Genomic DNA, 110,731 nt, shown 5'->3' with positions numbered 1-110,731 from the left:
CTTTCCAGTGAATGAATGGCTGATTCATGTCTTCATGCTGCACTACAAGCCGCGCAAAGTGTTCGGCTTCACCATCGATTTTTATTTGCCGGTGACGCATCGTCGCCATCACGCAGATCCGTGGAATCCGGAGTGGGTGTTCATCCCGCGCCACATTCACTACACCACGCCGATCACGATTGCTTTGATCATGTGGGCGCTGTGGCCGATCAAAGAACTCGCGCTGACCGGCATCACGGTGTACTTGTTGCTCGGCCTGCATTACGAGTGGGTACATTTTCTCGCGCACATTCCCTGGTGCCCGGACATTGCGTACTACCAACGCCGCGTGCGCGAGCATCGCTATCACCACTTCCGCAATGAGAATTACTGGTGGGGCGTGAGCATGGGCATGGGCGATCGCATCTTCCGCACCGCACCACCGGTGGAAAGCGTTGGCCGCTCCGGCACGACAAGTACTGTCGGCCGGGGGTAACACGCTAGATCGTTATTGCAGATCAACCGTCAGCGTTAAACCATACACGCGTGGCTGGCCGGAATACGCAAACACGGTGTCGCCGAGTTTGATCACGGAGTTCTTGTAGAACTCATCCGTGAGATTGCGACCGAACGCCGTCAGCGACCAGATCTTGTCTTGCGATGACAAGGTAATCTGCGCATCCAATACGCGATGCGCTTCAAGCGCGAACAGTGGATCGTGTTCCAGCGTCGAGTTGGTTGAGCCGGTGTAGGTGTAACCAAGGCCCGGTGTCAGATTCAGATCGCGACTAATTGGGAATGTGTAGTTCGCCAACAAGGAAGCTTGCAGACGTGGCGTGTAGTTGAACTCCTGCCCGGCGAAATCGAAATCATCGCCTTGCGTGTTCTTGCCTTCGTAACGAATCACTTTGGTACGAATGTAAGAGCCGGACGCATTCAGATGCAGTCGCTCGAATGGCACATAAGCAATCGCTAGCTCAGCACCGACGTTGCGCGACTTCGGTACGTTTTGCAGATACTGCAGCGCGCCGAAAATCTCGTCTTTGAAATAGGTCAGCAACTGCTTGTTGGTGTAGTCGTAGTAAAAGGCTGCAGCATTAATCTGCAACGCACGATCAAGTGCGCTGATCTTTGCGCCAATCTCATACGCGTTGAGCTTTTCTTGCACGACCGGTTTGAGGCTGGCCTGATCCACCGAGAAAATTGTTGGGAAGCCACCGCTCTTGTAGCCGCGTGAGTAAGAGCCGTAGAACAAAGTGTCGTTCGTTGGCGTCCAGCTCAGCACGGAACGATAAGAGACGTTGCGCTCGGATAAGGTGTCCGTATACAAGCCCGCGTTATTGCTTGCATCCAAACTTCCGCACTCGCCTTGCGCCACAACGGAGTTGCCGCCTTTCAAAAAGCTGGCTGCGGTGAAGAACGGAAACGGAATGATGGAATCGTTATCGGCCGCCACGTAAGTGCAGCCTGCGTATTCCTGACGTTCACGCGTATAGCGCGCGCCCAGTGTCAATTTTAAAGTGTCGAGTAGTTCAACATTGCCATCGGCAAAGACGCTATCGGAGTGAACGTTGGCGTCACTCTTTGCCGCGCCTTTCTCGAAGAACAGTGGCTTGTTCAGTGGCGCGGTATCGCCAAAGATAAATACGTTCAAGCTATTTTCAGAACCGTGGCCTTCAATGACTTCGTGGTGCTTATCGCGATTGCTGTTAACGCCCAGCAGCCAATTGACCTTGTCGCCAGCCGTGCCTTCAAGACGAAGTTCGCCGGACACACTACGAATGCTGGCGTACAAGACTTGATCGATGTCTTCAACGTCGAGACCGCCTTGCGGCAAGCTGCTACCGTCGGCACGCATCTGTTGAATCGAGAACAAGCCGGTCAGGCTGAGGCTATCGCTGATGTACCAATACGGCCGCAGCGATGCCATCCAGAAACGATCACGTAAACCAAAATCACCGTTCTTGTTCCAATCCGCAATGCGTGCGTTTTGGTTATCCGGAATCAGTGGATAGCTGGAAACCGATGGCGCGAGAAATGCGCTATTGATGTTGATGCCAGTGAGCGTCTGCAGAATGTTGGTGAATTCTCCAGGCAGCGGCAATTTGAACTGCGCTTGTCGTGCGATCGCGTAAGGCGCTTGCGGCTCGCTGCGGTCCTGCCAACCTGAAAGCGTCAAACGAACTTGCACATCATCTGACGCCTGCCAATCAACAATACCGCGTGCAGCCTGTTTTTCGATGGTGCCCAGATGATCATTCGGACGTGTCGCGCTGGTCTGCCAACCGATGGTTGAATTGATCGAGATTGCAGACAGACGTGCGCGCAATGAATCACCGATGGGTCCGCTGATGTAACCCTGCGTATCAACGCGACCGAAACTGCCGTAACTCACATCGCCACCACCAACCAAAGCCGATGAAGGTTTGTTGGCAATGTAGTTGATGGTGCCGCCGGTGGAGTTGCGGCCATACAGCGTGCCTTGCGGGCCTTTCAAAACTTCGACTCTTTGAATATCGAAGTTAGGGCCTTTGCTCATGATCGGATAGGCAAGACTCACTTCATCTGCGTAAACACCGACCGTCGAGGTTGTTGCGAAACTGCTGTCGGCAAAACCGACGCCGCGCAATGTGTAGATCGGCGTATCGAAACCAGAATCTGCGGCTGTAAAGCCGGGCACTAATTTGGCAAGGTCGCGAGTGTCGGTGATGCCGTAGGTTTGCAACTCTTGTCCATTGAACGAGCTGATCGACATCGGCACAGAATTGATCGCTTCGCCGCGACGCTGTGCGGTGACGACGACTTCTGGCAATTGCGTTGCTTCAGCTTCAACGGCGCTCGGCGCTGCATCCGCGGCGACGCCAACAGGCGACCACGCACTGGATAAAGCCAGAACTCCCAACGGTAATATGTGACGCTTCATGCAGCCCCCGGTTAACAGGGCCGCACTCGATCGGCGACAGCTCCCGTAATGCTATGCACTATGGTCGATGCCCTTATAGCTACAAAATACCGTTTTATTGTTTCGATATAGCTCAATCATCAATCGGCGTAAGGATTGGCGGAATGGTGGGCTGCACAACACCAACGCGTGTCACGTAGTCTTTCCACTCTGCTCTTAGCTCAGCGACGATTTCCGGATGAGCCGCAGCAACGTTGTTGGTTTCGCCGCGATCGCTTTCCATGTTGTAGAGCTGCCAATCGTGATTGAGCAACAGATTGGCTGGCGGAACCAGATAGTTCACGAAGCGCGTCAGCTTCCACGGGCCACGACGTACAACGCGGATATCGTTAACCTCGTCGGTCAACACGACATTGTGATCACGCACTTCACCACGCTGACCATTGAGCACAGGCAGCAATGAGAAACCTTCCAACGGCGCAATCGTGCGACCTTGATATTGATTGCCGGGCTCTTTAATTGATGCGGCCGCGAGCAGCGTCGGCACGATGTCACGCACCGAAGTAAATGCCGTTGTCGCTGCCGTGACTTTTGAATTGCCAGGCAAGCGAATAATGGTAGGCACTGAGATGCCGCCTTCACTGGTGAAGGCCTTGAACAAACGGAACGGCGCTGTGCCAACTTCACCCCAACGCGTGCTGCGGAAAATGTAAGAACCCGGTTTGCCGTAGTTGGAGATATCGTTGTTGATATCACTCTGTTGCGTTGGATCATTCACTGGCGCGGTGCCCGTGCCATCCGCGCCGTTATCAGCGAGGAACACAATCACGGTGTTTTCGTACTCGCCAATGTGTTTGAGATAAGAAGTCAGACGGCCAATGTTGTCGTCCATATTCGTGAGCATGCCCGCGAACACTTCCATGATGCGCGCTTCGCTTTTTTGATCTGATGGCAGCAATGTTTCCCAAGGCTGGTTCAACCCGACACCGGGCTGACCGTAGCGCAGCATCAAAGCTTCATCGCCAGGATTGGGTTTGAAGTCTGCTGGAATCAGGCCTATATCTCTTTGACGCTGAATGCGTGCATTACGAGTGACTTCGTAGCCCGCATCATATTTTCCCTTGTAGAGATCGAGATATTTGTCTGGCGCCTGCAGCGGAAAGTGCACGGCCTGAAACGCCAGATACGCGAAGAACGGACGGCCATCGCCGCGATTTTTGCCGACGTACTGAATCAGCTTATCGACGAAGTAATCGCTTGAGAAGAAGTCTGGTGGCAGCGTTGCTTCTTTGCCATTCTCGAAATAAGGATGAGATGAAGATGATGAACCGCCTGCACCCGGCGCAAAGTTGCTGCCTTCTGGCTTGGCGTAATCCAGCGAGAAAGATTGTTCAAAACCAAACGCTGGTGGACCACCACCGCCGACGTGCCACTTGCCGGCCATGTAGGTGTGATATCCGGCATCGCGGAACAACTCACTCACCGTCGGCGCATTGTTGTTCAGCACACCCTGATAGTTATCGGCATTCGCTGGATAGAACTGCTTCATCTCCGGCATGGTGCCGAGGCCAGTCAAATGGTGATCGACACCCGTGAGCAACTCCGCGCGCGTGGTTGCGCATAGAGGCGTGGTGTGGAGATTGCTGAGAATGCGGCCTTCGCGTGCGAGCTTGTCGATATTGGGTGTGGCGATCTCACCGCCGAAGGCACTGATGTCGGAATAACCAAGATCATCAACCAGAATCACCAGCACATTCGGCCGCGATGATTTTCCAGCAGGCGCAGAACGCTGACAGCCTGCGACGCAGGCAAGTAAAACCACCAACGCGATCACTCGCGCCGCGTATTTCTGATTGTGTTCCTTCACGACCGCACCCTTTTTAGGGTCGCGAGGTTAAGCAGGCGTGTTGCAGACGGAAAATAATCTTGAGTGCTTTGCTTATTCCAGAATTTTTACGCTGCTTATTTGCGAAGGCAGAGGGCGTGTTTTACAGCTTGCCTCTGCTTGCAACGCTTGGTTGCTATCGCCATCAATCTGCTTGCTCGGAAAATTTTCCGCGCAATTCTGAGACCGCACTAAGTCTGCTGAGATGCGGCCACTTTTTCGGCGTGGAGTCGCTGGATCTCTTTGACTTCCTTGTTCCAGATTTTCATGTCGCGGAGATAAAGCGTGAACACGCAATCTGCGCATCCGCCACCACAGCAATCGTTGGCCAGTGGGCGCTCCGGCTGCGGCGGCAGCTCGGGGGCAGGCAGGGTCTGGGTGGGTACGGCGTCCATACGTGCGTAGTTTAACGCCTGCACTCCACGCTGCGGCACCGCAATCACTACAATCAGGCTGAACGAGCACAACCTGCTGGAGCCATAACGATGACCCACCCGCTGCCCGCGACCTGCGATGACGTTGAAATCGCTGTCGACCAGATCATTGCCCACATCGGCAAGGACATCCGCATCGGCCTGCCGCTGGGATTAGGCAAGCCCATCGAGCTGATCAACGCGCTTTATGCCCGCGCACAGAAAGACGCGACCCTATCGCTGACCATTTTTACGGCACTGTCTCTGGAAAAACCCGAACCGTCCTCCTCGCTCGAAAAAGCGTTTCTCGGCCCCTTTCTTGAGCGCGTTTTTGGCGACTGTCCGCCGCTGGAATATGTGCGAGACCAGCGCAAGCGTCGCTTGCCATCGAACGTTCGTGTCGTCGAATTCTTCTTTAAGCCCGGCAGTCAGATGGGCAATGAAGGGGCACAGCGCGATTACATCAGCACCAACTACACCTTCGCAGCTCGCGATATTTTTCTGCGCGGCTGCAATGTGGTGGCACAGATTGTCGCTAAGCGCGAAACAGCGCAGGGCACGCGTTTCAGCTTGAGCTGCAACCCGGATACCAGTCCTGAACTTGCCGCGCTTCTGAGTGAAGCCGCCGCACGCGGTGAGCGCAAGATTCTTCGCATCGCGCAGATTCAGCAAAACCTGCCGTATATGGCCAACGATGCTGAAGTCGCACCAGAGGCCTTTGATCTCGTCGTCGATCATCCGCGCTACACGACGACCTTGTTCTCAACACCGCGGACGCCGGTGACGACACCCGACTTTGCGATTGGTCTTTACGCATCATCACTGCTGCGCGACGGCGGCACTTTGCAGGTTGGTATTGGGGCACTAGGCGACGGCGTGGTTCATGCCACTTGTCTGCGTCACCAGCAGAATGCCGCCTACGTTGATTTGCTCAGTCGACTGGGCGCAAGCAAACATCAAAGCCAGCTGATTGAAAACTTCGGCGGCACCGCACCGTTTATCCAAGGCATCTACAGCACAACAGAAATGTTTGTGGATGGCCTAATGCATCTCTACAAAGCGGGAATCCTCAAACGTAAGGTTTACGATTTCTGGGCTTTGCAGCAGCTGATCAATGACGGACGCTGCAACCCAGAAGCATTAACGCCTTCGGTGCTGGATGAGCTCGACGCAATCAGCGTTCGCGTGATCCGCACACAAGATTTTGAAATCTTGCAGCACCACGGCTTCTTCAATGACGCCACGTGTTACGACTTGGGCCATCTGATTGCACCCGATGGCACACGTGTCATTGCGAATGTTGCTGATCCGAACGCACGCAAAGTCATGGCGGAGCAATGTCTCGGCACCAAACTGCGTCGCGGCATTCTGCTGCACGGCGGGTTCTTCCTCGGGCCACGTGACTTTTACGATTGGCTGCGCAATATGAATGACGAAGAGCGCGCGCAGATTTGCATGACCGGCGTCTATAAAGTGAATCAACTGGATCACAATCCGCGCCTCTACAAAGCGCAGCGTCAACATGCGCGCTTTGTGAATACCGGATTGATGGCGACGCTCAGCGGCAGCGTAGTTTCCGACGGACTTGAGGATAACCAGGTTATTTCAGGCGTCGGTGGTCAATACAATTTTGTCGCGATGGCGCATCAGTTGCCGACGGCACGCTCGATTCTATTAATCCGCGCCGTCCGTGAGAAAGGCGATGGCGCGGTCAGCAATATCGTTTTCAATTACGGCCATTGCACGATCCCGCGACACTTGCGCGACATCATCATCACGGAATACGGCATCGCAGATTTGCGTGCGAAGACCGACAATGAAGTGATCAAAGCGCTGATCAATGTTGCGGACTCACGTTTTCAAACCACGCTGCTGGAACAAGCCAAGAAATCTGGAAAGCTGGAGAAGGATTACGTCGTCCCTGCTGCCTTTCAAAACAATACGCCGCAAGCACTGCGTGAAAAGTTGGCACCGCATCAGTCACTGTTTCCAGACTTCCCTTTTGGCAGCGATTTCACGCCGCAAGAAGAGTTGCTGGCCAAGTCCCTGCAGAAAGTGAAATCACGCGCCGCAAAAACGTCGAAGTGGAAACTGCTGCTTTCAACATTGACTGCCAGCGCCGCGCCAGCGGCTGTGCAGCCTTATCTTGAGCGCATGCAGCTTGTTGCGCCGACTACGCTGCAAGACAAAGTCGCCAGACATTTGCTGATCGACGAGCTTGGCAAGGCTGGCATCCGCTGAATAAAAAGAAACCCCGCCATGGCGACCATGGCGGGGTTGTTTTCAGCAGCAACTGATTAGACTCTGATTTCGCCTTTCAGCAAGAGATCGTTCTTCACTTGAGCAACGCCTCTCACTTTCTGCGCAACCAGTGCAGCCTTCATCAGCTCATCGCTTGATCTGACATAGCCAGAGAGCTGAACTGAACCCTTGAATGCTGTCACCTGTATCTCTCCAATGTGGAGATTTTTCTGCGCCTGCAGTGCGTCCCAGACTTTATTGCAAATGATGATGTCGGACTCGTCCACCATCATGCGGCTCAAAGCCGATTGGTCAGCAAAACTGACGCTGGGCAAAATCCCTACACTCAGAGCGATAGCGATTAACAAAACTTTTGGGTTCATTGGTCTGCTCCCCAGATTAATGAAAGCCGATTCTCAGTTGCGTTCGTTATGTTGCGACAGTGATCCAAGAACCAAGGCCACTGCAGCAATCACTAAAAACACGAGAAACAAGATTTGTGCGATAGACACTGCACTGGCGGCGATGCCACTAAAGCCGAACAGTGCAGCGATGATCGCGATGAGGAAAAACACCACTGCGTAGTGCAGCATGGTGGCCTCCGTTTATGACGATCTAGAGACGCTAACGCGCTTAGATCGGTGGAATGATAGGCGTGCTCGCAGCATCGGCAGCACGCGTGTCTCTGCGGCTCTGCTCGTTACTGAATGCGTCCGATACGCCATCGAAGAACTTCTTCACTTGTTTTTCGGCTTCCTCGCGGGTCGCGCCGTAGCGCTCCTGCACGAGTCCCGTAAGACGTTGGGCGTTGCCTTCAATCTTCAGGAGCTCGTCATCCGTGAGCTTGCCCCAAGTGGTTTTTGCCTTGCCAACTAATTGCTTCCATTGGCCTTTGAGTGTGTCCTGGTTCATGTTCAATATCTCCTTTTGAACTGACATCGTGACGACTTTGCCACTGGAGCCACCTTGCCAGCGCGTCACTGAACCTAAACTGAACTCCTAGGCAAAATGGCCTCCGCCGCACTAGCAAAAATCATAATTATCGCTAGTGTGTAGGACATGCCTTACATCACTACGCGCGACGGCGCCAAGCTTCACTATCTCAGCATCGGTCGCGGTGCTCCGGTTGTTCTTCTTCACGGTTTTGCGATGCAAGGGGCGATGTGGTTGCCCTTCATTGCGCCACTGGCGATGCGCTACAAATTCATCCTTCCAGATCTGCGCGGCTTCGGCGGCTCTCACCGAGTAGCGCTGTCGCAGCCTTGCCTGCTGACACAGCACGCTGATGATCTCGAAGATTTGATGGAAGCATTGAACCTGCGCAATGTTCGCCTCGGTGGCCTGTCGATGGGCGCTTGCACAGCGCTGCAATATCACCGCCTCTATGGCTTTGATCGCATCCACAGTTATCTGCACATGGATCAAGCGCCTTGCGTGCGCAATGGCAAGGACTGGCGTCATGGCCTGCTTGGCGTGCAACAGCAGTCACGCCTCGGTGCGTGGAAATCGCTGATGCAAGATCTGGAACCGTATCGCGGCGAAGCGTTCAAGAAAATTCCAAAAGCACTACGCGCACGACTGTGGAGTGTGTTGTCTGAATTCTTTGGCTTTGCGTTTCACAAAGCAGGCTGGAGAGTTTTCTCCCAGCTCGCCAAGCACGAGTTCATCATCCGCAACATCGCGCCAACGTCTAACTGGCCGATTTATATGGACACGCTGCGCTCGTACACCGAAGACGATTACGACTGGCGCCCATCGCTTGCGAATGTGAATATCCCAATGACCGTGCTCGTGGGCATGCGCTCAACGATGTACCCGGCGCAGGGCCAGTTGCAGATTGGCAAGTTGGTACCGAATGCACGTGTTGTGAAGTTTGAAGACTGCGGTCACGCGCTGCCGTTTGAAGCGCCGTTGCGTTTTACCAGCGAACTGCGTCAGTTCCTCGCAGCGGCCTAAGGCAAATAGCCACGCCGCAAAACTCGCGCTAAGCTCTGCCGCACGCCGATCTCGGAGTGCGGCAGAAGCTGATTTTGACTCACCTCACTCCGAGCGTTTCTAAACTCGTACACCGGGAGAAGTCATGCGTAAGTTACTCATCATCGTACTTGTAGCCATCGCCGCAGTTCTGGGCTACGCGGCAACCAAGCCAGACACTTTTCAAGTTTCGCGCTCAGTCTCAATCAAAGCGCCACCAGAAAAGATTTTTCCGCTGATTAATAACCTGCATAGCTGGACCACGTGGTCGCCTTACGAGAAATTGGATCCGGCGATGAAGCGCAGTTACAGCGGCCCTGAATCCGGCGTTGGCGCAGCTTATAGCTGGGAAGGCAATAACACTGTCGGCGCAGGCAAGATGGAAGTTTCGGAATCAACGCCATCTTCAGCCGTTAAATTCAAACTCGATTTCTTTAAGCCTTTTAATACGCACAACACCGCTGAGTTCACGTTAGCTGCGGAAGGCGACAGCACCACCGTGACGTGGACCATGGATGGTCCTAGCCCTTACATCAGCAAGGTGATGGGCGTGTTCTTCAACATGGATAAGATGATTGGTGATGCTTTCACCGATGGTCTGAATAATCTGAAAGGCCTCAGCGAACAGTAGGCAAAAAAATGGCCTGCGACGATCAACGTCGCAGGCCATGATGTTGTACTTCTTACTTTGTTTCGCCCTGCACGGCCTCATCTCTGGCTTTTTTGTACTCACCATAAGATGCGCGCGCGTTAGAAGCGCACTCCGCTTGGTCGCGCTCGGGCAACTTGCTGCATTGCTGCGCACGCAACTCCGAGGTGGAGTTATAAACCTGCGCGTTGGTGCAAGCAGCACCACTCACGACGAGCATGGCGAATCCAATCTTGGCGATAGAGTTCATCATTCTCTCCGTCAGGCTCTAGTCTTACTCTGCGGCCAGCGCTTCAACCTGAATACGCAGCGTCACGTCCATGCTGAAACCCCAAGCCTTGCCAGCATCGATGCCAAACTCATTGCGCTTGATCGTGGTGAGTGCATCGGCCCCGCACACTTCGCGTTTGTACATCGGGTGCTGAATGCACTTGAATGACTGAATCTTCAGATCAACCGGCTTGGTTACGCCGTGCAGCGTGAGGTTGCCGACGACTTTGGTTGGCGCGCCGTTCACAAAACCATCAAGCTTGCCTTTGTAAGTCGCGGTTGGATATTTGGCGACATCGAACAGCTCCGCGCTTCTGGCTTTCTCGTCCATAATGCCGAGGCCGTAGTTAACACTAGTGGCATCAACGACGATGTCCACCGCACCCGTTTTAGCTGCCTTATCGAGTGTGACCGTGCCGCTGGTCTTGTCGAACTTGCCGCGCCATACCGAGAGGCCGCCCATATGGTCTGCTTCAAAGCTTGGAAACGTGTGCGTGGGGTCAATGTTGTAGGTAACCGGTGCAGCAGATGCACTCGCGCAGAACACTAAGGACAGCAGCGACACCCATTGAATCTTTTTCATGATCAGGTCTCTTGTTTCCGGGTTTTCAGTCTAAATTATGTAAGGGCCGTTGTCGGCATTGTGACAACGTCTTTACTCTTCCTCTGCAGTTAACAGGAGATCGCGTGCAACCGATCATCTCCATCCAGAATCTCACCAAGACTTACGCCACCGGCTTCCAAGCCCTTAAAGGCGTAAATCTCGATATCCGTCGCGGCGAAATCTTTGCACTGCTCGGCCCCAATGGCGCGGGCAAGACCACGCTGATTGGCGTGACCTGCGGCATTGTGAACCCCACTAGCGGCACGGTGCTGGCCGATGGCCACGACATCATCTCCGACTACCGCGCGGCGCGATCCAAGATTGGTTTGGTGCCACAGGAACTCACGACGGATGCATTCGAAAGCGTTTGGGCCACAGTCAATTTCAGTCGTGGCCTGTTTGGTAAGCCACGCGATCCAGTACTGATCGAAAAAATCCTGAAAGATCTTTCATTGTGGGACAAGAAAGATTCCAAAGTGATGACGCTATCCGGCGGCATGAAGCGCCGCGTGATGATTGCCAAGGCGTTGTCGCATGAACCACAGATTCTGTTCCTCGATGAACCTAGTGCGGGCGTCGACGTGGAACTGCGTCGCGACATGTGGGAAATGGTGCGACGACTGCGCGATAGCGGCGTCACCATTATTCTCACGACGCATTACATCGAAGAAGCCGAAGAGATGGCGGACCGTATCGGCGTCATCAGCAAGGGCGAGCTGATTCTGGTTGAAGATAAGAATGTGCTGATGGAAAAGCTGGGCAAGAAACAGCTGACGCTTTATCTTAAAGCGCCGCTTGAGAAGATCCCCGCCGAGTTTGCAACGCAACCACTCACGCTGTCTGCCGATGGCAATACGCTGACCTATACCTTCGATACGCAAGACGAACACACCGGCATCGCTGCATTACTGCGCAGTCTGGGCGAACACGGCATCGACTTTAAAGAACTGCAATCCAGCCAGAGCTCTCTGGAAGATATTTTCGTCAGCTTGGTGAGGGCGCGCGCATGAGTTCCTCAATCAATTTTCACGCGATCAAAGCGATTTACCGTTTTGAAATGGCGCGCACTTTCCGTACCTTGATGCAGAGTATTGCTTCCCCGGTGTTGTCGACCTCGCTCTACTTTGTCGTCTTCGGCGCTGCGATTGGTTCACGCATGGGCGCGATTGATGGCATCAGTTATGGCGCGTTCATCATCCCCGGCTTGATCATGCTGTCGCTATTAACCGAGAGCATCTCCAACGCATCGTTCGGTATTTATATGCCGAAGTGGTCGGGCACTATTTATGAACTGCTCTCTGCGCCGGTTTCCTATGTGGAAGCAGTCATTGGCTACGTTGGCGCAGCCGCGACTAAATCCGTCCTGCTCGGTATTTTGATTTTGCTGACGGCACGCATCTTTGTGGACTATCAGATCATGCATCCGGTTTGGATGGTGTTCTTCCTGGTACTCACCGCGATTACGTTCAGCCTGTTCGGCTTCATCATCGGCGTGTGGGCAGATGGATTCGAGAAATTGCAGATCATTCCGATGATGATCGTCACGCCCTTAACATTCCTTGGCGGCAGCTTCTATTCGATCAATATGCTGCCCGGCATCTGGCAACAGATCGCGCTGTTCAATCCGGTGGTGTATTTGATCAGCGGATTCCGCTGGAGTTTCTACGGCGTATCGGATGTCAGCATGTCGGTCAGCGTGGGGATGACGCTGGTGTTCATGACGCTGTGCTTTGCGGCGATCGCTTGGATCTTTAAGACTGGGTACAAGCTCAAGAACTAAATCGAATTGATTTTGTAGGAGCGCCTCTTAGGCGCGATTGGCGATGGAGCTATCGCGCCTAAGAGGCGCTCCTACAGAAACTCAGGCTGAACGCGTAGCCAACCACTCATTGGCATAAACCCACGTAGTCAACGGCGCTTTGCTTCCTGCAAACACACCCGCATGACCACCCGGCGCGATCATGAATTCCTTGTCGGCGCTGCCGATGATATCCATCACCTTCTTCGCCGCATCGACCGTCACGATCTTGTCGGTCTTGCCTGCAATCGCGAGCAGTGAACTTTCAATCTTATCGAGCGCGGCGCTTTTGCCTTTGCCATGCCCGAGTTGAATGTTGCCCGTTGCCAAGGCGTTATCCATGCCTACGCGAACGATGAAGTCTTGAATGATGCCGCCTGGATAGGCGTGCATCTTGTTGAACCACGTCGACATCGTTTGATACTCAGTGACGTAGTCGCGATCCCACAGGTTCATCAACAGATCGATGTACCCCGTGACGGTGCCCATCGGATTGGTCGCTTTGAAAATCAGCGACGACACCCAACCCGGCACATTGAGTTTGCTCGGATCGATGTTGTGAATGCGAAAGCCAGTGAAGCGGCGCACCAGACGAACTGGCGTGCGAGTGACTTCCCACAGCTTTCCTGCGGCGCCCGCTTGATGCGCATCAATCGGGCTGGCGATGGTGACGATGTTGCGAAGGTTCTTGTCGTGCGACCAACCGGCGTAGATCAGGCTAAACAAGCCGCCCATGCAGTAACCCAGTAGTGTGATTTCTTTCTGGCGCGCATCGGTGCGGATTCTTTTCAACGCATCCGGAATCATGATCGTCGTGTAATCGACGAGACCGAGATGCGAGTGATCAGCATCGGGGCTGCCGAAGTCGACCAGATAAACCTTGTAGCCATGCGCCAACAGAAAGCGCACGAGGCTGCGATGCGGCATCAAATCGAAATTGAGCGGGTCGGCTGCCAGTGGCGGAATCAGCACCACCGGAATCTTATGGCGCTTCTTGCTGACCTTGACCATCTGCTCGCCAATCAGGATTTCAGATTCGGTGAGTGCAGGATATTTGCGAACGGACAGCAAACCTTTCTGATAAATGATGTCGTGCGGCGTTTGATCCGCAACGATGAAGTTTTCCGTCTTCATCTGACGCTCGATGGCATTGCTAATCCACTGCAATGCTCGCTCAGTGGCGAGCGCGCCGTTGCCGGAAATCTTTTCAAGCATCGATGCGCTTTTCTTGGTCATGTTAGCCGCCCGTTTTCTTTGAATCCGTAGGAGCGCCTCTTAGGCGCGATCAGCGCTGATCGCGCCTAAGAGGCGCTCCTACAAAAGCACGCATTAGCCTGACAAGTACGTATAACCCGTGAGGCCTTCTTCCAGCTCTGCAAGAATTTCCTTCGACAAACCCGCAGCCTCGCATTTCACGCGATAGTTTTCTGCAAGCTCTTCTGGCAGCAAGTGCACGTAACGCAGTAGTTCGTCAGTACGATCGCCCTGCTCTGCGCCTTCCAACTGCCAGCCGCCTTTGCCATCGAGCACAACGTTTACCGCGTTGGTGTCGCCGAAGAGGTTGTGCATGTCGCCGAGAATTTCTTGGTAAGCACCGACCATGAAGAAGGCGAGCAGATAATCTTCGCCGCTCTTCAGCGGATGCACTGGCAGTGTTGGCTCCAAGCCACCACGATCAACGTAGTGATTGATGCGGCCGTCGGAATCGCAGGTCAGATCGCAAAGATTCGCGCGCATCGAAGGTTGTTCGTCGAGGCGATGAATCGGCAGGATCGGGAATACCTGATCAATCGCCCACGAGTCCGGCACGGACTGGAAGACGGAGAAGTTGCAGAAGTATTTTGCGGCGAGTTTTCCACGCAACTCATCGAGCGCTTCGCGATGAGCGCGAATGCTGTCGTCGAGCTTGGGCAGAATCGCACGGCAGACGGCGTAGTACGTCGTCTCGGCATACGCGCGCTGCGTTAGCGTGAGCATGCCGTGCGTGTATTGCGACTGTGCTTCGGAAAGATCGGATGCAGCATCGTGCAAACATTCGAGCGGACCGCGTGAATCGACTTCGGTCAGCAATGAATAGAGATCGTGAATGATGGCTGGATCATTTTTAGCAGGCGCGCCGGGCTGGGTCGTCGGCGCAGTTTCCTGATCGATGACATCGGCAATCAACACAGCGTGATGCGCGGTGAGTGCGCGACCGGATTCGCTGATTACGTCCGGCTGAGGTTGGCCCGCTTCATCGCAGACATCCATCAGCGTGCGCAGAATATTGCGCGCGTATTCGCGCTGCGAATAATTCATCGAGCAGTAGCTGCGTGAGCGCGTGCCTTCGTAATCAACGCCAAGACCACCACCAACGTCGACGACATCCAGCGGCGCGCCGAGTGCACGTAGTTCTACGTAGAAGCGTGCGGCTTCGCGCATGCCGCGTTGAATGTCTTGCACGTTGGCGACTTGTGAGCCGAGGTGGAAGTGCACCATGCGTACGGCGTCGATGAACCCGGCTGCGCGCATTTGTTCGACGGCTTCAATCACTTGCGGACTAGCGAGACCGAATTTGGATTTCTCACCGCCGGTGTTTTGCTGCGTACTCGTCGACATCGACGCGAGGCGCACGCGCAAACCAATCATCGGCGCAACGCCAAGCTTGCGTGATTCTTCAATCACCAGTGGCAGCTCGGATGGTTTTTCAACAACGATGTAAACCTTATGGCCGAGCTTCTGGCCGATCAGTGCTCGACGGATGTAGGCGCGATCTTTGTAGCCGTTACAAACGATGACGCTACCTGCTGGCGCCATACCTAGCACCGCAGCCATTTCGGGTTTGCTGCCCGCTTCAAGACCAACGCGCTCGCCGCCGTGACGCACGATTTCTTCAACCACGCTGCGCTGCTGGTTGACCTTGATCGGATAAACCGCCTTGTAGCCGCCTTTGTAGCCGAGCTCTTTGATCATGTCGCCGAAGGCGCCAGTGAGCGCATCGACGCGGTCATGCAGGATGTTGTTGAAACGCACCAGCACCGGCAGTTGCAGGCCTTCTTTGGGCAGGCGCTGGGCCAGCTCATAGAGGTCAATCGCGACTGGCGAGCGCTCGCGGAACGGGCGCACCAGCAGGTGGCCGTTGTCGGCCACGTCGAAATAACCCTCGCCCCACTGGGGGATGTTGTACAAGTCGCGAGCGTGCGCGGCGGTCCAGGTCATGTCGGTATCCGGCGAAAAGATGGATGAAATTGCGCGAATTCTAAGGCTTTGGCCCTAGTCTCGCTGAGTTTCATGACTCCCGTTTGTCACTTACGACCTTATATAATCGCGGCCTTCATTTAGGAGCCCGTCATGGCACTCGATCAAACTTGGTTTTCCGAAGCTTTTGAAAAGACCGGCAGCGCGTTTTCGCTGAAGGCCGTCAAGCTGCATTCCGAAAAGTCGCCCTATCAAGAAATCGAGATCTGGCAGACTGAAACCTTCGGCAAGCTGATGACGATCGACGGCTGCACCATGGTCTCGACGCTCGACAACTTTCTCTATCACGAGATGATGTCGCACCCAGCACTGAACTCGCACCCGAACCCGAAGAACGTCGTTATTGTTGGTGGCGGCGACTGCGGCACGCTGCGTGAAGTGCTGAAGCACCCTGAAGTGCAGTCGGCGACGCAGGTTGAAATCGACGAGCGCGTCACGCGCCTCGCTGAAATCCATTTCCCCGAGCTGTGCGACAAGAACAACGATCCGCGCGCCACGCTGTTCTTTGGCGACGGCATTCAGTGGATGAAGGACGCCAAGCCTGGCTCGATCGACCTGATCATCATCGACTCGACCGACCCTGTCGGCCCAGCGGAAGGTCTGTTCGGCAAAAAGTTTTATCTGGACTGCATCAAGGCACTGGCCCCAGACGGCATGCTGGTTCAGCAGTCGGAATCGCCATTGTTGCTGCTCGACCTCATCACTGAAATGCATCAGGCCATGCGTGACGCCGGTTTTGCGCAGACGCATTTGCTGCACTTCCCACAGCCGATTTATCCGTCAGGCTGGTGGTCGGGTTCGATTGCGACCAAGCAGGCTAACCCGCTGGCGCAGCGTCTGGATGAGAAGGCGATTGAAGCGCTCGACACCAACTTCTACAACGTTGATACGCACAAGGCCGCATTTGCGCTGCCTAACTTTGTGAAGAAGGCGCTGGCTAAAATCGGCTAAGGCCTTCAAGCAATAAAAAGCCCGAAGCGGTCTCCCGCTTCGGGCTTTTTATTGAGCTACACTGTTATAAAATATTGCTTTTTTTATTTTTATTAATCTAATTAAAACTAATTTACTGACGCGCCATTCGATTCAGTCAATTCACCGCAACCATCTGCAATCTGCTTCTGCGTTTTCTCGATCAGCTTCACACGCTCTTCATCGTTGAATTCTTTTTGATTGCCGAGCGAGTCGGTTTCAACAATGCGTGAGGCCTTTTTGTACGTCGCGAGCTGATCGCGCTTGCGGCTGCACTCTTCGATCTTCTTTTGGTTTTGTTTGTCTGCGTCAGCGCTGTTGCCTTCTGCTGGCGCGGCTTCGCCGTTGTCAGGGCCAGTCTTGACCTTCTCGGCGCCGCTCGGAGCTTGATCACCGTAATGCACGCGACCGTTGGCATCTTTCCATTTATAAACGCCGGCCTGCGCCATCGACACAGACGCCAACGACGCCATGCACAGTCCCATCACCACCACAGAAAGCCGCATCAACATGAATACTCCATCCGGCGAAACAAGTTAGCCCGAGTCTATCGCTTAGAATCGCCGAAGGAAAACCACAAATGGGATTGGCTGATGAGCGACGCTGAAAAACCCGTGATCGCAGCGTGTAAGCCTTTCATGATGGATCTGGCGCCGGGAGAATATTTTTGGTGTTCCTGTGGGCGCTCTCTGACGCAACCGTTCTGCGATGGCTCACATAAAGACACCAGCTTTAAGCCGATCAAAGTGACCGTCACGCCTCGAACTGGAACGCTTTGGTTGTGTGGCTGTAAATATGCCAAAACCAAACCGCATTGCGACGGCACTCATAACAAATTGCCACGGTAGGGTGGGTAGACGAGGGCATGGATGCCCGAGGTAGAGCAATGCATGGAGCAATTGCCGAGCACAGCGAAACCCACCATCTCTTTAGCGTGTGCAAGCGGTGGGTTTCGCTGCGCTCTACCCACCCTACATTTACATCAGTGCCAATAAAAAGAGGCCGCATTTAGCGGCCTCTTCTTTTAATGCGGATTTAACTTAAAGCGTTCCGAGATCGTATCCACGTTCGTTGTGCTCTGAAGTATCCAAACCCGCGTATTCGCCTTCTGCATTCACGCGCAGACCGACCAACTTCTGCACCAGCTTGAGCAGCACGTAAGTCACGATGGCGGTGTATGCGCCGACAGAAACAACGCCGAGCGCCTGTACGCCAACTTGCGAAAGCATGTCCATGCCTTCTGCGTAACCCTTGCCGCTGAAAACGCCGAGTGTGCTGGAAGCAAAGATGCCAGCCATCAAGGTGCCGATGATGCCGCCGACGCCGTGCACTGGGAAAACATCGAGCGAATCATCGATCAACAATTTGCGCTTGAGAATGTGCGTGGCGTTGAAGCAAACGTAACCTGCAATCAGACCAATCAACAGCGCGCCGCCAGGGCCAACCGCACCTGCAGCTGGCGTGATTGTGCCGAGGCCCGCGACCATGCCGGTGACCATGCCGAGTGCCGATGCTTTTTTGTACTTCACCAATTCCATCACCGACCAAGCGATTGCGCCTGCAGCTGCGGAAGTGTGCGTCACCAAAATCGCCATGCCAGCATTGCCATTCGCAGCCAATGCAGAGCCGCCGTTGAAACCAAACCAGCCAACCCAGAGCATGCCCGCGCCCGTCACTGTCATCGTGAGGTTGTGCGGCATCATCGGTGCGGTGCCGTAGCCACTGCGACGGCCCATCACGATGGCGGCAACCAATGCCGCAGTACCGGCCGTGATGTGCACAACAGTGCCGCCAGCAAAGTCGATCAGGCCGCGCGTGTAGAGCCAACCGTCTGCAGCCCACACCCAATGACACACGGGTGCGTAAACCACGATGGACCACAGCGCGCTGAAAATCAGCATCGCAGAAAACTTCATGCGTTCAGCAAAACCACCAACGATCAGCGCAGGCGTGATCACGGCGAAGGTGAGCTGGAACATCGAGAACACAACTTCTGGCAGCGTGCCGCTTTTTGAATCAACGGTGACGCCAGCCATAAACATTTTGCTGAGGCCGCCAATCAAAGGACCGCCCGGTGCAAACGTCAGGCTGTAGAGACCAATGATCCACAGCAGCGAAACGATGCAGGTGATCGCAAAGCACTGCATGAGTACCGACAACACGTTCTTCGCGCGCACCAAGCCGCCGTAGAACAGTGCAAGACCTGGCAAGGTCATGAACAGCACGAGGGCGATAGAGGTGAGAATCCATGCGGTGTCGCCAGAGTTGATGGCGTCATCCGCAAATGCTGCGCAGGGCAGCAGGGCCAAACTGATCAGCGCGAATGCGCGGCTAAAAATTTTCATGCGAAAAATCTCGAGCAGATATGAAACCGGCCGCTAAAGCGGCCGGAATTGAAAAACGAAGGAGTTAAACGGCTTCGACGCCGGATTCGCCGGTGCGGATGCGCACGGTCTGATTGAGGTCGTAGACAAAGATTTTGCCGTCGCCGATCTGGCCCGTCTTGGCAGACTTGGCAATGGCATCAACAGCGCGCTCGACCATGTCAGGTGCGAGTGCAACTTCAAGTTTGATCTTAGGCAGCAGGTCGACGGTGTATTCCGCGCCGCGGTACAACTCAGTGTGGCCTTTCTGACGGCCAAATCCGCGAACTTCGGTAACGGTCATGCCTTGCACGCCGATGTCGGCGAGTGCTTCGCGTACAGCGTCGAGCTTAAAGGGCTTGATGATGGCGATGAGCATTTTCATGTTACGGCGTCCTCAGAATTTTCCGCCGCAAGTTTACACGTTCGTCCCCGCCAATAGAAAAGGGCGCGCCTGTTGCCAGACGCGCCCTATTCCTCCCGAGGAGACTATTAAGGGTTGTAAGCCTTTTCGCCGTGCTCTGAAAGGTCCAGACCTTCGGATTCTGCTTCTTCCGAAGCGCGGATGCCGATGGTGTACTTGAGAACCAGCAAGGTGACCGCCGTTACAACCGCGCTGAGCACGACTGCAACCAGCACTGCCTTAACCTGGATCAAGATCTGGCCGGAGGAGTAACCCGGAACCATGTCGACCCAGTTGTTGTACACGCCGACGCCGCCCTTGGCTGGATCAACGAACACACCGGTCAGGATCGCGCCGATGATGCCGCCTACAGCGTGGACGCCGAATGCATCGAGTGCATCGTCATAGCCCAGCAACTTCTTGATGTAAGCCACCGCGAAGAAGCAGACCACACCAGCAACCAGACCGATGATCAGACCGCCGCCGATGCCGACGAAGCCGCAAGCCGGGGTGATAGCAACCAGACCAGCGATCGCACCGGAGATGATGCCGAGCAGCGAAGGCTTGCCCTTGAAGATCCACTCTGCGAAGAACCAAGCAACTGCTGCAGCCGCGGTAGCGAATGCGGTGTTAGCAAATGCCAGCACTGCGTAGCCGTTGGCTTCGAGGTTGGAACCAGCGTTGAAGCCGAACCAGCCAAACCACAGAAGTGCTGCACCGATGGCGCTCATCACGAGGCTGTGTGGAGCCATCGCAACTTTGCCGTAGCCCGAACGCTTGCCGAGGATGATGGCTGCAACCAGACCGGCAACACCGGCGTTGATGTGCACCACGGTACCGCCAGCGAAGTCGAGAGCGCCCAGCTGCCACAGGTAACCTGCGGTTGCGTTCATCTCATCTACTTTATCCAGACCGGTGTAAGCATCCGGACCCGCCCACCACCAAACCATGTGCGCCATTGGCAGGTAGGAGAACGTGAACCAGATCACCGAGAAGATCATCACAGCGGTGAACTTCATGCGCTCAGCGTAGGCACCAGCAATCAGGGCTACGGTGATGCAAGCAAAGGTCATCTGGAACACTGCGAACAGCAGTTCCGGAATCACAACGCCTTTCGAGAAGGTCGCGGTTGCGGTAAAGAAGCCGTTAGCATCATAGACGACGCCTTTGAGCAACATCTTGTCTAGCGTACCGATGAATGGGCCTGTACCGCTGAACGCCAAGCTGTAGCCATAAACGCACCACAACACGCCGATCACGGAGAAGATCGCAAACGTCTGCGTCAGAGTCGAAACCATGTTCTTGCTGCGGACCATACCGCCGTAGAACAGGGCGAGGCCCGGAAGTGACATCAGCAATACGAACGCGGTCGAAACCAGCATCCAGGCGACGTTGCCTTCATTGAAGACAGGTGCGACTGGTTTGGCTTCTTCAGCAGGTGCGGCAGCGGGTGCAGCTGCTGCTGGAGCGGCTTCTGCTGGTGCAGGTGCAGCTTCAACAGGTGCTGCTTCAGCCGGAGCTGGAGCCGCTGCAGGTGCAGGTGCAGCTTCGGCAACTTTCGCTACCTTAGCTTTCTTTTCTTTAACGGCCGGAGCAGCAACGGCAGCAGCAGGCGCGGCGGCCTCTGCAGCAGGTGCTTCGGCTGCGGGGGCTTCTTCGGCCCAAGCAGGTGCCAAACCGCAAGCAGCGGCTAGCAACAATGCGTAACTTAATTTACGGATCATGTGTGCGGGCTCCTTAGAGGGCGTCCTTGCCAGTCTCACCCGTACGAATACGGATAGCCTGATCGAGGTTGTAAACGAAGACTTTGCCGTCGCCGATCTTGCCGGTATGCGCGGCTTTGGCGATGGCATCGATTGCGGCATCTACTTTGCCGTCGTCGATAGCGACTTCAATCTTCACTTTGGGCAGAAAATCAACAACATATTCCGCACCGCGGTAAAGCTCCGTATGGCCCTTCTGGCGGCCGAACCCTTTAACTTCCGTCACCGTGATGCCGGCCACGCCGATATCCGAGAGTGCTTCGCGCACTTCGTCCAGCTTGAACGGTTTGATGATCGCTGCAATCAGCTTCATTGATGCACTCCTTGTTTTAAGGCCAAACTCGATAGATTCGCTTTTTGCGAACCCGCACAGCCGTCAAAGCACGGAGCGTGCCAGCTTGGTGCATTGGGGCATAAATCTTCGAGAAAACAAGGGTTGGATGGGCTTGAAGGGCCTGATCTAGCGCCTGCTCCCTTACCTTGTCATCCCGAACGGAGTGACACGAAACCATCTGAGTCCATCCGCAAACCAGCTAAACTGCCGCAAACGGAGCGCCTCATGCTGGACCCCAAACAACTCGAAGACATCGCCGCCAAACTCAGCCAAGTCATCCCGCCGGGATTACGCGGCCTGCGCAGCGAGCTTGAAGACAATTTCCGCGTGATTTTGCGCTCCAATCTGGAACGCTTTGATCTGGTCTCGCGTGATCGCTTTGATACACAGGCAGAGCTGCTTTCACGCACGCAGTCGCGCCTTGCCGCACTTGAGCAGCGGCTCAAAACTCTCGAACAAAAGCTGTCTGGCAACTAAGCTGTTCTAAGCTTGGCGCCCTAGGCGCTGCGCGGATTTTGGCCATGGAAGGCTCACGCTGTAATGAGAACTTCCCATGTCCACTTGCCGCACCCGGTTTCTTCCTTAAATGGCGCTGGCCCGCGTTTTTTCTCGCGCCCAAAACGGTCTCGATGCGGATCTGGTGACGGTTGAGGTTCACCTCGCCGGTGGCCTCCCCATTCTCAGCATCGTTGGTTTGCCAGAAATGGCCGTGCGCGAGGCCAAAGACCGCGTTAAAGCGGCAATTAACACCTGCGGCTACGAGTTTCCCAACCGCCGCATCACCTGCAATCTCGCCCCGGCCGATCTGCCCAAAGAAGGCGGCCGCTTTGATCTGGCGATTGCCCTCGGCATTCTCGCGGCCTCAAACCAGATTCCGGCTCAGTCTCTTGAAAATATGGAGATTTTTGGCGAGCTTTCGCTATCGGGCGAGATCCGCGCCGTGCCCGGAATGCTGCCCGCTGCACTAAAAGCGGCCGCGGCTGGTCACCGTTTGCTGGTGCCACAGGCCAGCGGTGAAGAAGCCGCACTCGCCGGACGGGCCGAAGTTTTTGTCGCGCACCATCTTGGTGCGTTATGCGCTGCACTGCATTCGGGCAAGCTGGAAGCCTTCCTGCCGCAGGCCGCGCCTGCACCAACAAAGCTCACGGCCGATCTCAACGAAGTGCGTGGCCAGCATCAAGCCAAGCGTGCACTGGAAATCGCGGCGGCTGGAAACCATTCGATTCTGATGCTCGGGCCGCCAGGTTCCGGCAAATCCATGCTCGCCACGCGCCTGCCCGATTTGTTGCCGCCATTAACCGAAGAAGAAGCCTTGGAAGTAGCGGCCGTGGCCTCCATCAATGGCACTTTCGACGCGCGCAAATGGGGTCAGCGACCGTATCGATCGCCACATCACACCGCTTCCGGTGTGGCATTGGTCGGCGGCGGCGCGTCGCCCCGTCCCGGTGAAATAACACTCGCCCATCAAGGCGTGCTTTTTTTAGATGAGCTGCCTGAATTTGATCGACGCGTGTTGGAAGTTCTTCGCGAACCTTTAGAGAGCGGCACCATCACCATTTCACGCGCAGCACGTCAGGCCGATTTCCCCGCGCGCTTTCAACTTGTCGCCGCGATGAATCCCTGCCCCTGCGGATATCTCGGCGACATTTCAGGCAAATGTCGTTGCACCCCCGATCAAGTAATTCGCTATCGCGCAAAAATTTCCGGGCCCTTGTTGGATCGCATCGACATGCACATCCACGTGCCACGCGTTGAACTCTCCGCACTCAGCAAAACAGAAAACAGCAATGAAGAAAGCAGCGTGCTCGTGCGCGAGCGCGTTTTGCAATGTCGCACACGACAACTGAAGCGCGCAGGCAAAGCCAATGCACGACTCAACACCAAAGAAGTGGATCGCGATTGCCAACCCGAAAAAGCCGCAGCGCAATTATTAGAAAGCGCGATGGCGCGCCTCTCACTCTCCGCACGCGCTTATCACCGCGTACTCAAAGTAGCTCGCACGATTGCGGATTTGGCTGGGGTAGAAACAATCAACAGTGCGCACATTGCGGAGGCAGTGCGCTATCGAGAATTGGATCGCGGCACGCAATGAAAGAAGGGCCGCTTTCGCGGCCCTCTTTTTTGAAGCAACAATCAACAACGATTAGAACTTGTAGACAGCCTTAAGGACAAACGAAGTCTGATGAGCATCAGGACCAATGAATAATGCGCCGTCGTTCTGAACGCTTGCATATCGCACGTCAGAAATCAGATTAAAATTCTTGGCTGCTGCGTAATCACCGGTCAACGTTACTTCATTACGCTTAACTTTAGGCCCGCCAACAACGCTATCCCAAGCATTCGTCAATTCGCCACGTACGCCAGCACGAACCTTCGACGTGATCTGGTAGTTAGCGTAGAGCGCATGGCCGAGGAACTTGGCATTCGAGCCCGCAGTCTTTGAGGTGTTGTAGTCGCCGTTGTAAGCAAAGCTCAGATCACCGATTGAGTACGAAACGACCGCATCAAGCAGATTGTTCTTGGCCGTACCAGGACCATTCGCAGCGCTGACTTCAGTACCACGATAGTCGGTCACGTTGATCGCCAGGCCCTTGATTGGAGCCAAAGCCACGCCAACTTCAACCGTCTTCTGTGGATCAAAGTCATAGGTGTTTGGCAGCGGAGCAGGCAAGCCAAGGAGAGGCACAATAGGCGCTGTAACGCTGTTGCTCAAACCGACATACAGTGTGGCCATATCGCTAACCTTATAGCCAACACGAACACCCGTCAGCGTAAAAGCCTGCTGGCTGAACAGAATTGAGCGCGTGGCATTGTTGTTAGAGCCGTCAGCTGCAACTTCGTAACCCGCCAGCGTCGCAAACTTACCACCGATAACCGTCAAACCGCCTGAGGCGTACTGAACAAAGGCCTGATGAAGAACGACTTCGCTACCGCCAGCGCCGCCCAAAACTGAGTACTTATTGTAGAAACCCGTTGGCAGAATATTTTGTGGCACAGAGGCAATAGGGGCGAACGGATCTACGTAGTTGTAAGTGCCACCGGCGACGTCTTGACCTGCATAAATATCAACCGACGCACCGAAGCCTTCAGCAGGCAGCTTGGAAATCGTCAGTTGGGCCTGATCAAAGGTGAACTGGTTAGTGGTGAGGCTGCCGCCGCCACCGTTTGCCGTGACGTGGTTATACGCCCACGAACCCGAGGCGTGCCCGGTTAGTGAAACGCCAGAAGCGTCGAGTACTTCAGTGAGAGTGGGTGCAGCCGCAAAACTGACGACTGGAAGAAAGGCCAAGCTGGCCGCAGCAACAATAATATTTTTACGCATGTAGGCTCCCTGATAACGTTTATGAAAACGCCATCCATGGCAGCCGCCACTAGCAGTCCTTGCTAGCTATATAAGCGCTATCCGTAGCAGTCGACGAACATTCCTTGTTGCGGACTGACTATATCAAATTACAGCTGGGTGACACCCCCCGATTTACAGCAAGGGATATCTCGGCATTTAACGGCGAGATATGAATCAGGAAACTAACGATCAACACAAAAGAAAAGGGCCGCTTTCGCGGCCCTTTTTTTGAAGCAACAATCGACAACGATTAGAACTTGTAGACAGCTTTCAGAACCGCAGTCGTCAGACTGCCCTTGGTCGGGCTGCCATCTGCCTTTACTTCAGCGCGACGAACGTCGGCCACCAAATCAAAGTTCTTAGCTGCAGCATAACCACCGGTCAAAGTGACTTCTTTACGTTTGATCTTGGTGACTGCGATGTCATCTTTGGATTGGAGGTACTCGCCACGAATACCGGCGCGGAAAGCCTTGGTAACCTGATAGTTCGCGTACAGAGCAACACCCGTGTTCTTCACGTCAACAACGCCTGAATCCTTAAAGGTGTTGTGGTCAGCATTCAAAGCCAAGCTGAGGTCGCCAACCGTGTAAGCCGTAACAAGATCGAGCAGATTGGTTTTGACCGTGCCATCGGTGCCGATGTAGTCAGTTACGTTGACAGTGAGGCCAGTTACAGGAGCCAGTGCGATGCCCAGTTCCGTAACCTTCTTATTGTCAGTATCAAGCGTGGTGCCGCCAGCAGCACTGTTGCTCAGACCGACGTATGCAGTGAACATATCGCTGACTTTGTAGCCAGCGCGAACGCCGGTCAGCGTAAATGCTTGCTGTCCATACAGCAGCGAACGCGTTGCATTGGTGTTAGCGCCGTCGGCTGCGACTTCATAACCAGCCAGCGTGGCAAATTTACCGCCAATGATCGTCAGGCCGCCGCTGGCGTACTGAACGTAGGCTTGGTGCAGATTGATTTCCTGACTGCCGCCGCTAAAAGTGTTAAATGCGCCCGTAGGATAAATAAGTGCACTAATCGGAGCCGTAATGGTTCCAGCAGTGCCACTCGCATAGTTATAGGTACCGCCCTTTACATCTTGGCCTGCATAAACATCAACTACAGCGCCGAAACCTTCCGTTGGCAGCTTGGAGATCATCAGCTGAGCCTGATCGAAGGTAAAGGTGTTATCGGAAGCACTACCGCCGCCACCAGAGATCCCTACGTGCGAGTAGGAGTAGGAACCAGAAGCGTGCCCAGCCAACGTAACGCCTGAGGCATCAAGTACTTCTGTGAGAGTAGGGGCAGCCGCAAAACTTACGGCCGGCAGAAAGGCCAGAGTGGCCATTACAGAGATGATGTTCTTACGCATGTCGCTCCTTGACGTTATCAACGTTTATCTATGTGCTGGAATTGCAGCCAGAGATACTCAGCAACAGCCGTGCCAAGCACTTGACTGGTTGATCGTTTGAAACATTTAAAAGAACTACTTGGGATTGTTACTACCCCCCCGCTTTGGAGCTTATACCAATTTTTTCTGAAACGAAATCCATGAAAATTGCATAAACGCAATCAATTTTATTGCCTATTTTTATTGTTCTAAATCATCAAATTAAGATGACATTGAGTTGCGCACTTACTTTGTGCTGTTTTTGTTGATGCCATTTTTTTGCGCGCTGCACTGCATCAAAATTGAGCGCGCGACCTAAAACGAGGCACAAAAAAACGGGCCAGCTTTTAGCTGGCCCGTTCTATTTTTTACCGTGCGAGAGCTTTCGCTCTACGCTGCTTACTTGCTGAGAATGAACTCAACAGCAGCTTTGATTTCGTCGTCGCTCAGATCAGAGTCGCCGCCGCGTGCAGGCATTTGATTGATGCCCTTGATTGCCAATTTAACGAGGCCATCAAGACCGCCAGCAGCGCCTTTGCGCTTGGCCCATTCGCCCTTGTCGCCAATTTTTGGCGCGTTGAGCATGCCCGTCTGGTGGCAAGCTGCGCAGACTTTGGTCACAACCTGTTCGCCGGTGTAAGCAGCGCGCGCTGGCTTGTTAGCAGCGAGCTTCAACTCCAGTGCGGCTGGATCGGTGACTACTTCGCCAACAGGCGCAGTAGCGGCTTCGATCTTGGCAAGGCCGGCAGCATCCAACTCACGCGCTGGCGTGATGATGCGTGCGACGACGATGCAAAGGAAGAAGATGCCAAAAAGGCCACCCATTACCAATGAAAAAATCTTGAAGAAAACCTTGTCGTGGCTCTCGTTATCGTGGCTCTGTTTCGACACCCTGCAACTCCCAAATCTTGCTCTAAGACGCCCAGTATAGCGGCTGTGTTCTTTTGCGGGTATCCTGCGCGCCACAGATTTATGAGCCGCCACTGGCCTCCTTAAGTCGGCCCCAGCAGCCCCGGCGGCCCGCAACCTCTTTAAGCACATCACGCGCCCGTAGCTCAGTTGGATAGAGTATTGGTTTCCGAAACCAAGGGCCGCTGGTTCGAATCCAGCCGGGCGCACCAAATTTCTTGCTTGTCAGTTCAGCCCGTGATCAGACCTCACTTTGATCAGCGGACATTCGAACCAGCGGCAAACTAATGAATGGTTCGCCAACTCGGCATTGCCGAGTTGCGCCGTTATCGCTCCGCGACAACGCCCAAAGGGTAAGGCGCATAGCGCCGCAGGCCATCCAGCCGCGCAGGCCAAATCTCTGCACACGCTTAACTAGAGACTCCGCTCTCGGTATTTGTTCTCCACTGCAGATAAAAATGGCGGAGCGATGCAGAATCTTCTTTGCCCCGCATATAACCCAATGGGTTACAATGAACATGCAAACTATCGTCGAAACGTCGATCTTTATTCGTCGCGCAGAAAAGCTTTTGAGTGCTGATGAACATGCGGAGCTGATTACTTATCTGGCCACGCATCCTGACGCCGGAGATGAAATCGTTGGGACCGGCGGGGTTCGCAAGGTCCGATTCGCTGCAATGGGCAAAGGCAAATCGGGTGGCGTTAGAGTGATTTACTATTTTTACGATCAGGCCATGCCAATTTATGCGTTGCTCATCTACGGCAAAAACGAGCGTGCAGATTTAACGGCAGATCAGCGTAAAGCGGTGGCGTCATTTGCAGCGGCAATCAAAGCGACAAGGAAGCGGAAATGAGTAAGCTCGGAAATGAACTGATTGAATCGATGGCTGAAGCGCTTGCACACACACAAGGCAAGCGCACAGGCGGCCGCACGCACAAAGTAACCGTCAAGCCAGACGAAATTCAAAATGCCCGGAAACAGTTGGGTCTTTCGCAAGATCAGTTCGCCAATGCATTTGGCGTGAGCGCGTCTACTCTGCGCAAATGGGAGCAAGGGCAGCGAGCTCCCACTGGGGCCGCGAAAACTCTGCTTAAAATTATCGAGCGCGAGCCCAAAGCTGTTGTGCGCGCACTTCGCGCTGCATAACTTGTAACAAGACGCCTTCCATGAGCTTCTACGAAACCAAAATTCTGCCCCATCTCATCGACTGCACCTGCGGCCTCGGACAGATCATGAAGCAGCGCTCGCTGCTGGTGCCGCGTGCGCATGGACGTGTATTGGAAATCGGGATCGGCACGGGTCTTAATCTGGAGTTTTACGACGCCACTCGCGTGCAGCACATCTGCGGCGTGGATCCGGCTACCGGCATGCACTCACTGGCCCGCAAGCGCGCGGCGAAGATTTCTATTCCGGTAGAAACGGTGCCGTTGGTGATTCAACAAATTCAGGCGGAGACGGCGAGCTTCGACAGCATCGTCTGCACCTTCACGCTGTGCACGATTCCCGACGTGATCCCCGCGCTTCAGGAAATGCGTCGTGTGCTCAAACCGCAAGGCGAGTTCTTGTTCTGCGAACACGGCCTAGCGCCGGATGAAAGCGTGCGCCGCTGGCAGCATCGGCTCATGCCGATTTGGAAACCCATTGCGGGCGGCTGCCATCTCAATCGAGATATTCCGGCGCTGCTGGATGAAGGCGGGTTCGAGGTACTCGAGTTGGAAAAGCAGTACCTGCCCGGCCCCAAGCCGATGACTTACATTTATTCAGGCAGCGCGTCACCAAGGTAGGGTGGGTAGACGAGGGCATGGATGCCCGAGGTAGAGCCATGCATGGAGCAATTGCCGAACGCAGTGAAACCCACCATTGCCCGCTGCTTAAAAGACGGCGGGTTTCGCTACGCTCTACCCACCCTACAAATCAGCAGTCAGGGCAGGATGATCTTAACGATCCCTACCAGTATCGCCACAACAACCGCCGCACCAATCCAGCCCGCAATAAAGACCTGCCAAGGCCCAATGCGGGTCTCATCGCTTTTGCGGCCTTTGCTGCTGCGCACGCCGAAAAAGCTCCAGAACACGGCGCGCATCACTTCCAAGAAGCCGGCCTGCTCTTTCTGTGTTTCTGCAATCTCGCCATTCATGTTCCATCTCCGCTCAACGGTTTATTCACGAGTGAGATGTTAGGTCTGTGCCGTCTCCTGTAACAGATTCAGTTTCTGTACAATTTAACTAGTACAGTTTGAACAACTGAAATGAGCGGCCATGGCGCGTTATCAAGAGATTGCAGACGAGATTGCGTCGCTGATTGCGCGCGGCACGCTGCGTGTCGGGCAGCGCATTCCGTCCGTGCGCAAAGCCAGCACTCAACACAAGGTCAGTGCAGGCACGGTGTTGCAGGCGTTTGATCAACTGGAAGCCCGCGGTCTGATCGAAGCGCGGCCGCAGTCGGGTTATTACGTACGTGCCCAGCATTCTGGTTTTGCACCAGAACCCCAATCCACCGCGCCGCAATCACGCGCCGTGCAATTGGATGTCAGCGAGTTGGTGTTTGGTGTGCTGGAGCAGATCAAACATCGCGAGCTGGTGCCGCTGGGCTCCGCGTTTCCAAGTCCAGAATTATTTCCGCTCGCGCGACTCAATCGCATGGCCGCGGCCGCAGCGCGCCGCCAAAAAACTTGGGCCAGTGTTGATGATCTGCCACCGGGCAATGCTGAGCTTCGCCATCAGATTGCTTTGCGCTATTTGGAATCCGGTTGCGCTGTTGCACCCGACGACATCGTCATCACCTGCGGCGCGTTAGAAGCGATCAACCTCAGCCTGCAAGCCGTCACGCGTCCGGGCGATACCGTCGCGATTGAATCACCAACGTTCTATTCCACCTTGCAGGCGATTGAGCGCCTCGGTCTGCGCGCAGTGGAAATCGCCACGCATCCTCGCACCGGCATTGAGTTAGATGCATTGGAGGTCGCGCTCAAATCACACAACATCAAAGCCTGCGTTCTCGTCACCACGTTTCAGAATCCACTTGGCGCGTGCATGCCGGATGAAAACAAAGCAGCGCTGATCAAATTGCTCAAACGTCACGACGTGCCACTGATTGAAGATGATGTGTATGCAGAACTCTACTTTGGCGCGGAGCGGCCACGTCCAGCCAAAGCGTTCGACAAGAGCGGTCTTGTTCTGCACTGCGGCTCATTCTCGAAATGTTTGGCGCCAGGTTATCGCGTGGGCTGGGTTGCAGCGGGCCGTTATCGGACACAAGTCGAGCGCATCAAATTGATGACGACACTCTCGACCGCTTCGCTGCCACAAGCCGCGATTGCTGCATTCCTAAAACATGGTGCATACGAGCGGCATCTTCGACATCTGCGACACACCCTCGCTTCGCAATGCCAGGAAATGATGCGCGCGGTCAGTCAACATTTTCCAGAAGGCTGTCGCATGACACGGCCGGAAGGCGGTTACATGCTTTGGATCGAACTGCCGAAATCTGTCGACGCATTACAACTGCATCAACTCGCACTCGATCAAGGCATCAGCATTGCGCCGGGACCGATTTTTTCTGCTCAAAGAAAATATCGAAACTGCGTGCGACTTAACTTTGGATATCCGTGGACACCGCGTGTCGAAAAAGCCGTGAAGACTTTAGGGCGATTAACGACAACTTTGGCCTAGAACAAACTAGCTCGCTGCGGGAAATCCATAACAAGCCATGCTGAGATTGCCGTAAGAAAAACTACGGTGCAGCGCTTGGCCTTTTCCACCGCCAGCGCCAAGTGCGACATAAAACGGCATCAAATGATCTTCGGTGGGATGCGCACGCGCAGCATCTGGCGCTTGCGCGCGATAGTCGAGCAACGCCTCGTGATCCCCCGCTTCAATGCGTGCGTTCAACCAATCATCAAAACGCGTGGCCCATGATGCCGGTGGCGTGCCGGGCGCGGCGAGTTCATGCAGATTGTGCACGGCGCTGCCGCTACCGATGATCAGCACGTCGTCATCCACCGCATCACGCAGCGCACGACCCAGTTCGTAATGCACTTGTGGATCGCGCCCTAAGCACGCGACGTTAACCACCGGCACATCAGCATCCGGATACATCAACATGAGCGGCACCCATACGCCGTGATCGAGGCGTGGATCGCTGACCATGCGCGTGGCGATTTGTGCTTTCTGCAAATGTTCAAAGATTCGCGCAGCGAGCGATGCGTTGCCCTGTGGCGAGTATTGAATTTGATAGAGCTCGTCAGGGAAACCACCAAAGTCGTGCCACGCGCGATAGCGTTCATCTTGTTTGATGGCGAATATCGGCGCACTCCAGTGCGGTGAGATAACCACCACAGCACGAGGCTTAGGCAGACGTTGGCCCAGCTCAATCAGGAATTGATGCGCAGAGATTTTATCTAGCGCTAACGTCGGCGCCCCGTGCGAAATGAACAGCGCACGTGGCTGAAGTGTGTTCACTCGAACCAAGCTTCGGCGCGATTGCGACCTTCGCGCTTGGCTTTATAAAGCGCGGCATCGGCGTTGCGCATGAGATCTGGCAGATCGCGCGTGGTGGGGCGTAATGCGGCGACGCCGATGCTTACTGTGAAGTTAATCGTTGCGTCGCCGATATCAACACTTTTCTCAGCCAAGATCAGACGCAGACGCTGAGCGACTTCCAGCGCAGGTTCTTTGTTGGCGCGTGGGAGAAGCAGGGCAAATTCTTCTCCACCGATGCGGCCAATGAAATCAATTTTTCGGATGAAGCCCGCAACTGCTTGCGCGAGTGCAATGATGACTTTGTCGCCAGCCGCGTGGCCGTAGGTATCGTTGACGGCTTTAAAGTGATCAATATCGATCATGGCGACGGATAGCGGCTCGCCAAAACGACGCGCGCGATCAATTTCCATATTCGCCATTTCGACAAAATGGCCGCGACTGAAGACTCCAGTGAGTGCGTCACGCGTGGCGCGCTGATAGAGGCTGTCTTCGCGTTCTTTTTGCTCAGTGATGTCGCTGAATACTTCGATAAATCCGGTGATCTCACCTTCAGCATTACGCACAACATCCAGCGTGATCTGCGCAAAGTAACGTCTGCCATTGCGGCTATAGCGGGTTTGCACTTCGCGGCAATAACCATTGAGCCGCGCAAAGTGCATCGCGCGTTGCAGCACCCCGCTCGGATCTTCCATTTCGCCCATCGCTTTCGACTGCGGCATACCCAGCACTTCGCGATCGGCATAACCCGTGATCGTTGCGGCACCTTTGTTCCAACTCAGAATGTAGCCGTCGGCATCCATCATGTAGATGCCATAAGCGGTGACGTTACTGACGAGCTCGGCGTAACGCGCTGGATCATTGCGCAGCAGATGTTCGTGACGCGCAGCCGCGTATTCGCTGGCATCCGCGTCCAGCCCAATACCCATTTCGGGCAGGTAATTAATATCGTCTGACATGCGCCGGATTCTACGCTGTGAAAGTCGTGACGAGGTTGTATCGCTTTCCAAAGTTTGTTGAGATTTTTATACCCACGGGAATGTGGAATTTTATTGTTCAATAAATACACACAGCGCGCCCACCCGCCTGAGCGGGGCTCAATCGCAGCGCGGCTGATATTCTTGCGCCCCTTTTGCACGCCACTTCAACGCATGGATCGCACATGAACCAAGGTCTTTGGGCCGCCGCCGGTTCGTTTTTTATCTGGGGCTTGTTTCCGCTCTATTGGCGTTTGCTGTCTTCAGTGCCGCCGACACAAATCATGGCGCACCGCATTGTTTGGTGTGCCGCACTTGTGGGTGGCTTTCTCACGCTGAGTAAAGGTCCGCTGTGGTGGCGCGAGGTGACTGCGCAACCCCGTTTGTTAGCGATGCTATGCGGCAGCGCTTTGATGATCAGCATTAATTGGTGGCTTTACATCTGGGCCGTTAACGCAGGCCACATCGTTGAAACAAGTTTGGGTTATTTCATTAATCCACTGTTGTCCGTTGTATTGGGCGTGGTGGTTTTGCGTGAGCGACTGAGTACGCTGCAGTGGTTTGCGGTAGCCGTGGCAAGCGCTGGCGTCGCCTATCTCACTTGGTCTTTGGGCACCTTTCCGTGGATCTCTTTGACCCTCGCCACTTCTTTTGGCGCTTATGGCTTGCTGCGCAAATTAGCCGTGGTGCCTGCGGTTGATGGCCTCGCGATTGAAAGCAGCTTGCTGTTGCTGCCAGCGATTGTGTTTCTGCTGATGACGGAATCACAAGGGCTCGGCAGTTTTGGTCACGCATCGTTAGGCACCAGTGCGCTGCTGGTGTTGAGCGGCGTGGTGACAGCGTTGCCGCTCGTACTGTTTGCTTACGGCGCGCGCCGTATTCCGCTTGCTACCGTTGGATTCCTGCAATACATCGCGCCGACTTTGCAGCTGCTACTTGGGGTGTTCGTGTTTCATGAAACATTCACGCACACGCATTTAGTTGGCTTTGCGTTTATCTGGGCGGCGTTGGGGATTTATATGATTGACGGGTTGCTGCGTTCGCGACGTACGGTGGTCAGCACGTAGGGTGCGCTGTGCGCACAGGTGCCCATTTAGCGTCGAGAAAGGTGCGCACAGCGCACCCTACGATTTAGCTGATGAGCTGTAGCAATTTATTAAGTGCGCCACGATTCGCGGCGACTGCTTTCTGACCCGCCTGCCCCATCGCCTGCGCACGTTCAGGCTCACGCAGTAGCGCAAGAACCGCATACGCGAGCTTTATATCGTTCGCGACTTGCTCAGCGGCATTCGTCTCCAGCAATAAATCGCGTGCGGCGACAAAGTTATGCATCTGCGGTCCGAACAGCACTGGTAATCCCAGCGCCGCTGGCTCCAACACATTGTGGCCGCCAACCGGCACGAGACTGCCGCCAACGAAGGCAACATCAGCCATCGAAAAATACATGAACATTTCGCCCATGCTGTCGCCAAGCAAAACAGAAGCGCTGGGCGCGGCACCATCGAGTTCGCTACGGCGTTGCATGCTGAGCGTAGTTTTTTGCACGAGCTTTTCAACCGCATCAAAACGCTGCGGGTGACGCGGCACCAGAATCAAACGCGCGCTGGGAAAAGTCTTAATCACTTCGCGATGCACGGTTAGCGCAGCATCTTCTTCGCCTTCGTGTGTGCTTGCGGCGATCCACGTGGGCGCGCCGTCACGCAGGGCGTGACCCTTTGCGATCTGATCTTCTGGCAACGCCATATCGAACTTGATATTGCCCATGACGCTGACTTTTTTGACATGCGCGCCGAGCTGCAAAAAGCGCTTCGCATCAGCTTCGCTTTGCGCGGCGATGCGCGCGCAGTCTTCCAACACGCTGGCAATAGAACTGCGGAAACGCATATACCCACGGAAAGAGCGCGGCGATAGTCGAGCATTCGCAATCGTCAGCGGGATCTTGCGTTTAGCCAGCGCACGAAACAGATTGGGCCAAAGTTCGGTTTCCATCACCACGACTTGTTGCGGCCGCATACGCGTGATGTAGCGCGCCACTGCATCCGGCAAATCGTATGGCACGTAGGTATGCAGGACTTGATCGCCGAGTGCTTCACGCACACGTGCGGATCCGGTCGGCGTCATCGTGGTGACCAGCACACGGCGTTCGCCATGCTGTGCAACGAGAGCGCGAATCAGGGGCAGCGCAGCGAGAGATTCACCGACGGAAACAGCGTGAACCCAGACTGCGACGTCTTGTTCAGGGCGTTTAACAAATCCAAAGCGCTCGTTCCATCGGAACCAATAGTCACGCAACTCAAGGCCGCGCCAGAGCAGGCGCAGCAGCACGAGAGGGGCGAGCAGATAGAGTAGAAAGGTATAGAGCCAACGCATGGAGCGAAGCATAACGGCTATGAGCAAAATATACGCCGGGGATGGGGTGTCGATTGTGGTCGCATTTTTATAAAATGCGGTCAATGAATTCTGCACCGCCCTTTAAGAAGGCCTTTCTAGGCCCTCGTTACTGGCCAACGTGGCTGGGCTTAGCGTTGTTGTGGCTGCTGTCTTGGCTGCCGATTCCGTTAGCGCTGAACTTGGGCAAGGGACTGGGCTGGCTACTGGGGCGCGCGTTGCGCAGCCGCCGTCACGTCACTCGCGTGAATCTGCAACTGTGTTTCCCGGAGCTCGACGAAGCAACGCGCGACGACATGGTTGATGAACATTTTATGGCGCTCGGCGCTGGCGCATTCGAAGCTGCGATCGGTTGGTTTGCTCCCGACTGGCGACTGCGCAATCGCGGCGAAGTTGTGGGCTTGGAACATCTGCAAGCTGCAATGGCGGATGGCAGCGGTGTGTTGTTGCTCACCGGCCATTTCACAACGTTAGAAGTTGGCGCGCGATATCTGTGTCTTGCGGGTGTGAAGTTTCACGCCATGTATCGCCCGATCGACAATCCGCTGATCGACTTCTTTATGCACCGCTGGCGCCAATCGCGCTCGGGTCTGCCTGCATTGCCTAAGAACGATCTGAAAAAACTGGTTCGCGCGCTGCGCGAAGGCCATTGCGTTTGGTATGGGCCGGATCAATCGCTGGACGTGAACAACGCCGTGCATGTGCCGTTTTTCAATGTGCCGACGCTGACGCTCACCGCGACGTCGAAACTTGCTGCGCTGGGTCGTGCCAAAGTCGTGCCGTATTTTCCAGCGCGCATTAATGGCCGTTATCGTGTGACGTTTCTCCCTGCGTTGGAGAATTTCCCTAGCGCAGACGAGGCCGCTGACGCAGCACTGATCAATCGCATGCTGGAAGAAGGCATCCGAATTGCGCCTGCGCAATATTTCTGGTCTCACCGTCGCTTCAAGCACCCTCCGGCTGGCATGCCCAACCCTTATGCCGTTCGCTGACGCCACTTAGCGGAAAGCCGAAGCTTTAGCGTGCAGATTAAACTCTCAGTTGCAGTGGATGAGCTATATTAAAGTCCATATGCATTTGACCGATATCCATCGAGGTTTTGCGTGACTCTCAATACTCGTAGCACGGCGCTGGCCGCCATTCTGTTGTTTAGCGCACATAGCGCTTTTGCTGGTCCTGCAGACGATGCACGCGGCCTGATGGCGCAGGGGCAATATGCTCAAGCGTTGCAGAAGCTCGACCAGCATCTGGCCAAAAATCCACAAGACGCTGAAGCGCGTTTCTCACGCGGCATTGCATTGACCAAACTCAATCGCACGCCTGAAGCGATGAAGGCCTTCACCGATCTAACGCGCGATTATCCGCAGCTGCCCGAGCCATACAACAATCTCGCTGTGCTTTATGCGCAGCAGGGCAATTACGAAAAAGCGCGCGATGCGCTGGAAGCTGCATTGGCAACGCATCCGAGCTACGCCACTGCACACGAAAATCTCGGCGATATTTACGCTGCACTGGCTGGTGCTTCGTACAACCGCGCATTGACGCTCGATAAGAGCAACCAAACGGTTCGCAGCAAACTTGATCTGATTAGCCAAGTCGAAAAGCCCATCAACAATGTGCCTGTAGCGAAAGCTCCGGCGGCAAAACCTGCGACATCAACGCCCGCACCAGCAGCCGTTGCAGCTATTGCTGCAACATCACCTGTATTGCCTGCAGCAGCTGCTCCAGTTGCCGCAGCACCTAGCGCAGCCGCAGCTAAAGCCACGGCGCCTGCTGATGCAGCTACCACGGTGACTGTTACTGCGATGCTGAACAGCTGGAGCCAAGCTTGGTCTTCCAAGGATGCTCCTGGGTACCTTGCTTTCTACGCCGACGACTTTTCACCTGAAGGTGGCCAGCTGCGCTCTGCTTGGGCTGAGCAACGTCGCGAGCGCATTCTCAAACCTGCGCGCATCAAAATCGGCATCAAGAATGCTAAGACCACTCGTATCAGCGATGACCGCGCGCGCGTCAGCTTTCAGCAAAGCTACCAATCAGACAACTACTCAGACTCCGTGAATAAAATTCTGGAACTCAAGCAAGTGAATGGCGCTTGGAAAATTACTCGTGAGTATTCACGCTAAGTTGAGATCAGAACTTTAGATGCGTTTGAAACAATCATCGCGGCCAGCGCATGCGCTGGCCGCATTTTTAATGGTGGCCAGTGTCTGCGCATCTGCTGCGGACTTGAGCCCCGAGCAACAGCTGCTGTCTGCTGTTGCCAAAATGAAGAGCGGCGATAGCGAAGGCGCTCGCAGCTCGTTGCAAGACCTCACACAGCGCCTGCCTAATTTTCGCTTAGCTAAACAAATTTACGGTGAACTGCTGGCCGGGTTGCCGGGCGGCACGCTGATCGATACGCAGGGCGATCCACGACTCAGCGATCTCACGGAAGAAGCGCGTCTGCGCGCACTGGGTGACAAGGCCGTGCCACCTACGGGCTATGTGCCAAATTCCGTATTGCAGCTGGATTCAGAACATCCTTTTTTCATTTTGGTGGATCTGCCTAAAGCGCGTCTGTATCTGATGCAGAACAGCAAAGATCGCGAAATGACGTTGGTGCGGAATCATTACGCCAGCATCGGCCGCAACGGTTATGGCAAACAAAGCGCTGGCGATCTGCGCACACCGATCGGCATTTATCACATCACCGGTTGGTTGCCGAAAGTGAATTTGCCTGACCTTTATGGTGAAGGCGCGTTCCCGCTCAACTATCCAAACCTCTGGGATCAGTTCAACAGCCGCAGCGGCTATGGCATCTGGCTGCACGGCGTACCTAAAGATACTTATGTGCGGGCACCGCGTTCGAGCGAAGGCTGCGTGACGATGTCTAACGAAGATCTTGTGGCGCTGAAACCTTACATCGTCACGGGCGAGACGCCGGTGATTCTCAGCGATTCGCTGGAGTGGGTGCCGCCTGATCAAGTCAAAGGCGAGCGCGAAAAATTTTTGGCGCGCCTTGAAGATTGGCGTAGCAAATGGGCTGAGCGAGACACTGAAGCTTATCTGGCGTATTACGGTCAGGGCTTCACAACCGACGGGATGAATTTTGCGCAGTTCGCAGCACATAAAGTGCGCGTCAACAGTTCAAAGAAATTTATTGATGTGAAGCTGCGTCACATCAATTTGTTCCGCTATCCCGGCGCAGGCGAGCCAATGATGCTGGCGGAGTTCACGCTGGATTATCGCAGCGACAACTTCTCTTCGACGTCGGTGAAACAACAGTACTGGCGTCAGGATAAAGACGGCGAGTGGAAAATTTTCCGCGAGGAAAATCGCTAGCCAGAATTACGGCGTCGCCGTAGCGGACTCAAACGGCTTTTCGAGTTTGCTGTACTGCGCCGGTGGCCGCTTCGGCAAATTCTTTTCCAGCCACACCAACATATCGCCCCAAATACGCTGCGCCTGCTGTGGCGGCGGCATCTGACCCGCGCTTGGCAATTCCAAGGTAATCACTGGCACGCTGAGATTCATGCCAGCAAAATTTCCGAGTGAGCCCGGATAAGTGCCCAGCAACTGCAGAGACAGATAGCCGAATTTCTGTGGTGGCTTTTGCGGGCCATCGAAATCAAGCACGCCGTATGGTGCGTGCACGCTGACAATCACGTCTGGCTGAAACTCTTTGAGCATATCCATCAGCCCACGTGACTCAGGCTCAGACAAAGCTTTAGGGCCTGGATAACGTCTTGGATCTTTGCGCGCTTTGGTCTTCCAGTACTGCAGCGCGTCGGACTTCCAATCGAGTGTTGGAAAATTGCGATTGAGGTCGACGCCATTGGCGTTGGTGCGTGTCGCTGGGCTCACCAGCAAACCATCCGGATTCAAACAGGGCATCACGCGCCATTCGAATTGCTGAAATTTTTCGGTGTCGAGTCGGCGCATCCAGTCGAAAACGATGCTGACTGCAGAAAGCTCATCGCCGTGAATGCCGCCGAGCAGCAACACGCGATAAGGCTTAGGACCTTGCGGCGTGCGTGCGGTGTAGTCGCGATACAAAATCGGCTGGCCGCGCACGCTGGTGAAAGAGCTGGCCTTGAGTCCGCTTTGCTGACAGTAAGCAACATTAACGCTGCGCAGCTTGGCGCCTAACATCTCGCAAGCGCGTTCCATCGACACTGCAGGGGCCGCCATTGCGAGGCCACTGCTGCAAACAAAAAGCCCGGCGGTGAGCCGGGCGATCTGCGAAATTCTGGACACTTACTTTCCTTTGCGTTCCGCGCGGACTTTGGCGATCAAGAAATCAACAACCTTGAACGTCTGTTCCGGGCCGCCTGCCATGGCGACGTTAGTGGTGTACTTGCCGCCAACAACAATCGCTGGAACGCTGGCCATGCCGTAGGTCTTGGCCAGATTTTCTGCGCGGTTCACTTTCATGCCGACAGCGAAACCGTTAAAGGTGTTGTTGAACACATCAGGCAGAACGCCCGTCATGCCGGTGAAGAACGACTGCAGCGTCGCTTGCGTGAACAGCTGCTGATGCTGCTCGTGAATGGCTTCGAACAAAGGCTTGTGGATCTTGGCCGACAAGCCGAGCACTTCAGCCGTGTAGAACGCCTTGCTATGAATGATGCCTTCTTCGCGACCGAGACTGTTTGGGACTTGTACGAAATCCACATCAGCCGGTTTGGTTACGCGCCAGCGATCCACAAAGCCATCGAGGTGATAGCAATGCGGGCAGCCGTACCAGAAGAATTCGTCGACTTCGATGCGCTTGGCATTCGTCGGCTCCTGGACTTCGCGAACCTTTTTGAAATGCGTCCCTTCCTTGTAATCGGTCGCCGGTGCGGCAGCCGAGCAGGCGATAGGCAACAGAACAGAAACGGTAACCAGAAGACGAGTAAGCAGACGCATGGGAATCCTTTTTTCGATTACTGCAGGCCGTTGATGTAAGACGCCAACGCTGCCATCTCCTTGTCGCTGAGTTTGGCGGCGATGGTCGCCATCATCTTGACATTGCCTTCAGGCAAAGATTCCGTCGAAGTGCCGTGCAAACGCTGCAACGAAGCCAGCGCGTATTCGGCGTTCTGGCCGCCAATGCGTGGATAGCCAACCGATGGCTGACCCGCACCCTTAGGACCGTGGCATGAAGCGCAAGCGGGAATGCCGCGAGCCGCATCGCCAGCGCGATAGAGCTTGTCGCCAATCGCTACGGAATCCTTGTTAGCAAGGCCCGGGGTCAGTTTGAGCGTGGCGTAGTGCGCAGCGAGATCCTTCAGATCCTGATCCGACAGGTTTGCAACCTGGCCGGCCATGATCGGGTTCTGACGCTTGCCGCTCTTGAACGCGCTGAGCTGTTCGTAAACGTATTTGCTGCTCTGGCCTGCGAGCTTGGGATAGATCGCAGCACTGCCGTTACCGGTAGGGCCGTGGCAGGCGCCGCAAACTGCGGCTTTGGTCGCGCCGGCAGCGGCGTCGCCCTTCACAAAAAGATCTTTAGCAGCGCCTTCAGCAAAGGCAGCAAAGGGTACAGACAGGGCAAGAGCAAGCAAAACGCGCTTCATTGATGAGGCTCCATATAAAGCTTTTGTTGTATCGGTTGGATGCGTCCGTCGAAAGGGCGCACAAATCCGGTTTAGTTCGGCGCAAATATTACACCAACAGGGGATTCCAATGCCTCTCCCCCGCGGCTTCAGCCCCGAAATTGCGCTCATTTCCGTTAAGCTGCCGCCATGACCTCAGCCGCAATCAATCCTTTCGCCCGCGCGGAATTCCGCATTTCCTGCGCCGACCTGCAGCAATTACCCCGCGACGAGCAGCCCGAAATCGCCTTTGCCGGCCGCTCCAACGCAGGCAAATCCAGTGCGCTCAACACGATCTGTAACCACAAACAGCTCGCGCGAGTCAGTAAGACGCCGGGCCGCACGCAGCTCATTAACCTGTTCGAAATCCCGAATATCGGCCGTTTTGCCGATTTGCCCGGATATGGCTACGCCGAAGTCCCCGCCGCGATGCGCAAAGGCTGGGGCAAGCTGATTGGCAACTATGTGGATGTGCGCACCAATCTGCGCGGCATTGTCCTGATTATGGATATCCGCCATCCGATGACCGATTTCGACACGCAGATGCTGGACTGGGCGCAGCAAGCCGCGCGACCCGTTCACATCTTGCTGACCAAGGCCGACAAGCTCGGCTTTGGCGCGTCTAAGAACCAGCTGCTGAAAGTGCGTCGCGAACTGGAAGTCTATGAGCAGCGTCCAACCATCCAGCTATTTTCTTCACAAGAGAAAACCGGTCTGGAAGAAGCCATTGCCACCATCCTGACGCTGATGGGTCATACCACCGCCACGAGCTGATTCCACCAACGATGGAAATTCTGCATTTCGCCACGGACACAACGCCCACGGTTCTGACCGACACCGGGCAAATCCCGGAAGACGGTTTGATCTGGGTCGATTTCTGCCGAGATGAAGCCCAACACTGGGAATGCTGGGCCGAGCCACTGATTGGCGTGCCGATTGAGCCGCAGCACGTCGCCGATAGCCACAACCCCACGCATCCGTCGTTTTTCGACGGCACGCTGGATTACGACATGTTGATGTTCCAAGGCTTGGGCCCAAGAGACCGTCTATTCCCTTTGGAAACCCGCACCGCTGCGTTCTTCATGTTCGAGCGCGTGTTGATCACCATCCACGCCGCAGACAACGTCAGCATGAGTCTCGCGCGCAAAAAAATGCTCGAAGGCCGCGGCAAACCACCCGATAGCGTTCTGAAAATTGCGCACACCGTGCTCGACACGATGGTCGATCGCTTTCTCAAAATCCGCGAACCACTGGACGCGTATTTCACCGAGCTGCAAGACGAACTGCTCGACCCCGCCAGCAAAACCGACGACTGGCGCACGCTACTCGCTGGCCGTCGCATGGTGCGCAAGCTGGAATGGTTGTCAGAAAATCAGCTGGAAGCAATCGACGCTTGGCGTCGCGGCACGCGCTCAGATTGGAGCGCCAACGAAGAAGTCCGCATGCGCGATCTAAGCGAACACGTCGACCGCCTACTCGATCACGCACGCGATCAAGAACGCGATATCGAATCCGCCGTACAGCTGCACTTCTCGTCAGTAACGCATCACACCAACAAGATCGTGCAAACACTGACCGTGTTGTCCGCCATCTTCTTCCCGCTGACACTGATCACGGGTATCTACGGTATGAACTTCGAGAACATGCCTGAACTGCATTGGCGCTACGGATATTTCTTTGCGCTCGGACTGCTAGTCAGCATCGGCGGCGCATTGCTGTATTTGTTTAAGCGACGCGGATTTTTTTAATCGTGAAAAGCGGCGCAACGCGCCGTGCTTTTCCAAACGTGGTTTCTCTTCTGTAGTTCATTTGCAGATCAGCTGAGGTCGACACTTTTTCTCGCATTACGAGATTAGTCGGCGAACGTATCTGGCCAATTCCCAAAAACCGTAAAAGTGGGCTTGTGATGTTTCTTTGGTTACTTTCTTTGCGCCAAAGAAAGTAACCCGCGCCACAGCGCGGAACACGCCACTTCAATCAGCACAGGCAGTAGCCCGCGCAGCGCGACAAACCTCACCCCAGCGCAGGCCAAGTCTCAAAAGCGTAGTCAAAAGAATCATAAAAAAGATGATCCGCATCGAGCCCAGCCGCAAGAAACGCACGCTTGCCCGCCTGCACCATCACCGGCGGCCCACACAAATACATCTCCTGCCCCACTAAAACCGGATACGCGCGCAAAACCGCTTCGTGCACAAACCCAGTTTCCCCCTTCCAATCAGCACTGGGCTCACTAAGCACCGGCGTGTATCGAAACTGCGGATACTGCTCAGCCCACGCCCGCACTTCCGCATCCATATACAAATCTTCCTGCGCTCGCCCACCCCAGAACAAATGCACACTACGCGCACTGTGCTTTGGCAAAAGCTCTTCCAACATTGCTTTGGCTGGTGAAAAACCCGTGCCACCCGCCATCAACACAATCGGTCGCTGCGAATCCTCTCGGATATAAAACGCACCGAGCGGCGCTTCCAATCGCAGAATCGCCTTCTCTGGCATTTCTTCCAGCACCCATTTGGCAAAACGCCCACCAGGCGCAATGCGCAAATGCAGTTCCAAAGTTTCCGCATTCGGCGCGTTCGCAATGGAGAAGCTGCGGCGACGACCATCTTCCAAAAGAATGTCGAGATATTGCCCCGGCAAATAGCGAAGGTTGTCGCCCTTGGGCAGCTTCAGCATCAGCTGAATCACGTCATGCGAAAGCATGCGCTTGTACATCACGCGCGAAGGCAATTTGCGCGGACGCAATTCTTCAATCTGCGCAGGCTGATGCAGATCAATCGTCAGATCGCTTTTTGCGCGTGCGAGACACATGAGAATGTAACCGGCGTCGATCTCGCCCTGCGACAGTGCGGCTGGCGCAAAGGGATACTCCACTTCTCCCGCAGTCAGACGCACACGACAAGAGCCGCAACCGCCGCTCTGACAACCAAACGGCAGCGCCAGATGTTGGCGCAATCCAGCAGCGAGCAAAGTCTCGCCTTCATCAACACTAAAGCTGACAGGGCGGTCGACAAGATAGACTTGGTGCGTCATGGAAAATTCTAAACCTGCCCTTAAAGATGCTTTGCCAGCGCGTGCGCTGATTGTTGGCTGCGGCGACGTTGGCCTGCGCGTCGCGCAGCGACTACTGACGATGGGCCGCGAGGTTACCGGAGTGGTGCGGTCCGATCAAAGCGCCGCCGACCTCACGCAAGCTGGCGTAACTACACTTCAGATCAACCTTGATACTGAGGCCCCGCCCGCGAATGCGCCACTGCTGTTCTGGTTTGCACCGCCATCAAATGCGGGTAGCAGTGATTTACGACTGCGCAGATTTCTAGATGCGAATCCCGATAGCGACATGCGCATCGTCTACATCTCTACCTCGGGTGTTTATGGCGATTGTGAAGGGCGTTGGATTGATGAAGATGCGCCGCTGCAGCCGATCAGCGCACGTGCGCAACGTCGTCTTGATGCCGAGCAGGCCCTCGCTATGTGGGGCGGCGATTATGTGATTCTGCGCGTACCCGGCATCTACGGCCCAGGCCGTTTGCCCGTAGAACGATTACAGAAACAATTGCCGGTGGTGCGCGCAGAAGAGTCGCCATTTACCAATCGCATTCACAGCGATGATCTGGCTGAAGCCGCTCTGCACGCCGCCGCATACGGCACACGCACTGCGGCCTACAACATCAGTGACGGTAACCCGACGACGATGTGTGATTACTTCACGCGGTGCGCGGCGCTACTCGACTTGCCGCCACCGCCACAAGTTTCGATGGATGAAGCGCGGCGTATTTTCACGCCAGCAATGTGGTCCTTCATGGAAGAATCCAAACGCCTCAAGAATGAACGCATGCTGCAACAGCTTGGCTTTGAACCACGCTATCCAGATCTTGCACGCGGACTGGCGCATTGCGTTGGCACTTGAAGGCTTACGGCATCGATGTCAGATTAGTCTTACAGCCTTCGCGCGATCGTGTTCTTACCCCGATGGCTGTGGATATTTTTAGTGCTATATAAGCACCTTCGGGGCGTCGCAGATCGTGCGTCTATGCCGCTTTAGCTTTCACCACAAAGTATTTTTGAAGGAGTTATACGCATGAGCATGATGAAAGAATTTAAAGATTTCGCGATGCGTGGCAACGTTGTTGATCTGGCCGTTGGTGTCGTGATCGGCGCAGCCTTTGGCGCCATCGTGACTTCGCTGGTCGGCGACGTGGTGATGCCCGTGATTGGCATGGCGACCTCTGGCGTCGATTTCTCCAAATCAGCGCTAGTGCTGCAAGAAGCGTCTGCAGATGGCAAAACCCCTGCTGTACTGCTGTCCTACGGCAAGTTTTTGCAGACCATGATCAACTTTGTCATCGTTGCATTCGTGATCTTCCTTGTCGTTAAGGCGATGAACTCGGTTAAGAAGAAAGAAGCAGCAGCTCCTGCGGCCACACCAGCACAGGAAGTTCTGCTCGCAGAAATTCGCGATCTGCTTAAGAAAAAGTAATCAGGTTTTGATCTAGAAAGCCCCGCATCGCGGGGCTTTCTAGTTAAATACGCATTACCAGATTTGAGAGATAAAAAATGAAAGTCGAAGGCCACATCGAATTCACCATCATCGAGCAAAGCGCTGAACGCGTGGTGTCAGAAATGCCGGTGCAAGCTGGCATCAAGAATCCTTATGGAACCGTGCACGCGGGTGCAACGCTGTGGTTCGCCGATGTCACCGCGACCGTGCTCGTTATGGGCAAGGGCGATGCCAGCGAGGGCATGAAAGGCTTTCCGTTGGCGATCAATCTCAATGCGAATCTGATCGGCAATCAAATCGATGGCAAGCTCAAAGCAGTTTCGACTTTTGTAAAACGCGGTCGCACGGTCAGCGTGGTGCGCACCGAAGTGACGGGCACTGACGGCAAATTGATTGCCGACGTCACCACGAATCACATTTTGTCGAAGTAAAACTTCGCACGCTGGCCTTGCGCCAGCGTGCGATCAGCGTTTATTCCTTCGGGAACAACACCACGCGACGTCCGGGCTCTAGCGTCTCAACTTTAACGTTGGGGCGCAGCTTGGCCATATCGGCGAAGAAAGCCTCAAGACGGATGCCAACCGGGAAAGGCTTCAGCGGTTCGTCCAGCGGCAATGTGAAATCGTCCCAATGCGTTGGGATCACGCGGGTCGAACCGACTGCATCGACGGTTTCATGCAGATAACTTTCCATGTCGCCACGAATCGCGATACCAAGGAAAGTGACGTCTGCCTTGCGGCCAGCCAACTCGCCATCGAGTGTCCCCGCGCTGCCGTGATGCAAGACGCTGCCACGCGGATGTTGAATCAAAATTGCGTAGGTGCCGCCCTGTTTGTAATCGAGATAACGCGCAGGTGGCGTGAGTGCTTCTTGGATATCGCCGGTTGGATTGCCGCCGGTTGCGCCCGCGTGTTTGCTGCGAATGAAGGTGATCGTAAAGGGACCGACCTTCATATCTTCGCCGGGTTTCACCACGCGAAGCTGCGTCACTGGCAGACCATTGCCGCGGCCGATAAAGGCGGTGCTGGTTGAGCCGAACAGTGGTGCGCCAGTTAATTTGGCAACGATGCCCGCATCCATCGCGTGATCGTAATGCGAGTGCGAAACCAGCACGGCATCGAGCTTCTTGATGCCCGCGCCATCCAGCCAACGCTTGATCAAAGCTTCATCCGGCTCGATAGGCTGATTGCTCAGCATTTTGATAAAGCCGGGGGGACGCGTGAAGAACGGATCCACCATCACGGCGTGTTCGCCGTCGCTGATCAGAACGGCAGTAGTGCCAAACCAGGTGGCGTAGAGCGCCGGAGCGACCAATTGTTTTGGCGTCGGGTCTGGGTAGCGATGCGCAGCAACCTGTTCCATGCCTGGGCGATAGTGAAAGGCCCCAGCGATCAAGGCGCCGATCAACACCAGCAATAAAACAAAGAAACGAAGAATCGGGCGGCGCTTTTTCTTGCTGGTCATGGCTATCTGGCGTCTTGATGAAGGCGCCTAGTCTGCCATTTTTGTGTTGCTTTGCTACGACAATCTTTAATGTTGTAGTGCGAGGCCTCTCTCAAACGGATTCTGCGAGCCAACAGCATGGGGGCGGCAACTATTGAAACGCTGCTCGCCATGCCGGGTCAGGACAAATTCCAAGCCGCCGTGATGGCTCTGCGTTTCAAGGCAGTGGCACTCGATCATTTCACGAATGGCATCGCGCATATTTGCACTGTGCAAACCTGATGCGTTCCAAACCGTCGAGATTTCGGCCAGCGACAATTTCTCGCCTGCTGACTTGCCATCAAAGATTTGTGCCAGAGCCTGCTCTAAAGCGTTTTCTGAAATCATCATGTTCTGTCTCCAATGTGCCGATCAGTTCCTTCTGAACTGGACACATTCAAGCAGACCTTTTATGCGTTGCGCGTAGAGAAAACCGTTCGTCTGGCGACTACGAGATGTCTGGCAGAAAGCGACAGATGAGCGGCGAGTTTTATAGTGCCAAACGCCGTACGTCGGACAGCAATTTGACCAGCAACACGATGAAACGCGCAGCCAATGCCCCATCAATGACGCGATGGTCGTAAGACAGCGACAGCGGCAACATCAAACGTGGCTGAAATGCTTTGCCGTCCCACACCGGTTTGATCTGCGCACGGGACGCTCCGAGGATCGCGACTTCTGGTGCATTCACGATTGGGGTGAAGTGACTGCCGCCAATGCCGCCGAGTGAAGAGATCGAGAAGCAGCCGCCCTTCATATCGTCTGGCTTGAGCTTGCCATCACGCGCTTTCTTGGCGAGCTCGCCACATTCCTTCGCCAGCTGCGCCACGCCTTTCTTGTCGACGTCACGAACCACCGGCACCACCAGACCGTTCTCGGTATCTGCGGCAAAGCCGATATGGAAGTACTTTTTCAGAATTAGGCTTTCGCCATCCGGCGCTAGTGAACTGTTGAACTCTGGATAAGCCTCCAGCGCCTTCGACAGCGCCTTCATGATGAAGGGCAACATCGTCAGTTTGACGCCGCCGTCATCTGACGCCGCTTTTCGGAAGGCTTCGACTTCCGTGATATCCGCTTCATCTGTCTGCGTAACATGCGGAATGTTGAGCCAGGAGCGATGCAGATGCGCTGCTGACAATTTGCGGATGCGCGCCAATGGTTTGGTTTCGATTTCACCAAACTTGGAAAAATCGACCGCTGGAATGGGCGGAATGCCGCTGCCTCCAGCCACTGCCGCAGTTGATGCTGCGACGGGCGCTGCCAAGGTGCGTTTTACATAGGCCTGCACATCATCAATCACGATGCGCCCGCGTGCGCCGCTGCCTGCAATCTTGGTCAGATCAACGCCGAGCTGACGCGCGAACTTGCGTGTTGCGGGGCCTGCGTAAGCCACTTCGTTTGAAGCTACTGCGACGGGTGCGGGCAAAGGCGCGGCATCAACGACGGGCGCTGTTGCTGCTGGAGCACTGACAGTTGGCTGTGGCGCAGGTGCTGCGACGGGTGCCGCTTCAACTACAACTTGCTCGCCTACAGTTTCCAACTCGCAAATCAAATCGCCTTGCGAAACTTTGTCGTTGGCCTTGAGTTTGAAACCACGTACAACGCCTGCTGCTGGCGATGGCACTTCCAGCGTCGACTTGTCACTTTCAAGCACGATCAGCGTTGCATCTTTCTCGACGGTGTCGCCGTCTTTCACCAGCACTTCAATCACCGGCACGCCGCTATACCCACCGATATCAGGCACGGCCACTTTGATCACCGATGCGGCCGCAGGTGCTGCAGATTTTTGCGGGGCTGCTGGTGCCGCTGCAGGCGCAGCGGGTTTAGCTGCCTCTGCTTTTGCAGGCGCGGGTGCAGGCGCTGCAGCTGCGGCAGGCTTGCCCGCTTCTGCCGACTCCAACTGACAAATCAAATCACCTTGCGAAACTTTATCGTTGGCTTTGAGCTTGAAGCCGCGCACAACGCCCGCTACAGGCGCCGGAACTTCAAGCGTCGACTTGTCGCTTTCGAGCACCATGATCGTCGCGTCTTTCTCGACGACGTCGCCGTCTTTCACCAACACTTCGATCACCGGCACATCTTTGTAGTCGCCGATATCGGGAACCTTCACGTCAATTGTGCTCATGGCTTACACCGTCCAGGGCGCAGGTTTTTCGGCGCGCACGCCCAGAATCTTCATGGCTTGCGCGACGCGTTCTTGCGAGATCGTACCTTCATCAGCCAAAGCTTTGAGCGCTTTGACGACGATCCAGCGGCGATCAACTTCAAAGAAGTTACGCAAGGCTGGACGATTGTCTGAACGACCGTAACCGTCCGTGCCAAGCACGTGATACTTCATCGGCACGTAAGGACGAATCTGTTCGGCGTAAGCGCGCACCCAATCGGTGGCGACAACGGCCGGGCCCATCATGCCGCCCAAGCATTCCTGCACATAACTCTGTCGTGGTTTTTCTTGTGCGTGGAGCAAATTCCAACGCTCGGTCGCTGCGCCATCACGTGCCAACTCGGTGAAGCTCGGTACGCTCCAAACATCGGAGGTCACGCCAAATTCTGCCGACAGCAAATCCGCAGCTGCGATGACTTCACGCAGGATGCTGCCAGAACCCATCAGCTGCACGTGTTGCTTGGAAGCTTTCTCGGCTGAACGCAGCAAGTACATACCGCGCACAATGCCCTTCTCGACGCCCGCAGGCATTGCCGGGTGCTGATGATTTTCGTTGTAGATGGTCAGGTAGTAGTAAACATCTTCCTGCTCCTGATACATGCGACGCATACCGTCTTGAATGATCACGGCGAGTTCATACGCATACGCGGGATCGTAAGAGCGGCAATTCGGCACGGTCGCGGAATACACATGGCTGTGTCCGTCTTCGTGCTGCAAACCTTCGCCATTCAGCGTGGTGCGACCTGCGGTTGCGCCGAGCAAGAAGCCGCGCGCACGCAAATCGCCTGCAGCCCAAGCAAGATCACCGATACGCTGGAAACCAAACATGGAGTAGTAGGTGTAAAACGGAATCAGGCTGACGTTGTGATTGCTGTAGCTGGTGGCGGCTGCAATCCAGCTCGACATCGCACCCGCTTCGGTAATGCCTTCTTCGAGAATCTGACCTTTGATGTCTTCTTTGTAGAAGGCCAGCTGATCAGAATCTTCTGGACGATATTTCTGCCCGACGATGGAGTAGATGCCAAGGCTGCGGAACATCGCTTCCATACCAAAGGTGCGTGCTTCATCCGGCACGATAGGCACCACGCGTGAGCCGACATTCTTGTCGCGAATCAGCGTCTGCAATATCTGCACGAACGCCATCGTCGTGCTGATTTCACGATCGCCTGTGCCTGCGGTGATGCGCTCAAACGCGGTGAGCGGTGGGATTTCCAGCACTTCGCCTTTGGAGCGACGCGAAGGCAAATACCCACCAAGCGCTTCGCGACGTTCGCGAAGATATTTAATCTCAGGTGAATCTTCTGCCGGTTTGTAGAACGGCGTGTCGGCAATCTGATCGTCTGAGATCGGCAACTGGAAGCGATCACGGAAAGCCTTGAGTGCGTCTTCGCCCATCTTCTTTTGTTGATGGGTGATGTTTTGACCTTCGCCCGCTTCGCCCATGCCATAACCTTTGACGGTCTTGGCGAGAATTACGGTCGGTGAGCCGGTGTGTTTGCTGGCTGCGGAGTACGCGGCGTAAACCTTGTGCGGATCGTGACCGCCGCGATTGAGCTTGCCGATATCGTCATCGCTCATCGTTTCAACAAGACGCAACAACTCCGGATACTTGGCGAAGAAATTTTCGCGTGTGTATTTGCCACCCTTGGCTTTGCAGTTCTGGAATTCGCCATCGACAGTTTCTGCGAATGCTTTCAGCAGCAAACCGGTTTTGTCTGCAGCGATCAGCGGGTCCCACAAAGAACCCCAGATCACTTTCAGCACATTCCAATTTGCACCGCGGAAAGTGCCTTCAAGTTCTTGAATGATTTTGCCATTGCCGCGCACTGGGCCATCGAGGCGCTGCAAGTTGCAGTTGACGACGAACACCAAGTTATCGAGCTTCTCGCGAGCAGCGATGTCGATGGCGCCGAGTGATTCCGGCTCGTCCATTTCACCGTCACCGCAGAAGCACCAGACCTTGCGACCTTCGGTGTTCACAATGCCGCGGTTGTGCAGATACTTCATCAGGCGCGCTTGATAGATCGCCATGATCGGGCCAAGACCCATGCTCACCGTTGGCAGTTCCCAGAAATCTGGCATCAACCAAGGATGCGGATACGAGGGCAAACCTTTGCCCGCCGTTTCCATACGGAAATTGCGCAGCTGTTCTTCGCTGATGCGGCCTTCAAGGAAAGCGCGCGAATAAATGCCGGGCGCGCAGTGACCTTGGATATAAACCAAATCCTGACCTTGCGGATGATTCGCGCCTTTCCAGAAATGGTTGAAGCCAACGTCATACAAAGTTGCAGCTGATGCAAAGCTGGCGATGTGGCCACCGATGCCTGCGTGCTCGCGGTTGGAGTTCACCACCAGCGCCATCGCGTTCCAGCGAATAATTGAACGGATCTTCCATTCCATCGCGTGATCACCGGGCGAGCGATCTTCCAGATGGGGCGGAATGGTGTTGATGTACGCCGTGTTCGGCGAAAACGGCAGAAACACGCCGCTGCGGCGCATTTTTTCGGTCAACGCTTCCAACAGGAAGTGTGCGCGCTCAGGGCCTTCTTTCTGAAGAACCGCTTTAAGTGCGTCCAGCCATTCCTGCGTTTCGATGGGATCGACGTCCCCTACGCTTGTGCCTACAGGTGAGCCCAGGGGGGCGATTGCAGCGGTCATGACTTTCTCCGTCCAACTTTATTCAATATGGCGTCAATGTAGACCTCGGGCACTTAATACGTCCAATATATGAATAGTGAGATACTCATACTTATAAAGTATGGATAGGGAGCATCGGCATGGAGTTGCGCCACCTCAGATATTTCGTTGCCGTTGCTGAAGCGCAGCACTTCACGCGTGCGGCCAAAACGCTGGGAATGGAGCAGCCGCCGCTGTCGCAGCAGGTTCAAGCACTGGAGCGCGAAATTGGCACGCCCTTATTCAAGCGTCTGCCACGTGGGGTTTCGCTGACCGATGCAGGGCGCGCTTTTCTTGAAGATGCACAGCGCATCCTGCGTGATGCCGATCAAGCCATCGAGCGCGCACGTCGCGTTGCTCGCGGCGAACAAGGCCGCATTCGCGTTGGCATGATCAACTCAGCGCCGTTCCATGCGCTGATTCCGCAAGTGATTCGTGAGTTTCGTAAGCGCTATCCGAATGTCGCGCTGACATTGGATGAAGGTACGACGCCGAGTCTGGCCAATTTAGTCAGTAACGAAACCATAGATCTCGCATTTGTACGCCCGCTGCTCGAAACCGATCGTTCACTTTTCATGGAATCCTTGATCGACGAAGAAATGCTGGTGGCGCTGCCCTCCGGCCACCCTTTGTGCGCTCGCACACAAGTGCCATTGTTGGCGCTATCGATTGAACCGTTCGTTTTATTTCCGCGCGCCGTTGGCGCGGGCCTGCATGAAGAAATCATCGCTGCATGTCGCAGCGCCGGTTTCTCACCACGTGTGGTGCAGGAAACCTCGCAGGTGACTTCGATCGTCAACCTCGTCGCCGCGGGCCTTGGTGTTTCGATTGTTCCCGCGTCGATGCAACAGGCGAATATCGAAGGCGTGACTTATCGACCGATTCGCAAACCTGCGCCAAAAGCACGCCTGAGTTTGCTCTATCGGCGCGACGATGCCGATTCACCGCATCTGCAAAACTTATTGGAGTTAACGCGACAACTCGTGCGCGCCAATAAGCGCGCTTAGCTGAACTGCATTGCTTCTGGCTGATGGCCTTTGCTGATCAGCCAATCGCGTAGCGCCAGTCCTGTTGCAGCGGGCCAGTACTTCGCTTCTGCTGGTGGCACGCGCTGATACTCGGCGAGCTCTTCGTTGAGTTTGATCTCGCCAGTCGCCACAACGTGATAAGCGATGATCAATTGATTCTGTCGCGGAAACGGATAGTGGCCGACGAACGTCACGGCTTGCGCATCCAGATTCAGCTCTTCCTTCACTTCACGCGCCACGCCAATTTCTGGCGAAGGATCATCTTTTTCCAGATAGCCGGTGATCAAAGCAAAGAATCTTCCTGGCCACAAAACATTGCGGGCAAGAATGATGTCGCCCTCGTGCTCAACAATCGCAGCGACGACCGGAACAGGATTGTCCCAATGTACGAAACCGCAAGCAGGAATATTCGTGCAAGCCTGACGATCCATGCCGCCGTGATGCTGTGTGCTCATCGGCGAGCCGCAGCGTGGGCAAAATTTGAAGAATGGTCCGCTCATAGTTTCGCCGCGTAAGTGCCAGTGTGGGTAACCGCCAGCGTATCGCCAGCGCGAATTTCGGTGATGACGTTGATGCGGGCTCGGCCTTTACTCACGAGCGCGTCCGTGAATCGCGTCCATTCATCCGTAGGAATACGTGCGATCGCGCGTAATTCCTGTGTGGCTGGCGCGTGAAAAATACATTCATTCTTCTGCGCAACAAGATGCGCTTTCAATTTGGCATCGTGCAGCGCGCGATCTAGAACGACCCAGCCGCTGATCAAGCCTAAAGTCGAAAGACTGCCAGCGAATGCGGTGCCGTGCACATTCTTGTTTGGCGCCAACGGCGCGCTGATTTCGACGAAGCCCGCTTCGCTACGCAACACGCGCGCTTGCATCGCTGCGGTCAGCGGAATTTCTTTATGCAGGTATTCAGTGAATGCTTCGGGTGTCATGGCGCAGAACCTTATCGCAGCAGCAGCGCGTTAGTACAGAGCACTTAGTACAGATCGCCTGGATCAACATCCAGAGACCAACGAACTTGTCGCGCAGACGGCAAGCTGTCGAACTGCCCAACCCACGCGGATAATTTTCGCTGCAACACGGCGCGGCTTGCTGATTGCAGCAACAACTGCGCACGCGTATTGCCTGCGCGCTTTTCCATCGTTGCGGGGATGGCATCTGAGACTTGCACGCTTTCCCGATCCGCCAACATCAAGTTGCGCGCCTCATTGAGGAATCGCAGCGGTGCGTCGGCCTGCGTCGCTTCTGCACGCAATAAAGCCAGATGCGAGAACGGCGGCAAGCCCGCCATGCGGCGCTCTTCCAGCAGTGCATCACTCAACGCTATGTAGCCACCTTCCACTAAGGTACGCAGCAGCGGATGCTCCGGCTCATGCGTCTGCAGAATCACTTCGCCTTGCTGCGCGCCACGACCTGCGCGCCCCGCAACCTGCGTGACCATCTGACCCATGCGTTCGATCGCGCGGAAATCTGTGCCGTACAAAGCTTGATCGGCGCTGACGATGCCAACCAGCGTCAGCCCTGCAAAATCGTGGCCCTTAGCGAGAATTTGCGTGCCCACCAGAATGTGAATCTCGCCGCTGCGAATATCCGCGAGCAAACGTTCCAGCTCACCCGCGCGACGCAGACGATCAGAATCAAAACGCTCGACGCGCTTGTCTGGAAATCGTGCACGCAGCGCTTCTTCGACACGCTCCGTGCCTTGGCCCACCGGTGTCAGTGTTTTTGAATTGCAGGTCGGACATGTCGTCGGCGCTTTTTGCTGTGCACCGCAATGATGACAAACCAAACGTCCACGCCCGCGATGCAGCGTCATGTGCGCATCGCAACGCGCACATGGCGCACTCCAGCCGCAGTCGTGACACAGCAACACCGGCGCGAAGCCGCGACGGTTGATGAATAGCAGCGCCTGACCGCCGGCGGTGAGATGTCGATCGATCGCTTCCAGCAATGGATGTGAAAGCCCGTGATCCAGCGCACGTGTACGCACATCGAGCGCATGGATTTTTGGCGGCGCGGTTTGCCGCACGCGACTTTCTAATTTCAGATGGCGATAACGGCCGCTGCGCGCGTTGTGCAGCGTTTCCAGTGATGGCGTTGCGCTGCCGAGCAGCACGGGAATCTCTAATTTCTGCGCGCGCAAAATCGCGAGATCGCGCGCGGAATAGCGGAAGCTGTCTTGTTGCTTGTACGAGGCGTCGTGCTCTTCATCAATCACAATCAAGCCGAGCTTGGCGAACGGCACGAACACTGCCGAGCGCGTGCCAATCACGATGCGTGCTTCACCGGCGCGCGCGCGCAGCCAGGTATCTGCACGCTCGTTTTCACTCATGCCGGAATGAAAACTCGCGACGCCCGCACCGAAGCGTTCGTTGAAACGCGCCAGCAACTGCGGCGTTAAACCAATTTCTGGCACCAGCACCAAAACTTGTTCACCGCGCGTCACGGCATCAGCGGCGAGGCACAGATAAACCTCGGTCTTGCCGCTGCCGGTGACGCCTTCTAACAAGCTCGCCGAAAATCCTTTGGCCGCGGAACGCAGGGCTTCGACAACCGTCACCTGTTCGGGGGTTGGCGCTAAAGCCGGGCCGATGACGCCATCTGGAATCACCAGCGGCACTTCGAGCAGCCAGCCCATCTCCATCGCCTTACGCAAACTCGCCGCCGCTTTGGGCAGCAGTTCCAATAATTGGCCTCGCGTACAGGGCGTTGTCGCCAGCTGTTGCAGTACGGCGCGTTGGGCATGTGAGCGGGCGGGCAAGGTTTCCAGCGCGGCGCGGCCGGACTCACTTATATGGAGTGCGTTTTCGCGGCGGATCTCGGTGTCATCGCCACGCCGCAGCGGTCCGGGCAGCGCGGCGGACAAAACCTCGCCCAGCGGATATTGGTAATAGTCAGCGGCCCAGCGACACAAAGCCCATAAATCTGCAGGAAAAACAGAAGCTTGGTCGAGCACTACTTCTATAAATTTGTACTCGCGCCCCTCCGTTTCGATCTCGCGCGGCGGCTCAGCCACCACCGCAACCAAGCGGCGGCGCCCAAACGGCACCCGCACACGCATTCCTGGGACTAACAAGCCCTCGGCCGCAGCCGGAACCCGGTAATCAAACAGGCGGTAAATCGGCGCAGGAATCGCGATGGCGGCAACAAGGACAGTCACGATCAGGCCTGTGGATAACCGTGGGGATAGTTCAAACAGGCTCGCGGGGCTTCAGACAGCACAAGTTGCACGAAAAATATCGCAGGCGTCACGAATAATAAAAATTCAATTGAAAACATCAAGTTAAAAATGACTCTTAAAGTAAGGCGTCAGCCAACGCTTGACCATCAACTTCATCCATGAATAGCCCTCACTGTGCATAAGATTTTTCATCTACTGCACAGGGTGTAGTAAACCAAAGCTACAGAGCTGCGTTGATTATGCAGGCTAAACTCTTGCGGTGAATCCATCTCACCCCGAACTCGAAGCCTTTTTAACCGGCGCAGAGCGCCGCGCCCTGCGTATGGCTCAAATCGTTACGCAGGACCGGGATGAAGCCTTGGATATTGTGCAGGATGCGATGGTGCAGCTGGCGCGTAAATACGCACAGCACCCGCCGCAAGAGTGGCCACCGTTGTTCTACCGAATTGTCGAAAACAAGATTCGGGACTGGCGGCGGCGGCAAATGGTGCGGAATCGGATCTTTTTCTGGCGCGCACCCAATGTGGCTGTAGAAGACGAAGAAGTCAGCGAAAACCAGCCGGATCAACAAGCCACTGGCGCCGACCTGCTTCAACGTGATCAGGCGATGCATCAGCTTGAAGCGGCATTACGCAAGTTGCCCAATCGGCAACGCGAAGTTTTTGACCTGCGCATTTGGCAGGGGCTGAGCGTGGAAGAAACCGCGCTGGCCATGGGTTGTTCGGAGGGCAGTGTGAAAACTCACCTGTTCCGTGCGCTCGCAACCTTGCGAGCGGATTTGAAAGGAGTTTGGCCATGAATCACGAAAACGATCAGGATGATCTCGCCTTCGCACGCAAAGCTGCGCAAGCGCTACGTCATTCAGAAACTATCGACAGCGAAACCGCTGCAAAACTAGCGCTCGCGCGTAAACGTGCATTAGCTGCTGCCAACACACCGTCAGCGCAATTACGCTCGATGTGGCCTGTTGCTGCGGTGACCGCAGCGGCAATTGTCGCGGTGTTGGTGTTACAGCCTGAGCGCAACTCGGCGCTGAATCCCGCGGTCGCTGATGCAAGCGGCGTTGATACCCTGGATTTGCTCACGGATGACATGAGCCCGGCGTTCTATCGCGATCTCGAGTTCTATCAATGGCTGGCGCAGGAACGTCCGAATGCTTGAAGCGCTGCTATTCGCTGCTGCTGTGAGCACCGCTGCCGCGAATCAGCAGGCCAAGCCGCCCGCTGCGCCATCTCCTGAATTACTCGAATTTATTGCCGATTGGACGGAGCCCGAAGCCCGCCAAATACTGGATACCCAACATGCAAAAGCCCCTCTACCTTCACTCGGACAAACGACCGCCCCCACAAAAAACCGGGAGCTTCGCTATGCACGCTAAAGTTCTGGTCGCAATCGCTTTGCTCGCTGGCTGCTCCGTCGCCAATGCCGCCGTGGAATGGAATAGCCTGAGTTCAGCACAACAAACGGTGTTGCTGCCGATGCAAAAGAATTGGGCATCGCTGCCTTCCGCGCGTCAGGACAAACTGGCGCTCGGCGCCGCACGTTGGACCGCGATGACGCCGCAACAACGCACTGAAGCGCAGCAACGTCTGCAGTTTTGGAAAACGCTGACACCGCAGCAACAAGCCGCGACACTCGCCAAGCGTAATGACTACCGAAAGATGAGCCCCGCGCAACGTTTGCAGTTGCAGAAAACGCAACAGAGTTACGAGCTGCTGCCAAGTAGTGAGCAGGGCGCTTTGCGCAAACAATTTGAGCAGCTACAGCAGCAAGTGCCGCAGTCTGCGCTGTCGCCAGCGTCCGGGCTGCCCTCAATCGGTGGCGCAGGTTTGCCGCCCGTGACGGCGACACCGATCAACGTCTTGCCGGTGCACTAGGCAAGACGTTGCGGCTTAGCTTTCGCTTTTTGCCACCAGCATATTGAGCAGCGTCAGCTGCTCTTGCAGACGCGCATCACTGGTCGCCAGCAAAGTTGCATGACCGACTTTGCGTAGGGGCTTCGGCGTTTTTCCGTAGTGATGGATGTGCAAATCAGGGATCGCGGCGAGTTCCGTGTTGCTTGGCGCATCGCCGATAAAGTTCACCATCACGCAAGGCGCGCGCAGCGCGGTTGAACCCAGGGGCAAACCTGCAATCGCACGCAGATGGTTTTCAAACTGCGAGCAAATCGCGCCTTCAATTGTCCAGTGACCGGAGTTGTGAACGCGCGGTGCGATTTCGTTGGCGAGCAAGCGGCCACCCGCAACAAAGAATTCAAACGCCATCACGCCGACGTAATCGAGATGCTCGGCGATACGGCGCGCGTAATCTTCGGCTTCGCGCTGCATCGGATCATCTGCACGTGGCGTTGCGGTGCGCAGAATGCCGTCGCGGTGGACGTTTTCAACGACGTTGTAAAACGCCATCGCGCCATCTTTGCCGCGCACAGAGATGCAGGAAATTTCGCGCTCAAACGGCACGAACGCTTCGAGAATCAACGGCTGGCCGCCAATGCGATTCCAAGCAGCATCGAGATCTTCTGGCTTGCGCAGCACGGCCTGGCCTTTGCCGTCGTAACCCATGCGGCGGGTCTTGAGCACGGCAGGAAGACCTGTCGCCTTCACTGCGAAATCCAGCGCTTCGCGCGTCGCCACCGGCATATAGCGCGGAACCGGCACGCCCAGCTTGTCGAACATCTGCTTTTCAGAGAGACGATCCTGACCTGCAGTCAGCGCCTTGGCAGCCGGCAGCAAAGGAATGCGTGAAGCAACGAACTCGGCGGTGTGCGCCGGCACGTTCTCAAACTCATAGGTGGCGACATCAACTGAAACGCAAAACTCGGCCAGTGCGCGCTCATCGCTGTATTCAGCGTGGATGTGCTCGCCCAGCGGCGCAGCGCAGGCTTCGGTCGCCGGATCGAGGAACACAAAGTCGAAATCGAGGGGATACCCCGCCAGAGCCAGCATTCTTCCCAGCTGGCCCGCACCCAAAATACCGATTTTCATGGCAGCTTCAGCGGCTCGTCGTTAAGGACTTTGGCGGTTTGGTCGGCGCGGAACTTGGCCAGACGTTTGGCCAGAGCCTTGTCAGTTGTTGCAAGAATTGCGGCAGCGAGGAGGCCCGCATTGGTCGCACCTGCGCGGCCAATTGCGAGCGTTGCCACCGGAATACCGGCTGGCATCTGCACAATTGAGAGGAGTGAATCGAGGCCATTAAGGGCCTTGGACTGCACCGGCACACCGAGTACCGGCAGCGCCGTTTTGGCCGCGCACATGCCCGGCAAATGAGCCGCGCCACCTGCGCCAGCAATGATCACTTTGAGGCCGCGACCCGCCGCGCTCGAAGCGTAATCGAACAATAAGTCTGGAGTGCGATGCGCAGAGACGACTTGCGCCTCGTAGGGCACTTTCAGGTCTTCAAGGATTTGCACGGCGTGAGCCATCGTTTCCCAATCCGACCGGGAACCCATGATGACGCCCACTAAAATCTGCTTTTTTTCGGCCACTTCCACTGCCCTATGCGGGAGGAAAGTGCGGGATTATCCCACAACCGGGGAATAACGCACTCCCCATGAAAACCTACCCGCTTAAACAGACCGTAGGGTGCGCTGTGCGCACGTGGTTTAGCGCCAATTTCAGCCACGCGTGCGCACGGCGCACCCTACTTTAATTAAGGTGCAACCAAATCAAACTCGACATTCACCGAAGCGTTGTACTTAATCAGGCCGCCCGAAAATCCCATTTCGGCATTTCCTCCAGCGTCAGCGCCTTCAGAACGCATCATCGCGACCTTGTACATCATCGGCGGTGGGGCGGAATCGTTAGCTGAGATATTGCGCACGGCGCCGAGTTTTACCTTGAGGGTGTCGGCCAAAAGCTGTGCTTTTGAGCGTGCATCTTCGGTGGCTTTGACGAGGGCCTGACGGGTCAGCTCTTTAGCCTTGCTGGATTCCAGCGACGGCGGATTGACCTGATTTACGCCGACTTTGGTCGCGCGCAGGATCAAATCGCCGATGACGGTGAGGTCTTCCACGCGCAGTTCAATCTGGCGGTTGGCTCTGTAACCGCTGAAAACCTGGCGCTTGGTTTTCTCGTCCCAGACGTATTCGGGGTTGATGGTGACGCCTGCGGTGGAGATTTGGTCTTCCTTCAGGCCCAGCGATTTGGCTTCGATCAGATAGGCGCGCACAACCTTGTTCACAGCGGCTTCGGCGGCTTTCAGTTCGATGTTGGAAGCCTCTACGCCCAGCGAGAGGCGCGCGCGATCAGGCGCGACGCTGACTTCGCCCTGACCAGAGACATTGACGTTGCGGCGGTTGGCGGCTGCGTCGTCAGCATGAGCAGCAGAGGTCAAAAGCATCAGTGGCAGCAGCAATACGGCAAGTTTCATGGGGTTTCTCCGGAGGGATTTCGGTGCTGAATTAAAACACAGCGTGCGCTAATGACTCGCGGGGTTTAAAATTGGTTCCCTCTTCAAGCGGTTGTAAGTCGTTCCCCATGGGTCATTCCAACGAAACTGTCAGCCTGACGCGAGATGTTATCGGCGTCCTCATCCCTGCTGGCACTAAGGTCGAGCTGCCGGAAGGCGCGCAGGCGCAGATCACGCAGGCCCTCGGTGGCAGCTTCACCGTGCAGGTTGAAGGCCACCTGTTCCGCATCGACGGCAAAGACGCTGACGCGATCGGCAAAACTGTAACGCTGGCACCCGAAGTGCCGGAGAACGCTTCTGAGACCGAACTCGAAGCCGCAGTCTGGGAAGCACTCAAGACGTGTTACGACCCAGAAATCCCCATCAACATCGTCGAGCTCGGCCTGATCTACAGCTGCAAAGTCTCGACACTGGAAGATGGCAATCGCAAAGCCACCATCACGATGACGCTCACCGCGCCTGGTTGCGGCATGGGCGATGTACTGGTCAATGATGTGAAGAGCAAAGTTTCGGCGCTGCCAACGATTGGCGAGACCGATGTCGAACTCGTATTCGATCCACCTTGGACGCAAGACATGATGTCGGAAGCAGCGCGCTTACAGACAGGCATGTTCTGATGTCGAATACGGTAACCAATGGCGTGCGCATCATCGTGCAGCCACGCTATGTGCCGGAGCAGTCAGAGCCGGCAGAGAGTCAGTATCTCTTCGCGTATCACATCACCATTCGCAACGAAGGCATCGACGCCGTGCAACTGCTTTCACGCCACTGGATCATCACCAACGGCGAAGGCAAAACAGATGAAGTGCGCGGGCCTGGTGTTGTTGGCTATCAGCCGACACTCAAATCTGGTGAAGAATTTCAATACACCAGCGGCTGCCCACTCGGCACGCCTGTCGGCACCATGCACGGCAGCTTTGAGATGACGACTGAGAATGGTGAAAAATTCGACGCCATCATCAATGCGTTTCGGCTTGCGGTGCCGTCAGCACTCAACTGAGCTCGTAAGCTGGGTTAAAACCCAGCAGCGCGTTTGTAGACGTAGATGCTGGGTTTCGTTTCACTTCAACCCAGCCTACAAATTTTGCTTCTTTGTCATTCCGAACGCAGTGAGGAATCTTGCTTCGGCGCAACGTCCAAAGAATTACAGCAAGATCCCTCGCGATGCTCGGGATGACATGGTTGGAGTGTTAAGTCTTTTTCTTCGCGCGACGCGCACGATGCATGCGAAACGCCGTCGTGTACTCATCCCACAAATACGCAACGAACGCGGTGAATACGCCGCGCTGCAAAGGCTCGCGTCCACCGTCAGCCATGTGCGCAATCTGTTGGTAGTACCAACCCTGCAAGCCCAATACGTGAATGATCTTGAACAGGAAGATTGGGCTGGTGCCTGAGAATAATTTGCCGGGGCCGAGGCGCAGATTCTTTTCGAAGGCTGGCGCTTCGTTGATTGCGCCAGACAGCAATTGCTTCGGCACATCAGCGTGCGTACACAACGGACGACCAAGACCAATCACATCGCACTCGCCTGCACTGATCGCAGCTTCCATGCCTGCGCGCGTGCGGAAACCACCGGTGACCATCATCGGCATCTTCGCGATCTTGCGAATCGCGACAGCGTAGTCGAGGAAATAAGCCTCGCGTTTTTTGGTGCTTTCGCGCTGCGGCTCTGCAGCTTTTGAATCCGCTTTGCCGTCGAAGCCGAGCAAGCGTGGTTGCTCATAGGTGCCGCCAGAAATTTCCAGCAGGTCCACACCTTCAGCATTGAGCCACTGCACAACCTGCAGGCAATCTTCGTGATTGAAGCCGCCTTTGCGGAAGTCATCCGAGTTGAGTTTGATGCCAATCGGAAAATCCGCGCCAACTGCTTTACGTGTCGCACGAACGGTTTCAATCAACATGCGCGCACGATTTTCCAGCGTACCGCCCCAAGAATCGGTGCGCACGTTAGTAATCGGCGACAAGAAACTCGACAGCAAATAGCCGTGTGCCGAATGAATCTGCACACCAGTGAATCCACCTTCACGCGCAGTTGCTGCAACGCCTGCGTAGCGTTGGATGTAATCAAGAATTTCTGCTTCTGTCAGCGCGCGCGGCTTGGCGTAATTGCCGAGCAGGTCGAGCTGCACTGCCGATGGGCCCATCGGCGTGCCAGTGACATATCGCGGCGACTGACGCCCCGCATGCGAGATCTGCATCCACATGTGATTGTTGTTACTCGTGCCCGCCTGCGTCCACGCTTTAATGCGCTTCATCATCTCCGCATCCGGAGTCGCCGGATCAATCGCAACATTGCCCGGACGCTCCAATACGCGATGATCAATCAACACGTTGCCCGTCAGCAGCAAACCTGCGCCGCCTTCAGCCCAGCGGCGATACAAAGTATTGAGGCGTTCCGTCGGACGCAGATGCTCATCCGCCAAACCTTCCGTCATCGCCGCTTTGCACAAGCGATTCGGCAAGGTGGCGCCACAAGGAAGGTTGAAAGGTTGGGTCAGTACAGAAGTCATATGAATCTCGAAGACAAGATGGTCTGTGCAGATTCTACCGTTCGCCAACGATACGCAGGATTACAGTTCGAATGAGCTGAACGAATCTAGCTCATAAGACCAAAAGCGGAGGTCGACACTTTTTCTCGCATTGAGAAATTGAATGGCGAACGTATCAGGCCGAATCCCATGAAAGGCACAAGTGGATTGAGGTGCTTTCTTTGGTTACTTTCTTTGCACCAGCAAAGAAAGTAACCCGCACCACAGTGCGGAACACGCCGCAGCAATCAGGACAGGCAGTAGCCTCGCGAAGCGCGTAAAAAGCTCGCCCCTCACCCTCGATCCCTCTCCCCATAAAAAACATGGGGAGAGGGAAGACCATCGTTACTTCTGGCAGACCGAGCAATAGAAGCTGGAGCGCTGACCGATTACCGCGCATTTGATTGGCGTCTTGCACACCAAACAGGGCTCGCCTTCCCGTCCGTAAACAAAAAGCTTTTGCTGAAAGTACCCAGGCGCGCCATCAGCACCTGCAAAATCTTTTAGCGTCGTGCCACCTTGCTTGATCGCCTCGCCCAGTACTTCGCGAATGTGTTGCGCCAACACTTGATACTGCGCACGCGTCACTTTCCCAGCCGCTTTGGCTGGACGAATGCCAGAACGAAAAAGCGATTCCGCTGCGTAAATGTTTCCCGCGCCGACGACAACACTGCCATCCATGATGAAGTTCTTCACCGGCGCGCTGCGCCCACGTGAGAGATCGAACAGGTAATCGCCGTTGAATTCTTCGGTGAACGGTTCCGGCCCCATGCCTTCAATCAGCACATGCGTCGCTTCACTCGCAGGCCACGGCAACACAGCACCAAAGCGACGTGGATCGTTGTAACGCAGCATCACGCCACCGGCGAATTCGATATCGACGTGATCGTGTTTCTTCAGCGCATGCCCGGGCTTGAGTACAAACAAACGACCCGACATACCGAGGTGAATAATCAGACGATCACCGCCGCTGAGTTGCAGCAGCAAATATTTCCCGCGACGCGCAGTGCCCGTAACTTTTTTGCCGGTAAGCAGCGCCGCGAGATTCGATGGGATCGGCCAGCGCAGACGCGTATCGCGCACAGTGACGCCAACAATCTTGCGGCCCAGCACATGAGGCTCGATGCCTCGGCGTACGGTTTCTACTTCGGGTAATTCAGGCATATAACGATGCTCTGTTAAGCCGCTAACAGATCGCAATACCAAAAGCCGGGCGTGCTGCTCGCTGGCAAGTCGCAACCCGGATTCGCAGGGTTCAATACCAGTGGACGGAATTGCTTTTCACCCAGCGAATACGCAACGGGCCGTTGAAAGATTGGACCGTCAAAACAGTAAGAGTGGTATTCGCCGTTCTCGCCACAGACATCAACGTCCGCTGGCAGTGACTGCACAAACGCAGCATCGAGCACGCGACCCACATGTTCTTCGCCAAGACGCTGCGCATCAACGCAGCAAGTCACTGAGCGAAAGCCTTCTGCAAAGAATTCATTCAGCAAAGCCTGCGGCGCTTCCTGCCAAAGTGGAAAGATGCCCTTCAAGCCAACGCGATCAAGGATGGTTTCACGGTAAGCACGCAGATCGACAAGATGAATGTCACCGAAGATCACGGCCTCTACGCCTTGCGATTTGAACTCACGAAGGTGGCGTTCCAGTTCTTTTTCGTACGCGATGTTGGTGCGTTCAAGCACTTCCATCTTGACCAAAGAAATGCCGAGTGACTGCGCCTGCTGTTCCAGCAATTCTTCACGCACGCCATGCATGCTGATACGACGGAACTCAGACGAGAGCGTCGTCAGCAACGCAGTTACTTCGTAATCGCCTTGTGAAAGAACACGGTGTAAGGCTAACGAGGAGTCTTTGCCGCCACTCCAGGCCATCACTGCTTTAGGTTTTGATAAAGACATTGCGCCGCCAATTAAGATTTCGGCTGCGCTGCTTTGGCGCCAGCTTCACTGTCTTTCACTTTGAGCATCTCATCCACGAGCTGCTTGGAGAGTGTGTAGCTCACGCCGATATCCGGTCGCGCAATCACCAATTGTGGATCACGCTCAATGATGATGAATTTGAAGGCCGTGCCACTTTTCAGCGTCACGGTGACGGGATCACCTTTGGCGCTGTCTTTTGGCAGCGCCGCATTCCACAAGGCGCGTGCGTTTTTCCAAGAGTCGGTCAATTTCTGACGGGCATCAGAACCAACGTTCTCATCTTCTGGCGTCAGCGCCCAAGTTTTTCCATCTGCGGATTTAACGATTTTGTGATCAGTAAATTCGATGGACTGAATCTCTGAACCGGTCGGCAGCAAAGCGCGACTAACCAGGTCGGAATAATCTGCATCGAGTGCTTCAGCCGGTGGGTCATCGACCAACGCGACTTTGCCGCCGACGAGAAGATATCGACGCGACAAGATCGGCTCTAATCCACCAAATTGGATTTTCTGATCGTTCAGCACAACGGTGTAAGCCGGCACATCGAGCGCCAAGTCTTTCAGTGAAACGCTGTTCAGCTCCAGCGACTTCTTCACTTCCTGCTTGGCCAGATCAATAAACGCGTTGACCTCAAAAGGATCAGCATCTGCCAAAACAGGCTCGGTGATTTTCCAGTGGCCATCTTTGCGCTCCAACTTCACCGTTGGAGAACCCGGATGCTCAAGCGAGACGCGCGTCAAAGCATCGGCTGCAATTGGCAACAGTGGCGGCCCTTGTTCATCTTTCTTTTGGCTGAAGTAAACCGCCGCACCCAATCCGAGTGCAGCGACGACCAAACCAATATTGAGTTTCAGGCGTTCCATGACTTACTTCCGACGACGCACAACCCAACGTCCAATGCCGTAGCCAATCAGCAACAGTGGCAGCAGCGCAACGAAGCCAATTGAAACGACAGCAACAGCCCAGCCCGGCATATTCAATGACGTGTCTGGTGCTTTCGGAATATCAATATTGAGCTGCGAATCGCGCGAGGCGAGCCACTGCACCAAGTTGATACCGAACTGTTGATTGCCCTGCTGTGCGAGATAAGTGTTCGTGAGGAAGTTGGTGTTGCCGATCACCACAACACGCTGCGCGCGACTCTTGTCCGGATCACCGCTGGCGTCTTTGTGCTCACGCAACAAGGTGAGGCCTACATTCAGCGGACCTTTGATGTCGTTGCCATCAAACTGAACCGTGCCGCCCATCTTCGGCTGTGTCTCCAGCCATGAATGTTCGGTGGAGTTGAGCAACGGCAATGCGTTCCATTTGCTGTCCTTATCCTTGCTCACAGCCTCAGCCAGCGGATACAAGGTGTACTGATCAAAACCTTCGCTAGCAGGATTCGGTGGATAGCTGTCGGGCACATAGAAACCTGCAGGCAACTCCAACTGTTGAGCAACAGGATCAATCACAACGCCTTTCTGCCAAGTGACTGCCAACTCTTTGGCGAGTGGCGCAATCGTGGCTGTTGAATCGCTGTCATTGAGCCAGAGCAACGCACCGCCTTTAGCAACATAGTCTGCAAGCAACTGCGATTCGCCTGCGAGTGGCTCCTGCATCGTGCCCGCGAGCACCAGCACAGAAGTGTTGTCAGGAATCTTCGGTGTCTTGGCGAGATTGAGTGCTTGAACTTTCAGACCCTTGCCACGCAATGTCTCGGCGAATTTTCCATAGCCCGTGTGCGATTCCGTATCAGCCACTGCGCGCTCGCCGTGGCCTTCGAGAAACACAACCCACTGCTCGCCCGAGAAGGTTAGGCGCTGCAATGCGGTGGTGATGATCGGCTCAGTCGTGGCGTGAAGATTTTCGCGACGACCCTGGTATTCAACAACGAGTTCGCCCGGCGTCTGCACGTTTAGCTCACGGACTTTCTGTGGCTGCGCGCTTGGATCAACAAACTTCAGCGTCAGGTTCTTCTTGTAACGCTGATAGCGCGCGATATCGAACTGCACGCCATTACGCGCTTCGGCATCACCCGACGGGATGAACGCGTAGAACGTAATCGGGTCCGCCATTGTTGCGAGTTGCTTTTGGCTCGCTGCCGAAATGCTATTGCGCTTGCCTGCGGTCCAATCGATTTCGCTTTTGTAGCGCACCGACAGCCAGCCCAACATCACCAGAACGGCGATGAACAACACGCCAGTGAAAATTTGTTGAATCAGAGTTTGTTTTTTGGTCATGGCGATGTTCTTAGTTACGTTCCATGTCGAGGCGTTGCACGGTCAGCCACAGGAACAGCGCGGTGAATAGGATGTAGTACACCGCGTCAGCGCTGCTGAAGATGCCGCGACGCAGGCTTTCGAAATGGCCGATCAGCGAGAGATAGCTGAACACTGCGGTAAACGGAATGCTGTCGTTAAAGGCCAGCATGTTCATCAGCCAGATCACCAACAACAAGCCGAAGCTGCCAACGGCTGCAATGGTTGGTTCGCGCGTCAGCGATGACACAAACAAACCAGCGGCACCGAAAGATGACATCAACAAGAACAAACCCAACAAGCCTGCGGCGATGCGGCCCAGATCAAGCTCTGTTGCCGGGATTAGCGACAAAGGCATCAGCGCGAGCAGTGCAAGCAGTGCAAACACAAAGGAGAGCAGACCCAAGAATTTGCCGAGCACGATTTCGGTGAGTGATACCGGCGCCGAGAACAGCAGGGTCAGCGAACCTGATTTACGTTCTTCTGCAAACAAACGCATCGTCATCAGTGGCATCACGAGCAACAACACAATCACGGCAAAGCCAAACACTGAACCGCCGATGTAATCCGACACGCCGAAGGATTGGCCGGCCTGTTCAGAAAAGCGTGCGTAGTCGAGCAAGGACAATACAAACACAATGCCGACGATTAACTGCACGACGCCAAGCACCGCCCAAGCAAGTGGCGAAACAAAAATTCGCCGGGCTTCGTTGCCGGCAATCGAGAAAATATTTTTCATGCTGCTTTCCTTTCCTGCTCGTCGCCGGAAGTTAGTTCAACAAAGATTTCTTCCAGTGTTTTTACTTCTGGTGCGAGTTCAATCAGACCCCAGTTGCCGTTGACGGCGGCATCCACCAGCACTTCGCGCGGATCGTTGCCGCCAGCAAGCACCAAACGGAAACGGCCTGCGCCGAGATCTTCGACGCTCGCGATACCGACGATGCGTTGGATTGCCTCGACAGCAGGTGGGCGCTTGAGCGTGATGGTGAGTGATTCCATTTGCGCGTTGCGTGTTGCGATAACCGGCTGGTCGTACACCGCACGACCGCGATTGATGATCATCACGCGTGAGCACACGGCCTGAATTTCCGGAAGGATGTGGCTCGACAGAATCACGCTGTGCGATTTGCCAAGCTCAACAATCAGTGCACGAATTTCGCGGATTTGAATCGGGTCGAGACCAACGGTAGGCTCGTCGAGCACGATCACTGGTGGGCGATGAATGATCGCCTGCGCCAAACCGACGCGCTGCTGATAACCCTTCGACAGATTGCCGATTAAGCGCTGACTCACTTCGGTGAGACCGCAAGATTGTTTGGCTTGCTGCACCGCAGCCGCACGTTCTTTCTTGGCGATGCCATGAAGATCAGCGCAATAGCGCAGATACTCATCAACGGTTAGTTCTGGATAAACCGGCGGCTGTTCTGGCAGATAGCCGAGAGACTTCTTCGCGGCCGTGGGTGCGTCATGCAGGCTCTGGCCTTTGATGAACGCTTCACCCGATGTCGGCGCAAGATTGCCGGTAAGCATTTTCATCGTGGTGGATTTGCCGGCGCCGTTGGGGCCGAGCAAACCTAGAATCTCGCCTTTACGCAGCGTGAGACTTAAATCAGAAACGGCCGTTGTCGGTCCATAGCGGCGCGTAAGGCCGCGCGCTTCGATCAGAATTTCGCTATCCATATTTTCTTCTGGTGTTGTGGAAGTGATTGCGCGTCTAAAGACTGCCAGCGCAGCGGCAAGTTCCCTAGGGCGGGGCATTGTACGGTTAGAAATGGCCCAGCAACGACCGCTCGCTCAAGCTGGGTCGTAAAAGTTTGGCGCGCCGGGCGGTTGCCGACGATAACGCTTGTAGCCCCACCAGTACTGCTCGGGCAAATGGCGGATGACTTGCTCGACACCCAGATTGAGCGCGATCAAGCCTTGCTCGCTATCACCGATACCTGCTGGCGCTGCGCTCAAGTGATGGCGAAATCCACGCCCCCATGACAAACGTTCCGTATAAATAAAATAAACGGGAACGTCACCGCGTGACGCCAGTTTGCTAACCAATGTCGTGGTGTGTGCGGGCATGCCAAATAGCGGCGCAAAATCACCGGAATGCAGCGGTGGATCGTGATCCGGAAGAATGCCGACCATCTCGCTATTGCGCAGCGCTTGTAGCAGCGACTTCACGCCCGTGGTGCTGGTCGGCACCAACGTCGCGCCATTGCGGCAACGGCCTTCATGAATCAGCAAATCCATCGCGCCCTTCTGCGGCTTGTAGAGCGAGGTGATGGCGCCCGTGTCAGCACAGAACAATCCGGCCAGTTCCCATGCGCCAATGTGCGGCGATAACAAGATCAAGCCTTTGCCGCCTGCGATTAGCGCCTGCATTTGCATCTGTGTTTCTGCTGCGCGCAACCAACGACGCAAACGCCAACGTGGGCCAAACCAAATCGCCGGGGCTTCGCAAATCACTTTTGCGCTGTTGATCAAACTAAGTCGCGCGAGACGATAACGTTCACGCTCGTTCAGTTCTGGCATGCAGCGCTGCAGTTGCAGCAGCGTTGTACGACGCAAACTATTCGGGAACAAACTCAGCAGCGTGCCGACGAAAAAACCGAAGCCATGCAGCAGCGGCAACGGCAGTGCGCCTAGCAGAATGAAAACGATGCGTAAGAACCCGAGCATAGTCCGGGATTCTATAAGTGCTGAGCGCAAAGCGCGCTGCGCAAATTATTTATAAAAATTGGGCTCGCCTGCTGGGCGACGACGGAAACGCTTGTAGCCCCACCAATACTGATCCGGGCAAGCGCGTACGCAGAGTTCCAAACCTTGGTTCATCGCTTCGGTGGAGACCGCGACATCCGCGTCGTAGATTCCTTCTGGCGCATCAAAATAATGAGCGATGTAGCCACGTGCCCAAGGCAGGCGCTCACCAAACATGAACACCACTGGCGAGCCCGACTCTTGCACCATGCGCGCGATCAAAGTTGGCGTATGTGCGAGCACGCCCATGAATGGCACATAGATGCCGCGACCTTCCGGTGGATCGTGATCAGGCATGTAGTACACGCCGAAGTCTTTTGCCAGCAAGGGCAGCGCGGCTTTGCGCACGCCAGCTTCGGCTTTGACCATCTGTCCGCCAAAGCGGCAACGGCCGATCAACGACAAATCATTGATCGCGCCTTTCTGTGGTTTATAGAGTCCGTAAAACGGATAGTTGGCCGACATTGGAATCGCGACCGCTTCAAACGCGCCTTGATGCAGCGTGAGCAAGATGACACCTTTGCCCTTGGCAAAAGCGCGATCCAAAGCCGAGATGCCGCGCCATTCGCGCACCGCGTTTTTTACTGAAGCGCCGGGACCAAGCCAGACGCGGGCGGTCTCGATATAAGTGGTGAGTTCGTTGGTGATGGAGGCGCGCGCAATGCGTGTGCGCTCAGCCTCGCTCAGCTCGGGCATGCAATGCTGAAGATTGCGCAGTGCGACTTTGCGGCGGCCCGAGTTAGTGACCCAAAGTAACCAGCCTGCAAATGCGCCTAAGCCTTGAAGTGCTAATAGCGGTAGCCAAGCCAGGACGTAAAACAGGATACGCATGTGAATTTTCTGACGGACAGATGGGGGCGGGGAGTTTAGCCTTTATCATTCTGGGGGGCTGGCAGAGCGTGAGCCGAGAGGGCTCTAGGCTTGAGAGGCCATTTAGTGGTGTCACGCGTGGGGGGAGAATCCTGCGCGGCCAGTTATTTATGTCTGCGCTTGAGGCGAGAATCCCGCTCTTCGGCATCCATGCCGCCGCGGGATACAGTACATCCTGTACATAAAAAAAACCCGACTAACGAGGTCGGGCATTGGGAGGAGGAAAAACCATGTGGCACGTTGCCGCGAGGAACCTCGCTTCAACATGACGGGGTCAGTATCGGTTCGCAGCAGAGGTGACGTCATCGTCAACTTTCGACAGGCTTTGTAGGAAAATTCTGATGATTGGTTTGTTACAGCGAGTCACACGCGCCGCCGTTCATGTGGGCGGCGAAGAAGTCGGCGCCATTGGCCCGGGTCTTTTAGTACTAGTGGGCATACAACCAGCGGATGAGGCTGCCCACATATCGCGTTTGCTGGAACGTTTGCTGACCTACCGTGTCTTTCCTGATGTGCAGGGCAAAATGAATCTGAGCTTGCGGGATACCGCGGGCGGTCTGTTGCTGGTGCCGCAATTTACGCTTGCTGCGGACACCAACTCGGGCACGCGCCCTAGCTTCACCAGCGCTGCGCCACCGGCGATCGCTCGTGAGCGTTTCGACGCACTGGTTGCGCTCGCTGGCGCGCAGCACCGTGATGTCAGCAGCGGCGTGTTTGGTGCCGACATGCAGGTGTCATTGGTGAACGATGGCCCGGTCACGTTTTGGTTGGAAGTGTAAGTGCGCTAGCCAACATGCTTTGCAGCGGCGATCGGTGTAAAACAGATCTATATCCAAATTTGCGCAGTTGATCGGAGAATGGCCATGACCGTAGTACGCCTCGCAACAACTCTTTTCGCCGCGACGGTGCTTGCAGCTTGCAGCTCTACGGCCTCGCGCATCGACGATCAAAAAGCCACGTTCGATACCTACTCCGCCGAGATGCAGCAGAAAATCCGCGAAGGCAAAGTCGATGTTGGATTTACCCAAGAACAAGTGCGTCTGTCCCTCGGCGAGCCGACTCGCCGTTACACCCAACAGACGGCCGCTGGCCAATCAGAAGTGTGGGCCTACGGCAAAAGCGGCCCGACGTTTAGCTTTGGTCTCGGCGCAGGCAGTTTCGGCTCCGGCGTAGGCGGCGGTGTCGGCCTGGGCACCAGTACGGGCGGCAATAGCGACGACAAAATGCGTGTGACCTTTGAAGGCGGCAAGGTCACCGCGGTTGAACGCACCCAGTAGCCAATCGTTGGGGTGCGCTCAACGCGCTTATTTGCAGGTCGGGCCTAACCAGCGTCCTTCGGCGCTGTTGTTCATATCGATGGAACGCCCGTGCGTTGTGCCCACAAGATGAAACTTGGAGCTGTAGTGCTCCGGGCTGTTCTCGATAAATTCCACATCGCCGGTGCCTTGCATCTCACCATTGCAGACCACTTTTAGCGTGGTGCGCTTGCCGTTGCGTTTGAGGTCCTGAACCTTGCAATCGCGCTGTACGCGTTCATCCATCGGCGGATAGCCGTTTTCGGCATCTTTTTGCGATACGCAGGTTTGCATCGAAATCGCGCCGCCGGGCCCGATCGACGGGAGTTCGATGCCCAACTGCCTCATCTGCTCGATCTGCTGCGGGGTGAGCTGAGGTATTTGCGGCATGTTCTTGCCGAGATCCACTTTGCTGGTGACCTCCCACTGGCCCGGTTTCATGCCGGCAGAGACGCCCAGCGGCAGGACAAGACAAACAGCGGCAACAGCGAGCAACTTACGCATGGATCTAACTCCTTTTGAATCGAGGCGGCATGCGATCACCTCGGTTTGGGGTGATCAGCCGAAAAAACCAGAAAACGGCCGCTTGAGGGCTGACTATCAGACGTTCGACGGGCAAACACGGATATGGGTTCAAATTTGCCGGTCTGCAGAGTATCCTAGCCGCCCTTTTGACCGCTGGTTTGCATCTTGTCTACCCAAGCTGCCCGTCGCGCTGTAGTTGAGCGCAAGACGAATGAAACCCAAATCCGCGTCGAGATTAATCTCGACGGTACCGGTGCTGCGCGCCTCAAAACTAATATCCCCTTCCTTGACCACATGCTGGATCAGGTCGCCCGTCACGGGTTGATTGATCTCACCGTGGAATGCGATGGCGACCGTCACATCGACGATCACCACTCGGTGGAAGACATCGGCATCACCCTCGGCCAGGCCTTTGATAAGGCTGTGGGCGAGAAGAAAGGCATCGTTCGTTACGGCCACAGCTATGTGCCGCTCGACGAAGCCCTCTCGCGCGTGGTGATCGACCTCTCAGGCCGTCCAGGTCTGGAATATTTTGTGGAATACCCGCGTGCACGCATCGGCGAGTTTGATGTCGATCTGTTCCGCGAGTTTTTCCAGGGCTTTGTGAACCACGCTAAGGCGTCGATCCATATCGACAATCTGCGCGGCCGTAATGCTCATCACATTGCCGAAACCATTTTTAAGGCTTTCGGCCGCGCCCTGCGCATGTCGGTGACACACGACCCTCGGGTTGGCGATGTCGCGCCGTCCACCAAGGGCTCTCTCTAAACCATTGATGTGTTGATCTGATGTCTGCCATAGGCGTTATTGATTACGGCATGGGCAACCTGCACTCGCTCGGCAAATCGCTGGAGCGCGTCGCGGAAGGCCGCCGCGTGGAAATCAGCTACGACCCGGAGAAGCTGATGAAGTGCGATCACATCGTACTTCCCGGCGTCGGCGGTGTTCGTGCCTGCATGAACGAACTGCGTCGTCTCGAGTTGAACGAGATGGTGCTGGAAGTCGCTCGCAAGAAACCGCTGCTGGGCATTTGCCTGGGCATGCAGGTGATGCTGGAGCACAGCGACGAAAACGGTGGCGTGGCTGCGCTGGGACTGTTCCCAGGCGCTGTAGTGCGTTTTCCGGATCCGGTTGCTGGCAGTGGCGAGCGCCTGAAAGTGCCGCATATGGGCTGGAATCGCGTGAAACAGACGCAAAACCACCCGATCTGGAAAGGCGTGCCGGACGATAGCTGGTTCTATTTCGTGCACAGCTACCACGCATCGCTGCAAAACCCGGCGCAGGCGCTGGGCACGACTGATTACATCCATCCCTTTGCTTCGGCTATCGCTCGCGACAACATCGTGGCGTTTCAATTCCACCCGGAAAAGAGCCAAGGCGTGGGGATGACCCTGCTGTCCAACTTCGTTAACTGGACGCCTTAATCGCGGCGGCGCTTGCCTTGCCAATATGATTAGGGCAGAGTTTCCTTAACGTCAGGACTTTGCAAAAGCATTTCAAAACATTTGGTTCCCTCCCGGATTCACATCCCCTTTCCACCTGACTCGCTACCACACGGCTCATGCTGTTAATTCCTGCGATTGATCTTAAAAATGGCCAGTGCGTCCGCCTGCGCCAAGGCCGTCTCGATGACGTCACCGTTTTCTCCAACGACCCGGTCTCCATGGCCAAGCGATGGGCCGACGAGGGCGCGCAACGTATTCACGTTGTCGATCTCGATGGCGCATTCAAGGGCGTGCCCGGAAACCTCAAAGCAGTGGAGCAAATTGCCGCTGCGGTGAACGTTCCTGTGCAGGTTGGCGGTGGCATCCGTGATGAAGAAACTGTGCAGCGTTATCTCAACGCTGGCGTGCAGTTCGTCATCATCGGCACCAAGGCGGTGAATGCACCGCACTTCTTGCGCGACCTCTGCATCGAATTCCCTAATCACGTCATGGTTAGCCTCGACGCCAAGGAAGGCCGTTTGGCCCTCAATGGCTGGAGCAAACTGACGCATCACGATGCCATTGAAATGGCCGTGCATTGCGAACGCGATGGCGTTGCCTCGATCGTTTACACCGACATCGGCCGCGACGGCATGATGGAAGGCTTCAATCACGAAGCCACCAGCAAACTCGCCAACGCCGTGAACACGCCCGTGTTCGCCAGTGGCGGCGTCAGCACGCTGGACGATATCCGCAAGCTCAAGGAAATTGAGCACACCGGCGTTGCCGGCGCGGTGATCGGACGTGCGCTGTACGAAAACAGCTTCACATTGGCCGAAGCCAATAAGATCGCCAACCCTTAAATCCTAGCCAGAGCCTTGCGCGCGGCTTGTTCGCCGCGCAAGGTTTAGCGCGGTAAACCCTATGCTCGCCAAACGCATCATTCCTTGCCTTGATATTGACCGCGGCCGCGTGGTCAAAGGCGTTAAGTTTGAAGAAGTTCGCGACGCTGGCGATCCGATTGAAGTGGCGCGCCGCTATGACCAGCAAGGCGCTGACGAGTTGGTATTTCTCGACATCACTGCCAGCTCGGAAGATCGTCCGACGCTGTTCGCCACCGTTGAAGCCGTGGCGCGTGAAATTTATATTCCTTTGACGGTCGGTGGCGGCGTTCGCACCTGCGCTGACGTTCGTGCGTTGCTCTCACGCGGCGCGGATAAAGTCAGCATCAATACCGCTGCGGTTGAAAATCCAACCTTCGTTTCTGAAGCCGCCGATCGTTACGGCGTGCAGTGCATCGTTGTCGCCATCGACTCCAAGCGCGTCAACAAAAAGAAAGAAGCACCACGCTGGGAAGTCTTCACCCATGGTGGCCGCAAAGCGACCGGCATCGACGCCATTGAGTGGACCAAGAAAATGGTCGAAATGGGCGCCGGTGAATTGCTGCTCACCAGCATGGATCGCGACGGCACCAAAGCCGGTTACGACGTCGAATTCCTGCGCGCCGTGAGCGAAGCCGTGCCGGTTCCAATCATCGCCAGCGGCGGTGTCGGCACGCTGGAACATCTTTTTGAGGGCTTCGACAAGGGCGGCGCAGACGCCGTACTGGCCGCGAGCATCTTCCATCAGGGCACTTACACCGTCGGCCAAGCCAAGCAATATCTGGCTGAACACGGCGTCCGCGTCCGCACCTAAATGCCCCGCAATGGCGCGTCCTCTCCGAAAGGGTGGTGCGCGCCAAGATTCATTTTGAAATCATCGAACTGTCATCCAGTCGTGACTCGCGAAGCGTTACACTAACCGCATGAATCCTTCACCCGCCGACGTCCTTCTCGACCTGCAAAAAGTTCTGCAGGAACGTAAGAGTGCGCCCGCTGATAAGTCCTATGCCGCGAGCCTGTATGCCAAGGGTCTCGACACCATCCTGAAGAAGGTCGGTGAAGAGGCGGCAGAAACAATCATCGCCGCCAAGAACCAAGACAGCTCGGCGCTGGTCTATGAAGTAGCGGATCTCTGGTACCACGTGATGGTACTGCTGGCTGATAAAGACATTCCGGTCACCGCCGTCACGGATGAACTCGCCCGGCGCATGGGCACATCGGGTCTCGCTGAAAAAGCGGCCCGCACGAAATAACAGGAGCACATCATGGGTAGCTTCAGCATTTGGCATTGGTTAATCGTTCTGGGCATCGTCATTCTCGTATTCGGCACGCGCAAACTGCGTGACGCTGGCGGCGATCTCGGCAGCGCGGTAAAGAATTTCAAGTCAGCGATGAAAGACGGCGAAGCCGAAGGCAGCAAAAAAGCTTCCGAATCGATCGCCTCCGCAGACAAGACCGACACCAAGGTTTAAGCGCAGCGCTTAAGCGCTCAGCGCCGCCATGTTCGACGTCGGCTTTTCAGAAGTCTTTCTGTGCTTTCTGGTCGCATTGATCGTGCTCGGCCCACAGCGCTTGCCTGCGGTTGCGCGCGCTATCGGTCGTTGGACCGGACAAGCCAAGGCTTACATGCGCAATCTCTCCGCTGAACTTGAGCGCGAGACTCAGCTTGCGGATATGAAGAAGCAACTTGAAGACGTGCAACGCAGCATGCGCGAGCACACCGATGCTATTCAGAAAGAAGCTCGCGAGAGCGCAAATTTTGTTGGCACCGAACTAAAAGAAATTTCGCACGACACGACTAAGGATCTACCCAAGTCGTGAGTGAAGAAAGCGCGCAGAACGACACCGAACCTACTGGCGGCACTGAACAGCCCCTGATTTCGCACTTGCTTGAGCTGCGCACGCGACTCGTGCGTATCTTTGCGGGCATCTTTGTATGCTTTCTGCCGCTCGCGTATTTCCGCAACGAAATCTACACCTGGGTCGCGCAGCCACTCCTTCGCTTGATGCCTGAAGGCTCATCGATGATTGCGACGGAAGTCGCCGCGCCATTTTTTGCGCCGATCAAACTCGCAGGCGTTTTGGCATTTGCAGTGGCCATCCCTTGGATTCTGTTTCAAATCTGGGCCTTTGTTGCGCCAGGTTTGTACAAGAACGAAAAGCGTCTCGTCGGCCCGCTGCTTACATCAAGCACCTTGCTGTTTTATTCCGGCGTCGCCTTCGCGTATTACTTGGTGTTGCCTAGCGTCTTTCACTTTTTAGTCAATGTTGCGCCGGAAGGCGTGGCGGTGATGACGGATATCAACAAGTATCTCGACTTCATCATGTCGCTGTTCCTCGCGTTTGGCCTCGCGTTTGAAACGCCAGTGGCAATCGTGTTGTTGGTGCGCACCGGCTTTGTTACGCCTAAGCAGCTCGCAGCGCGACGTGATTATGTTTTGGTCGGCATCTTTGTCGTTGCAGCCGTTGTGACACCACCCGATGTGTTGTCACAGACTTTGCTCGCAGTGCCCGCCTATCTGCTCTACGAACTCGGCATCCTCGTTTCACGCTGGATGATGCCCGACGCAGATAAAGTCGTTGCCGATTCGCCGCCGAGCGAAAACAACGCGGCCTAGCGCATCGCGGCCGTTCCCTGGCCCGACGCCTGTTTTAACCTCCTGCGATTCCCTCGCCGCTGCACATCCAGCGGCGTTATAAATTAGTATCCGCAGCATCAAATGATTCATTGCGAAGGGGAAAGCGCATGTACTCACTCAAAGGGAAAGTCGCCGTTGTCACAGGCGCAGGCTCCGGTATCGGTCGCGCCTTGGCGCAACTACTTGCTGCCAAAGGCTGCACGCTGGCACTCGCTGACATCAACGAAGTCGGCCTGAAAGAAACCGCCGCTTCTTTGCCGACACCTCCGCTGCTGCAAAAACTTGATGTTGCTGATCGCGACGCGGTTTACGCCTTTGCCACGCGCGTGAAGAATGAACTCGGTACCGCACATATCGTTATCAACAACGCCGGCGTTGCCGTGTCGCAGACCGTCGCTGATCTCAGCTACGAAGATTTTGAATGGATCATGGGCATCAACTTCTGGGGTGTGGTGTATGGCACCAAAGCATTCTTGCCAATGCTCACCGCACAGGATGATGGCGTGATCGTGAATCTCTCTAGCGTTTTCGGCATCATCGCCGTGCCCACGCAAAGCTCATACAACGCTGCCAAGTTTGCCGTGCGTGGATTTACTGAATCCCTGCGCCACGAACTCGATGGCACTGGCGTGAGCGCGATTAGCGTTCATCCCGGTGGCATCAAAACCAATATCGCCGCGGCTTCCCGTTTCTATGTTGATCCGTCTGGCGTCAGCAGCCGCGAGAATGCCGCCGCAGGTTTCGCCAAAATGGCGAAGACCACGCCGGAACAAGCCGCGCAAACAATCGTCGACGGCATCGAACGTGGCAGCAAGCGTGTACTGATTGGTGCCGATGCAAAATTGATCGACATCATTCAACGCCTGATGCCAGTGAATTATTGGAAGCCGATGAGCGCGCTGATGCGGAGCATGCGCAAATGAGCGAGTCGGCAGAGCACGAAGTCATTCTCGCCAACACGCGCCAGTGGCTGGAGCGCGCGGTGATTGGACTCAACCTTTGCCCCTTCGCAAAAGCCGTGCACGTGCATGGCCGCATTCGCTACGTCGTCAGCAAAGCGCGACACGTTGATGGCCTGCTCGAAGAACTTGATCGCGAACTCCAAGCGCTGAATGAAGCGGATCCCGCCGTTTGCGAAACGACGCTGCTGATTCATCCGCAACTGCTGCAAGACTTTCTCGACTACAACGATTTTCTAGAAATTGCGGAAGGCGTTGTTGAAGAGCTAGAGCTTGATGGCGAAATACAAATCGCGAGCTTTCATCCGCAGTATCAGTTTGAAGGGACTGAGCCTGAAGACATCGAGAACTACAGCAACCGTGCGCCGTATCCGACGCTGCATTTATTGCGAGAGTCGAGCATCGAGCGAGCGGTGGAAACGTTTCCGGATATTGCGGGGATTTATGAGCGCAATGTTTTGACGTTGCGACAGCTTGGGCATGAAGGTTGGAAGAAGTTGCAGGTTTCTTAATTCTGCACGCGCTGCGCGGGCTAAGGCCTACTCTGCTTGATATGGCGTGTTTCGCACGCCGTGCGAGTTACTTTCTTTGCTTGTGCAAAGAAAGTAACCAAAGAAAACACACCCTGCGTCTACGCCCGCACGATGAAGCTGTGCGGGTACCCTGCGCTTCTCGTCTTGACCGGGGTGCGTGACAGGACATCCTTGTCCAGACACGCACGCTTCGGCATCCTGCCTACGCCCGCGCTATTCGCGCGGCTATTACCGGCCAAGCCTGCGATGCTCGGCGCTGCCGAAGGGGCCCGACATCAAAAGCAAAGCGACTCTTGCTGTGAATGTGGAGAGGATCGCCTCAATGGCCGCTTCTATTCTTGAGAACAGTAAAAGTGTTGGCGGCACTTTTGGTCACATTAATCACTGCATCACGGCTCATTCGCTCGCTTGGCGCTGCGATGCACAAGTGGCTTTGCTTTACCGGGTTCCCTTCGACAACGCCGAGCATCACAGCACTGATCGGTTAAATGCCGACGCTTCGCGTCGGGCGAGGCAGGAGCCGAGCGTGCATGCCTGGCCATGGATGGCCTGTCATGCACCCCGATCAGTGCGAGAAGCGCAGGGAACCGGAACGTCTTTTGTTCCGGCGTAGTCGCAGGGGGCCCTTTCTTTTGGTTACTTTTCTTCGCCGAGAGGCGCCTACTGTTGGTGGGCACACAAAGAAAAGTAACTCGCGCCACAGCGCGAAAGACGCCATCTCAATCAGAACAGGCAGTTGTTAAAAGAAACGCGCCTACGGCTTGTAACGAAGCTCAACCGCCTCACTAGTAACAACAACCAACACCGCACCCGGCTTCGTCGCATCAATCGTCTGACTCTGCTTCGTCTGCCCATCCGCATACAAAACAATCGCCTTAAGCGATTTATCTTTTCCAGTGGTGGACGTTTTCGCAGTAGAAGCCGGAACAACCATACTCACCGGATAAAAATTATCCGCATCCGATTCCAAACGCACTGCCACCGTAACCGTCGTCGCATTCTTAATTTCGACCTCAATCGGCGAGGCCGCTCTAGACCAATAAAGATACGCGGCGAATAACAAGCCAACGAGCGTCAGTACAGCAATCAGCTTCTGCGTCGTCAGGTTCTGCACGAAAGTTTTAGTCCTGACCAATCGTCAGATGCGTTGCCTTATCGCGTGCTTTGCCGCTGTCGAGTGTTGCGGTTTCGATTGCGCACTCGCCGCTCTGTGGCTGACGAACACGCTGCAACACTGTCTTGGTGTCTGGCTTCACGCCACGCCAAATTTCAAACGCAGCGGCGGCTTGTTCCACCAACATGCCGAGACCATCGCTCACTCGTACTGCGTCTTGTGTGCAAGCCCACGCAGCAAAGGGTTCGAAGGCTTTGCCGTAGCTGAGGTCATAGCAAGCGCCGCCTTCGGCGAGGATTTGGCCGGGCAGGCGAAGTTCTACGCCGCTATGGCCTGCCGATGTTGCGTTGATGATCAGATCAAACAGATCGCCTTTGAGTGCGATGTGTGTGGCCGGACGAATTTTGCCGAGTGCTTTGAACTGTTCGACGAGTTCTTCTGGCTTCCAGGGATTACGGCCTGACAGCACTAGCTCTGCGGGTTTCTGATCAAGCAGTGGTTTGAGAATGCCGCGACCTGCGCCGCCTGCGCCAAGTACGAGTACGCGCTTGCCTGCGATCTGCAAACCAAGATGATGCGTGATGTCACGTACTAAACCTTCGCCATCAGTGTTGTCGCCGCGCCAGCCGGTGTCGGTGCGAATCAGTGTGTTCACTGCGCCTGCAAGCTGCGCGCGTTCGCTGACGCTTTCGCAAAGTTTGGCGACCGGAATCTTGTGCGGCAGCGTGATGTTGAGACCGCGATAGCCTTCCGCGTGCAAGCGCTTGAGCGTTTCTTCGAGCGCTGCCGGCGCAACTTCAATTGCGTCGTAGCTCAGCTCTTGCCCCGTCTGACGCGCGTACTGCGCGTGGATGAAAGGCGATTTGCTGTGTGAGATCGGTTGTCCGATGACGGCGTAACGGTCCATTTTTCTATCTCAGTTTATTGCGCAGATTCTTTCAACCACTGCGCTGCTTGCTTGGCGTAGTAGGTGAGGATCATGTCTGCGCCTGCGCGGCGGAAGCACAGCAGTGCTTCCATCAGCGCTTTCTTTTCATCGAGCCAACCGTTGGCAATGGCCGCACGCAACATCGCGTACTCGCCACTCACCTGATAAGCAGCAACCGGAACTTCGAAGCGATCTTTCACGCGACGAATAATGTCGAGGTAAGGCATGCCAGGTTTGACCATGACGATGTCTGCACCTTCGGCAATGTCGAGTTCAACTTCGCGCATCGCTTCGTCGGTGTTGGCGGGGTCCATCTGATAATTGCGCTTGTCGCCTTTGAGCGCCGATGCGGTGCCGACTGCATCGCGAAACGGGCCATAGAACGCAGAAGCGTATTTGGCGGCGTAAGAAAGAATAACGACGTTCTTGTAACCATCGCGTTCCAACACTTGGCGAATCTGGCCTACGCGGCCATCCATCATGTCGCTAGGTGCAACGATGTCAGCACCTGCGCGTGCATAAACCAAAGCCTGGCGACGCAGAATTTCGACGGTCTCGTCGTTATCAACCAAGCCGTTCTTGTCGAGCAGGCCATCGTGACCATGCGTGGTGTAAGGATCGAGTGCGATGTCGACCATCACAGCAATTTCCGGACAAGCTTTTTTAACAGCTGCAATCGCGCGCGGCACCAATCCATTCGGGTTCAGCGCTTCCGTGCCTTCATCGTTTTTCAGCGATGGCGGAATCACCGGGAACAGTGCAATACAGCCGATGCCCAGTTTGTGCAGTTCAACGGCTTCACGCGCCAGCTCTTCCAGATCCAAGCGCACAACGCCGGGCATGGAGCTGATCGGGCCTTTGAGTGCGCCTTCTGCGACAAACAAAGGTTGAATCAATTGCTGCGGCACCAAACGGGTTTCGCGCACCATCGAGCGAAGGAATTCGGCCTGACGAAGGCGGCGGGGGCGAACGAAGGGAAAAGAACCGGTGGTCACGAGCATTCCGGGTGGCAGTGAAAGTGTTGCGATTATAAGGCGTGGAAGGCGCTTTCTGGCTCCAAAATTACGCCCGCTGCATCCATTCACATAATCGCCGCGTAGCAGTACGCTTCGTCAAAACATGCACTACTATCGCTTACCGGCTTCCGCCGCATATCTACTCTAAGAATTCATGGTCGACGCCGCACACCTGACGCAACTCCTTGCTGCCACTGCCGCGGGCGATCAGCGGGCGTTCCGCGAGCTCTACGACGCCAGCTCCTCGCATCTGTTTGGCCTGCTGATCCGTATGCTTAAACGCAGGGATTGGGCTGAAGAAGCGTTGCAAGACTGCTTCATCAAGGTTTGGCAGAAAGCTGAAACCTACGCTCCCGATAAGGGCGCGCCGCTCACATGGTTAATGACCGTGGCCCGTTATCGCGCGCTCGACCTGCTGCGCGTGAAGCGGCCGGAAGTGGAAATGCCCGAAGAGGGCGAGGAGCAGTCGCTGGCATTCGCAGATGAAACTCAAAGTCCTGAAGACGGGGCGATTGAAAGCGAAGGCATCGGCCGACTGGACGACTGTATGAAAGGTTTGCAGGAGGAACAGCGGCAAAGTGTGCTGCTGGCCTACTACGAGGGTTATACACATCACGAACTCGCGGAGCGCTTGAACGCGCCGCTGGGCACGGTGAAGAGTTGGGTGCGCCGCGGCTTGTCGCGTCTGCGCGAGTGTCTTGAGTCATGAAATATCAAAACCCAAAGCTGCAACGCATGCTGGCTGCCGAATATGTTCTCGGCACTTTGCATAGCCGTGCGCGTGCGCGCTTTCAGCGTTTGATGACGCATGAAGCAGCGCTGCGTCGCGAAGTGATTTACTGGGAAAATCGTCTCGCTGGCCTCAATGGCCGCTTCAAGCCCGAAACACCGCGCGGCGTTGTTTGGGCTTCGATCAACTATCAGATCAACAACACCAACAAGGTTGTTCCCCTACGTACAGCGAGTGCACCACCGCCGCGTACCTTGTGGCGTAACTGGGCCGTGGTCTCGACGGCAGCATCCGTGTTGCTCGGCTTTGGCCTGTGGCAGCAGATGAATCTACCGCCACAAATCATCACCAAAACTGAAACCGTGCGGGTTGAAGTGCCAGTAGTGGAGCCATTGCCGTATGTCGCGATGCTGCACCCGGAAAAGTCTGAGGCGAAGTGGAAGGTCAGCATCTATCCTGAAAAAGGCTTGATCAAAGTTTCGACCACCGGTCGTTACGCGATCGACGAACAAGCTAAAAGCTTAGAGCTGTGGGTCGTGGCTAAAGACGGTCCCCATTCGCTCGGCCTGTTGCCAACGCAAGGCGATGGCGAAATGCCGATGCCGCAAGGTCTGCAGATGGATGCGGGCGATGCGACGTTGGCGATCAGTCTTGAACCGCGCGGCGGTTCGCCGACAGGCAAGCCAACCGGCCCTGTTCTACTCGCGGCTCCAGCGGTGCGTCCGGCCTAATTGCTCAAGCCACTCAAGTAGATTGGGTGTGCTTTAAAGTGTTTTTAATTATTATCTTAATTAAATATATTAGATAATAATTAACAACGAAGAGCAATGCGCTTACAAAGTAGATCGGGGATTTTGCGCGCTCCAGCATTTATTCTGTCCCTCTAGGCACAATTTGCAGCCCGTCTCGATGGCAAAATCGAGTCTTAACTGATTACTTAAGAACAATAAAACAGATGCGGGTTGGGATCGCGATCGATGTCACTACAGATGTCTCCCACGAGTTCGTGACGGAGAACAACATCTATGTGCTGCCCAGCACCGTTCATTTGGGCGATCGATGCGTCGTCTATGACCGCGATCCTGCGAGCGCCTTAGCGTTCTATCGCGAACACAGCGAGCGCAGAAGCACTGCCACTGAAACCACTGCATTTTCAGTCAAAGAAATTGAGGATCTGTTTCTCAACAAGCTGGTGCTGCAACACGACTACGTGTTTTTGATCACGCTCAGCAGCACGCACAGTCAAACCTACGATAACGCGCACAAAGCCTCGTTCACAATTTTGCAAAGCTATGCGCAGGTGCGCGAAGCAAACAATGTGGTCGGGCCATTTGCACTTCGCGTGGTTGATTCGCTCAGCATTTTTGCAGGCCCTGGCGTACTTACTTGGGAAACCGTGCGCCTAGTGCGTGCGCAAATAGCGCCGGTGGAAATTCGCCAGCGGCTCGATGATCTCGCGCCGCATATTCACGCTTATATGGTGCCCAACGATCTCTACAACCTGCGTGTGCGCGGTGCGCAGCGTGGTGACGATAACATCGGTTGGTTGCGTTACGGTTTGGCCAAGCTCTTTGATATCAAACCGGTGATCTGCACCAATCGATCGGAATCAACACCGATCGCGTACATCCGTCATTTCGATAAGGCCGTAGAAAAAGTTTTTCTACACGCGGCCGCACAAATTCGGCGTGGCTTGTTGGTGCCGATGGTTGGGATCAGTTACAGCGGCGATCCGGAAATACTGCGCACCATCGTGGGCTTTGACGCGCTCAGTAAAACCGCGGCGGAACATGGCGTAGAACTGATGTTATCGATCATGTCGCCGACTGCCTCGATCAACGTTGGCATTGGCACCATGTCGCTGGCGTACTGCGCAAAAGACATCGAAGAGTTTGAAACCTAAGCGCGTTCTTGCAGCCAGCGCAGCAGATCTTCGGTCACCACTTCGCGACAAGTCTCATTGAGCAACTCATGCCGCGCATTGTCGTAAATGTGCGTGGTGATCGCTGTTAGCCCCGCCTTCCGATACAAACGCTCCAGCGCACGCGGACCTTTGGCGCCTTGTGTAGCGGCATCATCGCTGCCGTTGATGATCAGCACCGGCAAGTCTTTGGGAATTGTTGCGAGACGCTGTGGATCATCAAGCCGTCCCGCAGCGCTAAGCAGATCGAGCCACAAGCCACTGCTGCAACGGAATCCGCAACGCGGATCATTGGCATAGATATCCACTTCAGTTGGATCGCGTGACAGCCAGTCAAAATCGGTACGCGCTGGCTTGTAGCGACGATTGAAATCTTTGAACGACATCAACTCCGCCAACGCGCTGCGATGGCGACGGCCGTACCAAAGCGATTCCATGCGCAGCAGCGATAAACCTAGTACGCGTAAAGGACCGAGATCACCGCTGCTGGCGGAGAACATCGCACCCGCCAATCCGCGGCCGTGCTCGATCAAATAATCCTGCAGCAGAAATGAGCCCATGCTGTGACCCAGCACAAACAAAGGCAGCTGAGGTTGCTGGTGTTCGATGTGTTGACGTAGTTGATTGATCTGGCCGATCACATGACTCCAGCCGTCGTGATCCGCGAAATGGCCCAACTCATCTGGCGCACGTGCCGTACGACCATGCCCTGGCAGGTCTTGCGCATAGACGGCGTAACCCGCATCCGTCAGCGCCTGCGCGATACGTTCATAGCGTCCGCCGTGCTCGGCCATGCCATGAATAATCTGCACGACAGCGATGACATTGCCGTCTGGCAGCCAGCGGTGAACATGGGCGCTGCTGTTATCAGATAGCGCGAACTGGAATTGTTTGGTTTGCACGTGTAGTTTCTCCCAAGGCGAAAATGACACAAACGAGGAGAGATCGCCAATGACAGCCTTGCTGTCCATTGATCAGGGCACCACCAGCACACGCGCAATTGTGTTCGACCGCGAAGGCCGCAAGCTGGGTCTTGCCCAACGCGAACTACCGCAGTCCTACCCGAAACCGGGCTGGGTAGAACACGACCCGCTGCGCATTTGGGACGACACGCTAGCTGTGACGCGTGAAGCTTTGGCTGCCGCCAAACTTGATGCGTCCGCTATCACCGCGCTTGGCATCACCAATCAACGTGAGACCACGGTGATTTGGGAGCGCGCGAGTGGCAAACCCATCCATCCTGCAATTGTTTGGCAGGATCGCCGTACTTCTGATTTTTGCCGCACGCATCAAGAGCGCAGCGCTTGGTTGTCGCAGAAAACTGGCTTGCTGCTTGATCCGTATTTTTCTGCAACCAAGATTGCATGGATTCTCGATCACGTTGATGGCGCGCGGGCGGGCGCTGAAAAAGGTGAGCTGGCGTTTGGCACCATCGATAGCTGGTTGTTATGGAATCTCACCGGCGGCAAAGTTCACGCAACCGATGCCACCAATGCATCGCGCACAGCACTATTCAATATCATCACGCAGCAGTGGGACGATGAGCTGCTGAAGTTCTTTAACGTTCCCGCCGCATTGTTGCCCGATGTGCGCGACAGCGCCGCTGATTACGGACGGACGCAAGCTGCACTTCTGGGCGGCGAGATTGCGATTGCCGGCATCGCAGGTGATCAACAAGCAGCAACGGTGGGTCAGGCCTGCTTCAAACCCGGCATGATCAAATCCACCTACGGCACTGGCTGCTTCATGGTGCTGAATACGGGCGATCAATTCACGCTGTCGAAAAATCGTTTGCTGTCGACCGTCGCCTATCGTCTCAATGGCAAAACCACATATGCACTTGAAGGCAGCATCTTTGTTGCAGGCGCTGCCGTGCAATGGCTGCGTGATGCAGTGCGCATGATTGGCTCCGCCAGCGAAACCGAAAATCTCGCCAAGTCGATCACCGATACCCAAGGCGTTTATCTGGTGCCTGCGTTTACAGGTCTCGGCGCACCGTACTGGGATCCTGAAGCGCGCGGCGCCATCTTCGGCCTCACGCGCGATTCCGGCATCGCACAAATCGTGCGCGCTGCATTGGAGTCCGTTTGCTATCAAACACGCGACCTACTCATCGCAATGGCAGAAGATGCATTGCCGCCAACAGAGCTGCGCGTAGACGGCGGCATGGTGATCAACGACTGGCTCACGCAATTCTTGAGCGACATCATCAAGATTCCGGTGGTGCGTCCACAAACTGTAGAGACCACTGCCCTCGGCGCTGCGTTTCTCGCAGGCTTGCATACAGACGTCTATTCATCACTCGATGAAATTGCTGCGCTCTGGCAAACAGACCGTCGCTTTGCTCCGCAACAAGCCGCAGAAAAAACCGATGCCTTATACGAAGGCTGGAAGCACGCCGTAGAGCGAGTGAAATCGCACTAAATAAAAAGGGGCGGATGATCCGCCCCTTTTTTTATCTGTTGCAATACTTATCTCATAATTTTACAAATTCACCGCGTAGCGCAACGCCGCCGGTGAACGTGCCGACACCGCACTCGTATTCCGTTGCGCTAACAAAATCCTGATTCTGATAGATGCTTTGCAAATTGATGATGGCATCGGCGCCCAACTGCTTCGCGCGATTCTGCATCGTGATCATGGCCGAGAGCCAAGCCCATTCGCAGGCTTCTTTATCGCCCTTGTTGAAGGCGTTTGTTTTCTTGTTGGTCTGATCGGTGCCCAATGTCTTGGACACTTTCGGGTGCTTCTGATCACCCCAATAGAATTTCACGCTGCCATCCAACTTGGCTTTTGCATCAACGGTCCCGGCAGCATCAGCAACCGGGAAGTGCAAACGATCATTGCGTGCTGAGGCAACGCTAGGAATCGCGAGCATCAGGCTCAAGGCCAATGTGCCACTCATTAACTTGATATTCATTTCTAAATTCTCGCAATATTGAAAACGCTTACTTGATCGAGGACAAACTCAGCTCGAGTGAAATATCGTGCGCGAGATTGTTGACCCAGCGGTTGTAATTGGGATGAATCACCGGTTGTCCATAATCCATTTCGTATCCAAGCTCAACGCTGTCGACATATTTGATGATGACATTGCTAGCGCTGTACAACACTTTTACCGTTACGGAAAACCCACGCGCGGTATAGCGCAAGGTCACCGCGTCGGATTGTCTTTCGACAACAGTCCAATTACGACGCAAGCCAGAGCCAATGATGGCTTTCTCAACGGTGGCGCTGGTTGTTGCCGCAGGCACGATGATAGGTGCCGGTTCCACCAAAGGGACGCTCGACGCTCTTGCATAGGCGTCGAAAGAAACAACGAAGGCAATCAGCAGCAGAAACTTCTTGAACATAGAGTTCACCTTATTTGAACCGTTTGAAAATCAGGGACGTGTTGATGCCCCCAAAAGCAAAATTGTTATTCATGACGTATTCACAGTCGATGCTACGGCCCGCGCCCACAATATAGTCGAGCTTGCCGCAGCGTTCATCGATCTCGCTGAGATTATGCGTTGGTGCAAACCAACCGCGGTTCATCATCTCGATGGCCCACCAACTTTCAATCGCGCCGCAAGCGCCCAAGGTGTGGCCGAGATAACTCTTCATGGAACTGATAGGCATACGCTCGCCAAACAAACGTGAAGTCGCCTGACTTTCAGCAATATCGCCTTGCTCGGTTGAAGTGCCGTGCGCAGAGACATAGCCAATGTCTTCAGGTGACAGCTCGGCATCTTGCAAGGCCAATTCCATCGCGACCTGCATGGTCGCGGTGTTGGGATGCGTCGCGTGATCACCGTCGGAGTTGCAGGCAAAGCCAACCACTTCTGCCAGAATTTTTGCGCCGCGTGCTTGCGCGTGTTCCAGCTCTTCAAGAATCAAAGTGCCCGAACCTTCGCCGATGACGAGGCCATCACGCGCCTTGTCGAAAGGACGCGGTGACTGCTTAGGCGCATCGTTACGCAGGCTTGTTGCGAACATGGTGTCGAACACGGCTGCGTACGCCGCATGCAGTTCTTCACTGCCGCCCGCGACCATCAGCAACTGCTTGCCGTACTTGATGGCTTCGTAAGCGTAACCAACGCCCTGGCTGCCAGAAGTGCAGGCACTGGTTGTTGGAATGATGCGGCCTTTGAGACCGAAGTAGAGACCGGTGTTTACGCCCGCCGTATGCGACATATAACGTAGGAAAGTCGTGGCGTTGAGTGAACGACCCGCGACACCGCCCCACAGCATGCCGCCGAATTCCATGAACGCGTCGGTGCCACCGCTGCAGGATCCATGCGCGATGCCCATGCGTCCATCTTGAATAATCGGGTTGCCGAGCAAGCCTGCATGCGTCAATGCATTTTCTGTTGCGAGCACTGCAAGCTGTGCAACACGACTCATGGTGCGCGTTTGCTTGCGCGTGTAATGCGCTGGCAGTTTGAAATCTTTAACAGGCGCACCAAGGCGCGTGTTGAGCTCCGCGTATTGATCCCACGCCGTCATATATTCGACGCCAGTGACACCGGCCCGCAGATTTTTCTCTACGGTGTCCCAATCACTGCCAATCGCCGTAATGCCGCCCATGCCGGTAACGACGACGCGCTTGGGCTGCATTAACAAAGCCCTCCGTTCACCGCGATCACTTGACGTGTGATGTAGGCAGCAGAATCGGACATCAAGAAGCTGATGAGGCCTGCGACTTCTTCTGGTTTGCCCGCGCGATTGGCGGGAATCATCTTCAGAATTTCTTCCACCGGCAAATGATCGGTCATATCGGTTTCAATAAAACCCGGAGCGACGCAATTCACCGTGATGTTGCGACTGGCAAGTTCTACTGCCAGTGCCTTGGTTGCGCCAATGATGCCGGCCTTCGCCGCGCTGTAATTCACTTGACCGCGATTGCCGATCAGACCTGATACCGATGACAAGGTCACGATGCGGCCTGATTTGCGTGTGCGAATCATCGGCATCGACAGCGGCTGCAGCACGTTGAAGAAGCCATCGAGATTGGTACGCAGCACGACGTCCCAATCGTCTTCGCTCAGTGCAGGAAATGCGCCATCGCGTGACAAACCGGCGTTGCAGACCACACCGTAATACGCGCCGTATGCCTGAACATCCGTCTCGAGCGCTTCACGTGTTGCTGCACGGTCGGAGATATCGAAAGCGATGGCGCGTGCTTCAGCACCTGTGGCGCGCACATCGTTCAAAGCCGCCTGAGCGGACGCCGCGCTGCGGCCATGCAGCACAAGGTTGTAACCGTCTTGCGCGAGGCGCAGCGCAATCGCACGGCCAATGCCGCGGCTGGAACCTGTCACCAGAACCCATTTTCTCATTGTGCTGCCGTTCCTAAAAAAGCGCGGATATCGTTTGGTCTATAGGCCTTGATGTCGCCGCGCGCCAATACGCGTTGATCATCACGAATTTCGCAGGCGAACATCGAGATGCCCTCATCTTCCCGATCACTCAATCGCGCAATGATATTCAGCTTGCTGCCAATCGTGAATACAGGTACTTCACTTTCGTAGCGACGCGTGCCGATCAACAAGCCAATCTTGATTGCCTCATCGCGCTGCAACTGCTCAACACCGGAAAAAACGCTGATGGCTTGTGCCATGTATTCGATCCCCACCCACGCCGGGACGCCATCAACGCCGTCGCAGAACGTGGAATCGGCACGGATGGTCAGCGCCGCTTGGCCATAGTCCAATCCGTAGCTCACTTCTTCCACCAGCAACATCGCTAGTCCATGCGGCAGGACTTGTTGAGGCGTGTAGGTTTCGCCTAATCGCAGCGCAGTCATTACTCGCTATCCGTAGGTGCGGGATCAACCGCTAGTGAATATCCGTATTCAAAATTGGATAACCATAAATGTCCACGCCAGAGATCCTTTCCAGACTGCGCGTAATGGACTTCGGCAATTAAACGACCATCACGCTTGAGTCTACGCGTACCGGCAAAAGGCTCGGTCACTTCCCAAGGTGTGCCCTTCATTCCAGCTTGCAGCGCCGCAATAGGCCAATAGCAAAATTGAATATCGCGCAGGATTTGTTCCGGCTGCACTTGTTCGGGAACGCCTGGCGCGCGCTCAACCGTTGTCTTGCCGTTCTCTGCGCTGATGCTGAATAAGCGCAAGCCTAGTGCGTTAAGTGCGATCACTCGCATGCGCTCGGGGCTGACATCGACTGCGAATTGCATCGTAACTTCTTGTTTGCCAAATGCAGCGCGCACAACCTGCACTGCGCTACGGGTTTGGCCAAGGCTTGCTGCTGATAGCGGCTGTAGTGGTGCGCTGTTACCCGGCGGTGTCGCCGATGAACCCAACGTCGCACAACCGCACAGCATCAACGTGGCCAGCAATAGGGCAACAGATGACGTGTTGTGCGACTGCCTTTGTTTCACTTCTAACTCCCCTTGCGGCAAGTTTTGGCCAATGCATCCAAGCGCTGCAAAGTCTTGTAACCCGTGTATGGGTTGCTCTTGTCCCAAGCGTAACCTGCCAATACCGAACAGATCATTCGTTTGATTGTGGGGTCCTGCTTCTCGTAGTAGAAGATGTCCTGCAAACGACCGTCATACCAAGTATCAACAAAAGCGCGGAATGTTTCGACGCCGTAGCGTAACGGCTCTTCGAATTCCGCCTTCCAGTCAATGCTTTCGCCTTTGAGTGTGCGCTCCACCAACGGTACCGCCATGTGTGCAGACTTGAGTGCGATGGTGACGCCAGACGAAAACACTGGATCAAGAAACTCAGCTGCATTCCCTAGCAGCGCAAAGCCCGGTGCAGCCATCGTGCTGACATTCGCCGAATAACCTTTTAGCTCTCCCACTGGGCGGAAAGGCTGGTGATTCTTCAGCAACTCACGCAGTTGCGGATCATCGTTGGTCAGATTCCATAAGCGTTCTTCATATGTCGCGCCTCTAGCACTCAGTTGCTGCTCAGTGCCCACGACACCCATTGACGACAGGCCATTCGAAAACGGAATCAGCCAGAACCAAATATCGCGATGCTCGGGATGCGTTGTCACGCGAATTTTCTGACGATCAAAAGCGCCTGAAGGAATCTTGTCGTACACCTGCGTGTAGTAAGCCACACGGACTGGCTGGTTGGTCGGCGACTCCAGCTTCAGCAAGCGCGGCAGCGTGCGGCCGAAGCCGCTGGCATCGAGCACAAACTTCGGCGTGTGAATTTCGATATTGCCCTGCGCATCACGCGTCGTGATCTTGGGCTTGCCATCGACAAACTCAGCGCCAGTGATCTCTACCTCGAAGCGAACTTCCGCTCCCATGCGTTGAGCTTCTTTGATCAGGATATGGTCGAAATCCGCACGGATCACTTGGTAGGTGTGTCCGTAACCTACTGAAACTTTCTCAGCAAAGTTGTATTCCGTGTACTTCCCACGCCAAGCGAACGCTGCACCATTCTTGAACTGAAAGTTTGCCGCTTGTACGGCTTCTAACATCCCCGCTTCATCAATCAGTCCAAGGCTCTGGGCCAACAGAGACTCACCAATCGAGAAGCGTGGGAACAACTGCTTTTCCAACACCAGCACCTTGTGCCCGCGCTGCGCCAGTAGCGCTGCCGCAACAGCGCCCGCAGGGCCCGCACCAATAATCAGTACATCAGTCATTACGTAATTCACCATGTGAAACAGCGCCCGCGGGTTGCGCCAATATTTGGGCCACCACGACAGCAAGAGTAATACCGATCAGCATCGTCAGGCCAAAACTGTGAATGAATGGCGTGCTCGAAAATGCCAGCATGCCAAATGACAGCAGCGCTGTAGCCGCGCAGACCAACACTGCGATCATCGATGATAGCGGTGACACGCGGCCTTCACGCAGGAAGATGGCGTAGTCGATACCGATACCCAACACCAGCAAGAGTGAGAACGTGCTGAACAAATTCAGCGCCTCACCCATCAAACCAAAAATGCCCAAGGTACCGACACTCGCGAGCGCAGGACTCAGCACCACACGCAGCGCACTGCTGAAACCATAACGCAGTGAGAACAGCAGCAGCACGCCAACGTAGCCCAGCGCCACAATCCACAAGGTGATGCGCTGATAACGTGCCAACAGTTCCGAGATGTCCCCGACTTTGTCGACCAAACGCACGTCGGCTTGCTTAATCGCACGCAGCACAGCGATATCGCGAATACCGCCGAGCGTGACGACACTGGCGTAACGATCAGAAATTTTGCCTAACCAGAGATGCCGGTAGGAATCGGATGCGGCACTGGCCAGCCAGCCTTGCGCCGTCAATCGCGCGCGCGTACCGGCCTGTGCCTCTGCGAGTCGTGTTGCGATCTGTGCCGGTTCATAACCTAGCTCAGTCAACATGCGTTGCAGCAATCCATCAGGTGCGTATGCCGTGCGCAATAACAATGCAGCGTTATCAGCCTGCGCTTTTTGTGAAGGCAGTGCGCGCGTCACTGCAGCGTAGGAACTAATCGCGCCTTTTGCTTGCAAGGCATCGAGCTTTGGCAAGAACGCTTCTTCATGCTGCAACACTTCTTCTTCGCTACTACCGGTAATGAGGAAGAACTGCGATTCCGTCGGGTTGTTCATCAGCGCACGAACGCGACGTTCACTATCGACCAACTGCGGCGGCGTCGATTGCATCAAGTGCAAGTCGTTCACGACGGTCAAACGCATCAGACCGACAGCGGCGACCATGACGATCAGCAACAGAATCAACATTCCGCCTTTGCGTATCGGCTGCGGCAACAGTGCACGCAATATTTTCTCGATGGCCGGTGAAATGTCTGGCGCCTGCGGCGGACGCATCATTGGAAAAAGACAAAGCACGCAACCGCAAGCGACGGTCAGACCCACTGCGGAGAACACGGCGATCTGACGCAGACCGGGAAACGGCGCAACCATTAACGCGGCATAAGCCGTGAGCGCCGTGCCCAAGCCAAGCAATACTCCCGGCGCCACATGACGCACCGCATCGCGCCCATCCCAACGACGCGGCACGCGAAACGCGTCGGTGAGAAAGTACGTGGAGTAATCGGCGGCAACGCCGATCAAGCTGGATCCAAACACCAGCGTCAGCAGATGCACGCGTCCAAAAATCCAGTGACAGGCAATCAGTGCCGCCATCAAACCTAAAGCGATGGACCCAGCGGACATCAACACCGGGCGCATCGAGCGATGCACAAACAACAGCAGCAAAATGGTTCCGATTAAAGACACCAACCCAAATGTCGCGACTTCATGGTGCGCTTGTTTGGCTGCATAGGCTGCGTGAGGCAACAAGCCAGATACCAAAACGTCTGCGCCAGCTGCGCGGGCTTTTTCGGTTGCGGCTTCAATCACCGGCATCACCGATTCTTGCGTCGTGCTGGCAAACGGACCCTCACGCGTTTCGGCAATGACCAGCACCCAATGTTTGCCCTCACCTGCAACGCTCAATACGCCGCCATCTAGTTGCACTTTGCCAAGCGGTGGAACTTGCGCCATTAAAAAGTCGCTGAGCAAACCCAACGGATCTTCAGCCGGTGTTGCCGGACGCATCAACCCCGCTGGCGTATAGAGCGCACGCTGTGCATCACGATACAAAGCCTCACCCTGATCTATGGCGAGACGTTCGCGATCCAGTGCCGAGAGCAGTGAATGGCGATAAGCCAAATAAGCCTTGAGTGTTTCGCCAATGCGATTGCGCACTTCGTATTGCACGTCAGCAATACCTTCACCGGCTTTCAGATCAGCGGCAAAGGTCGCACCAGCAACGCGAGCATCTTCAGCATTGCGACTGCCGACAAGAATTAAAACTTTACGTCCGGCCTGATCAGAAAACTCGCGCAAGGCATGATCGACGACCGGATCGTGTTGTGCACCCGGCAGCAACGCCAAGATATCGGTCTCAGTGCTGAGATTGCCTTTGAGATCCGTGAAGAACGCGCCACAAACCGCAAGCATCAGTGCGAGCCAAATGAAAAAGCGTAGACGCACCCCGCGGGCTCGTATTGCTTCCGTACTCATTTTTTGAATAGCGCCGCTTCTTCTGCGGTTAGCGGCGTTGCATTGCCCTTGCTCGTCAAAGTGATTTCAGTGCGGTCACCGTGGGCATCCCACATTTCAACTTTATCTACGCGGCTCGCGCCGGTGATGACAGTCTCACTCATCACGCTGCGCATCGCGCTGGATTTTGGACGTAGGCCCATCGTCCAAGCATCGCGTTCACCACGCTGACCAAATAATTCGAAGTTAGCTGCGAGCGCGCTGGGGTCCAAAGCAAAGATTGAGAAGAACACATCACCAACTACTCGTAAGCCTGGCTGCTGTGCTGCAGTCAGTCGCGTTGCAACTTTGCCGCCATCGAGTTGCGCCATGCTCTCTGGCGTCAAAATAAATTCCGAATCAAAAGGCAGTTGCGTATGCCACCAGATGCCTTGCTCACGCGAAATCACGTAATTGCCGCTGGATTTAAGTGGCTTTGGAAGGCCGCTGAGAAATTTGCGCTGCACAAAACTACCGCGCAGTACGGGCGTTTTTGCCAACTCGCGTGCTGCGGGTGCAATGATCTGTTTCAGTTGTTCTGCGTTAGTCGCTTGATCAAACACTGGCGCAGCAGCGTTTGCACTAAATGCTGCCGCGATCAACAACATTGCGAATCGGTGCATTTTCATTGACCGACTCCCAGTTTCTTCAACAGAATTTCTGGCGATGCCAAATTCATTTCGCCATTGGCGATATCAACCGCCACTTGTGTGGTGAAACCTTTGGTCAAGCGTTCGCCACTGACACTATCGGTCATCAGATAATCGATCTTGAGCCGGTATTCCCACTCAACAATCCGTGCACGCACTCGCACTTTCTGTTTGAAGCGCAGCGGTCTGACAAAGCGCGCCTGAAAATCTATGAGCGGCCATGCATAACCACTTTCGGCCATGTGGTCGTAGTTGTAGTTGAGCGTTTCCAACAGTGCGCAGCGTGCTACTTCAAAATAGCGCGCGTAGTTGCCGTGCCAGACAATGCCAGCAGGATCACAGTCGTGAAATGGAATCTCGATCTCGACTTCATGTTGCAGCAACGGCGCACTCATACAGATCTCCGCGAACTGAAACGCTGCCACAACAGACGCGGCAGGCGGGCCAGCATGCCGAAGAATAGCTTTGTGTGCATCCAAGAGATGCGCAGGTTGTCGCGCGTCATATTGAAATGCGAGACGCCATCTAGTGGATAAGTGACTTTTGTCGGCACTGACAACACCGACGCACCCGCCCAGAACATGCGCACCATGATTTCAATGTCGAAATCCATGCGTCGGCCGATGTGCTGCGTGTTCCAAATATCCAGTGTTGAAGCCAAGGGATAAACCCGGTAACCGCACATGGAATCTTTGATCTGGAATGACAGCGTGTGAATCCAAACCCAGAAGTGCGTGATGTAGCGACCATACAGTCGACCGCGCGGAACCGAGTCATCATAGATCGGCACGCCTGTGATCAAAGCCGTGGGATTGGATTCGGCAAGCGCTAGCAGTTTTGGAATATCGGCAACATCGTGCTGCCCATCGGCATCCAGTTGCAGCGCGTGCGTAAATCCTTCTTGATTCGCGGCAGCACAACCAACCATGACGGCTTGGCCTTTACCGGCATTGGTGCGATAACGAATCAAATGCAGCCACGAGACTTCGCGTGCAGCCAAGGCTTCGAGCACAGCCGTACAACGTTGATCACTACCGTCATCGACTAACCAGCAAGGCAAGCCCGCGGACTTGATCGAAGCCAAGGTCTGCGCGATAGCACCTTCGTGGTTGTAAAACGGAATTACGATGCAGGGCTTGAACATAGTGTTAGTGGCGTTGCGGACTCAATCCGCGAACAGCACTCGCCCCGACGAAACTGTGGCGCCATCACGCAAATAGCGAAAATCCAATTCGCCCTTGCTGTTATGGCTTAGTGATAGTTGCAGCTCATTGCCGGGCATGATGACCCGTAGGAATTTGAGCGCGGTGAGTCGTTTGAAATTGGGCGGCAGTGTGAAATGACGGCGGCCCTGTTGAATCGCCCAGTCAACTTGCACCACGCCCGCCAACATCGGAAATCCGTCGAAGTGCCCTTTGAACTGCTCAAGCTCAGCTTGAAGCCTTAGGCTCAGGTGAACCGTTTCACCATCGCGCGTTGTCGAAAGGATTTCCGGCTCAGTGATCAATTTAGGCTGCGGGCGCGTTGAGTAGATTGTGCAGCGTCTCAACTACGTCGTTCACTGTGCGCACTTGCTTGAATTCTTCGGCTTGGATTTTCTTGCCGGTGATTTCTTTGAGCTTGATCACCAAGTCCACGGCATCAATGCTATCGATATCCAACTCGGTATACAGATTGGACTGCAATGAAATTTTGGTCGGCTCGATCTCAAAAAGCTCGACCAATACCTCGCGCAATTTCTCGTAAATTTCTTGCTTGTTCTGCATAACCCACCACCACTCCCAAAATCTATTTCTTTTATAGGCGGATTATACGGGCACAGGGACAGTGCCGCCGATACGCGCACAGACTTCCGCAGTCTGGATCGCGGCGCTTTTTGTAAAGTGATCCTCAAGGTATTCGGTGATGTGCCGAGCAGCGGCGGCACGGCTCACGCCCTCTTGTAAAAACCGCGATAAGGCCACCGGCTCGGCGGCGGTGATGGTGACGTGAAATGGTCTCGATGGCACTTGGTACCACGGTTCATTTTTGGTCAGCGTGGTCGGCACCACGGTGATCGTCACCGGCAAAATCTCAACACTTGCAGCCAGCGCAATTTGCGCCGCGCCGCGCTTCATATGAATGGGCTGACCCGGTTTGCTGCGCGTGCCTTCTGGAAACATCAGCAGCGAATTACCCTCGCGTAGCGTGCGTGAACAATCTTCGATCAAACGCTCGGGATCACCATTGGGGATATAGCCCGCCCATGAAGCCGGACCGCGCATAAATGGATTGCGCAAGATGGCGGGCTTGACGATGCAATCGATCATCGGGATGAACGAGATCATGAACACCACATCCAACAGGCTGGGGTGATTAGCAACGATCAAACGTCCTGGCTGAGCGAAGCGTTCGATTCCGCGCACCTCCCAAGTCAGGATGCCGACGGTTTTCATAAACCAGACAAAGAAGCGCCAGCTATAATGCACCACGCGCTGCGAAGCGCGCTTGGTCTCGGCAGCATCGGCGCTCAAAAGACGCACCAGCGGAAGCACGGTCAGCGACATCAACACGCCACCGATACCAAAAATGGCGAAGCTCAATCCGGTAACGAATACACGCCAGCCGTAACCCAAGCGCTGACTCAGCATATTCATTGCGCTGTCCCAGGCATGGCATAGATGCCTTCGACTTCCAGCAGCAGATCACGGCGGCAGATATCGCCTTCCATACAGAGGATCGGTGTCGCCGCGCCGAATAGCTGCGGAATCTGGCTGCGAAGCGCAGGTAGATAATGACGATCGCGCAGATAAAGCTTGAGCCCTAGCGGCGTGCACTCGCTGGCGTCTTGCCCGGCGTAATGGTGATCAAGCGCGTTCTGCACCAATGCGCGAATGTTGTTGGCGACCTCATTGAGCTGCATCGCAGGGTCATCTAAATGTTGGCTGGCATGACCAACAATGCTGGCCGTTCCCGACACATATAAATGAGCGCCTTCGGCCCAGCGCCGCAACGTGGCGCGCGAAAAGCTCGGGCTGCGAGGGCCATATTCACGCGGATAACTGAACGCGCTGACTTGGCGCGGATTCTCCACTTGGATTCCCGGCGATTTGCCCGCAATGAAATAAATATTGAGTCCGCTGCCATGCGTACCAATCGCGGTTGCTGCTGGCAGGTTCAATTCAAATCCCGGCTTCAGCGAGAGCGCACGATGGCGACCCAGACTGAACTGGCGATAACGCTCGGCATCGCCATCGCCTTGCGTGATGTCCGCCATGTAAATCCACACGCGCTGCCAGCAGGGATAGCCCAGCTTTTGCATCAGCCGATCCAAACGCACATAGGTACGAAAGGAGGCGTTATCGATATGCAGCAGATCAGATTCTTCGAGCCGGATACTGCCGAACAACACTTCACCATTGATGGCGTAGTTGATGTTGTCGTCGATGCCATGCTGCACCGGCGTTTCGCTGCGCCAGAGTTGCGCCTGCGGCGCAGCATCGAGCTGCTCGAGTTCGATGGTGATGCTGCGCGGATCATCAATAGGCGGCAGATTGCGTCCAAAGCGAACGCAGGCCAGCGTCTGCTCATCAATCTTCGCGACAGACTCGTCGACATAACTGACACTATAAGGACGCACGGTTGGATCTGGTCGCACAGCCGTCATACACGCCATCCGCGTGCGTGTTTGTCGCTATCCACAATGTTGAAAATAATCCGCATTAATTTTAATCGTTATATATTTAATAACATGCTGCACGCTTCATCGCGTTACAGAACGTTGCCCTTTCGTGCGAGAATTTAGACCAAATAGCGTCTAGCGTATACCGCTTCCATCAGCGGTCTAATTACAAAATTTCCGGGAGCAATTATGTCGGCACAGTCGGCAGAAGAACTGGCTTTGGCACAACTGTTGGTGCAATCACTGAATCTTGATGGCATTGAACCGGGCGCGATCGCGCCGGACGCTGCTTTATTTGGCCAAAACCCCGGCAGTCTCGGGCTGGATTCCATCGACGCGCTCGAAATTGCGCTCGCGATCAGCCAGAAATACGGCGTCGAACTGAAGTCCGACGACGAAGCCACCAAAAAATCCTTCGCCTCCCTGCGCGCACTCAGCGCTTTCGTGCAGCAGAAGCGCGTCGGCCAATAAGAACGCCTTAATGCCAGTCCTCGTTCTGGCGTATCCGGTACTCGTGCATCTGGCGATCATGCTGCATCGCATTGAGTTGCAGTGGCTGGCGCTGTGCTGTTTGGCCGCGATTCCGCTCTACGCTGGGCTGCGCGCCTTGCGTCCGCAAAGTTGGTTGCTGCTGCTGGTTGCGATGGCACTGCTCTGGGGACTGACGCATATCGGTGGCAGCCACTACATTTTGATGCTCCCGCCGGTGCTGCTGCCCGCACTCGGCGCATGGTTCTTCGGCCGCACTTTGCTGGCCGGTCAATCGCCGCTGATTACGCGCATGGCGCTGGTCGAACGCGGCGGGGTGTTGCCGCAAGAGCTCTACAGCTACACCCGCAATATCACTTGGCTTTGGACTTTGCTGCTCGCGGGCATGTCGCTGCTCAATGCTGCGCTGGCCATTTGGGCCACGCCTGAGCTGTGGTCTTGGTGCACCAATTTTCTGAACTACGTGATTATGGTGCCGGTGTTTGGGCTGGAATATTTGTATCGACGCCTGCGCTACCGACATCTGCCGCATCCAGGCGTGATCGGTTTCATCCGTAATATCGCCACCACCAATTACCGCAGCCTCTGATATGGCCGCGTCCACACTTCCGCTGATCACTGCCTATCACCCCAGCGCCGTATTGGCCTGGCGTGCCGATGGTCCAGTGACTCAAGGGACGTTCGCTGCAGAAGCCTTGGCACTAGCGCAGCAACTACCGCAAGGTCGTTATGCAATCAATCTCTGCGAAGACCGCTACCGTTTCATGCTGGGACTTGCTGCGGTCTGCCTGCGCGGCCAAAGCAATCTGCTGCCCGCGAGCAACGCACCGGCTGTTGTAGAAGCGTTGCTGCAGCGTTATCCAGAAAGCTATGTGTTGAACGACAGCATGGCAGTGGCGAGTGCTGGAAAAATTCCTGCTCGTGCGCCCCGCATCGCTGCGGATCATGTTGCTGCGATCGCATTTACCTCTGGCAGCACAGGCGAGCCGCAAGCACACGCTAAATCCTGGCGCGTATTAATGCGCACCGCACAGCTCGCACGCAAAGTTTTTTTGCCGGACATCGACGCCGTCAATGTTGTCGCGACCGTGCCGCCGCAACATATGTATGGCCTCGAAACCAGCGTGTTCTTTGCACTAGCAGCGAATTGCGCGAGCCATCACGCCAAGCCGTTTTTTCCTGCGGATATTCGTGATGCGCTTGCAGCTGTGCCCGCGCCACGACTATTAATCAGCACGCCGATCCATCTGCGTGCATTGATGTCGTCTGGCATCGTCTTGCCGCCCGTGCAACTCATTATTTCTGCCACCGCGCCGCTTACTGCTGAACTGGCAACACAGCTTGAACACGCACTCGGCGCACCCGTGCGTGAAATTTACGGCTGCACCGAAGCGGGCAGCATGGCCTCGCGGCGTAGTTGCGAGACGGATCAATGGCAGTTGCACCCACGCATGCGCATCTCGTCACAGCAAGATGCGGTATCGATCAGCGGCGCACATCTGAGTGAAGCAATTACTGTTGCTGATGATGTGGAAATTTCTTCTGCACGTCGTTTCCGTTTAATCGGTCGAAATGCCGACATGCTTAAAGTTGCAGGCAAGCGCGCTTCGCTTAGCGACCTCACACAAAAGCTATTGGCTGTTCCGGGCGTTGAAGACGGCATTCTGTTTCTGCCGGATGGCGCTGCACGCCCTGCGGCCTTAGTGGTTGCGCCGTCCTTAGCTGAAAGCGAAATCCTGCGCGCGCTGGCACCGCAAGTCGATGCCGTATTTCTGCCACGCCCGCTCCGTAAAGTCGCGCAACTGCCACGTAACGAACTCGGCAAATTGCCGTACGCGCGATTGATGGAGCTGTTGGCGTCATGAACGAATACCGCAGCAGCGCCAGCATTGCGGCAGATCATCCCTGCCTAGACGGACATTTCCCGGGCAATCCGATTGTTCCGGGCGTGGTGCTGCTCGAGTTGGTTGCTGGCGCAATGCGTGAATGGCAGGGCCCGCAAGCTTGGATTCGAAAATTCAACCACACAAAATTTGTTGGCTTGCTGCGTGCCGATGAATTGGTGGAAATCTTGCTGCAAGGCGATAACACACAAATAAAATTCCGCTGCAGTTGCGGGGAACGCCTGCTGAGCCAAGGTACGTTTGAGTGGGCCCGTCATGGCTGAGGCTTGGGATCAACAACAAGAGCGCAGCAATACGGTGATGCTGCGTTTGATCTTATGGATTGCTCGCAGCCTCGGCCGACCCGTTGCGCGACTCTTGCTGTTTCCCATCGTCGGCTATTTCCTACTGACTGGCGGTAGCGCCAAAAAAGCTTCGCGAGATTTTCTGCGGCGGGCTTTGAATCGTGAGCCTCGCTGGCTTGATCACGCCAAGCATTTCCATACCTTCGCCAGCGTCATGCTGGATCGCATGCTGATTCTTTCTGGCAACAAGATGAAGCTGGATATGCAGATGAATCAGCCGCCAGAAGTTGCCACCGCAATGCGCTCTGGTCGTGGCTGTTTATTGCTGCTGGCACATCTCGGCAGCTTCGAAGTGCTGCGCGCACGCGCGGTCAGCGAAACCGATCTTCGCATACGCATCCTGATGGACATGGCATCGAACCGCATGTTCAGCACCTTGATTCAACAGCTCGATCCGGTCTTTGCAAAAAGTGTGATCGATGCTTCACAGCGTGGCCCGACGCTGGTCTTGGCGCTGAAGGAAGCACTCGCTGAAGATGCCGTCGTCGGCACCATGGCTGATCGTGTGCGTGACGACGAGCGTGCTGTCAGTGTTGAATTTTTGGGTGGCACTGCACAGCTGCCTGCAGGCCCATGGATTTTGGCGAGTGCCCTAAACGTTCCAGTGATTCTGGCGTTCAGTCTCTATCGCGGCGGCAATCATTACGACGTGCAATTCGAACTTGTCTCAGAAAAAATTGAGCTGCCGCGTAGCAGTCGCGAACAGGCCCTGCAAAATTACGCGCAGCGTTATGCCGACTGTATGGCGCATTACGCAAAGCAAGCTCCGTACAATTGGTTCAACTTTTACGATTACTGGACTAAGACTCCTTGATGCAGCCGCTCGGCATATCGCACTACACCGTCACGTCCGCCGCCGGCCGCGGACGTGATGCGCATTTGCGCGCGCTGCGCGAAGAACGCACCGGGCTGCGCCACCAGACTTTTGAAACCTGCCCGATTCCTTGCTGGATCGGCGAAGTCGATGGCCTCGATGTGCCGCTGCCTGCAGAACATGCGGAATGGGATTGCCGCAACAATCGACTCGCATGGCTAGGCTTGCAGCAAGATGATTTTCTAAACGCCGCACTGCAGCTGCGCGAACGTCACGGCGCGACACGCATCGGCGTATTTATTGGCACCAGTACTGCAGGTGTGTTTTCGACAGAGCTCGCGTATCGCGAGCGTCGTGAGACGCTGGGACCTTTGCCATCCTGGTTCAACTACCGCACCACGCAAAGCTGCTCATCGCCTGCGGATTTTGTGCGGCGTGTACTCAAGCTGGAAGGTACGGCGATTTCGATCGCCACAGCTTGTTCATCCAGCGCCAAAGTTTTTGCTTCGGCACATCGTGCGATTTCAGCCGGGCTTTGTGATGCAGCGATTGTCGGCGGCGTTGATAGTCTGTGCCTGACCACGCTTTACGGTTTTAATTCTCTGCAGTTGGTCTCGCCGGAAATTTGCAGGCCTGCGGATGCGACACGTCGCGGCATCTCGATTGGTGAAGCTGCGGGTTTCACAATTCTCGAAAAGAATACTTCCGGATTAGCGCTGCTCGGCTACGGTGAAAGCAGCGATGCGCATCACATGTCTGCGCCACATCCAGAGGGCGCAGGTGCAGCAGCGGCGATGCGAGGCGCACTGGAGCGTGCAGGCCTTACAGCTTCGGATATTAATTACGTCAATCTTCACGGCACCGCGACACCTGCCAACGATGCCTCAGAAGATCAGGGCGTCTGCACCTTACTCGGCACTGAGACACCGTGCAGTTCTACCAAAGGCTGGACCGGCCACACGCTAGGCGCCGCTGCGATTACTGAAGCTGCTATTTCATTGCTCTGCATCAGTCATGATTTTCTGCCGCGCAGTCTCAACACGCAGCATAAAGATCCCAACCTGCGCAGCAATATTTTGCTGGCTGCCCGCGAGACGAAAGTACGGCATGTTCTGTCGAATTCATTTGGCTTCGGCGGCAGCAATTGCAGCCTGCTGTTTGGGACGTTGCCATGAAGTGCCTATTTATTGAATCGCTCGGCATTGCTGCGCCAGGTCTTGCAGGCTGGTCACAAGCACGCGCTGTACTGCGTGGACAACAGCCTTACGTCGCGCAAGAATTGGAAACGTATCAGCCCAATTTGCTGCCACCGAACGAACGTCGTCGCGCAACACCGGCTGTGCGTCTTGCGTTTCGTGTTGCAGAAGAAGCCGTCGCTGGCTCAAGCCTGACTGCGGATCATCTTGCAGGGGTGTTTGCCACTGCCGAAGCAGACACCAGTGTTTTGCATCGCATCTGTAGTGCACTCGCCGAAGATTCGCGTGCGGTGTCGCCTACCGATTTTCATAACTCAGTGCACAACGCTGCTGCAGGTTATTGGAGCATTGCTGCGGCTGCGAAACTGCCATCCGTCACGCTCACTGCACACGATGCGACATTTATGGCGGGGCTTATCGAAGCCTATGGTTTGGTCCACGGCGATGGTTATAGCGTGCTACTCACCGCGTATGACTTGCGTCCGCCTGAGCCATTGTTTGGTGGGCGCCCTTTGCTATGCAATGCGGGTGTCGCGTTGGTTTTAACTGCGGAACGCACTGAACGTTCTTTGGCGCAGCTCGACATTGCACCAACATCCGTCAGCGAAACAACGATGCGCGATGCGTCATTGGAAACACTGCGCTTAGGCAATCCAGCTTGTCGCGCGCTACCACTAATGCACTTATTAGCTGCAGAAGAATCTGGCGATGTTTGTCTGGCTGGGACCGGTGAGCAGCGTTGGCAATTGCGGGTGCAGTGGCTGTGAGTGACTCACGCTGCAATGAGACTGAAATTCGCGCGCTGCTGTTTCACGCAGAGCGCATGGTCTTGTGGCAATCGGTTGAAGCGTGGGATGACAACAGTTTGAGTTGCAGCACTTCCACGCATAACGACGTAAAGAATCCTTTACGTCGCGACGGTGCCTTATCGTCGATTCATCTTGCTGAATACGGCGCACAGATGATGGCGATTCACGGGGCGCTGCTCGTGCGCAAAAATACGGGCGGCACACTGGCTCCCGGCGTACTGACTTCGCTGAAGGATTTCGAGATGCACGTTCCGCGCATTGACGACATTAGCGCTGTGCTTACAGGAACCGCGAAGGTTCTGATCTCCGGCGCGTCAGGCTCAATTTATGAGTTTTCAATTGATGCTGGAGATCGTCGTGTTGCGAGCGGTCGCGTCTCAGTATTGACGCTGCCGGGTGCCACGACCTCGACTTAAGCTTTCTCTTCCGGCTGTTGATCGTCGTCGACTTCGGTTTCAGTGCCATCAGCAGCAACGATTTTCTTTCTCGGCTTCATGCCGTCGTCGTCCAGATCGCGTGGAATGGTCCAGTCTTCCAGCATCATGCCGAGCTGCTCCATGTCATCCACCATGCGCTTCAACACCTTGCGATTGCCACGTGCCGCAAGGCCCGAGTTATTGCGGGGAATCAGCGTTTCGAAGCGCTCCAGCATCATCGCTCGATCCTTGTGCGGCAGGCCGTTGGACTGCTTGGAACGCGCCCACGACATGACGATCTGATATTCCTGCGCCGTGGTCACAAAGCCCTGATTGGGCATGGCAACAATCACCAGATCACCGTTACGGCTAGCGCGGCCGCCGTTCAATGCGCTATCGAGGATGCTCTTGGTTGCCACGTTTACTCCACGTTTATAGGGTTTGAGCATAGTCCCTTCCTGCGTTCATCACAGGGGACCGCCCATTTATCGCTAATTTTGATGCATCCGTTTGCAGCTAATTGCACTATATGTGTCTAGCCGCTGTCCAAGCGTCACCCCCTTAGGAGGTTTTGGTCATGAATATCTTCCGCACTACCGCGATGGCATCTCTAGTCGGCATCACCCTGCTGGCAGGCTGTGCTTCGCCTGAGCGTCGCATCGAGAAAGATCCAACGAGTTACAGCAAGTTGACGCCGTTGCAGCAAGAACAGGTTCGCAAAGGCGATATCTCGATTGATATGCCGGATTTTGGCGTGGAACTCGCTTTGGGCAAAGCAGACAGCATCACCGAGCGCGTCGACGTTAAAGGCTCGGTCAGTATCTGGCACTACAAGAAGCAAGATACCACCACGACCTCAGTCGACTACATCGGTTTTTATAACCCGTACTTTTATCCTGGGTTTGCGCCGGTGATTGTTAACAACACGCAGCCTGCCGGTGATCGCGTTCGCGTGTCTTTCAGCAATCAGAAAGTGATTGCAATAGAACGCGAGTTGAAGCGCTAAGTTCTATTTCCCAATACAAAACTGGCTGAAGATTTTACCGAGCAAGTCGTCGCTACTAAATTGCCCGGTAATCTCAGCCAGTGCTTCTTGAGCAAGTCGTAGTTCTTCTGCAGCGAGTTCTGGCGTAACGCCTTCCAGCAATCGCGCTTGTGCATCTTGGCTAAACGCCAGCGCGCGACGCAGCGCATCCACATGACGTGTGCGTGCGGAGAAAATTCCTTCTGCGTTATCGGTGACGCCGGCGATACGTTTGATCGCTTCGGTTAATAACTCCATACCCGCGCCGTCTGCTGCGCTGAGTCGTATTAATTCGTAATCGTGACTCGTCGCAGTATTCGGCGGATGGCCGCTAAGATCGCATTTATTTGCGATCACTAAAACTTTAAGTTGCGTCGGCAACTGTCGCAGCAACGCTTGGTCTTCTGGCGTAATGCCGACACGATCATCGACGAGATACAACGCAATTTCTGCTTGTGCCAATGCGGCCCAAGCGCGACGAATCCCTTCGCGTTCGACCGGATCATCGGATTCGCGCAGACCTGCGGTGTCTACGACCGTCAGCGGCAAATCATCCAGCACAATATTTTCACGCAACACATCGCGCGTGGTGCCAGCGATTTCGGTCACGATCGCTGCGTCGCTGCCTGCGAGACGATTCAGCAGTGTGGATTTGCCGACGTTAGGTTGCCCGGTCAACGTCACCGTGATGCCTTCACGCAAACGACGACCGCGTGCAGCCTGTGTGATCAGCGTGTGCAGATGCTCAATCAACGTTGCCAGTCGTGTGCGTAGCTTGTCGTCTGCGAGCCAGTCGATATCTTCGTCAGAAAAATCGAGTGCGCCTTCGATGAATACGCGGAGCTGAATCAACTCATCAACGAGCGCATGAATACGTTTGGAGAATTCACCATCGAGCGAACGTGATGCAGCGCGCGCTGCTTGTGCGCTGGCTGCATCAATCAAATCGGCAATCGCTTCAGCCTGTGCCAGATCGATTCGATTATTAAGAAATGCACGCTCAGAAAATTCGCCGGGTCGCGCCACGCGTGCGCCGAGTGCGCAAACACTGCGCAGCAACAAATCCAACAGCACCGGTCCGCCGTGGCCTTGCAGCTCTACGACATCTTCACCGGTAAATGAATTGGGCCCAGGGAAGTACAACAACAAACCTTGATCAATCACCGTTCCATGCGGATCACGAAAATGTCGCAGCGCAGCTTGTCGCGCTTTCGGCAAAGTGCCCGCAATTTGTTCTGCGATGTGTGCGGCCTTGGGGCCGGAGAGTCGCAAAATACCCAGCGCGCCACGACCCGGTGGGGTCGCGACGGCGGCAATGGTTTCAGTGTTGGTTTTTACAGATGTCTGCATGACTTATGTTGCATCACCTGTTGTGATCTGCAGAGGCTCGGACACATTGGCGCCGAGCCTCTAAGAAACGTTAGATCAAGCCGTTTTACGAACGGGTGTTTCGTTTTCGAGTTTGCGCGTGATGTACCACTGCTGCGTGATACCAGCCAAGTTCGACACGAACCAGTACAGCACCAAACCTGCAGGGAAGAACGCAAAGAATGCGGTCATCATGATCGGCATGATCTGCATTACTTTCTGCTGCATCGGATCAGCAATCTGCTGGCCCGACAGCTTCTGCTGCACGAACATGCTGATACCGAACAACACGGGCAATACGAAGTAAGGATCGGCTGCGGAGAGATCGTTGATCCACAATGCGAACGGCGCTTGGCGCAGTTCTACGCTCTGCAACAATACCCAATACAAGCCCATGAAAATCGGGAACTGCAACAACAGCGGCCAGCAACCCGCGAGCGGATTGAAGCCTTCTTTCTTGTAGAGATTCATCATCTCTTTGCTCATGCGCTCACGGTCGTCGCCGTAGCGTTCCTTGAGATCTGCAATGCGCGGTGCGAATTTTTTCATCTTCGCCATCGAGCGGTACTGCGCTTCCGACAACTTGTAGAGCAGGCCCTTCACAGCCAGCGTCAACAAGATAATCGCAAAGCCCCAGTTGCCCGTCAGCGTGTGGAATTTCTTGAGCAGCCAGAACAGCGGCTTGGCGATTGGCGTGAGGATGCCGTAGTCGATGGCGTATTCGAGACCTGGTGCAACGGTGTTCATGCCGTGCAGATCAAAGAAGGCGAGTGGATCACCTTCTTTCGGTTTGCCGATGCCGTCCTGCAACTCGGGGCCGATGTAGAGATGCGTGCTGAAATCGTGCTGCGTTTGTGGCGCAACAACTGCGGCGCTACCTACGTACTGGCCAAGGAAACCTTTGGTTGCGCTTGGCTTGGCCGAGAAGGTGTTGGCTTCGCCTGCTGGTGGAATCACGGCGACAGCAAAGTAATGCTGCAACATCGCAATCCAACCGCCTTGCTGTTTGGTGTTGAGCGGTTCTTCAGCCAGTTCATCAAACTTCAGCTTCTTGAAGCGGTAGTTGGTCGACTCTGGTTTCTGCTCGTAGAACGCAACACCGGTGAAGGTGCTGATGCCCATGTGATGGCTGCTGCTATCTGCAGGCGGCGTGCGCCACATGCGAACGTAAGGGCTTACCGAAATATTGGCAGCGCCAGCGTTCTTCACGCTCTGCACCAATTCAATGTCATAGCTGCCGCGCTTGAAGCGATAGGTTTTGCGCAGCGTGCTGCCATCGGCGGCAACAAAATCGAGCGGCACTTCAAGCGTGCTCGCATCGTCTGCCAACTTGTAGCTGTTTTGTGCAGAGGTGAAAGCCGTCTGCGGGCTCGACAGAGGTTGCTCGGGTGTTGCCAAGCCGCTCTGCAACACGAACCAGTTGTGGTCCTTATCGCTGAGCAATGCAAAGTTATTGTTCGGCTGATCCTTGGCAACTGGATAACCCACCAACTCCACGCGACGCAGTTCGCCGCCGGTCAGTGAAATATCAATCGCGAGCACATCGGTCTGCACGTGGACGCGTGCGCCGCTTTCAACAGCTGCGCCAGGCGTCGTCGTTTCTGCTGCGGCCGCAGGCTTAGCAGCCGTTGCGGTCGACGCCGTTGGAATTTCATCAGCGATAGCAGGTGCTGCATTTGCTGTTGTTTCTGCTGGCGTTACGGCAGCAGGTGCAAAGTCCTTGACCCATGCTTGATACATAAAGAACAGCACGGCGCCCAAAAGGGCGATCAGGATAAAACGGCGGTTTTCCATCGCGGTTACTCGTTACTTTTTTGTTTATCAGGCACAGGATCAATGCCACCCGGATTAAGCGGATGACAACGGCATATACGGTGTACGGCCAGAGCGCTGCCTTTTAGCGGACCAAAGCGCTCAACAGCTTCGATAGCATAACTGGAACAGCTGGGATAAAAGCGGCAACGCGGGCCCAACAGCGGACTTATAAAGCGCTGGTAGGCACGAAAAATGTAAATCAGGACTTGGCCCATCGCTCGGCCACCCGGGTCCACAACTTTTCGAGTTGCAGACGGAGTTCTTCAGCAGGAGCGGTGGCGGCAGCTGTGCGCGGCAAAATCACCAAGTCGACGCAAGGCAGTCGATGTTGGTTAAGCCGGAAGCTTTCGCGGATATGTCGCTTGATGCGGTTGCGATCGTGAGAATCTGCAACCGCTTTTTTTGCCACGGCGAGCCCCAATCGCACTTGTTCGCCTTGGCCTTTAGAAACGACAGCACTGAATAAAGGTTGCTGTTCGCGTCTGCCACCTTCAAAGGTAGCTTTAAAATCGTCTGGTTTTAATAGACGGGCGCGCCTAGGGAAGCGCGCCATGGCATCACCATTAACGACGAGGGGTACAGCGGGCGTAACGGTCGATGCCGAAACGTCTGTTACGGGATCAGACGCTTGCGGCCCTTGGCGCGACGACGCGCCAGCACAAGGCGACCACCTTTGGTGGCCATGCGAGCGCGGAAACCGTGGGTACGGGCGCGGCGCAGATTTGACGGCTGGAATGTACGTTTCATGAAACACCAATCACAGTAAATCTAAAAAGGGCGCGGATTCTAGCGTGTTACCTTCCGACCTTCAAGAGAACTGTGGATAAGTCTGGTTCAAGACGCTAGACTGGCTCCCCGGTGCACTAGGGTTATAGAGCGCCCGACAATAACTATTAAACGATACATGTATACCGAAGATATTTGGACACAATGTGTGCGTTGGCTGGAGGGGGAGCTCCCAGACAAGGACATCAACACTTGGATCCGCCCCTTACATCCGGTGGCATCCCGCGAGCGCCTGCTTTTGCTGGCGCCCAATCGCATTGTGCTGGATCGCGTTAAAGCTGATTTCCTTGCTCCCATCCGCCGCGCCGTTAAAGCCAGCGCTGGTGACGAAGCCCCAGAAGTTGAATTAGCCGTCGGCGCCGCTGAGCAAGCTCGCGCGCCAGATCCTGAGCCCACCGCACCTCGCAAAATGTCTGCGCCGGTCTCGACCAGCAGCATTGATGAAGTTCCCGCAGCGTTTACGGCGAATCTGAATCCGCAGTTCACGCTCGAAAATTTCATCGAAGGCAAATCCAACGCCCACGCACGTGCGGCGGCTCAGCATGTCGTAGAAACGCCAGGCGCCGCCTACAACCCACTACTGATCTACGGTCAGTCTGGCCTAGGCAAAACGCATTTAATGCACTCTGTCGGCAACGCCGTGATGCGCCGCACCGGCCGCGCACGCATTGCTTACTTGGGCGCAGAGCAGTGGATGAATCACATGGTCATGGCGATTCGCCACGGCCGCGCCGATGAGTTCCGCTCGTTCTTCCGTTCGGTCGACGCGCTGCTGATCGACGACATTCAATTCTTCGCCAATAAAGAACGTACGCAGGAAGAATTCTTCCACACGTTTAATGCGCTGATCGATAACCGCAAGCAGATCGTGTTGACCTGTGATCGTTATCCGAAAGATGTTGATGGCATCGACGAGCGTTTGAAATCCC

126 protein-coding genes, 1 tRNA gene and 1 pseudogene (2 of these 128 running past the window's edge) are annotated in these 110,731 nt (G+C 55.3%); 57 read left to right on the top strand and 71 right to left on the bottom strand.

All coding sequences use genetic code 11. From position 1 onward, the window contains the following. Positions 1–475: the 3' portion of a sterol desaturase family protein gene (locus CJD38_RS09190; RefSeq protein WP_107940036.1), read on the top strand. Its footprint begins 239 nt before the window's first position; only the last 475 of its 714 coding nucleotides appear in the window; its start codon lies beyond the left edge, outside the window; the stop codon is at positions 473–475. Between the two features lie 12 nt (positions 476–487). Here the strand turns inward: CJD38_RS09190 and CJD38_RS09185 are convergent, their stop codons facing one another. The 3 genes from CJD38_RS09185 to CJD38_RS09175 form a co-directional block, all read right to left on the bottom strand. Further along, positions 488–2,902 carry a TonB-dependent receptor gene (locus CJD38_RS09185; protein ID WP_107940035.1) on the bottom strand — a complete coding sequence of 805 codons (2,415 nt, stop codon included), beginning with the start codon at positions 2,900–2,902 and terminating at the stop codon, positions 488–490. Positions 2,903–3,014: 112 nt separating this feature from the next. Next, a complete protein-coding gene (locus CJD38_RS09180; RefSeq protein WP_107940034.1) occupies positions 3,015–4,748 on the bottom strand; it encodes an arylsulfatase in 1,734 nt (577 codons plus the stop codon). A 209-nt stretch (positions 4,749–4,957) separates the two neighbouring features. Beyond that, positions 4,958–5,260, bottom strand: coding sequence for an oxidoreductase-like domain-containing protein (locus CJD38_RS09175; protein WP_146165963.1), 303 nt, complete (start codon positions 5,258–5,260; stop codon positions 4,958–4,960). Here CJD38_RS09175 and CJD38_RS09170 point away from each other — a divergent pair. Then, positions 5,252–7,420 carry an acetyl-CoA hydrolase/transferase C-terminal domain-containing protein gene (locus CJD38_RS09170; protein ID WP_107940032.1) on the top strand — a complete coding sequence of 723 codons (2,169 nt, stop codon included), beginning with the start codon at positions 5,252–5,254 and terminating at the stop codon, positions 7,418–7,420. The genes CJD38_RS09175 and CJD38_RS09170 overlap by 9 nt on opposite strands. A gap of 56 nt (positions 7,421–7,476) precedes the next feature. On the opposite strand, the gene CJD38_RS09165 is transcribed toward CJD38_RS09170, so the two are convergent. The 3 genes and pseudogenes from CJD38_RS09165 to CJD38_RS09155 all read right to left on the bottom strand — a co-directional run. Further along, positions 7,477–7,803 (bottom strand): BON domain-containing protein, encoded by a 327-nt coding sequence (locus CJD38_RS09165; RefSeq protein WP_107940031.1) that lies wholly within the window; start codon positions 7,801–7,803, stop codon positions 7,477–7,479. 33 nt (positions 7,804–7,836) lie between these two features. Next, positions 7,837–8,013 (bottom strand): DUF1328 domain-containing protein, encoded by a 177-nt coding sequence (locus CJD38_RS09160; protein WP_107940030.1) that lies wholly within the window; start codon positions 8,011–8,013, stop codon positions 7,837–7,839. A gap of 130 nt (positions 8,014–8,143) precedes the next feature. Beyond that, a pseudogene (locus CJD38_RS09155) lies at positions 8,144–8,332 on the bottom strand (CsbD family protein); the annotation flags it as partial. A gap of 147 nt (positions 8,333–8,479) precedes the next feature. On the opposite strand from CJD38_RS09155, the gene CJD38_RS09150 reads away from it, so the two are divergent. Together CJD38_RS09150 and CJD38_RS09145 are read left to right on the top strand one after the other, a co-directional pair. Next, positions 8,480–9,376, top strand: coding sequence for an alpha/beta fold hydrolase (locus tag CJD38_RS09150; protein ID WP_107940029.1), 897 nt, complete (start codon positions 8,480–8,482; stop codon positions 9,374–9,376). A 124-nt stretch (positions 9,377–9,500) separates the two neighbouring features. Further along, positions 9,501–10,025 (top strand): SRPBCC family protein, encoded by a 525-nt coding sequence (locus CJD38_RS09145; RefSeq protein WP_107940028.1) that lies wholly within the window; start codon positions 9,501–9,503, stop codon positions 10,023–10,025. A gap of 52 nt (positions 10,026–10,077) precedes the next feature. Here the strand turns inward: CJD38_RS09145 and CJD38_RS09140 are convergent, their stop codons facing one another. Together CJD38_RS09140 and CJD38_RS09135 are read right to left on the bottom strand one after the other, a co-directional pair. Continuing rightward, on the bottom strand, positions 10,078–10,293 hold the full coding sequence (locus tag CJD38_RS09140) for a hypothetical protein (RefSeq protein WP_146165962.1): 216 nt from the start codon (positions 10,291–10,293) through the stop codon (positions 10,078–10,080). A gap of 24 nt (positions 10,294–10,317) precedes the next feature. Next, a complete protein-coding gene (locus tag CJD38_RS09135; protein ID WP_107940026.1) occupies positions 10,318–10,896 on the bottom strand; it encodes a YceI family protein in 579 nt (192 codons plus the stop codon). An 83-nt stretch (positions 10,897–10,979) separates the two neighbouring features. Here CJD38_RS09135 and CJD38_RS09130 point away from each other — a divergent pair, with 83 nt between their 5' ends. After that, a complete protein-coding gene (locus CJD38_RS09130; protein WP_436295761.1) occupies positions 10,980–11,927 on the top strand; it encodes an ABC transporter ATP-binding protein in 948 nt (315 codons plus the stop codon). Positions 11,928–11,935: 8 nt separating this feature from the next. After that, entirely contained in the window at positions 11,936–12,697 is a 762-nt protein-coding gene (locus CJD38_RS09125; protein WP_107940348.1) for an ABC transporter permease, read from the top strand. Between the two features lie 81 nt (positions 12,698–12,778). Here CJD38_RS09125 and CJD38_RS09120 read toward each other — a convergent pair whose 3' ends face one another. Both CJD38_RS09120 and speA read right to left on the bottom strand, forming a co-directional pair. Continuing rightward, positions 12,779–13,951: an alpha/beta fold hydrolase gene (locus CJD38_RS09120; RefSeq protein ID WP_107940024.1), complete on the bottom strand. Its 1,173-nt coding sequence runs from the start codon at positions 13,949–13,951 to the stop codon at positions 12,779–12,781. Between the two features lie 93 nt (positions 13,952–14,044). Further along, positions 14,045–15,913, bottom strand: a complete 1,869-nt coding sequence (gene speA / locus CJD38_RS09115; RefSeq protein WP_107940023.1) for a biosynthetic arginine decarboxylase — start codon at positions 15,911–15,913, stop codon at positions 14,045–14,047. Between the two features lie 132 nt (positions 15,914–16,045). On the opposite strand from speA, the gene speE reads away from it, so the two are divergent. Further along, entirely contained in the window at positions 16,046–16,903 is an 858-nt protein-coding gene (speE, locus tag CJD38_RS09110; protein ID WP_107940022.1) for a polyamine aminopropyltransferase, read from the top strand. 107 nt (positions 16,904–17,010) lie between these two features. Here speE and CJD38_RS09105 read toward each other — a convergent pair whose 3' ends face one another. Then, positions 17,011–17,433: a DUF4124 domain-containing protein gene (locus CJD38_RS09105; RefSeq protein WP_107940021.1), complete on the bottom strand. Its 423-nt coding sequence runs from the start codon at positions 17,431–17,433 to the stop codon at positions 17,011–17,013. On the opposite strand from CJD38_RS09105, the gene CJD38_RS18925 reads away from it, so the two are divergent. Beyond that, positions 17,320–17,769: a CDGSH iron-sulfur domain-containing protein gene (locus CJD38_RS18925; protein ID WP_366511325.1), complete on the top strand. Its 450-nt coding sequence runs from the start codon at positions 17,320–17,322 to the stop codon at positions 17,767–17,769. The genes CJD38_RS09105 and CJD38_RS18925 overlap by 114 nt on opposite strands. 192 nt (positions 17,770–17,961) lie before the next feature. Here the strand turns inward: CJD38_RS18925 and CJD38_RS09095 are convergent, their stop codons facing one another. From CJD38_RS09095 to glnK, 4 genes are all read right to left on the bottom strand, one after another. Then, positions 17,962–19,266, bottom strand: coding sequence for an ammonium transporter (locus tag CJD38_RS09095; RefSeq protein WP_107940019.1), 1,305 nt, complete (start codon positions 19,264–19,266; stop codon positions 17,962–17,964). Between the two features lie 64 nt (positions 19,267–19,330). Beyond that, positions 19,331–19,669: a P-II family nitrogen regulator gene (locus CJD38_RS09090; RefSeq protein ID WP_107940018.1), complete on the bottom strand. Its 339-nt coding sequence runs from the start codon at positions 19,667–19,669 to the stop codon at positions 19,331–19,333. A 107-nt stretch (positions 19,670–19,776) separates the two neighbouring features. Continuing rightward, a complete protein-coding gene (locus CJD38_RS09085) occupies positions 19,777–21,411 on the bottom strand; it encodes an ammonium transporter (RefSeq protein WP_107940017.1) in 1,635 nt (544 codons plus the stop codon). A 13-nt stretch (positions 21,412–21,424) separates the two neighbouring features. Continuing rightward, a complete protein-coding gene (glnK, locus tag CJD38_RS09080; RefSeq protein WP_107940016.1) occupies positions 21,425–21,763 on the bottom strand; it encodes a P-II family nitrogen regulator in 339 nt (112 codons plus the stop codon). Positions 21,764–22,009: 246 nt separating this feature from the next. Here glnK and CJD38_RS09075 point away from each other — a divergent pair, with 246 nt between their 5' ends. Next, a complete protein-coding gene (locus CJD38_RS09075) occupies positions 22,010–22,261 on the top strand; it encodes an accessory factor UbiK family protein (RefSeq protein WP_107940015.1) in 252 nt (83 codons plus the stop codon). Positions 22,262–22,370: 109 nt separating this feature from the next. Continuing rightward, positions 22,371–23,876, top strand: coding sequence for a YifB family Mg chelatase-like AAA ATPase (locus tag CJD38_RS09070; protein WP_107940014.1), 1,506 nt, complete (start codon positions 22,371–22,373; stop codon positions 23,874–23,876). Positions 23,877–23,927: 51 nt separating this feature from the next. On the opposite strand, the gene CJD38_RS09065 is transcribed toward CJD38_RS09070, so the two are convergent. From CJD38_RS09065 to CJD38_RS09055, 3 genes are all read right to left on the bottom strand, one after another. Continuing rightward, a complete protein-coding gene (locus CJD38_RS09065; RefSeq protein ID WP_107940013.1) occupies positions 23,928–25,106 on the bottom strand; it encodes an outer membrane beta-barrel protein in 1,179 nt (392 codons plus the stop codon). Positions 25,107–25,377: 271 nt separating this feature from the next. Continuing rightward, positions 25,378–26,484, bottom strand: coding sequence for an outer membrane beta-barrel protein (locus CJD38_RS09060; protein ID WP_107940012.1), 1,107 nt, complete (start codon positions 26,482–26,484; stop codon positions 25,378–25,380). A gap of 417 nt (positions 26,485–26,901) precedes the next feature. Then, positions 26,902–27,393 (bottom strand): c-type cytochrome, encoded by a 492-nt coding sequence (locus CJD38_RS09055; RefSeq protein WP_240783577.1) that lies wholly within the window; start codon positions 27,391–27,393, stop codon positions 26,902–26,904. A 153-nt stretch (positions 27,394–27,546) separates the two neighbouring features. Between CJD38_RS09055 and CJD38_RS09050 the strand changes: the two genes are divergently transcribed. The 4 genes from CJD38_RS09050 (at position 27,547) to CJD38_RS09035 (ending at position 29,196) form a co-directional block, all read left to right on the top strand. Then, positions 27,547–27,623: transfer RNA gene (locus CJD38_RS09050), tRNA-Arg, on the top strand. Between the two features lie 306 nt (positions 27,624–27,929). After that, positions 27,930–28,265 (top strand): type II toxin-antitoxin system RelE/ParE family toxin, encoded by a 336-nt coding sequence (locus tag CJD38_RS09045; RefSeq protein WP_107940346.1) that lies wholly within the window; start codon positions 27,930–27,932, stop codon positions 28,263–28,265. Next, positions 28,262–28,558, top strand: a complete 297-nt coding sequence (locus tag CJD38_RS09040) for a helix-turn-helix domain-containing protein (protein WP_146165961.1) — start codon at positions 28,262–28,264, stop codon at positions 28,556–28,558. Before CJD38_RS09045 ends, CJD38_RS09040 begins: the two co-directional genes overlap by 4 nt. Positions 28,559–28,578: 20 nt before the next feature. After that, the gene (locus CJD38_RS09035) at positions 28,579–29,196 is read left to right on the top strand and encodes a class I SAM-dependent methyltransferase (protein WP_107940011.1); all 618 of its coding nucleotides are present in this window, start codon (positions 28,579–28,581) and stop codon (positions 29,194–29,196) included. A 137-nt stretch (positions 29,197–29,333) separates the two neighbouring features. Here the strand turns inward: CJD38_RS09035 and CJD38_RS09030 are convergent, their stop codons facing one another. Continuing rightward, the gene (locus tag CJD38_RS09030; protein ID WP_107940010.1) at positions 29,334–29,549 is read right to left on the bottom strand and encodes a DUF2970 domain-containing protein; all 216 of its coding nucleotides are present in this window, start codon (positions 29,547–29,549) and stop codon (positions 29,334–29,336) included. A gap of 121 nt (positions 29,550–29,670) precedes the next feature. Here CJD38_RS09030 and CJD38_RS09025 point away from each other — a divergent pair, with 121 nt between their 5' ends. Beyond that, positions 29,671–31,083 (top strand): aminotransferase-like domain-containing protein, encoded by a 1,413-nt coding sequence (locus CJD38_RS09025; protein ID WP_107940009.1) that lies wholly within the window; start codon positions 29,671–29,673, stop codon positions 31,081–31,083. A 6-nt stretch (positions 31,084–31,089) separates the two neighbouring features. On the opposite strand, the gene CJD38_RS09020 is transcribed toward CJD38_RS09025, so the two are convergent. Together CJD38_RS09020 and CJD38_RS09015 are read right to left on the bottom strand one after the other, a co-directional pair. Then, positions 31,090–31,872 carry a DODA-type extradiol aromatic ring-opening family dioxygenase gene (locus tag CJD38_RS09020; RefSeq protein ID WP_161554199.1) on the bottom strand — a complete coding sequence of 261 codons (783 nt, stop codon included), beginning with the start codon at positions 31,870–31,872 and terminating at the stop codon, positions 31,090–31,092. Further along, on the bottom strand, positions 31,869–32,849 hold the full coding sequence (locus tag CJD38_RS09015; protein WP_107940007.1) for a sensor domain-containing diguanylate cyclase: 981 nt from the start codon (positions 32,847–32,849) through the stop codon (positions 31,869–31,871). Before CJD38_RS09015 ends, CJD38_RS09020 begins: the two co-directional genes overlap by 4 nt. A 203-nt stretch (positions 32,850–33,052) precedes the next feature. On the opposite strand from CJD38_RS09015, the gene rarD reads away from it, so the two are divergent. After that, the gene (rarD, locus tag CJD38_RS09010; protein ID WP_107940344.1) at positions 33,053–33,934 is read left to right on the top strand and encodes an EamA family transporter RarD; all 882 of its coding nucleotides are present in this window, start codon (positions 33,053–33,055) and stop codon (positions 33,932–33,934) included. A 64-nt stretch (positions 33,935–33,998) separates the two neighbouring features. On the opposite strand, the gene waaA is transcribed toward rarD, so the two are convergent. Then, positions 33,999–35,237 (bottom strand): lipid IV(A) 3-deoxy-D-manno-octulosonic acid transferase, encoded by a 1,239-nt coding sequence (gene waaA / locus CJD38_RS09005; RefSeq protein WP_107940006.1) that lies wholly within the window; start codon positions 35,235–35,237, stop codon positions 33,999–34,001. A gap of 83 nt (positions 35,238–35,320) precedes the next feature. On the opposite strand from waaA, the gene lpxL reads away from it, so the two are divergent. The 3 genes from lpxL (at position 35,321) to CJD38_RS08990 (ending at position 38,576) form a co-directional block, all read left to right on the top strand. Next, positions 35,321–36,247 carry an LpxL/LpxP family Kdo(2)-lipid IV(A) lauroyl/palmitoleoyl acyltransferase gene (gene lpxL, locus CJD38_RS09000; RefSeq protein ID WP_107940005.1) on the top strand — a complete coding sequence of 309 codons (927 nt, stop codon included), beginning with the start codon at positions 35,321–35,323 and terminating at the stop codon, positions 36,245–36,247. Positions 36,248–36,358: 111 nt separating this feature from the next. Continuing rightward, complete coding sequence (locus CJD38_RS08995) at positions 36,359–37,378, top strand: nuclear transport factor 2 family protein (protein ID WP_240783576.1); 1,020 nt, start codon at positions 36,359–36,361, stop codon at positions 37,376–37,378. A 19-nt stretch (positions 37,379–37,397) separates the two neighbouring features. Next, positions 37,398–38,576: a L,D-transpeptidase family protein gene (locus CJD38_RS08990; protein ID WP_107940004.1), complete on the top strand. Its 1,179-nt coding sequence runs from the start codon at positions 37,398–37,400 to the stop codon at positions 38,574–38,576. A 6-nt stretch (positions 38,577–38,582) separates the two neighbouring features. Here CJD38_RS08990 and CJD38_RS08985 read toward each other — a convergent pair whose 3' ends face one another. Genes CJD38_RS08985 through CJD38_RS08975 form a run of 3 tightly spaced genes read right to left on the bottom strand, consistent with a single transcriptional unit; the run spans position 38,583 to position 40,795 of the window. Continuing rightward, positions 38,583–39,491, bottom strand: a complete 909-nt coding sequence (locus CJD38_RS08985) for a M14 family murein peptide amidase A (protein ID WP_240783575.1) — start codon at positions 39,489–39,491, stop codon at positions 38,583–38,585. Beyond that, on the bottom strand, positions 39,492–40,145 hold the full coding sequence (locus CJD38_RS08980; RefSeq protein ID WP_107940002.1) for a thiol:disulfide interchange protein DsbA/DsbL: 654 nt from the start codon (positions 40,143–40,145) through the stop codon (positions 39,492–39,494). Positions 40,146–40,162: 17 nt separating this feature from the next. Further along, positions 40,163–40,795: a c-type cytochrome gene (locus CJD38_RS08975; protein WP_107940001.1), complete on the bottom strand. Its 633-nt coding sequence runs from the start codon at positions 40,793–40,795 to the stop codon at positions 40,163–40,165. A 168-nt stretch (positions 40,796–40,963) separates the two neighbouring features. On the opposite strand from CJD38_RS08975, the gene yihA reads away from it, so the two are divergent. Then, positions 40,964–41,587: a ribosome biogenesis GTP-binding protein YihA/YsxC gene (yihA, locus tag CJD38_RS08970; protein WP_107940000.1), complete on the top strand. Its 624-nt coding sequence runs from the start codon at positions 40,964–40,966 to the stop codon at positions 41,585–41,587. Positions 41,588–41,598: 11 nt separating this feature from the next. Next, positions 41,599–42,561: a magnesium transporter CorA family protein gene (locus tag CJD38_RS08965; RefSeq protein ID WP_107939999.1), complete on the top strand. Its 963-nt coding sequence runs from the start codon at positions 41,599–41,601 to the stop codon at positions 42,559–42,561. Positions 42,562–42,826: 265 nt separating this feature from the next. Here CJD38_RS08965 and CJD38_RS08960 read toward each other — a convergent pair whose 3' ends face one another. Then, positions 42,827–43,846: a 2Fe-2S iron-sulfur cluster-binding protein gene (locus CJD38_RS08960; protein ID WP_107939998.1), complete on the bottom strand. Its 1,020-nt coding sequence runs from the start codon at positions 43,844–43,846 to the stop codon at positions 42,827–42,829. Between CJD38_RS08960 and CJD38_RS08955 the strand changes: the two genes are divergently transcribed. From CJD38_RS08955 to CJD38_RS08945, 3 genes are all read left to right on the top strand, one after another. Beyond that, positions 43,845–44,723 (top strand): SDR family oxidoreductase, encoded by an 879-nt coding sequence (locus CJD38_RS08955; protein ID WP_107939997.1) that lies wholly within the window; start codon positions 43,845–43,847, stop codon positions 44,721–44,723. The two genes, CJD38_RS08960 and CJD38_RS08955, sit on opposite strands and share 2 nt — an antisense overlap. A gap of 171 nt (positions 44,724–44,894) precedes the next feature. Continuing rightward, positions 44,895–45,293, top strand: coding sequence for a large-conductance mechanosensitive channel protein MscL (gene mscL / locus CJD38_RS08950; RefSeq protein WP_107939996.1), 399 nt, complete (start codon positions 44,895–44,897; stop codon positions 45,291–45,293). Between the two features lie 77 nt (positions 45,294–45,370). Further along, positions 45,371–45,745 (top strand): PaaI family thioesterase, encoded by a 375-nt coding sequence (locus tag CJD38_RS08945; RefSeq protein WP_107939995.1) that lies wholly within the window; start codon positions 45,371–45,373, stop codon positions 45,743–45,745. Positions 45,746–45,785: 40 nt separating this feature from the next. Here CJD38_RS08945 and CJD38_RS08940 read toward each other — a convergent pair whose 3' ends face one another. The 4 genes from CJD38_RS08940 to aceE form a co-directional block, all read right to left on the bottom strand. After that, complete coding sequence (locus CJD38_RS08940) at positions 45,786–46,778, bottom strand: MBL fold metallo-hydrolase (protein ID WP_107939994.1); 993 nt, start codon at positions 46,776–46,778, stop codon at positions 45,786–45,788. Between the two features lie 66 nt (positions 46,779–46,844). After that, positions 46,845–47,147, bottom strand: a complete 303-nt coding sequence (locus CJD38_RS08935; protein WP_107939993.1) for a SurA N-terminal domain-containing protein — start codon at positions 47,145–47,147, stop codon at positions 46,845–46,847. Positions 47,148–47,286: 139 nt separating this feature from the next. After that, positions 47,287–48,921: a dihydrolipoyllysine-residue acetyltransferase gene (aceF, locus tag CJD38_RS08930; RefSeq protein WP_107939992.1), complete on the bottom strand. Its 1,635-nt coding sequence runs from the start codon at positions 48,919–48,921 to the stop codon at positions 47,287–47,289. 3 nt (positions 48,922–48,924) lie between these two features. After that, a complete protein-coding gene (aceE, locus tag CJD38_RS08925) occupies positions 48,925–51,618 on the bottom strand; it encodes a pyruvate dehydrogenase (acetyl-transferring), homodimeric type (protein WP_107939991.1) in 2,694 nt (897 codons plus the stop codon). Between the two features lie 119 nt (positions 51,619–51,737). Here aceE and CJD38_RS08920 point away from each other — a divergent pair, with 119 nt between their 5' ends. Continuing rightward, a complete protein-coding gene (locus CJD38_RS08920; protein ID WP_107939990.1) occupies positions 51,738–52,643 on the top strand; it encodes a LysR family transcriptional regulator in 906 nt (301 codons plus the stop codon). Here the strand turns inward: CJD38_RS08920 and CJD38_RS08915 are convergent. The 3 genes from CJD38_RS08915 to CJD38_RS08905 are packed head-to-tail and all read right to left on the bottom strand — an operon-like array spanning position 52,640 to position 55,826. Continuing rightward, the gene (locus tag CJD38_RS08915; RefSeq protein ID WP_107939989.1) at positions 52,640–53,164 is read right to left on the bottom strand and encodes an NUDIX domain-containing protein; all 525 of its coding nucleotides are present in this window, start codon (positions 53,162–53,164) and stop codon (positions 52,640–52,642) included. The two genes, CJD38_RS08920 and CJD38_RS08915, sit on opposite strands and share 4 nt — an antisense overlap. Further along, the gene (locus CJD38_RS08910) at positions 53,161–53,598 is read right to left on the bottom strand and encodes a YiiD C-terminal domain-containing protein (protein ID WP_107939988.1); all 438 of its coding nucleotides are present in this window, start codon (positions 53,596–53,598) and stop codon (positions 53,161–53,163) included. The genes CJD38_RS08915 and CJD38_RS08910 overlap by 4 nt, the downstream gene beginning before the upstream one ends. A 44-nt stretch (positions 53,599–53,642) precedes the next feature. After that, positions 53,643–55,826, bottom strand: a complete 2,184-nt coding sequence (locus CJD38_RS08905) for a primosomal protein N' (protein ID WP_107939987.1) — start codon at positions 55,824–55,826, stop codon at positions 53,643–53,645. Between the two features lie 280 nt (positions 55,827–56,106). Here CJD38_RS08905 and CJD38_RS08900 point away from each other — a divergent pair, with 280 nt between their 5' ends. From CJD38_RS08900 to CJD38_RS08890, 4 genes are read left to right on the top strand one after another with little or no spacing between them, the layout of a single operon-like run. Continuing rightward, positions 56,107–56,646 carry an RNA polymerase sigma factor gene (locus tag CJD38_RS08900; RefSeq protein WP_107939986.1) on the top strand — a complete coding sequence of 180 codons (540 nt, stop codon included), beginning with the start codon at positions 56,107–56,109 and terminating at the stop codon, positions 56,644–56,646. Then, a complete protein-coding gene (locus CJD38_RS08895) occupies positions 56,643–57,008 on the top strand; it encodes a hypothetical protein (protein WP_107939985.1) in 366 nt (121 codons plus the stop codon). Before CJD38_RS08900 ends, CJD38_RS08895 begins: the two co-directional genes overlap by 4 nt. Further along, entirely contained in the window at positions 57,001–57,225 is a 225-nt protein-coding gene (locus CJD38_RS18425; RefSeq protein WP_161554198.1) for a hypothetical protein, read from the top strand. Before CJD38_RS08895 ends, CJD38_RS18425 begins: the two co-directional genes overlap by 8 nt. Continuing rightward, positions 57,215–57,724, top strand: a complete 510-nt coding sequence (locus tag CJD38_RS08890) for a DUF3106 domain-containing protein (RefSeq protein ID WP_161554197.1) — start codon at positions 57,215–57,217, stop codon at positions 57,722–57,724. Before CJD38_RS18425 ends, CJD38_RS08890 begins: the two co-directional genes overlap by 11 nt. A 15-nt stretch (positions 57,725–57,739) precedes the next feature. On the opposite strand, the gene CJD38_RS08885 is transcribed toward CJD38_RS08890, so the two are convergent. The 3 genes from CJD38_RS08885 to CJD38_RS08875 form a co-directional block, all read right to left on the bottom strand. Further along, positions 57,740–58,831 (bottom strand): 5-(carboxyamino)imidazole ribonucleotide synthase, encoded by a 1,092-nt coding sequence (locus CJD38_RS08885; RefSeq protein ID WP_107939983.1) that lies wholly within the window; start codon positions 58,829–58,831, stop codon positions 57,740–57,742. Further along, a complete protein-coding gene (purE, locus tag CJD38_RS08880; protein ID WP_107940342.1) occupies positions 58,828–59,295 on the bottom strand; it encodes a 5-(carboxyamino)imidazole ribonucleotide mutase in 468 nt (155 codons plus the stop codon). The genes CJD38_RS08885 and purE overlap by 4 nt, the downstream gene beginning before the upstream one ends. A 200-nt stretch (positions 59,296–59,495) precedes the next feature. Next, on the bottom strand, positions 59,496–60,215 hold the full coding sequence (locus tag CJD38_RS08875) for an SIMPL domain-containing protein (RefSeq protein ID WP_107939982.1): 720 nt from the start codon (positions 60,213–60,215) through the stop codon (positions 59,496–59,498). A 107-nt stretch (positions 60,216–60,322) separates the two neighbouring features. Here CJD38_RS08875 and sufT point away from each other — a divergent pair, with 107 nt between their 5' ends. Both sufT and apaG read left to right on the top strand, forming a co-directional pair. Continuing rightward, positions 60,323–60,871: a putative Fe-S cluster assembly protein SufT gene (gene sufT / locus CJD38_RS08870; protein WP_107939981.1), complete on the top strand. Its 549-nt coding sequence runs from the start codon at positions 60,323–60,325 to the stop codon at positions 60,869–60,871. After that, a complete protein-coding gene (gene apaG / locus CJD38_RS08865; protein ID WP_107939980.1) occupies positions 60,871–61,254 on the top strand; it encodes a Co2+/Mg2+ efflux facilitator ApaG/CorD in 384 nt (127 codons plus the stop codon). Before sufT ends, apaG begins: the two co-directional genes overlap by 1 nt. Positions 61,255–61,444: 190 nt before the next feature. Here the strand turns inward: apaG and CJD38_RS08860 are convergent, their stop codons facing one another. The 9 genes from CJD38_RS08860 to CJD38_RS08820 all read right to left on the bottom strand — a co-directional run bounded on the left by CJD38_RS08860 (position 61,445) and on the right by CJD38_RS08820 (position 70,529). After that, positions 61,445–62,767, bottom strand: a complete 1,323-nt coding sequence (locus CJD38_RS08860) for an NADH:flavin oxidoreductase/NADH oxidase family protein (RefSeq protein ID WP_107939979.1) — start codon at positions 62,765–62,767, stop codon at positions 61,445–61,447. Positions 62,768–63,130: 363 nt separating this feature from the next. After that, positions 63,131–63,949, bottom strand: a complete 819-nt coding sequence (gene mutM / locus CJD38_RS08855) for a bifunctional DNA-formamidopyrimidine glycosylase/DNA-(apurinic or apyrimidinic site) lyase (protein ID WP_107939978.1) — start codon at positions 63,947–63,949, stop codon at positions 63,131–63,133. A 14-nt stretch (positions 63,950–63,963) separates the two neighbouring features. After that, positions 63,964–64,689, bottom strand: a complete 726-nt coding sequence (locus CJD38_RS08850; protein ID WP_107939977.1) for a Dph6-related ATP pyrophosphatase — start codon at positions 64,687–64,689, stop codon at positions 63,964–63,966. An 11-nt stretch (positions 64,690–64,700) separates the two neighbouring features. After that, positions 64,701–65,573 carry a DUF4340 domain-containing protein gene (locus CJD38_RS08845; RefSeq protein WP_107939976.1) on the bottom strand — a complete coding sequence of 291 codons (873 nt, stop codon included), beginning with the start codon at positions 65,571–65,573 and terminating at the stop codon, positions 64,701–64,703. A gap of 3 nt (positions 65,574–65,576) precedes the next feature. Then, positions 65,577–66,932 (bottom strand): GldG family protein, encoded by a 1,356-nt coding sequence (locus CJD38_RS08840; protein WP_107939975.1) that lies wholly within the window; start codon positions 66,930–66,932, stop codon positions 65,577–65,579. Positions 66,933–66,942: 10 nt separating this feature from the next. Next, entirely contained in the window at positions 66,943–67,689 is a 747-nt protein-coding gene (locus CJD38_RS08835) for an ABC transporter permease (protein ID WP_107939974.1), read from the bottom strand. Further along, complete coding sequence (locus tag CJD38_RS08830) at positions 67,686–68,630, bottom strand: ABC transporter ATP-binding protein (RefSeq protein ID WP_107939973.1); 945 nt, start codon at positions 68,628–68,630, stop codon at positions 67,686–67,688. Before CJD38_RS08830 ends, CJD38_RS08835 begins: the two co-directional genes overlap by 4 nt. Before the next feature lie 114 nt (positions 68,631–68,744). Beyond that, positions 68,745–69,620, bottom strand: a complete 876-nt coding sequence (locus CJD38_RS08825) for a lysophospholipid acyltransferase family protein (RefSeq protein WP_107939972.1) — start codon at positions 69,618–69,620, stop codon at positions 68,745–68,747. 45 nt (positions 69,621–69,665) lie between these two features. Continuing rightward, complete coding sequence (locus CJD38_RS08820) at positions 69,666–70,529, bottom strand: lysophospholipid acyltransferase family protein (protein ID WP_107939971.1); 864 nt, start codon at positions 70,527–70,529, stop codon at positions 69,666–69,668. A gap of 380 nt (positions 70,530–70,909) precedes the next feature. On the opposite strand from CJD38_RS08820, the gene dtd reads away from it, so the two are divergent. Both dtd and CJD38_RS08810 read left to right on the top strand, forming a co-directional pair. Then, positions 70,910–71,347: a D-aminoacyl-tRNA deacylase gene (gene dtd, locus CJD38_RS08815; RefSeq protein ID WP_107939970.1), complete on the top strand. Its 438-nt coding sequence runs from the start codon at positions 70,910–70,912 to the stop codon at positions 71,345–71,347. A gap of 84 nt (positions 71,348–71,431) precedes the next feature. Next, a complete protein-coding gene (locus CJD38_RS08810) occupies positions 71,432–71,845 on the top strand; it encodes a hypothetical protein (protein WP_107940341.1) in 414 nt (137 codons plus the stop codon). 27 nt (positions 71,846–71,872) lie between these two features. On the opposite strand, the gene CJD38_RS08805 is transcribed toward CJD38_RS08810, so the two are convergent. Further along, a complete protein-coding gene (locus CJD38_RS08805; protein ID WP_107939969.1) occupies positions 71,873–72,367 on the bottom strand; it encodes a DUF3617 domain-containing protein in 495 nt (164 codons plus the stop codon). 186 nt (positions 72,368–72,553) lie between these two features. Here CJD38_RS08805 and hisB point away from each other — a divergent pair, with 186 nt between their 5' ends. The 10 genes from hisB to CJD38_RS08755 all read left to right on the top strand — a co-directional run bounded on the left by hisB (position 72,554) and on the right by CJD38_RS08755 (position 78,803). After that, entirely contained in the window at positions 72,554–73,156 is a 603-nt protein-coding gene (gene hisB, locus CJD38_RS08800; protein WP_206362930.1) for an imidazoleglycerol-phosphate dehydratase HisB, read from the top strand. A 20-nt stretch (positions 73,157–73,176) separates the two neighbouring features. Next, complete coding sequence (gene hisH / locus CJD38_RS08795; RefSeq protein ID WP_107939967.1) at positions 73,177–73,812, top strand: imidazole glycerol phosphate synthase subunit HisH; 636 nt, start codon at positions 73,177–73,179, stop codon at positions 73,810–73,812. Positions 73,813–73,949: 137 nt separating this feature from the next. Then, a complete protein-coding gene (gene hisA, locus CJD38_RS08790; RefSeq protein ID WP_107939966.1) occupies positions 73,950–74,675 on the top strand; it encodes a 1-(5-phosphoribosyl)-5-[(5-phosphoribosylamino)methylideneamino]imidazole-4-carboxamide isomerase in 726 nt (241 codons plus the stop codon). Between the two features lie 61 nt (positions 74,676–74,736). Then, positions 74,737–75,507: an imidazole glycerol phosphate synthase subunit HisF gene (hisF, locus tag CJD38_RS08785; RefSeq protein WP_107939965.1), complete on the top strand. Its 771-nt coding sequence runs from the start codon at positions 74,737–74,739 to the stop codon at positions 75,505–75,507. A 109-nt stretch (positions 75,508–75,616) separates the two neighbouring features. After that, positions 75,617–75,946 (top strand): phosphoribosyl-ATP diphosphatase, encoded by a 330-nt coding sequence (locus CJD38_RS08780; RefSeq protein WP_107939964.1) that lies wholly within the window; start codon positions 75,617–75,619, stop codon positions 75,944–75,946. 12 nt (positions 75,947–75,958) lie between these two features. Beyond that, the gene (gene tatA, locus CJD38_RS08775; protein ID WP_107939963.1) at positions 75,959–76,165 is read left to right on the top strand and encodes a Sec-independent protein translocase subunit TatA; all 207 of its coding nucleotides are present in this window, start codon (positions 75,959–75,961) and stop codon (positions 76,163–76,165) included. A gap of 28 nt (positions 76,166–76,193) precedes the next feature. Beyond that, entirely contained in the window at positions 76,194–76,514 is a 321-nt protein-coding gene (gene tatB, locus CJD38_RS08770; RefSeq protein ID WP_107939962.1) for a Sec-independent protein translocase protein TatB, read from the top strand. Continuing rightward, positions 76,511–77,311, top strand: coding sequence for a twin-arginine translocase subunit TatC (tatC, locus tag CJD38_RS08765; protein WP_107939961.1), 801 nt, complete (start codon positions 76,511–76,513; stop codon positions 77,309–77,311). The genes tatB and tatC overlap by 4 nt, the downstream gene beginning before the upstream one ends. Positions 77,312–77,439: 128 nt before the next feature. Then, positions 77,440–78,255: an SDR family NAD(P)-dependent oxidoreductase gene (locus CJD38_RS08760; RefSeq protein ID WP_107939960.1), complete on the top strand. Its 816-nt coding sequence runs from the start codon at positions 77,440–77,442 to the stop codon at positions 78,253–78,255. Next, positions 78,252–78,803: a DUF1415 domain-containing protein gene (locus tag CJD38_RS08755; protein WP_107939959.1), complete on the top strand. Its 552-nt coding sequence runs from the start codon at positions 78,252–78,254 to the stop codon at positions 78,801–78,803. The genes CJD38_RS08760 and CJD38_RS08755 overlap by 4 nt, the downstream gene beginning before the upstream one ends. 775 nt (positions 78,804–79,578) lie before the next feature. Here CJD38_RS08755 and CJD38_RS08750 read toward each other — a convergent pair. The 3 genes from CJD38_RS08750 to hemB are packed head-to-tail and all read right to left on the bottom strand — an operon-like array spanning position 79,579 to position 81,867. Continuing rightward, entirely contained in the window at positions 79,579–79,938 is a 360-nt protein-coding gene (locus CJD38_RS08750; RefSeq protein ID WP_107939958.1) for a hypothetical protein, read from the bottom strand. Positions 79,939–79,945: 7 nt separating this feature from the next. Continuing rightward, entirely contained in the window at positions 79,946–80,845 is a 900-nt protein-coding gene (gene aroE / locus CJD38_RS08745) for a shikimate dehydrogenase (RefSeq protein WP_107939957.1), read from the bottom strand. Positions 80,846–80,859: 14 nt separating this feature from the next. Then, positions 80,860–81,867, bottom strand: a complete 1,008-nt coding sequence (gene hemB / locus CJD38_RS08740; protein ID WP_107939956.1) for a porphobilinogen synthase — start codon at positions 81,865–81,867, stop codon at positions 80,860–80,862. Positions 81,868–82,036: 169 nt separating this feature from the next. Between hemB and CJD38_RS08735 the strand changes: the two genes are divergently transcribed. The 3 genes from CJD38_RS08735 (at position 82,037) to CJD38_RS08725 (ending at position 84,515) form a co-directional block, all read left to right on the top strand. Continuing rightward, on the top strand, positions 82,037–82,591 hold the full coding sequence (locus CJD38_RS08735) for a sigma-70 family RNA polymerase sigma factor (protein ID WP_107939955.1): 555 nt from the start codon (positions 82,037–82,039) through the stop codon (positions 82,589–82,591). After that, positions 82,588–83,343, top strand: a complete 756-nt coding sequence (locus tag CJD38_RS08730) for an anti-sigma factor (RefSeq protein WP_107939954.1) — start codon at positions 82,588–82,590, stop codon at positions 83,341–83,343. Before CJD38_RS08735 ends, CJD38_RS08730 begins: the two co-directional genes overlap by 4 nt. Positions 83,344–83,567: 224 nt before the next feature. Continuing rightward, complete coding sequence (locus CJD38_RS08725) at positions 83,568–84,515, top strand: DegV family protein (RefSeq protein WP_107939953.1); 948 nt, start codon at positions 83,568–83,570, stop codon at positions 84,513–84,515. On the opposite strand, the gene CJD38_RS08720 is transcribed toward CJD38_RS08725, so the two are convergent. Continuing rightward, positions 84,512–85,435, bottom strand: a complete 924-nt coding sequence (locus CJD38_RS08720) for an alpha/beta hydrolase (protein WP_161554196.1) — start codon at positions 85,433–85,435, stop codon at positions 84,512–84,514. The two genes, CJD38_RS08725 and CJD38_RS08720, sit on opposite strands and share 4 nt — an antisense overlap. Positions 85,436–85,484: 49 nt before the next feature. Between CJD38_RS08720 and glpK the strand changes: the two genes are divergently transcribed. Then, on the top strand, positions 85,485–86,957 hold the full coding sequence (glpK, locus tag CJD38_RS08715; RefSeq protein ID WP_107939952.1) for a glycerol kinase GlpK: 1,473 nt from the start codon (positions 85,485–85,487) through the stop codon (positions 86,955–86,957). A gap of 52 nt (positions 86,958–87,009) precedes the next feature. Here the strand turns inward: glpK and CJD38_RS08710 are convergent, their stop codons facing one another. From CJD38_RS08710 to CJD38_RS08640, 15 genes are read right to left on the bottom strand one after another with little or no spacing between them, the layout of a single operon-like run. Then, positions 87,010–87,453, bottom strand: coding sequence for a YbjQ family protein (locus CJD38_RS08710; RefSeq protein ID WP_206362929.1), 444 nt, complete (start codon positions 87,451–87,453; stop codon positions 87,010–87,012). A 28-nt stretch (positions 87,454–87,481) separates the two neighbouring features. Next, positions 87,482–87,886, bottom strand: coding sequence for a hypothetical protein (locus CJD38_RS08705; protein WP_107939951.1), 405 nt, complete (start codon positions 87,884–87,886; stop codon positions 87,482–87,484). 10 nt (positions 87,887–87,896) lie between these two features. Then, a complete protein-coding gene (locus CJD38_RS08700; protein WP_107939950.1) occupies positions 87,897–89,132 on the bottom strand; it encodes a beta-ketoacyl-ACP synthase in 1,236 nt (411 codons plus the stop codon). Next, on the bottom strand, positions 89,132–89,854 hold the full coding sequence (gene fabG / locus CJD38_RS08695) for a 3-oxoacyl-ACP reductase FabG (protein ID WP_107939949.1): 723 nt from the start codon (positions 89,852–89,854) through the stop codon (positions 89,132–89,134). Before fabG ends, CJD38_RS08700 begins: the two co-directional genes overlap by 1 nt. Continuing rightward, positions 89,851–90,321 (bottom strand): hotdog family protein, encoded by a 471-nt coding sequence (locus CJD38_RS08690; protein ID WP_107939948.1) that lies wholly within the window; start codon positions 90,319–90,321, stop codon positions 89,851–89,853. The genes fabG and CJD38_RS08690 overlap by 4 nt, the downstream gene beginning before the upstream one ends. Next, positions 90,321–90,920 carry a DUF3261 domain-containing protein gene (locus CJD38_RS08685; RefSeq protein ID WP_146165960.1) on the bottom strand — a complete coding sequence of 200 codons (600 nt, stop codon included), beginning with the start codon at positions 90,918–90,920 and terminating at the stop codon, positions 90,321–90,323. Before CJD38_RS08685 ends, CJD38_RS08690 begins: the two co-directional genes overlap by 1 nt. A gap of 2 nt (positions 90,921–90,922) precedes the next feature. Further along, positions 90,923–92,149 carry an NAD(P)/FAD-dependent oxidoreductase gene (locus CJD38_RS08680; RefSeq protein ID WP_240783572.1) on the bottom strand — a complete coding sequence of 409 codons (1,227 nt, stop codon included), beginning with the start codon at positions 92,147–92,149 and terminating at the stop codon, positions 90,923–90,925. Then, positions 92,142–94,478 (bottom strand): MMPL family transporter, encoded by a 2,337-nt coding sequence (locus tag CJD38_RS08675; protein WP_161554195.1) that lies wholly within the window; start codon positions 94,476–94,478, stop codon positions 92,142–92,144. The genes CJD38_RS08680 and CJD38_RS08675 overlap by 8 nt, the downstream gene beginning before the upstream one ends. 26 nt (positions 94,479–94,504) lie before the next feature. Next, positions 94,505–95,155, bottom strand: a complete 651-nt coding sequence (locus CJD38_RS08670; protein ID WP_107939944.1) for a LolA family protein — start codon at positions 95,153–95,155, stop codon at positions 94,505–94,507. Beyond that, positions 95,152–95,571 carry an acyl-CoA thioesterase gene (locus CJD38_RS08665; protein WP_107939943.1) on the bottom strand — a complete coding sequence of 140 codons (420 nt, stop codon included), beginning with the start codon at positions 95,569–95,571 and terminating at the stop codon, positions 95,152–95,154. Before CJD38_RS08665 ends, CJD38_RS08670 begins: the two co-directional genes overlap by 4 nt. Continuing rightward, positions 95,568–96,320 carry a glycosyltransferase family 2 protein gene (locus CJD38_RS08660; protein WP_107939942.1) on the bottom strand — a complete coding sequence of 251 codons (753 nt, stop codon included), beginning with the start codon at positions 96,318–96,320 and terminating at the stop codon, positions 95,568–95,570. Before CJD38_RS08660 ends, CJD38_RS08665 begins: the two co-directional genes overlap by 4 nt. A gap of 21 nt (positions 96,321–96,341) precedes the next feature. Continuing rightward, the gene (locus tag CJD38_RS08655; protein WP_146165959.1) at positions 96,342–96,683 is read right to left on the bottom strand and encodes an ApeI family dehydratase; all 342 of its coding nucleotides are present in this window, start codon (positions 96,681–96,683) and stop codon (positions 96,342–96,344) included. 1 nt (position 96,684) lies between these two features. After that, complete coding sequence (locus CJD38_RS08650) at positions 96,685–96,942, bottom strand: acyl carrier protein (RefSeq protein ID WP_107939940.1); 258 nt, start codon at positions 96,940–96,942, stop codon at positions 96,685–96,687. A 42-nt stretch (positions 96,943–96,984) separates the two neighbouring features. Further along, complete coding sequence (locus tag CJD38_RS08645; protein WP_107939939.1) at positions 96,985–97,812, bottom strand: lysophospholipid acyltransferase family protein; 828 nt, start codon at positions 97,810–97,812, stop codon at positions 96,985–96,987. Further along, positions 97,809–98,822 carry a chorismate transformation FkbO/Hyg5 family protein gene (locus tag CJD38_RS08640; protein WP_107939938.1) on the bottom strand — a complete coding sequence of 338 codons (1,014 nt, stop codon included), beginning with the start codon at positions 98,820–98,822 and terminating at the stop codon, positions 97,809–97,811. Before CJD38_RS08640 ends, CJD38_RS08645 begins: the two co-directional genes overlap by 4 nt. A 204-nt stretch (positions 98,823–99,026) precedes the next feature. Here CJD38_RS08640 and CJD38_RS08635 point away from each other — a divergent pair, with 204 nt between their 5' ends. From CJD38_RS08635 to CJD38_RS08600, 8 genes are read left to right on the top strand one after another with little or no spacing between them, the layout of a single operon-like run. Beyond that, positions 99,027–99,308: a phosphopantetheine-binding protein gene (locus CJD38_RS08635; RefSeq protein ID WP_107939937.1), complete on the top strand. Its 282-nt coding sequence runs from the start codon at positions 99,027–99,029 to the stop codon at positions 99,306–99,308. Positions 99,309–99,318: 10 nt separating this feature from the next. Beyond that, positions 99,319–99,915, top strand: a complete 597-nt coding sequence (locus CJD38_RS08630; RefSeq protein ID WP_107939936.1) for a COG4648 family protein — start codon at positions 99,319–99,321, stop codon at positions 99,913–99,915. A gap of 1 nt (position 99,916) precedes the next feature. After that, on the top strand, positions 99,917–101,191 hold the full coding sequence (locus CJD38_RS08625; protein WP_107939935.1) for an AMP-binding protein: 1,275 nt from the start codon (positions 99,917–99,919) through the stop codon (positions 101,189–101,191). Beyond that, complete coding sequence (locus CJD38_RS08620) at positions 101,188–101,493, top strand: ApeI family dehydratase (protein ID WP_107939934.1); 306 nt, start codon at positions 101,188–101,190, stop codon at positions 101,491–101,493. The genes CJD38_RS08625 and CJD38_RS08620 overlap by 4 nt, the downstream gene beginning before the upstream one ends. Continuing rightward, a complete protein-coding gene (locus CJD38_RS08615) occupies positions 101,486–102,388 on the top strand; it encodes a lysophospholipid acyltransferase family protein (RefSeq protein ID WP_107939933.1) in 903 nt (300 codons plus the stop codon). The genes CJD38_RS08620 and CJD38_RS08615 overlap by 8 nt, the downstream gene beginning before the upstream one ends. Then, the gene (locus CJD38_RS08610) at positions 102,388–103,563 is read left to right on the top strand and encodes a beta-ketoacyl-[acyl-carrier-protein] synthase family protein (RefSeq protein WP_107939932.1); all 1,176 of its coding nucleotides are present in this window, start codon (positions 102,388–102,390) and stop codon (positions 103,561–103,563) included. The genes CJD38_RS08615 and CJD38_RS08610 overlap by 1 nt, the downstream gene beginning before the upstream one ends. Next, a complete protein-coding gene (locus tag CJD38_RS08605; RefSeq protein ID WP_107939931.1) occupies positions 103,560–104,351 on the top strand; it encodes a beta-ketoacyl synthase chain length factor in 792 nt (263 codons plus the stop codon). Before CJD38_RS08610 ends, CJD38_RS08605 begins: the two co-directional genes overlap by 4 nt. Continuing rightward, positions 104,348–104,809, top strand: coding sequence for a hotdog family protein (locus CJD38_RS08600; RefSeq protein WP_146165958.1), 462 nt, complete (start codon positions 104,348–104,350; stop codon positions 104,807–104,809). Before CJD38_RS08605 ends, CJD38_RS08600 begins: the two co-directional genes overlap by 4 nt. Here CJD38_RS08600 and CJD38_RS08595 read toward each other — a convergent pair. After that, a complete protein-coding gene (locus tag CJD38_RS08595) occupies positions 104,806–105,228 on the bottom strand; it encodes a hypothetical protein (RefSeq protein WP_146165957.1) in 423 nt (140 codons plus the stop codon). The genes CJD38_RS08600 and CJD38_RS08595 overlap by 4 nt on opposite strands. Positions 105,229–105,386: 158 nt before the next feature. Between CJD38_RS08595 and CJD38_RS08590 the strand changes: the two genes are divergently transcribed. Beyond that, positions 105,387–105,815, top strand: a complete 429-nt coding sequence (locus CJD38_RS08590) for a hypothetical protein (protein ID WP_107939928.1) — start codon at positions 105,387–105,389, stop codon at positions 105,813–105,815. A 3-nt stretch (positions 105,816–105,818) separates the two neighbouring features. On the opposite strand, the gene mnmE is transcribed toward CJD38_RS08590, so the two are convergent. The 5 genes from mnmE to rpmH form a co-directional block, all read right to left on the bottom strand. Next, positions 105,819–107,183, bottom strand: a complete 1,365-nt coding sequence (gene mnmE, locus CJD38_RS08585) for a tRNA uridine-5-carboxymethylaminomethyl(34) synthesis GTPase MnmE (RefSeq protein ID WP_107939927.1) — start codon at positions 107,181–107,183, stop codon at positions 105,819–105,821. 75 nt (positions 107,184–107,258) lie between these two features. Continuing rightward, complete coding sequence (gene yidC, locus CJD38_RS08580) at positions 107,259–108,995, bottom strand: membrane protein insertase YidC (RefSeq protein ID WP_107939926.1); 1,737 nt, start codon at positions 108,993–108,995, stop codon at positions 107,259–107,261. A gap of 5 nt (positions 108,996–109,000) precedes the next feature. After that, the gene (yidD, locus tag CJD38_RS08575; RefSeq protein ID WP_107939925.1) at positions 109,001–109,231 is read right to left on the bottom strand and encodes a membrane protein insertion efficiency factor YidD; all 231 of its coding nucleotides are present in this window, start codon (positions 109,229–109,231) and stop codon (positions 109,001–109,003) included. Next, positions 109,216–109,569, bottom strand: coding sequence for a ribonuclease P protein component (gene rnpA / locus CJD38_RS08570; RefSeq protein ID WP_107939924.1), 354 nt, complete (start codon positions 109,567–109,569; stop codon positions 109,216–109,218). The genes yidD and rnpA overlap by 16 nt, the downstream gene beginning before the upstream one ends. A gap of 59 nt (positions 109,570–109,628) precedes the next feature. After that, positions 109,629–109,763 (bottom strand): 50S ribosomal protein L34, encoded by a 135-nt coding sequence (rpmH, locus tag CJD38_RS08565; RefSeq protein ID WP_107939923.1) that lies wholly within the window; start codon positions 109,761–109,763, stop codon positions 109,629–109,631. Positions 109,764–109,920: 157 nt separating this feature from the next. Here rpmH and dnaA point away from each other — a divergent pair, with 157 nt between their 5' ends. Next, positions 109,921–110,731: the 5' portion of a chromosomal replication initiator protein DnaA gene (gene dnaA, locus CJD38_RS08560; RefSeq protein ID WP_107939922.1), read on the top strand. Its footprint extends 548 nt past the window's final position; only the first 811 of its 1,359 coding nucleotides appear in the window; it begins with the start codon at positions 109,921–109,923; the stop codon falls past the right edge of the window.

Source organism: Stenotrophobium rhamnosiphilum (assembly GCF_003052265.1).
Lineage (GTDB): Bacteria > Pseudomonadota > Gammaproteobacteria > Nevskiales > Nevskiaceae > Stenotrophobium > Stenotrophobium rhamnosiphilum.
The sequence above is the reverse complement of the archived record's forward strand: the minus strand, read 5'-3'. Positions and strand labels throughout refer to the sequence as shown.

Bases quoted from the DNA above. Each gene is read 5' to 3' on its own strand.
- CJD38_RS08615 (WP_107939933.1), top strand. From the start codon at position 101,486: ATGGCTGAGGCTTGGGATCAACAACAAGAGCGCAGCAATACGGTGATG.
- CJD38_RS09185 (WP_107940035.1), bottom strand. From the start codon at position 2,902: ATGAAGCGTCACATATTACCGTTGGGAGTTCTGGCTTTATCCAGTGCG.
- CJD38_RS09040 (WP_146165961.1), top strand. From the start codon at position 28,262: ATGAGTAAGCTCGGAAATGAACTGATTGAATCGATGGCTGAAGCGCTT.
- CJD38_RS08810 (WP_107940341.1), top strand. From the start codon at position 71,432: ATGACCGTAGTACGCCTCGCAACAACTCTTTTCGCCGCGACGGTGCTT.
- apaG (WP_107939980.1), top strand. From the start codon at position 60,871: ATGTCGAATACGGTAACCAATGGCGTGCGCATCATCGTGCAGCCACGC.
- CJD38_RS08630 (WP_107939936.1), top strand. From the start codon at position 99,319: ATGCCAGTCCTCGTTCTGGCGTATCCGGTACTCGTGCATCTGGCGATC.
- CJD38_RS09120 (WP_107940024.1), bottom strand. From the start codon at position 13,951: ATGACCAAGAAAAGCGCATCGATGCTTGAAAAGATTTCCGGCAACGGC.
- CJD38_RS08780 (WP_107939964.1), top strand. From the start codon at position 75,617: ATGAATCCTTCACCCGCCGACGTCCTTCTCGACCTGCAAAAAGTTCTG.
- CJD38_RS08665 (WP_107939943.1), bottom strand. From the start codon at position 95,571: ATGAGTGCGCCGTTGCTGCAACATGAAGTCGAGATCGAGATTCCATTT.
- hisA (WP_107939966.1), top strand. From the start codon at position 73,950: ATGCTGTTAATTCCTGCGATTGATCTTAAAAATGGCCAGTGCGTCCGC.
- CJD38_RS09015 (WP_107940007.1), bottom strand. From the start codon at position 32,849: ATGTCAGACGATATTAATTACCTGCCCGAAATGGGTATTGGGCTGGAC.
- CJD38_RS08650 (WP_107939940.1), bottom strand. From the start codon at position 96,942: ATGCAGAACAAGCAAGAAATTTACGAGAAATTGCGCGAGGTATTGGTC.
- CJD38_RS08660 (WP_107939942.1), bottom strand. From the start codon at position 96,320: ATGTTCAAGCCCTGCATCGTAATTCCGTTTTACAACCACGAAGGTGCT.
- CJD38_RS08710 (WP_206362929.1), bottom strand. From the start codon at position 87,453: ATGAATATCAAGTTAATGAGTGGCACATTGGCCTTGAGCCTGATGCTC.
- CJD38_RS08730 (WP_107939954.1), top strand. From the start codon at position 82,588: ATGAAATATCAAAACCCAAAGCTGCAACGCATGCTGGCTGCCGAATAT.
- CJD38_RS09140 (WP_146165962.1), bottom strand. From the start codon at position 10,293: ATGAACTCTATCGCCAAGATTGGATTCGCCATGCTCGTCGTGAGTGGT.
- CJD38_RS08825 (WP_107939972.1), bottom strand. From the start codon at position 69,620: ATGCTCGGGTTCTTACGCATCGTTTTCATTCTGCTAGGCGCACTGCCG.
- CJD38_RS08860 (WP_107939979.1), bottom strand. From the start codon at position 62,767: ATGACTTCTGTACTGACCCAACCTTTCAACCTTCCTTGTGGCGCCACC.
- CJD38_RS08640 (WP_107939938.1), bottom strand. From the start codon at position 98,822: ATGACGGCTGTGCGACCAGATCCAACCGTGCGTCCTTATAGTGTCAGT.
- CJD38_RS08680 (WP_240783572.1), bottom strand. From the start codon at position 92,149: ATGACTGATGTACTGATTATTGGTGCGGGCCCTGCGGGCGCTGTTGCG.
- CJD38_RS09045 (WP_107940346.1), top strand. From the start codon at position 27,930: ATGCAAACTATCGTCGAAACGTCGATCTTTATTCGTCGCGCAGAAAAG.
- CJD38_RS08935 (WP_107939993.1), bottom strand. From the start codon at position 47,147: ATGATGATTTCAGAAAACGCTTTAGAGCAGGCTCTGGCACAAATCTTT.
- CJD38_RS08960 (WP_107939998.1), bottom strand. From the start codon at position 43,846: ATGACGCACCAAGTCTATCTTGTCGACCGCCCTGTCAGCTTTAGTGTT.
- CJD38_RS09085 (WP_107940017.1), bottom strand. From the start codon at position 21,411: ATGATCCGTAAATTAAGTTACGCATTGTTGCTAGCCGCTGCTTGCGGT.
- CJD38_RS08910 (WP_107939988.1), bottom strand. From the start codon at position 53,598: ATGACACCCGAAGCATTCACTGAATACCTGCATAAAGAAATTCCGCTG.
- yidC (WP_107939926.1), bottom strand. From the start codon at position 108,995: ATGGAAAACCGCCGTTTTATCCTGATCGCCCTTTTGGGCGCCGTGCTG.
- tatA (WP_107939963.1), top strand. From the start codon at position 75,959: ATGGGTAGCTTCAGCATTTGGCATTGGTTAATCGTTCTGGGCATCGTC.
- rpmH (WP_107939923.1), bottom strand. From the start codon at position 109,763: ATGAAACGTACATTCCAGCCGTCAAATCTGCGCCGCGCCCGTACCCAC.
- CJD38_RS08990 (WP_107940004.1), top strand. From the start codon at position 37,398: ATGCGTTTGAAACAATCATCGCGGCCAGCGCATGCGCTGGCCGCATTT.
- glpK (WP_107939952.1), top strand. From the start codon at position 85,485: ATGACAGCCTTGCTGTCCATTGATCAGGGCACCACCAGCACACGCGCA.
- CJD38_RS08670 (WP_107939944.1), bottom strand. From the start codon at position 95,155: ATGAAAATGCACCGATTCGCAATGTTGTTGATCGCGGCAGCATTTAGT.
- CJD38_RS08805 (WP_107939969.1), bottom strand. From the start codon at position 72,367: ATGCGTAAGTTGCTCGCTGTTGCCGCTGTTTGTCTTGTCCTGCCGCTG.
- CJD38_RS08590 (WP_107939928.1), top strand. From the start codon at position 105,387: ATGAATATCTTCCGCACTACCGCGATGGCATCTCTAGTCGGCATCACC.
- CJD38_RS09025 (WP_107940009.1), top strand. From the start codon at position 29,671: ATGGCGCGTTATCAAGAGATTGCAGACGAGATTGCGTCGCTGATTGCG.
- sufT (WP_107939981.1), top strand. From the start codon at position 60,323: ATGGGTCATTCCAACGAAACTGTCAGCCTGACGCGAGATGTTATCGGC.
- rarD (WP_107940344.1), top strand. From the start codon at position 33,053: ATGAACCAAGGTCTTTGGGCCGCCGCCGGTTCGTTTTTTATCTGGGGC.
- CJD38_RS09165 (WP_107940031.1), bottom strand. From the start codon at position 7,803: ATGAACCCAAAAGTTTTGTTAATCGCTATCGCTCTGAGTGTAGGGATT.
- CJD38_RS08760 (WP_107939960.1), top strand. From the start codon at position 77,440: ATGTACTCACTCAAAGGGAAAGTCGCCGTTGTCACAGGCGCAGGCTCC.
- CJD38_RS08895 (WP_107939985.1), top strand. From the start codon at position 56,643: ATGAATCACGAAAACGATCAGGATGATCTCGCCTTCGCACGCAAAGCT.
- waaA (WP_107940006.1), bottom strand. From the start codon at position 35,237: ATGCGTTGGCTCTATACCTTTCTACTCTATCTGCTCGCCCCTCTCGTG.
- dtd (WP_107939970.1), top strand. From the start codon at position 70,910: ATGATTGGTTTGTTACAGCGAGTCACACGCGCCGCCGTTCATGTGGGC.
- mnmE (WP_107939927.1), bottom strand. From the start codon at position 107,183: ATGCAGACATCTGTAAAAACCAACACTGAAACCATTGCCGCCGTCGCG.
- CJD38_RS08605 (WP_107939931.1), top strand. From the start codon at position 103,560: ATGAAGTGCCTATTTATTGAATCGCTCGGCATTGCTGCGCCAGGTCTT.
- purE (WP_107940342.1), bottom strand. From the start codon at position 59,295: ATGGGTTCCCGGTCGGATTGGGAAACGATGGCTCACGCCGTGCAAATC.
- CJD38_RS08620 (WP_107939934.1), top strand. From the start codon at position 101,188: ATGAACGAATACCGCAGCAGCGCCAGCATTGCGGCAGATCATCCCTGC.
- hisH (WP_107939967.1), top strand. From the start codon at position 73,177: ATGTCTGCCATAGGCGTTATTGATTACGGCATGGGCAACCTGCACTCG.
- CJD38_RS08700 (WP_107939950.1), bottom strand. From the start codon at position 89,132: ATGCAGCCCAAGCGCGTCGTCGTTACCGGCATGGGCGGCATTACGGCG.
- CJD38_RS09135 (WP_107940026.1), bottom strand. From the start codon at position 10,896: ATGAAAAAGATTCAATGGGTGTCGCTGCTGTCCTTAGTGTTCTGCGCG.
- CJD38_RS08965 (WP_107939999.1), top strand. From the start codon at position 41,599: ATGGAAATTCTGCATTTCGCCACGGACACAACGCCCACGGTTCTGACC.
- CJD38_RS08835 (WP_107939974.1), bottom strand. From the start codon at position 67,689: ATGAAAAATATTTTCTCGATTGCCGGCAACGAAGCCCGGCGAATTTTT.
- CJD38_RS09060 (WP_107940012.1), bottom strand. From the start codon at position 26,484: ATGCGTAAGAACATCATCTCTGTAATGGCCACTCTGGCCTTTCTGCCG.
- CJD38_RS08625 (WP_107939935.1), top strand. From the start codon at position 99,917: ATGGCCGCGTCCACACTTCCGCTGATCACTGCCTATCACCCCAGCGCC.
- CJD38_RS08940 (WP_107939994.1), bottom strand. From the start codon at position 46,778: ATGACCAGCAAGAAAAAGCGCCGCCCGATTCTTCGTTTCTTTGTTTTA.
- hemB (WP_107939956.1), bottom strand. From the start codon at position 81,867: ATGCTCGTGACCACCGGTTCTTTTCCCTTCGTTCGCCCCCGCCGCCTT.
- CJD38_RS08890 (WP_161554197.1), top strand. From the start codon at position 57,215: ATGCACGCTAAAGTTCTGGTCGCAATCGCTTTGCTCGCTGGCTGCTCC.
- CJD38_RS08915 (WP_107939989.1), bottom strand. From the start codon at position 53,164: ATGAGCGGACCATTCTTCAAATTTTGCCCACGCTGCGGCTCGCCGATG.
- CJD38_RS09160 (WP_107940030.1), bottom strand. From the start codon at position 8,013: ATGCTGCACTACGCAGTGGTGTTTTTCCTCATCGCGATCATCGCTGCA.
- glnK (WP_107940016.1), bottom strand. From the start codon at position 21,763: ATGAAGCTGATTGCAGCGATCATCAAACCGTTCAAGCTGGACGAAGTG.
- mutM (WP_107939978.1), bottom strand. From the start codon at position 63,949: ATGCCTGAATTACCCGAAGTAGAAACCGTACGCCGAGGCATCGAGCCT.
- speA (WP_107940023.1), bottom strand. From the start codon at position 15,913: ATGACCTGGACCGCCGCGCACGCTCGCGACTTGTACAACATCCCCCAG.
- CJD38_RS09090 (WP_107940018.1), bottom strand. From the start codon at position 19,669: ATGAAAATGCTCATCGCCATCATCAAGCCCTTTAAGCTCGACGCTGTA.
- CJD38_RS08610 (WP_107939932.1), top strand. From the start codon at position 102,388: ATGCAGCCGCTCGGCATATCGCACTACACCGTCACGTCCGCCGCCGGC.
- CJD38_RS09070 (WP_107940014.1), top strand. From the start codon at position 22,371: ATGGCGCTGGCCCGCGTTTTTTCTCGCGCCCAAAACGGTCTCGATGCG.
- aroE (WP_107939957.1), bottom strand. From the start codon at position 80,845: ATGGACCGTTACGCCGTCATCGGACAACCGATCTCACACAGCAAATCG.
- CJD38_RS08725 (WP_107939953.1), top strand. From the start codon at position 83,568: ATGCGGGTTGGGATCGCGATCGATGTCACTACAGATGTCTCCCACGAG.
- CJD38_RS08820 (WP_107939971.1), bottom strand. From the start codon at position 70,529: ATGCGTATCCTGTTTTACGTCCTGGCTTGGCTACCGCTATTAGCACTT.
- CJD38_RS09035 (WP_107940011.1), top strand. From the start codon at position 28,579: ATGAGCTTCTACGAAACCAAAATTCTGCCCCATCTCATCGACTGCACC.
- CJD38_RS09105 (WP_107940021.1), bottom strand. From the start codon at position 17,433: ATGTTGATGCGGCTTTCTGTGGTGGTGATGGGACTGTGCATGGCGTCG.
- CJD38_RS08705 (WP_107939951.1), bottom strand. From the start codon at position 87,886: ATGTTCAAGAAGTTTCTGCTGCTGATTGCCTTCGTTGTTTCTTTCGAC.
- CJD38_RS08980 (WP_107940002.1), bottom strand. From the start codon at position 40,145: ATGCGTCTGCTTACTCGTCTTCTGGTTACCGTTTCTGTTCTGTTGCCT.
- CJD38_RS08635 (WP_107939937.1), top strand. From the start codon at position 99,027: ATGTCGGCACAGTCGGCAGAAGAACTGGCTTTGGCACAACTGTTGGTG.
- CJD38_RS08975 (WP_107940001.1), bottom strand. From the start codon at position 40,795: ATGAAGCGCGTTTTGCTTGCTCTTGCCCTGTCTGTACCCTTTGCTGCC.
- tatB (WP_107939962.1), top strand. From the start codon at position 76,194: ATGTTCGACGTCGGCTTTTCAGAAGTCTTTCTGTGCTTTCTGGTCGCA.
- CJD38_RS08690 (WP_107939948.1), bottom strand. From the start codon at position 90,321: ATGACTGCGCTGCGATTAGGCGAAACCTACACGCCTCAACAAGTCCTG.
- CJD38_RS08920 (WP_107939990.1), top strand. From the start codon at position 51,738: ATGGAGTTGCGCCACCTCAGATATTTCGTTGCCGTTGCTGAAGCGCAG.
- aceF (WP_107939992.1), bottom strand. From the start codon at position 48,921: ATGAGCACAATTGACGTGAAGGTTCCCGATATCGGCGACTACAAAGAT.
- CJD38_RS08955 (WP_107939997.1), top strand. From the start codon at position 43,845: ATGGAAAATTCTAAACCTGCCCTTAAAGATGCTTTGCCAGCGCGTGCG.
- CJD38_RS08850 (WP_107939977.1), bottom strand. From the start codon at position 64,689: ATGTCTTTATCAAAACCTAAAGCAGTGATGGCCTGGAGTGGCGGCAAA.
- CJD38_RS08645 (WP_107939939.1), bottom strand. From the start codon at position 97,812: ATGAATATGCTGAGTCAGCGCTTGGGTTACGGCTGGCGTGTATTCGTT.
- CJD38_RS09075 (WP_107940015.1), top strand. From the start codon at position 22,010: ATGCTGGACCCCAAACAACTCGAAGACATCGCCGCCAAACTCAGCCAA.
- CJD38_RS09150 (WP_107940029.1), top strand. From the start codon at position 8,480: ATGCCTTACATCACTACGCGCGACGGCGCCAAGCTTCACTATCTCAGC.
- rnpA (WP_107939924.1), bottom strand. From the start codon at position 109,569: ATGGCGCGCTTCCCTAGGCGCGCCCGTCTATTAAAACCAGACGATTTT.
- CJD38_RS09170 (WP_107940032.1), top strand. From the start codon at position 5,252: ATGACCCACCCGCTGCCCGCGACCTGCGATGACGTTGAAATCGCTGTC.
- CJD38_RS09095 (WP_107940019.1), bottom strand. From the start codon at position 19,266: ATGAAAATTTTTAGCCGCGCATTCGCGCTGATCAGTTTGGCCCTGCTG.
- CJD38_RS08845 (WP_107939976.1), bottom strand. From the start codon at position 65,573: ATGGAACGCCTGAAACTCAATATTGGTTTGGTCGTCGCTGCACTCGGA.
- aceE (WP_107939991.1), bottom strand. From the start codon at position 51,618: ATGACCGCTGCAATCGCCCCCCTGGGCTCACCTGTAGGCACAAGCGTA.
- fabG (WP_107939949.1), bottom strand. From the start codon at position 89,854: ATGAGAAAATGGGTTCTGGTGACAGGTTCCAGCCGCGGCATTGGCCGT.
- CJD38_RS09065 (WP_107940013.1), bottom strand. From the start codon at position 25,106: ATGCGTAAAAATATTATTGTTGCTGCGGCCAGCTTGGCCTTTCTTCCA.
- speE (WP_107940022.1), top strand. From the start codon at position 16,046: ATGGCACTCGATCAAACTTGGTTTTCCGAAGCTTTTGAAAAGACCGGC.
- CJD38_RS08885 (WP_107939983.1), bottom strand. From the start codon at position 58,831: ATGAAAATCGGTATTTTGGGTGCGGGCCAGCTGGGAAGAATGCTGGCT.
- CJD38_RS08830 (WP_107939973.1), bottom strand. From the start codon at position 68,630: ATGGATAGCGAAATTCTGATCGAAGCGCGCGGCCTTACGCGCCGCTAT.
- mscL (WP_107939996.1), top strand. From the start codon at position 44,895: ATGAGCATGATGAAAGAATTTAAAGATTTCGCGATGCGTGGCAACGTT.
- CJD38_RS08840 (WP_107939975.1), bottom strand. From the start codon at position 66,932: ATGACCAAAAAACAAACTCTGATTCAACAAATTTTCACTGGCGTGTTG.
- CJD38_RS08755 (WP_107939959.1), top strand. From the start codon at position 78,252: ATGAGCGAGTCGGCAGAGCACGAAGTCATTCTCGCCAACACGCGCCAG.
- CJD38_RS09145 (WP_107940028.1), top strand. From the start codon at position 9,501: ATGCGTAAGTTACTCATCATCGTACTTGTAGCCATCGCCGCAGTTCTG.
- lpxL (WP_107940005.1), top strand. From the start codon at position 35,321: ATGAATTCTGCACCGCCCTTTAAGAAGGCCTTTCTAGGCCCTCGTTAC.
- CJD38_RS09030 (WP_107940010.1), bottom strand. From the start codon at position 29,549: ATGAATGGCGAGATTGCAGAAACACAGAAAGAGCAGGCCGGCTTCTTG.
- yidD (WP_107939925.1), bottom strand. From the start codon at position 109,231: ATGGGCCAAGTCCTGATTTACATTTTTCGTGCCTACCAGCGCTTTATA.
- CJD38_RS08735 (WP_107939955.1), top strand. From the start codon at position 82,037: ATGGTCGACGCCGCACACCTGACGCAACTCCTTGCTGCCACTGCCGCG.
- CJD38_RS08945 (WP_107939995.1), top strand. From the start codon at position 45,371: ATGAAAGTCGAAGGCCACATCGAATTCACCATCATCGAGCAAAGCGCT.
- yihA (WP_107940000.1), top strand. From the start codon at position 40,964: ATGACCTCAGCCGCAATCAATCCTTTCGCCCGCGCGGAATTCCGCATT.
- CJD38_RS18925 (WP_366511325.1), top strand. From the start codon at position 17,320: ATGCACGCGACCGTTGGCATCTTTCCATTTATAAACGCCGGCCTGCGC.
- CJD38_RS18425 (WP_161554198.1), top strand. From the start codon at position 57,001: ATGCTTGAAGCGCTGCTATTCGCTGCTGCTGTGAGCACCGCTGCCGCG.
- hisF (WP_107939965.1), top strand. From the start codon at position 74,737: ATGCTCGCCAAACGCATCATTCCTTGCCTTGATATTGACCGCGGCCGC.
- CJD38_RS08875 (WP_107939982.1), bottom strand. From the start codon at position 60,215: ATGAAACTTGCCGTATTGCTGCTGCCACTGATGCTTTTGACCTCTGCT.